General features: G+C 40.0%; 82 protein-coding genes (2 of these 82 running past the window's edge). 28 read left to right on the forward strand and 54 right to left on the reverse strand.

Annotation, left to right across the window (positions count from 1 at the left end; genetic code table 11):
- From IGI44_RS13475 to IGI44_RS13525, 11 genes are all read right to left on the reverse strand, one after another.
- A protein-coding gene (locus IGI44_RS13475) for an O-antigen ligase family protein (RefSeq protein ID WP_438788244.1) crosses the window boundary here: on the reverse strand, nt 1–325 show its 5' portion. 938 nt of this gene lie to the left of the window's left edge; 325 of the gene's 1263 nt are visible here — the first part of the coding sequence; it begins with the start codon at nt 323–325; its stop codon lies off the left edge, out of view.
- Nucleotides 319–1515 (reverse strand): glycosyltransferase family 4 protein, encoded by a 1197-nt coding sequence (locus IGI44_RS13480; RefSeq protein ID WP_438788245.1) that lies wholly within the window; start codon nt 1513–1515, stop codon nt 319–321. Before IGI44_RS13480 ends, IGI44_RS13475 begins: the two co-directional genes overlap by 7 nt.
- Before the next feature lie 3 nt (nt 1516–1518).
- Nucleotides 1519–2643: a glycosyltransferase gene (locus tag IGI44_RS13485; RefSeq protein WP_438788246.1), complete on the reverse strand. Its 1125-nt coding sequence runs from the start codon at nt 2641–2643 to the stop codon at nt 1519–1521.
- A gap of 14 nt (nt 2644–2657) precedes the next feature.
- Complete coding sequence (locus IGI44_RS13490; RefSeq protein WP_438788247.1) at nt 2658–3788, reverse strand: glycosyltransferase; 1131 nt, start codon at nt 3786–3788, stop codon at nt 2658–2660.
- Between the two features lie 80 nt (nt 3789–3868).
- Complete coding sequence (locus IGI44_RS13495) at nt 3869–4984, reverse strand: glycosyltransferase (protein ID WP_438788249.1); 1116 nt, start codon at nt 4982–4984, stop codon at nt 3869–3871.
- A 30-nt stretch (nt 4985–5014) separates the two neighbouring features.
- A complete protein-coding gene (locus tag IGI44_RS13500) occupies nt 5015–5698 on the reverse strand; it encodes a sugar transferase (RefSeq protein ID WP_438789002.1) in 684 nt (227 codons plus the stop codon).
- A gap of 56 nt (nt 5699–5754) precedes the next feature.
- Entirely contained in the window at nt 5755–6522 is a 768-nt protein-coding gene (locus IGI44_RS13505; RefSeq protein WP_438788250.1) for a tyrosine-protein phosphatase, read from the reverse strand.
- A gap of 17 nt (nt 6523–6539) precedes the next feature.
- Nucleotides 6540–7244 carry a CpsD/CapB family tyrosine-protein kinase gene (locus tag IGI44_RS13510; protein WP_438788251.1) on the reverse strand — a complete coding sequence of 235 codons (705 nt, stop codon included), beginning with the start codon at nt 7242–7244 and terminating at the stop codon, nt 6540–6542.
- A 9-nt stretch (nt 7245–7253) separates the two neighbouring features.
- Nucleotides 7254–8042 carry a YveK family protein gene (locus tag IGI44_RS13515; RefSeq protein WP_438788252.1) on the reverse strand — a complete coding sequence of 263 codons (789 nt, stop codon included), beginning with the start codon at nt 8040–8042 and terminating at the stop codon, nt 7254–7256.
- Nucleotides 8043–8771: 729 nt separating this feature from the next.
- Complete coding sequence (locus IGI44_RS13520; RefSeq protein ID WP_438788254.1) at nt 8772–18710, reverse strand: SpaA isopeptide-forming pilin-related protein; 9939 nt, start codon at nt 18708–18710, stop codon at nt 8772–8774.
- A 244-nt stretch (nt 18711–18954) separates the two neighbouring features.
- On the reverse strand, nt 18955–19980 hold the full coding sequence (locus tag IGI44_RS13525) for a TPM domain-containing protein (protein WP_438788255.1): 1026 nt from the start codon (nt 19978–19980) through the stop codon (nt 18955–18957).
- A gap of 298 nt (nt 19981–20278) precedes the next feature.
- Between IGI44_RS13525 and ahpC the strand changes: the two genes are divergently transcribed.
- Together ahpC and ahpF are read left to right on the forward strand one after the other, a co-directional pair.
- Nucleotides 20279–20842 carry an alkyl hydroperoxide reductase subunit C gene (ahpC, locus tag IGI44_RS13530; protein ID WP_216407792.1) on the forward strand — a complete coding sequence of 188 codons (564 nt, stop codon included), beginning with the start codon at nt 20279–20281 and terminating at the stop codon, nt 20840–20842.
- Nucleotides 20843–20851: 9 nt separating this feature from the next.
- Complete coding sequence (gene ahpF, locus IGI44_RS13535) at nt 20852–22393, forward strand: alkyl hydroperoxide reductase subunit F (protein ID WP_438788256.1); 1542 nt, start codon at nt 20852–20854, stop codon at nt 22391–22393.
- Between the two features lie 271 nt (nt 22394–22664).
- Here ahpF and spx read toward each other — a convergent pair whose 3' ends face one another.
- The 3 genes from spx to IGI44_RS13550 all read right to left on the reverse strand — a co-directional run bounded on the left by spx (nt 22665) and on the right by IGI44_RS13550 (nt 26067).
- A complete protein-coding gene (gene spx, locus IGI44_RS13540) occupies nt 22665–23090 on the reverse strand; it encodes a transcriptional regulator Spx (RefSeq protein ID WP_438788257.1) in 426 nt (141 codons plus the stop codon).
- 815 nt (nt 23091–23905) lie between these two features.
- Entirely contained in the window at nt 23906–25093 is a 1188-nt protein-coding gene (locus IGI44_RS13545; RefSeq protein ID WP_438788258.1) for a 3D domain-containing protein, read from the reverse strand.
- A 194-nt stretch (nt 25094–25287) separates the two neighbouring features.
- Nucleotides 25288–26067 (reverse strand): putative ABC transporter permease, encoded by a 780-nt coding sequence (locus IGI44_RS13550; RefSeq protein WP_438788259.1) that lies wholly within the window; start codon nt 26065–26067, stop codon nt 25288–25290.
- Between the two features lie 458 nt (nt 26068–26525).
- Between IGI44_RS13550 and IGI44_RS13555 the strand changes: the two genes are divergently transcribed.
- Nucleotides 26526–28064, forward strand: coding sequence for a helix-turn-helix domain-containing protein (locus tag IGI44_RS13555; protein ID WP_438788260.1), 1539 nt, complete (start codon nt 26526–26528; stop codon nt 28062–28064).
- A gap of 112 nt (nt 28065–28176) precedes the next feature.
- On the opposite strand, the gene IGI44_RS13560 is transcribed toward IGI44_RS13555, so the two are convergent.
- A complete protein-coding gene (locus IGI44_RS13560) occupies nt 28177–29268 on the reverse strand; it encodes a hypothetical protein (RefSeq protein ID WP_438788262.1) in 1092 nt (363 codons plus the stop codon).
- A gap of 554 nt (nt 29269–29822) precedes the next feature.
- Between IGI44_RS13560 and IGI44_RS13565 the strand changes: the two genes are divergently transcribed.
- The gene (locus IGI44_RS13565; protein ID WP_438788263.1) at nt 29823–31547 is read left to right on the forward strand and encodes an ABC transporter ATP-binding protein; all 1725 of its coding nucleotides are present in this window, start codon (nt 29823–29825) and stop codon (nt 31545–31547) included.
- Nucleotides 31544–33301, forward strand: a complete 1758-nt coding sequence (locus IGI44_RS13570) for an ABC transporter ATP-binding protein (RefSeq protein WP_438788264.1) — start codon at nt 31544–31546, stop codon at nt 33299–33301. The genes IGI44_RS13565 and IGI44_RS13570 overlap by 4 nt, the downstream gene beginning before the upstream one ends.
- 36 nt (nt 33302–33337) lie before the next feature.
- Here the strand turns inward: IGI44_RS13570 and IGI44_RS13575 are convergent, their stop codons facing one another.
- The 5 genes from IGI44_RS13575 to IGI44_RS13595 form a co-directional block, all read right to left on the reverse strand.
- Nucleotides 33338–34405 carry a PTS fructose transporter subunit IIC gene (locus IGI44_RS13575; RefSeq protein WP_438788266.1) on the reverse strand — a complete coding sequence of 356 codons (1068 nt, stop codon included), beginning with the start codon at nt 34403–34405 and terminating at the stop codon, nt 33338–33340.
- A gap of 4 nt (nt 34406–34409) precedes the next feature.
- Complete coding sequence (locus IGI44_RS13580) at nt 34410–35234, reverse strand: Cof-type HAD-IIB family hydrolase (protein ID WP_438788268.1); 825 nt, start codon at nt 35232–35234, stop codon at nt 34410–34412.
- Nucleotides 35224–35907, reverse strand: coding sequence for a deoxyribose-phosphate aldolase (deoC, locus tag IGI44_RS13585; RefSeq protein ID WP_438788269.1), 684 nt, complete (start codon nt 35905–35907; stop codon nt 35224–35226). The genes IGI44_RS13580 and deoC overlap by 11 nt, the downstream gene beginning before the upstream one ends.
- 29 nt (nt 35908–35936) lie before the next feature.
- Nucleotides 35937–37424, reverse strand: coding sequence for a glycerol kinase GlpK (glpK, locus tag IGI44_RS13590; RefSeq protein ID WP_438788271.1), 1488 nt, complete (start codon nt 37422–37424; stop codon nt 35937–35939).
- Nucleotides 37425–37489: 65 nt separating this feature from the next.
- A complete protein-coding gene (locus tag IGI44_RS13595) occupies nt 37490–38302 on the reverse strand; it encodes an SDR family oxidoreductase (protein ID WP_438788272.1) in 813 nt (270 codons plus the stop codon).
- A 231-nt stretch (nt 38303–38533) separates the two neighbouring features.
- Between IGI44_RS13595 and IGI44_RS13600 the strand changes: the two genes are divergently transcribed.
- The 3 genes from IGI44_RS13600 (at nt 38534) to IGI44_RS13610 (ending at nt 41707) form a co-directional block, all read left to right on the forward strand.
- Nucleotides 38534–39403: a MurR/RpiR family transcriptional regulator gene (locus IGI44_RS13600; protein ID WP_438788273.1), complete on the forward strand. Its 870-nt coding sequence runs from the start codon at nt 38534–38536 to the stop codon at nt 39401–39403.
- 209 nt (nt 39404–39612) lie between these two features.
- Entirely contained in the window at nt 39613–40659 is a 1047-nt protein-coding gene (locus IGI44_RS13605) for a zinc-dependent dehydrogenase (protein ID WP_438788274.1), read from the forward strand.
- A 1-nt stretch (nt 40660) separates the two neighbouring features.
- Complete coding sequence (locus IGI44_RS13610; RefSeq protein ID WP_438788275.1) at nt 40661–41707, forward strand: galactitol-1-phosphate 5-dehydrogenase; 1047 nt, start codon at nt 40661–40663, stop codon at nt 41705–41707.
- A gap of 203 nt (nt 41708–41910) precedes the next feature.
- Here IGI44_RS13610 and IGI44_RS13615 read toward each other — a convergent pair whose 3' ends face one another.
- From IGI44_RS13615 to IGI44_RS13710, 20 genes are all read right to left on the reverse strand, one after another.
- Nucleotides 41911–43143, reverse strand: a complete 1233-nt coding sequence (locus IGI44_RS13615; protein WP_438788276.1) for an MFS transporter — start codon at nt 43141–43143, stop codon at nt 41911–41913.
- A gap of 116 nt (nt 43144–43259) precedes the next feature.
- The gene (locus IGI44_RS13620) at nt 43260–44432 is read right to left on the reverse strand and encodes a glycoside hydrolase family 3 N-terminal domain-containing protein (protein WP_438788277.1); all 1173 of its coding nucleotides are present in this window, start codon (nt 44430–44432) and stop codon (nt 43260–43262) included.
- A 229-nt stretch (nt 44433–44661) separates the two neighbouring features.
- The gene (locus IGI44_RS13625; RefSeq protein WP_438788279.1) at nt 44662–45369 is read right to left on the reverse strand and encodes a winged helix-turn-helix domain-containing protein; all 708 of its coding nucleotides are present in this window, start codon (nt 45367–45369) and stop codon (nt 44662–44664) included.
- Between the two features lie 167 nt (nt 45370–45536).
- On the reverse strand, nt 45537–46148 hold the full coding sequence (locus IGI44_RS13630) for a hypothetical protein (protein ID WP_438788280.1): 612 nt from the start codon (nt 46146–46148) through the stop codon (nt 45537–45539).
- A 104-nt stretch (nt 46149–46252) separates the two neighbouring features.
- Nucleotides 46253–47194, reverse strand: coding sequence for an oxygen-dependent tRNA uridine(34) hydroxylase TrhO (trhO, locus tag IGI44_RS13635; protein ID WP_438788281.1), 942 nt, complete (start codon nt 47192–47194; stop codon nt 46253–46255).
- 184 nt (nt 47195–47378) lie between these two features.
- Nucleotides 47379–47687 carry a DUF2089 family protein gene (locus IGI44_RS13640; RefSeq protein ID WP_438788282.1) on the reverse strand — a complete coding sequence of 103 codons (309 nt, stop codon included), beginning with the start codon at nt 47685–47687 and terminating at the stop codon, nt 47379–47381.
- Nucleotides 47688–47759: 72 nt separating this feature from the next.
- Nucleotides 47760–53993: a Spy0128 family protein gene (locus IGI44_RS13645; protein WP_438788283.1), complete on the reverse strand. Its 6234-nt coding sequence runs from the start codon at nt 53991–53993 to the stop codon at nt 47760–47762.
- On the reverse strand, nt 53994–54335 hold the full coding sequence (locus tag IGI44_RS13650) for a hypothetical protein (protein ID WP_438788284.1): 342 nt from the start codon (nt 54333–54335) through the stop codon (nt 53994–53996).
- Complete coding sequence (locus tag IGI44_RS13655) at nt 54328–55743, reverse strand: helix-turn-helix domain-containing protein (RefSeq protein ID WP_438788285.1); 1416 nt, start codon at nt 55741–55743, stop codon at nt 54328–54330. Before IGI44_RS13655 ends, IGI44_RS13650 begins: the two co-directional genes overlap by 8 nt.
- Before the next feature lie 741 nt (nt 55744–56484).
- On the reverse strand, nt 56485–59208 hold the full coding sequence (locus IGI44_RS13660; protein ID WP_438788286.1) for a SpaA isopeptide-forming pilin-related protein: 2724 nt from the start codon (nt 59206–59208) through the stop codon (nt 56485–56487).
- A gap of 13 nt (nt 59209–59221) precedes the next feature.
- The gene (locus IGI44_RS13665; protein ID WP_438788287.1) at nt 59222–60523 is read right to left on the reverse strand and encodes a DUF5068 domain-containing protein; all 1302 of its coding nucleotides are present in this window, start codon (nt 60521–60523) and stop codon (nt 59222–59224) included.
- An 85-nt stretch (nt 60524–60608) separates the two neighbouring features.
- Nucleotides 60609–68564, reverse strand: coding sequence for a VaFE repeat-containing surface-anchored protein (locus IGI44_RS13670; protein WP_438788288.1), 7956 nt, complete (start codon nt 68562–68564; stop codon nt 60609–60611).
- A 241-nt stretch (nt 68565–68805) separates the two neighbouring features.
- Nucleotides 68806–69573, reverse strand: coding sequence for a helix-turn-helix domain-containing protein (locus tag IGI44_RS13675; RefSeq protein WP_438788290.1), 768 nt, complete (start codon nt 69571–69573; stop codon nt 68806–68808).
- Between the two features lie 184 nt (nt 69574–69757).
- Nucleotides 69758–70480: a LytR/AlgR family response regulator transcription factor gene (locus tag IGI44_RS13680; protein WP_438788291.1), complete on the reverse strand. Its 723-nt coding sequence runs from the start codon at nt 70478–70480 to the stop codon at nt 69758–69760.
- Between the two features lie 25 nt (nt 70481–70505).
- Nucleotides 70506–71756, reverse strand: coding sequence for a GHKL domain-containing protein (locus IGI44_RS13685; RefSeq protein ID WP_438788292.1), 1251 nt, complete (start codon nt 71754–71756; stop codon nt 70506–70508).
- Between the two features lie 659 nt (nt 71757–72415).
- Nucleotides 72416–73522, reverse strand: a complete 1107-nt coding sequence (locus tag IGI44_RS13690) for a tyrosine-type recombinase/integrase (protein WP_438788293.1) — start codon at nt 73520–73522, stop codon at nt 72416–72418.
- 1303 nt (nt 73523–74825) lie between these two features.
- A complete protein-coding gene (locus IGI44_RS13695) occupies nt 74826–76538 on the reverse strand; it encodes a PTS lactose transporter subunit IIBC (RefSeq protein WP_438788294.1) in 1713 nt (570 codons plus the stop codon).
- 23 nt (nt 76539–76561) lie between these two features.
- A complete protein-coding gene (locus tag IGI44_RS13700) occupies nt 76562–76879 on the reverse strand; it encodes a PTS lactose/cellobiose transporter subunit IIA (protein ID WP_438788296.1) in 318 nt (105 codons plus the stop codon).
- 21 nt (nt 76880–76900) lie between these two features.
- On the reverse strand, nt 76901–78310 hold the full coding sequence (lacG, locus tag IGI44_RS13705; RefSeq protein ID WP_438788297.1) for a 6-phospho-beta-galactosidase: 1410 nt from the start codon (nt 78308–78310) through the stop codon (nt 76901–76903).
- A gap of 16 nt (nt 78311–78326) precedes the next feature.
- Nucleotides 78327–79160, reverse strand: a complete 834-nt coding sequence (locus IGI44_RS13710) for a PRD domain-containing protein (RefSeq protein ID WP_438788298.1) — start codon at nt 79158–79160, stop codon at nt 78327–78329.
- 312 nt (nt 79161–79472) lie between these two features.
- On the opposite strand from IGI44_RS13710, the gene IGI44_RS13715 reads away from it, so the two are divergent.
- The 6 genes from IGI44_RS13715 to IGI44_RS13740 all read left to right on the forward strand — a co-directional run bounded on the left by IGI44_RS13715 (nt 79473) and on the right by IGI44_RS13740 (nt 85071).
- The gene (locus tag IGI44_RS13715) at nt 79473–80144 is read left to right on the forward strand and encodes a response regulator transcription factor (protein WP_438788299.1); all 672 of its coding nucleotides are present in this window, start codon (nt 79473–79475) and stop codon (nt 80142–80144) included.
- Nucleotides 80132–81280 (forward strand): sensor histidine kinase, encoded by a 1149-nt coding sequence (locus IGI44_RS13720; RefSeq protein ID WP_438788300.1) that lies wholly within the window; start codon nt 80132–80134, stop codon nt 81278–81280. Before IGI44_RS13715 ends, IGI44_RS13720 begins: the two co-directional genes overlap by 13 nt.
- 80 nt (nt 81281–81360) lie before the next feature.
- Nucleotides 81361–82242, forward strand: a complete 882-nt coding sequence (locus tag IGI44_RS13725) for an ATP-binding cassette domain-containing protein (RefSeq protein WP_438788301.1) — start codon at nt 81361–81363, stop codon at nt 82240–82242.
- A gap of 1 nt (nt 82243) precedes the next feature.
- Nucleotides 82244–83449, forward strand: coding sequence for an ABC transporter permease (locus IGI44_RS13730; RefSeq protein WP_438788303.1), 1206 nt, complete (start codon nt 82244–82246; stop codon nt 83447–83449).
- The gene (locus tag IGI44_RS13735; RefSeq protein WP_438788304.1) at nt 83433–84053 is read left to right on the forward strand and encodes a hypothetical protein; all 621 of its coding nucleotides are present in this window, start codon (nt 83433–83435) and stop codon (nt 84051–84053) included. Before IGI44_RS13730 ends, IGI44_RS13735 begins: the two co-directional genes overlap by 17 nt.
- Before the next feature lie 211 nt (nt 84054–84264).
- Complete coding sequence (locus IGI44_RS13740) at nt 84265–85071, forward strand: HAD family hydrolase (RefSeq protein ID WP_438788305.1); 807 nt, start codon at nt 84265–84267, stop codon at nt 85069–85071.
- A gap of 118 nt (nt 85072–85189) precedes the next feature.
- Here IGI44_RS13740 and IGI44_RS13745 read toward each other — a convergent pair whose 3' ends face one another.
- From IGI44_RS13745 to IGI44_RS13755, 3 genes are read right to left on the reverse strand one after another with little or no spacing between them, the layout of a single operon-like run.
- Nucleotides 85190–85654, reverse strand: a complete 465-nt coding sequence (locus IGI44_RS13745) for a PTS sugar transporter subunit IIA (RefSeq protein ID WP_438788306.1) — start codon at nt 85652–85654, stop codon at nt 85190–85192.
- A gap of 19 nt (nt 85655–85673) precedes the next feature.
- Nucleotides 85674–87176, reverse strand: a complete 1503-nt coding sequence (locus IGI44_RS13750; RefSeq protein WP_438788307.1) for a PTS transporter subunit EIIC — start codon at nt 87174–87176, stop codon at nt 85674–85676.
- Nucleotides 87177–87188: 12 nt separating this feature from the next.
- Entirely contained in the window at nt 87189–87878 is a 690-nt protein-coding gene (locus IGI44_RS13755; protein WP_438788309.1) for an N-acetylmannosamine-6-phosphate 2-epimerase, read from the reverse strand.
- A 147-nt stretch (nt 87879–88025) separates the two neighbouring features.
- On the opposite strand from IGI44_RS13755, the gene IGI44_RS13760 reads away from it, so the two are divergent.
- Nucleotides 88026–88844, forward strand: coding sequence for a MurR/RpiR family transcriptional regulator (locus IGI44_RS13760; RefSeq protein ID WP_438788310.1), 819 nt, complete (start codon nt 88026–88028; stop codon nt 88842–88844).
- A gap of 242 nt (nt 88845–89086) precedes the next feature.
- Here IGI44_RS13760 and IGI44_RS13765 read toward each other — a convergent pair whose 3' ends face one another.
- Nucleotides 89087–90247 (reverse strand): DUF3089 domain-containing protein, encoded by a 1161-nt coding sequence (locus IGI44_RS13765; protein WP_438788311.1) that lies wholly within the window; start codon nt 90245–90247, stop codon nt 89087–89089.
- A 216-nt stretch (nt 90248–90463) separates the two neighbouring features.
- Here IGI44_RS13765 and IGI44_RS13770 point away from each other — a divergent pair, with 216 nt between their 5' ends.
- Both IGI44_RS13770 and IGI44_RS13775 read left to right on the forward strand, forming a co-directional pair.
- Complete coding sequence (locus IGI44_RS13770; protein ID WP_438788312.1) at nt 90464–90703, forward strand: AbrB/MazE/SpoVT family DNA-binding domain-containing protein; 240 nt, start codon at nt 90464–90466, stop codon at nt 90701–90703.
- Nucleotides 90700–91107: a type II toxin-antitoxin system death-on-curing family toxin gene (locus IGI44_RS13775; protein ID WP_438788313.1), complete on the forward strand. Its 408-nt coding sequence runs from the start codon at nt 90700–90702 to the stop codon at nt 91105–91107. Before IGI44_RS13770 ends, IGI44_RS13775 begins: the two co-directional genes overlap by 4 nt.
- A gap of 35 nt (nt 91108–91142) precedes the next feature.
- Here IGI44_RS13775 and rsmA read toward each other — a convergent pair whose 3' ends face one another.
- From rsmA to IGI44_RS13795, 4 genes are all read right to left on the reverse strand, one after another.
- Nucleotides 91143–92027, reverse strand: coding sequence for a 16S rRNA (adenine(1518)-N(6)/adenine(1519)-N(6))-dimethyltransferase RsmA (gene rsmA / locus IGI44_RS13780; protein ID WP_438788314.1), 885 nt, complete (start codon nt 92025–92027; stop codon nt 91143–91145).
- Complete coding sequence (rnmV, locus tag IGI44_RS13785; RefSeq protein WP_438788316.1) at nt 92024–92596, reverse strand: ribonuclease M5; 573 nt, start codon at nt 92594–92596, stop codon at nt 92024–92026. Before rnmV ends, rsmA begins: the two co-directional genes overlap by 4 nt.
- Nucleotides 92589–93365 carry a TatD family hydrolase gene (locus IGI44_RS13790; RefSeq protein WP_438788317.1) on the reverse strand — a complete coding sequence of 259 codons (777 nt, stop codon included), beginning with the start codon at nt 93363–93365 and terminating at the stop codon, nt 92589–92591. The genes rnmV and IGI44_RS13790 overlap by 8 nt, the downstream gene beginning before the upstream one ends.
- Nucleotides 93366–93520: 155 nt before the next feature.
- Nucleotides 93521–94324 (reverse strand): Cof-type HAD-IIB family hydrolase, encoded by an 804-nt coding sequence (locus tag IGI44_RS13795; protein ID WP_438788318.1) that lies wholly within the window; start codon nt 94322–94324, stop codon nt 93521–93523.
- A 191-nt stretch (nt 94325–94515) separates the two neighbouring features.
- On the opposite strand from IGI44_RS13795, the gene IGI44_RS13800 reads away from it, so the two are divergent.
- Together IGI44_RS13800 and IGI44_RS13805 are read left to right on the forward strand one after the other, a co-directional pair.
- Complete coding sequence (locus tag IGI44_RS13800; protein ID WP_438788319.1) at nt 94516–95127, forward strand: hypothetical protein; 612 nt, start codon at nt 94516–94518, stop codon at nt 95125–95127.
- 125 nt (nt 95128–95252) lie between these two features.
- Nucleotides 95253–95594: a hypothetical protein gene (locus IGI44_RS13805; RefSeq protein WP_438788320.1), complete on the forward strand. Its 342-nt coding sequence runs from the start codon at nt 95253–95255 to the stop codon at nt 95592–95594.
- Here IGI44_RS13805 and IGI44_RS13810 read toward each other — a convergent pair.
- On the reverse strand, nt 95558–97090 hold the full coding sequence (locus IGI44_RS13810) for a helix-turn-helix domain-containing protein (protein ID WP_438788321.1): 1533 nt from the start codon (nt 97088–97090) through the stop codon (nt 95558–95560). The two genes, IGI44_RS13805 and IGI44_RS13810, sit on opposite strands and share 37 nt — an antisense overlap.
- Before the next feature lie 543 nt (nt 97091–97633).
- Nucleotides 97634–99094 (reverse strand): NAD-dependent succinate-semialdehyde dehydrogenase, encoded by a 1461-nt coding sequence (locus tag IGI44_RS13815; RefSeq protein ID WP_438788322.1) that lies wholly within the window; start codon nt 99092–99094, stop codon nt 97634–97636.
- 241 nt (nt 99095–99335) lie between these two features.
- Here IGI44_RS13815 and IGI44_RS13820 point away from each other — a divergent pair, with 241 nt between their 5' ends.
- The 8 genes from IGI44_RS13820 to IGI44_RS13855 all read left to right on the forward strand — a co-directional run bounded on the left by IGI44_RS13820 (nt 99336) and on the right by IGI44_RS13855 (nt 104575).
- On the forward strand, nt 99336–99587 hold the full coding sequence (locus tag IGI44_RS13820) for a hypothetical protein (RefSeq protein ID WP_438788324.1): 252 nt from the start codon (nt 99336–99338) through the stop codon (nt 99585–99587).
- A 130-nt stretch (nt 99588–99717) separates the two neighbouring features.
- Nucleotides 99718–100278: a hypothetical protein gene (locus IGI44_RS13825; protein WP_438788325.1), complete on the forward strand. Its 561-nt coding sequence runs from the start codon at nt 99718–99720 to the stop codon at nt 100276–100278.
- A gap of 113 nt (nt 100279–100391) precedes the next feature.
- The gene (locus tag IGI44_RS13830) at nt 100392–100976 is read left to right on the forward strand and encodes a hypothetical protein (RefSeq protein WP_438788327.1); all 585 of its coding nucleotides are present in this window, start codon (nt 100392–100394) and stop codon (nt 100974–100976) included.
- A 229-nt stretch (nt 100977–101205) separates the two neighbouring features.
- Entirely contained in the window at nt 101206–101859 is a 654-nt protein-coding gene (gene catA, locus IGI44_RS13835; protein WP_438788328.1) for a type A chloramphenicol O-acetyltransferase, read from the forward strand.
- A 153-nt stretch (nt 101860–102012) separates the two neighbouring features.
- The gene (locus IGI44_RS13840; RefSeq protein ID WP_438788330.1) at nt 102013–102357 is read left to right on the forward strand and encodes a hypothetical protein; all 345 of its coding nucleotides are present in this window, start codon (nt 102013–102015) and stop codon (nt 102355–102357) included.
- Nucleotides 102358–102410: 53 nt separating this feature from the next.
- Nucleotides 102411–102659 carry a hypothetical protein gene (locus IGI44_RS13845; protein WP_438788331.1) on the forward strand — a complete coding sequence of 83 codons (249 nt, stop codon included), beginning with the start codon at nt 102411–102413 and terminating at the stop codon, nt 102657–102659.
- Between the two features lie 457 nt (nt 102660–103116).
- Nucleotides 103117–103266 carry a hypothetical protein gene (locus tag IGI44_RS13850; RefSeq protein WP_438788333.1) on the forward strand — a complete coding sequence of 50 codons (150 nt, stop codon included), beginning with the start codon at nt 103117–103119 and terminating at the stop codon, nt 103264–103266.
- 307 nt (nt 103267–103573) lie between these two features.
- A complete protein-coding gene (locus tag IGI44_RS13855; RefSeq protein WP_438788334.1) occupies nt 103574–104575 on the forward strand; it encodes a hypothetical protein in 1002 nt (333 codons plus the stop codon).
- A 235-nt stretch (nt 104576–104810) separates the two neighbouring features.
- On the opposite strand, the gene IGI44_RS13860 is transcribed toward IGI44_RS13855, so the two are convergent.
- From IGI44_RS13860 to IGI44_RS13875, 4 genes are all read right to left on the reverse strand, one after another.
- The gene (locus IGI44_RS13860) at nt 104811–108053 is read right to left on the reverse strand and encodes a SpaA isopeptide-forming pilin-related protein (RefSeq protein ID WP_438788335.1); all 3243 of its coding nucleotides are present in this window, start codon (nt 108051–108053) and stop codon (nt 104811–104813) included.
- 623 nt (nt 108054–108676) lie between these two features.
- The gene (locus tag IGI44_RS13865) at nt 108677–110269 is read right to left on the reverse strand and encodes a SpaH/EbpB family LPXTG-anchored major pilin (protein WP_438788336.1); all 1593 of its coding nucleotides are present in this window, start codon (nt 110267–110269) and stop codon (nt 108677–108679) included.
- On the reverse strand, nt 110266–110964 hold the full coding sequence (locus tag IGI44_RS13870) for a pilin N-terminal domain-containing protein (protein ID WP_438788337.1): 699 nt from the start codon (nt 110962–110964) through the stop codon (nt 110266–110268). The genes IGI44_RS13865 and IGI44_RS13870 overlap by 4 nt, the downstream gene beginning before the upstream one ends.
- The gene (locus IGI44_RS13875) at nt 110964–114200 is read right to left on the reverse strand and encodes a SpaA isopeptide-forming pilin-related protein (RefSeq protein ID WP_438788338.1); all 3237 of its coding nucleotides are present in this window, start codon (nt 114198–114200) and stop codon (nt 110964–110966) included. Before IGI44_RS13875 ends, IGI44_RS13870 begins: the two co-directional genes overlap by 1 nt.
- Nucleotides 114201–114764: 564 nt before the next feature.
- Between IGI44_RS13875 and IGI44_RS13880 the strand changes: the two genes are divergently transcribed.
- A protein-coding gene (locus tag IGI44_RS13880) for a histidine phosphatase family protein (protein ID WP_438788339.1) crosses the window boundary here: on the forward strand, nt 114765–115343 show its 5' portion. It continues 66 nt past the right edge of the window; the window shows 579 of its 645 coding nt (coding positions 1–579); its start codon is at nt 114765–114767; the stop codon falls past the right edge of the window.

Genomic DNA, 115343 nt, shown 5'->3' on the forward strand with positions numbered 1-115343 from the left:
TAAGTACAACTAGTGGTAAATATGAAAGTAGATACTTTATGCTTAACTCTTGATTAATTGAGAAGAAACTCCCCATTATGATAACAATAGAATACATAATCCAAAAAAACTTTCCAAAGGACAAACTTATGTTGATCTTTGTCGATACAATAATTCCCAAAATAAAAACGAATAAAAGTATAGAAGAAAATATATAATAAATACTCGGAAAAATATTAATCGTATTGATAAACAAAACGTATAATACAGAGAATATAATCCAAATAAAACTCAAGATCAAAGATTTATCAGAACCTTTAGTTCCTTCAATTTGATTTTCTAGCATTCGCTCACCTGCTTCACTATTTGTACAAAATTCCTTACATAGAGCCTTTTATCAAAAAGTTCGCTTCTATTCTTTGCACTATTTCCCATTTTAGTTACTATATCAGGGTTTCTTGATAGAAAAAGAATTTTCTCTTCTAATTGTGATATTAAGATTTCTAAATCCCTTTTTTCTACTACTAGCCCAGAAAGTTCATCTATAGTTTCAATCAATCCACCAGAATTTGTAATTATTACAGGATGTTTGCTTGCCATATGCTCAATTGAAGTTAGAGCTAATGGTTCATCCCACACTGATGGTACTACTCCTATATTCGCAGATGCTGTTACTCCAATAACTTCGTCATACGGAAGAGTTCCAGTGAAGACAGCATCATCATCGTCCAAAGTATTATGTACTTCTTTCAAATAGGATGACTTCCCTTTTGCATCTTTTTTTTCAGCTGTTAAAAGAAGTTTTATTTTTGGATTTTTCTTTCTGACATTGTGGATTGCTTTGGCTAATTCTAAAACTCCTTTTTCAGGAATAATCCTACCTGTATAAAGTACAATAAAATCGTCCTTTTCAAAACCATACTTTTTTCTAATTTCTTTCTTCGTACTTTTATCAACTTTTTGAAATTTTTGTATATCAACCCCATTATAGAGTAGGTAAGTATTATTATTACCTCCTATTTGGTTAACTCTTGATTTAATCCATTTACTTATACAAAAAATTCCATCATATGAGTTTTTCATGTTAATAGCTTTTTTATTATCAGGATTAAGAAAATCATTATGCAAGTGTAAGTAAATTTTTTTATCAGGAAACTCTTTTCTTAAAAATACTCCATACTCAGGTTTATTTTCCACAATGATAGCGTCAAAATCTTGTGTTCCTCTCTTCATTTGCTTAATAACCTCTTTAATAAAAGCATTTTTTATGGACAAGGAAGAATATTTATTTACTAAATGGCGAAGCAGTTTCGAAATATTAAAAAAAATATTTTTGTTATTTATCCAAGTAAAACAGGAATTTTTATATTTCATTGATTCATTAACCGCATCGTAATTATGAACAGTAAATACTTCATAACAAAAATTTTCATTTTTTTCATTTTCATCAATCAAAATATTGGTCAGTAATTCTACAGCACCTCCATTTACAGCAGGAATTGGTAAAATACCGTTCGTTACTATTGCAACCTTCATATATTATCCTTTCTTAACAAGATTTTCATAGTAGTTTATTAATTTACCAGCCTCAAAAGTAATTTCCAACCCACTATTCTTTAAATTGTTTTCAATAGGAATCCTCGAAAAATTCATTTTTCTAATATATTCTGCCCATTTTACCTTCCCTAAATCAAGCGGAAGTTCATTATAAGCCTTGCTAATCTTTGATTCATCAGGGATTGGACCTTTAGAGGCTAAAATTGCTAAACCATTTGCCTGTGCTTCTGTAGTAACCAGCGGCATTCCTTCATATAAAGATGGAAATAGAAATAAATCAAAACAAGAATAATATTTTTGGATTTCTTGATTAGGTTTTACAAAAATAACTTTTTCATCTAAATTGAGCATACGTATTTTCTCTTGTAAACTTTCTTTCAACTCTCCAATTCCCAATAACATTAAAACATAATTTCCATTATTACCTTTTTGAAGCTCTTCAAAAACATCAATAATAAAATCATGATTTTTTTGAAGAACAAATCGACCTATATTTCCAATTACAATATCGTTCTTCTCTATTTTATATTTTCTACGTAATTCATTTCTATCGGTTTTATTAAATTGGAACCTTTTTTGAGAAATCGCATTTTTAAAAATCTTTACTTTTCCTTCACGTACATTTTTCTTACCAAATAAATCAGTTGCAGCTGCTTTAGAAGCTGCTATATACTCTGTAGCAAAAAATTTGCTTAAAGAAGCATATACATTATTTCTAATAAACTGTTTTAATCTATTCCCTTCTCTTACATTAAATAAGTGTGCGTGAGACAAGCGATTTCGTACACCTGAAAAAAATCCTGCTGCTAACCCATGAAAATTGGTAAATGTCATGTGACATTCAAGAATATCTAGTTTGTCTCTTTTTATTTGGGATATTAAATCAAAAAAAGATTTGATAGGATTTGAGTTCATTGAACCCACTTCATGAATAATGCAACCTGCATCTTCAAATCTTTTAGAACATTCTAGTATCGGTTTAGTGTAACTATAAATATGTATTTCAAATTTTTCTGAATTCATAAAATCAATATAATTGATCAAATATGTTTCTACTCCTCCAAACATTAATCCACCAACTACATGACCAATTTTTATTTTTCTCATAGAAATCTCCAAATCTAGTCTGAACCTTTCACAAGTTCTAAGTATTTATTTTCTAGTAAATGTATGGAATTATCAATATTGAAATTTGAAGCTTTAAAAATTTCACTTGCATTTTTTCTATCAATTTCTTTATTGTGAAATCGATTTACTTCAAAAGCCCATTCTTCATCTGAATCGCTTAAATTTATAAATTTTATATGTTCAATTACAGCAACCTCATTCGTAATAGCTGTCGAAACAATACTTGGTAATCCCGTTGCCTGAACTTCTTCTAAAACTACTGGTAATCCTTCATAGTGTGATGGCATAATGTAGCAATCCATAACTTGAAGCCATCTTTCTATATCAGACCGAAAACCAACAAATAATACTGAATCCCTAATTCCAAGTTCTTTAGTGTATTCTTCTGTCGCTTTTCTAAGTTCGCCAGAACCGATGAGAACCAGGTATGCATCAGGATTTTTCATTAGTAATTTATTAAAGACATCAATTATTTTTTTGTGATTTTTTTGGTAGACAAAGCGGCTCACATTACCTACTACAAACTTGTTTTCAAGTCCCATCTCCTTTCTGATCATTTTTCTACAAGATGAATCAAAATAGAATTTTTTAGTATTGATTGCGTTCGGTAAAATAAAAGTTTTTCTGGTTTCTCCAAAAAGCCATTTCCCTGCAATATTAGAGGCAGCAAAAAAACTATTTGAATAATGTGATAATGGAAACTTTAAAATATTTCCTAAAAAAATTTGCAACTTACTTGTTGTCTGGTATCTTGTATTATGTGAGTGGGCTATTCGAACTTTTATACCACTTTTCTTTGCCTCTCGTAATACAAAAAAATTTTTTGAAGAACCATTCATATGTAAAATATCGAAATATTCATTATTTTTAAAAAAAGAGTGCAATTTTTTTTGATACAAAAACTGACCCTTTACACTTCTCAAGTTAACACCCTCGATAACATGCACTTTGAAATCACTAGAACGTAACCACTCAAAATACCCAGATTCTTCAGAAGTTTCTAGAGTCAAAACCTCGACATCAAATTTTTTACGATTTATCTTTCCAAAATAAGTTTTCATCATAGCTTGAATTCCTCCGTTCTCCAAGCTATCCAAGAAAAATAGAACACGAACTCTTTTCATAATTCATAATCACCTTACTAAAAGATTTAATTTCTCAAAATATTCTGGTAATACAGTATACACTTTATTCTACTCTAGACTTAATTCTTTAGATATTCTTTTTCGATACTGTTAATCATACTAGACAAAGTAAACTTATCCTCAAATACTGATCTCGTGCTTTCAAGATTTTTAATATCACTTCTTAGGATCAATTCACTAGCCGTAATTGGATCACTAATATTGAAAAGAGCATCTTTTCTTATCAATTCATCATGTCCAACTACATTAGTTCCAATAATGTTAATATTTGCACGCATAGCTTCTATAACAGAATATGGTAATCCTTCATACAATGAAGTGGTTAAATAGAGATCATATCCTGCAACAAGTATTTCAGAATCCGTTCTTTCTCCTAAAAGATGAATATTTTTTGAAACCGAACTATGAGTTACTAAATTTTTAATTTCCTCAAATAATGGTCCATTTCCTACCCATACAAAGTGAACATTTTTATCTTTATTAATTACAATCTCAGCTATCTTGAAAAAGAGTATCGGATTTTTCTGTTCTGTCATCCTAGCATTATTTCCTACTATAAAAAATGACTCACTTAAGCCTAAAGATTTTTTTAATACTTTTTTTTCTGGAAATGATATTTCTGGTAATCCATTATAGATAACTTTAAATTTTTTTGGATGATCAATATTTACACGTAATGCTTCATTCAATTCACTTGAAGAAACGCAAAAATTCATTGTAGTCATGTACCGACTTAACATCTTTTCAATCATGACAAAAAATGACTTTTTTTTTGAACCAAACTCAGAAGATAAGAAAGAATAGGCATGTGGAGTATAAAAAATCTTCTCTACTTTATTAAATTTAGCTGCAAATCTACCTACAACACCAGCTTTTGAACTATGACAATGAACAACATCCGGCATTATTAGCTTTATTTGTTTATTAATAAATCTGAAAGCTTTTAAATCTTGGGAAAAACTAATTTTTCTTTCTAAAAAGGAACAAGGTATCATAGTACATTTTTTTTTCAAATTCTCATAATTTTCAATAAACGTACTATCTAAATTCTTCTCCCCGTGAATATAAAAAATTTCAAATTTTTCTGAATCTAAATTTTCAAGCAGTTGAACAATATGCTTTCTCATCCCACCACCCACAGATTCACTAATTAGTAAAATTTTTTTTTTGGCCATTTTCATTGCACTCCATTACTGACTGTACTTTCAATATGCACTGTTAGGTTTAATCATTATTTTTATTGTGTTTAAAATCAGTTTTATATCATAAATAGTGTTACGTTTTAGAATATACTCAATATCAAAATTGACCATCTCATCAAAATGTACTTCATTTCTACCACTAACTTGCCATAACCCTGAACATCCTGGCTTCACTAACAAACGTTGCATATCATATTGAGTATATTCAGCAACTTCTCTTTGCAAAGGTGGCCTTGGTCCAATCAAACTCATATCACCCTTGATGACATTAATCAGTTGTGGGAGTTCGTCCAAACTTGTTCTTCTAATAAATTTCCCGAACTCAGTCACTCTCGGGTCCTCTTTCATTTTAAACATAGCACCCTTGATTTCATTTTTATCAACCAGTTTATCCAATTTTTCTTCCGCATCTACACACATTGAACGAAACTTATACATAGTAAACAATTTTCCATTTCGTCCTACACGTTTTTGCGCAAAGATGACCGGAGAACCTGGCTCATCCTTATGTATTTTATAACCAATCCAAAGCATGATCGGAGAGATTAAAATAATTCCGACTATTCCAGCAAAGAGGTCAATGAGTCGTTTAACAAAATCATAGCCTTTTTGTTTCTGAATTTTTTCTTTATCTATCCAAATTAATTGAGAGCCTTCTCTCTCTACAGGAGACTTGGTCTTCAACATATTCACATCCCCAAAATACTTTTCACTTTTCATAATATGCTCCCCCAAACAAACTATTAATTAAAGAATTTGAAGCGTGATTCTTTTATCATTGTGAATTCTGGTCGTACAACTTCATCACCGTTCACCAAATCTTTTGCCATCTGCTGCATTTCTTCAACCATTCTTATCCCACCAATTTTATGAATTTCTTCATAGGCTTCTTTCATCAGAAACGTTCGGTGTCTCAGATTATGGGCATCAGAAGCAACCATATAGAGCATATTGTGCTTCAGCATTTGCCGTGATGTCTTTTGAATATCTTTCCCAAAGACACCAACAATACTTGGAGCAGTTAATTGCGTTAATGCTCCCATATCCAGAAAGGGGATTAGCCGATTGGGGTCTTTTCGAAAGACCGCGTTTCTTTCTGGATGAACAATCACTGGAACATGCCCTTTGCTCATTAACTCAAAGAAAAGTTGTTCCGAATACTCAGGGACATCACCAGAAGGAAATTCGATCAGGATGTATGTATTATCAAGGTCCGTAAATAGAATTTCTTGATTTTTAATATCCTCTAAAAGTGAACCTGTAATCCGTACTTCTTGTCCTTCTAATAAAGTGAGTGGAATATCTTTTTGATCCAAGACTGCTTGTAACTGATTGACCCTAGTAATTACTTGTTGAGCAGGATTAGAATAGCTTCCATTATTATGATGCGGCGTACACATTAAGTGCGTAATTCCTTGACTCACCGCTTTTTTTGCCATTTCGATGCTATCTTCTAGCGTTTGAGCCCCGTCATCAACTCCTGGCAAAATATGACTATGCAAGTCAATCATTTCTCCACCTTCTTATACTATTTATCGGTACCATAATAGTAATAGCCTTGGTCATTCGCATCTGTACTGCCGTTAAACACAGCGCCTAACACATTGGCATTAACCATGGATAGCAGTTCACGAGCTTTTTGCAAAGAATCTTTGCGAGTAACATTTTCACGTACGACTAACATCGTGCCATCCGCTTTTGAAGCAACGATTTGAGCATCCGTTACTGCTACGATTGGCGGCATATCAAAGATCACAAAATCATAATCAGATCGTAACTCTCTAACTAATTGATCCATTCGAGTTGAACCTAGTAGTTCAGATGGATTTGGCGATTTCGGTCCACTAGTCATTACGTAAAGATTAGGAACAACACTACGTTGAACTGCCTCACTGACATTCATATCTGTACTTAGAACGTTACTCAAGCCCACGCCATTATTTAATAGGAAGGTTTTGTGTACCGTTGCTTTACGCATATCCGCATCCACTAATAAAACACTTTGTCCAGAATTGGCAAAGACTACTGCCAAATTCGCTGCGGTTGTTGATTTTCCTTCACCAGGACCTGAAGACGTAATTACTAATGTTTTGATTTGACGATCCGCTGAAGAAGCAAATTGGATGTTCGTACGAATCGTACGGTAACGTTCAGATACCGGTGAACTTTTATCAATTAAAGTAATCAGGCTGACTGCCTGAGCTACATCGGATTGTTTCATTCTTTTAGCCATAGTTACCTCCTAGACCCGTTTCCGTCTGCGACGATCAAGAGTCATATCTGTTTCATTTTTTGGAACTTCTCGTTTAGTGATTGTTGGTGCAGGTTCACGACGGATTTTTGCGTTTAATTCTTTTTGTGTCAATTCTGGGACATTTCCTAACAGGGTCAGTCCATATTCATCCGTTAATGTCTTACTTTCTTTCACCGTGCGATCCAGTAATTCAAGAGCGACAGCTAGACAGACTCCTAACATCACACCAAGTAATAGACCCGCAGCAATGGTTAATTTCTTATTTGGAAAAACTGGATCGCTACTAGCAACTGCTTGTGAAATAATCGATATGCGATCCACATTTAAAACGTCCTTCGCATTCGCTTTAAATATCTCCGCCGTTGTATTAGAAATATTCGCTGCTTCTCTTGGACTTTTGCTTGTTGCAATAATCGAAAACATTTGAGAGTTTTGATTTTGTTCTACTTTGATGACTTCTTTTAAATCATCTGTACTCATTTTTACCCGGTATTCAGAGTTCAGTTTTTCTGATACTTCCTTGGTTACCAAATCCCCCGTGATAATGTCTTTATATGTATTGATCATCTGCAAGTTCGTATTGACATCATTGGCATTCGTTGTTTCTGTTTGCGGCAATGTCACGACTAGCTGTGCTTGTGAGCTATATTTTGGAGTTAAAATGAAAAAGGCTAATAGACCTGAGATCAATAGGCCTGCTAGTCCTCCTAATATGATTAACCCGATCCTTTTTCTTAGTAGTTCAAATAATTGTTTGATACTGATTGTTTGCTCCATAAGACCCTCAACTTCCCTAAAATTTACTTTTATTCATTCGGTTAGTTTCCTTAAATAGCAGAAATAGTATAACAAAAAAGGTTGACAGGAAAGGAATTCCTTGAAAATTTTTATCTTCTTTTTTCAACACTTTTTATAAAGAAAAAGAACTTTTCTATCTCAAAATCGTTCTTTTTTCTCTTCTACAAAGGCTATTCTACTTGAAACTATGCTGTTCTATCCCCAGTGAAAAACTGATAATTACTTTGTTTTAAATTAAAACGTCAATTTATTGTTTTTTATGCCATAATAGTCAAATAAAAAAACAAAGTCTTTTGTTTGTTCATTCATTTTCATATTTACATACTCGTACCATTTTAACTTAAAAAGCACAATCAACGTTATTATTATAGTTCAGACAGACTGCAATATCAATGATTATTTAAATACTCAATATAATGTTATATACACAGTTTATTTCGAAAAAGTATAAAAGAAATAAAGGTAATTTTATATTTCATGATTAATTTGTAGGTCCATTCACTATTATTTTCACTAAATCAATGATTGATGAATCTGATTCATCTCTATAAATAATCGATTCATTTATTTTTGTCACAGTTGAAATCTTTTTGACACAATTGGGTTCTTCCTTTCTTTTAATCGCTCTCATTACGCTCTTTCTAAACAAAACGAACTGTAGACAACACGCGCTTGTGTGTTGTCTACAGTTCGTTCTAACCTATTTTTTTATTTCTTCCGTCGGATATAAGTGATCCCGATTACAATAAGAATAACGATCGCGCCGATAATGATCAGTGTCATTCCTTTATCCTCACCTGTTTTCGGATAATAGCCTTGTCCAGGCGTATTCGGACGACTTGGTCGATTGGGGTGATCCGGTACTGCTTCATTCTTGACCACGACATCCACTTGAGTTGGTTTGCCGCTATGTGTCGCCGCAATCGTAAATTCAACAAGCTTTTCTGATCGTTGGTAGCCAATTGGCGCTTTCGTTTCTTTAAAGAAATACGTTCCCGGTGCAAGCTTCGTCACCGTTAATTTTCCTTCATCATCCGTCTGAAGGTTCTTATGCAAGATGTTGTGATGACGATCTAATAGCTGGAATTCGGCATTTGCTAAATGCTTCCCTGCATTTTCTGCATCGACTTTGGTTAATACGACTTTTCCTTGATAGTTAATGACCTTTTCACTCGCTGTAACTACTTTGGGCTGACCTTTCGCTTTATCCCTGATAGCGAAAGGAACTGGTGCTGTGTTGACGATATAGCCGGTAGGTGCCTTCGTTTCCACGAACTGATACTGACCAGGGGCCAAATGTTCGACCACGATCTCTCCTTCAGCATTCGTCTTCAAATCCTTCGAAAGGACTTTTCCTTCACTCGTTTGCAATTCAAAGATCGCGTTTGATAATACTTTTCCAGACTCGTCGGTTTTGACCAGTTTCGCAGAACCTTGGTAGTTTACTAATGGCTCATCAAGTCTGACCGTTTGTTTGCCGTCTTTAGTTGATTTGGCTATTGTAAATGGTACCTCTGTCGTATTGATAAGATACCCTTTCGGTGCGTTGATTTCCTTAAATACATAGTCGCCAGGAGCTAAATTAGTCGCCAATACTTCGCCTGCTGCATTGGACTTGATCGTTGGCCCAACCTGTTTGCCTTCTGCATCAAGAACGACAAATTCTGCATCCTTCAATGGCCGATTATTTTCATCGGTTTTCATCAACTGAGCGGCGCCTTGATAGTTGATCACTGGTTTCTCCGGCAGAACAACCTCTGGCTGTCCCTCAGCAGCATCGCTAATCGTGAAGGTGATCGGTGTTTGATTCACGATATAGCCTGGAGAATAACGCTCTATTAAGTGATAGTCGCCAGGAGCTAAGCCTGTTAACGTCATCACGCCGTTTGCATCCGTGGTTCCTTTTTTAATCGGAGTCTCTGAGTCTGCCTTAAATAGATCAAATTCGACACCCTTCAAAGGATTCCCAGCTTCATTTTGCTTCGTTAACTGGAAGGTCCCTTGGTAATTAGTGAAGGGGGCTCCATCATTGGCTTGAATCGCTTTTGGCTCACCGGATGCTTGATCAGGAATCGTGAATGGAACTTTTGTACGATTCACTAAGTAGCCATCTGGCGCTTTGAGCTCAACGAGATTGTACTCGCCAGGAGCTAAGCCATCAAAGTGAACGAGCCCGTCTGATGCTGTCGGTTTCCCTTCAAGCAGCGTCTTTCCTGCTTTATCTTGGACATCAAAGACCGCGCCTGCCAAACCTTGCGCCTCTTCCGAACGGTTAAAGGCCACTTTTTTCATTTCAACGGACCCTTGATAGTTGATAAAGTCTTTCCCGTCATTGGCTTTTACTTGCGTTGGTTTGCCCTTTGCGTTTACTGGAATCTCAAATGGTATCGGATCGTTATTGATCAGATAGCCGTCTGGAGCCGTCACTTCTACAAAGCGATAATTTCCTGGGGCCAACTCATTGGCAATGACCGCGCCATCCGCATTACTTGTTATCGGATCGCCTACCTGTTCACCCGCTTCATTTACCACATGGAAGATGGCCCCTTCCAATTTGTCGCCCGCCATATTCGCTTTGGTCAAAATCGCAGAGCCTTTATAATCAATAAAGTCAGCGTCCTTCAGTGCATTGACTACTGCTGGTTTGTCCGCGGCTGCTTTTTGAATGGTAAATGGAATCTCTGTCGTGTTAATTAAATAGCCTTCTGGGGCTTTTGTTTCAACAAATTTGTACGCTCCAGGGGCCAAGCCATTGGCTGTCACGAAGCCGTCCTGATCGGAATAAATCGTTTCGCCAACCCGCTGATCTTCTTGATCACGTACTTCGAACGCTGCACCTGCTAATGGGTGATTGGTTCCATCCGTTTTACGGAACCGGGCTGATCCTTGATAGTTTACAAAATTGTCATTCGCATTCACTACAGCTGGTTTTCCTGCCGATGTTGGAGCAATCGTAAATGGTATCGGTGTTGTATTGATCAGGTACCCATTTGGAGCTTTCGTTTCGATGAATTGATAATCACCTGGTTCGAGACCTTTCACTGTCACCTCACCATTTTCATCGGTCTTCAACTCCTTCTGTACGGCTTTTCCAGCACTGGTTTGAACATCAAAAACGGCGCCTGCTAATAATTTCCCAGACTCAGCTTTCTTCGTTACCTTCGCAGTTCCTCGGTAATTTTCAAAATCACCAAGATCTACTGTTGCCGGTTTAGCATTTTGCGGATAGATCGTAAATTTATGCTCGGTCGTGTCGCGAATATAGCCTACAGGTGCTTTTGTTTCCTTTAAGATATAGTCGCCAGCGCCTAATCCTTTGGCGTAAAATTCACCCTCGCTATCGGTTTTGATGAGCGTTTGCTCAACGCCCTCTTTATCAGTGGTTTTGATCGGTTCATCTGGCTTCGCAGCTCTAACGAGTTCATATTCAGCTCCGGAAAGCGGCTTATTGTCGCTAACTTTTCTCCCTTTAATAGCTGCTTGATAGTTTGCCAAGTCTAAAGTGATTCCACTGGCTTGCTGGTTGTTTACGACAAAATAAACGGGTTGACTGCTAATGACGTAATTTGGCGCTGTTTGTGTTTCGATCAATTTGTAGCTGCCATCTTCTAATGCTAGGTTGCTAACATTAATCGTCCCATTTGATTCTGGCTTCAAATCAGCTTTAACCAGTTTTCCATCTACTGAGCCATCATCAAAATACAAGGCGAAAGTCACTTGAGAGAAGTCCAGATTTCCAGAAGTCTCTCCATCGCGCTTCTTCAAATCGATTTCTTTTCTGCCATTTTGGAAATCACCACCGTCAACAATATAGGCGCCATCCTCGATTCTATTCGTATGATTTTGCTCATCTGTCATCGGCATCGTTGCTGGTACACGTTCTGGAATGACGAAGGTCACTGGGAACGTATTTAACAAATACCCATTTGGTGCTTGGCTTTCCTTCACGTAGTACGTCCCAGGGGCCAGGTCTTTGAATTCGACGATTCCATTACTTTTCGAGCTGACTTTTTTCGGATTGCTGTCACTGAAATCAGCCTTGGTATACAGCGTGAATTCTGCGCCAGCTAAATCAATCATTTTCGAATCGTCAGTGATCTCATTTCCAACTTTGTGCAGACGGATGGTGCCGCGATAATTCGCAACATTGTCAGCAATTTTAACGATTGCTGGTTCACCCTTGCTTTCTGCTGGAATCTCAAAGGCTAACTTTTCACTGGTCATGATGTATTTCCCATCAGCACCTTTATCAGGTGCTTCTGTTTCCGCGAATTGATAATTACCAGGGGCTAATCCAGTCACTCGAACAAGACCATTTTTATCGGAGGTTGCTGTTTTGCCAGCGACATCTTTTCCTTGCTCATCAATGACTTTAAATTTCGCCCCTTGTAGCGCGTCACCTTCACCGTCTGTCTTCGTTAACTGAGCGGTTCCTTGGTAATTGATAAAGTGATCCTTGACCGTTACGACTGCAGGCTGTCCATTGGCATTTTTTTCTACAGTCACAGGGACGGTCGTTGTATTCAATAAATAGCTTGATGGGGCTTCGACTTCCTTAAAGGTATAGTCGCCTGGTGCTAGATTATCGAAAAGAACTTCCCCTTTGGTCGTTGAAGTGACCGTTTTTCCATTTACAGGATGGTTTTCACTGTCTAGTAACTGGAATTTCGCACCTGCTAATGGCTGATTATTGGCATCGGTCTTGATCAATTTGACGGATCCTTGATAGTCTTTGAAGGGTTCAGTGATCGTGACCGTTTGTGGTTGCCCTTCCGCTGAATCCGGAATGGTAAAACGGATTGCTTGATCATTGATCAAATAGTTGGTTGGCGCTTTGGTTTCTTTGATCGTATAGTCGCCGGGTGCCAACTTTTGGATCGTCACTTTGCCATCTGATCCCGAAATGCCTGTTCCAACGGCTTGATTGCTACTATTATATACAGTAAATTCTGCGCCTCGTAATGCCTGACCGTCGTTATCAACTTTTGTTAAGGCGACAGCGCCTAGATAATTTCTCAGAGTCAGCTTCCCACCAGGTGTTGTTTGATCATTCGTTGTCACCACTGCTGGTTTTCCAGCTGCACTATCTGGAATCGTGAACTTGATTTTTTGTGTATTCACTAAGTATTTCTTGTCGTTTGAAACTTCTTGGAAATAATAGTTACCGGGTGCTAAGCCATCAATCGTGACATTGCCATCAGCATCTGTCTTGAGACTTTCTGGTGTCACTTTCTCCGGTGTCGCAGCATCGGTATAAACATCGAAGGCAGCACCAGATAACTTACTGAAACCATCATCCGAAGTATTTTCCGCTTCTTTGTACAAACGAGCGGAGCCTTTATAATTAACATTCGCATCCCCAGTGATCGGAATATCTAACACTTCCGGATCACTTTCCGCTTGCTGTTGAACAACAAATGGAATCTCCTTCGTATTCAAGAGATACCCGTTTGGCGCTGTTTTTTCGACAAACTTGTAGCTGCCTGGCGCTAGCTCAAAGGCACGGACATTGCCATCTAACGTATCCGAAGTGAATAGGCCGTCGCCCCCCGCACCATTGATTGTCTCCGTTATCGGTTGCCACTGTCCATCGCGTTGACGCAACAATTGATATTTCGCTCCGCCTAAGCCGTTGCCATTGGCATCCACCTTTTGGAAACGAACGCCTTCTTTGTAGTTCTTGATCGGTGTCTTCTCATCTACTACTAGCTTCTGAGCTTCACGATCAATGGTAACAGCGTCCCCACCTTGATTATCAGAGACTGGCGTTGTAAAGCGAATCACTTGCTCGTTCGTCAGATAATCGTCTGGCGCTTGTGTCTCCTTGATTGCATAGGTCGTTCCTGGAGCTAGATGGTTAAAGGTAACATACCCATTCGTATCTGAAGTAACTGTATCGCCAATCGCAGTTTTGCCATCGGCAGTATATAGTTGGAAACGTGCGCCGGATAAAGGCGTTTCTTTTCCAGCAGCAAACTCATGGCCATCGACTTTTTTGAAACGAGCCGACCCTTGATAATCAATCAACGCATCGCCATTATTTAGTCGAATCGTTGTTGGCGCTTGGTTGCCATTCGATATGGGATCAACGACAAAAGTAAATTCCCTACTATTTAAATAGTAGCCTTCTGGCGCTTTACTTTCTTTCAATTTGTATTTTCCTGGTGCTAGCTGATTTAGGTTCAATTGTCCATTGCTATTTGTAACGTAGGTACTTTGATCCCCGTAGTCACTATACTCACTCGCATTCAATTCCGCACGCTGTAGATTGAACTGTGCTCCGGCGAGATCATTGCCTGCTTCATCGGTCTTCTTCAGAACGGCTGATCCTTGATAGTCTTTCATCTCTAACACACCATCTGAGACGATCTTATCGTTCACATAAACGTTTCGGGTGCTATCTTCGTTCTGCCTTACTTCAAACTCTATCAATGTTTGATTGAGTTGATAGCCTTCTGGTGCTATCACTTCTTGAATCCGGTATTGTCCATCGCCAAGGCCCGATAAGTCCGCTCCTTGGTCCGTTGGTGTAAAACTCTTTACTAAGGTGTAATTAGGTGCTTCCTGAGTGCCACTATTTTGATAAAGATTGAATAAGCCACCCGCAATGATTTTCCCGGCGGCATTCGTTTTATTAAAGCTTACTTTGATTGGTGTGTTCTCGATTTTAGTCACTGGTGGATTGTTGCTGGTATCCGCATAGACTCTTTTGCCTTCCAGCAAATCTTGAGGAATCGTATAGCCATCAGGGGCACCAATTTCTTTGACAAAATATTCATATACCGAGCTAGTCGCAATTAGATTGCCAAATGTGATCGTTCCTCGACTATCTGTCATTGCTTGATAAAGTATATCCGTCTTATTCGTTTCCATATTCTTACGCAACAATTGCAGTTCAGCGCCTGGCACGACGCCCCCATGACCATCGAGCTTTTGAATGTCAATCTTCCCTTTTGTTCCATAGGCAGTACCATTTGATTCGTTAATTGTCACAGTGACATTTTTCTGAGTCTCTTTCCCGGGCAATTCTTTCCCTTCGCTAGTAATCGTCGCATTATTTGTCACATTTTCTGTCTTTGATGAAAAAACAGGTTCCGTATCATACATTAATACATAAGGTTTTTCAATGACACCTGTCAAATACTGACCGGCATTATTCGGATCCGTTTTTTCTTTGATCCCAGCCATATCAAGGTCAAAACTTTCCTGTCCCGTTGCTGGATCAACAGTTATTCTGATCGTGTATTGATCACTTGGCACTAACTGATCCGGCTGAACCGTGGTTGATGATCCCGAACCAGCGTATTTTCCTGTATACAACTTGAAGCTGTTCTTTTGAATCCGTTGATTAGAACTAGGATTGTCTTCAAGTTTCACATTCGCTAATAGTGATTGATTCGGATTAATATTCACCCGCCAATTGATTAAACCCGTCTGTTGATCATAACCGCCTTCCTTCAAAGCCGATTGTCCACCAAAAGCGATCGCTACTTTCGCAGATAACTCTTGTTGAATGCCGGTAATGTCAATGATCGCTGTATTGCTATAAGTAGATTGATCGTAAACAATTTTTCCTTGCAAGGATGTCTTAAATTGGAAGCGGAAAACCATCGGTGTGCCGCCAGTATCCCAGCCAGGTATCCGGTCATTATCCGAACCCACTTGCAGCGCCAACGTCCCTTGATCCTCTTCGCCTGTCGCTTCCGGATTGCTGATCTTCAAATAGCTTTTTCCTACTTGATTCCCACCGTAGGTAGTACCAGAGGCCGGCTGAAAATTCCCTCTAGCATTAACCGTCCCTCGTGTCACTGTTAAGGAATCCGGTTCGTACACCTGATTTCCTGTAATAGGATCTTTGAAATCAAAAGAAGAAACTTCCAAATTGTTATAATTGGCGATGACCGTCCAAGTAATTTCTTTTGTCACTGGATCATAGCTTCCTGATTTCATTCCTTGGTTGACTTCTTGGGTACTTGTTTTAAAGTCCGTACTGCTGGAGGAATCATACGGTTTATTATTGTTAGTAAAGCTAGCCTTTATCGTATTTTTATAATCAATGCTTGCGTTCGGATTGGCTTCTCCTTCATTAAACTGATTGTAGTTTACGTAGTATTCCATTTTAAATTGATCACTCGTTTTTGCGTAATCATTTTGGAACTTCACATCAAAGCTTGTATAGCCCGTTTGCTCTTCGTTAAGATGGATAATCACAAGATAATCTGCATCCGAAGGGGTACCAATTGTAATTTCTGGATCCCCTTTGACATTTACAATTTGGACTGCGCCAGTTAACAGTTTGTTTCCAGCAGTCACATCTCGAAGGACAATGCCGCCATCTTTTTCCCCATTCGGTGTTTTGACTTTTGAAGGGAAGCTGACATAGCCCTCATTCGTATACGTCATCTCATCTGTAAAGGAAGCATTCTCCATCTCATACTTATTCTTATTGATATCAACAGTATAGTGGGCACTCTTTGTTCCAACGTCAATGGTTGGTCGATTTTTGATGACGACCTGCTGAACAGGATTCGTGTGTACTTGAGTGGTCGGTGGTAAGTTCGTTGTTTGTGCTTGGTTCGTGACTGTTACTTGGTTATTAGAGGTTCCAGTTACGATTTTATTTACTTTCGTTTTATAAGCAATATTCATTGCCTGTCCTGCTTGGACATTGTTCTTGAACGTTACGGTAAATGGATTACTCGTTGTGTCAATCGTATAGTCATCAGGATCTACCGGTGCCCCATTAACTGGATTTCCCTTACTGTCAAAGTTCACCTTGTTGATAGTAAAACTATCCGGATCAACGTCCATATTGCTTGAATACGTATCGAAAATGACTTTATCGTTTACTAGTTCTTTTTGACCGTAATTGTAACGTATTAGCCAGCTATATACTTGTCCAACCCGATCATAGCCCGTTTGAACCTTTTCTAAAGCTTTTTTGTAATTCAAATCTACTGATGCAGAAGCTTTCAAATTGACCGTATCCGTAACTAGATTCGCATTATTTACAATCGTTACTTTTCCACCGTTTACTGGCTTTGCCGAATCCTTGATCGTTGTATTGTAAACCACACGATACGGACGATCGATCGTCGTATTGAATTGAATCGATCCATCCGCTGAAACGGTATAATCCTTTGGATCAAGCGGTGTTTGCCCCGTTCCAATTACGTTTCCTTTTAGATCAAGATTCAACGGATAAACGGCAACCGCACCCACTTCCTCTTGATTAAAGCTCACCTGAGAAGGAAAACTCTCCTTAATTTGAGGGTTCTTTAACTCAGAAAAATCTTTGTTGAAATCAACCTGCCAGATTACTTTGTTTGGATTATTGGCAGAATCCGTTTGTCCTGCTTTACTAATCGAAGTGCCACCGGTCGGTTTAATATTGATGGTCAAAGGGGGAATATTCGTTTTACTAGGGTAAACGATCGTTGTCTTCCCTGGTAGCTTGATTAATTCCTGATCAAAACGAACATCCGCCGAAACAGACCCTCTGTCAGCTGGCACAAATGCCTGTCCATCTTGTTGTGTGAACGTGATTCTCAACTTCTTTGTCTTCGCGTCAAAAACATAGGTCCCGTATATATTTCCTTCATCATCGGCTAAATTTCCACGATGAGCAGTTTGTATGAGTGCTAACCCTTGGGGAAAATCCATTTCATAATAATCTCCAGGTACCATTTCGGTTCTTACAGAATCTGGAATCGCGAAATCCAAATTAAAGTTAACGGTTGAATTAATCGTTGGCGGATTAGGCGTAAAGTTCAGCTGGATATCTTTGACAAAATTATCGCCAGGTGCATACTGTGCGAATAGATCATCGATCGGACCAGCAGCTCTGGGCTCTTCTGGCTCCTCTGCTTGTGCTGCGATTGCTGGTTTCTTTTTATTCGGTTCTTTGCTTTCAGTTGTGGACTTCGAACGATCCGTTTCAGTCGTATCCGTATGGCTCGTCGTTGACCCCGTCTTGCTAGTTGTACTAGACTCTGCCGTCATGGCCGTTTCATTATCAGCGGAACTTGAATCCTCATTATCCTTGGGACTTTCCGGTAACGCTAATTGAAAAAAAGCGTGATTTTCTTGATAGAACTCAAGGGTTTTATCCGGTCCTCGAGTAATCGAACCTACTAAGACCAGTTTAAAACGATTTTCTCCTTTTACTAGCTTATTAAATTGAAGCGTGATTTTTGTTCGATCACCTGTTGGATCAATCGTATAGTCCCCGATTGTTTCTCCATTGTCCGCCAAAATGACCTTTTCTTCATTCTTTCTGTCTTTTAATGTAAAGGATTTTGTCATTTCGAAAGTAATCGGTTGATTATTTTCAATTGAACTAGTAATTTTTCCTATTAACGTTAATTCTGTTGAATTTTCTGTGTTCTCTTTGTCAATAAATTCACTAGCTTTATCAAACACTAAAGAATTCTTTTTATCTATTGTCTGCTCCGTTTTTTCAGGTATCGGTGCGGATTCTGTCGTTACCGTTTGTTGTGGATCATTAGACATCGTACTGATAGTTGAAGTTCCACTTGCCGAAGTGTTAGAGGAACTCTCAGTGGTCTCTGCAGCGCTCGCAATAATTGGTGATGCAAAACTTCCAAACAGGCTGAGCAACATGATGGTACTTACCCATTTTTTCATAATATCCCTACTTTTCAAATTTTCTAATTATCCAATACCCGTTTTTTTAGGAACTAGATGAATTTCATCCACATTATCCTATGATTATTTTCACTTTACAAATAATAGCTCCTAAAACAGTCAATAAAATAAGAATAATTATTGAATCGGAAAATTTTTAAAGTAAGCGATTATCTATGTTCTTTTTGTCTGAAAAAAGACTGTCTAAATGAAAAAAACTGCTGAGAAGAATTTCTCAACAGTTCTACCAATCTGAACTAGCTCCGCCACCTCCAGAGCTGCCCCCACCAAACGAATCGCCGCCACCTGAGGAGCTGTCTCTGTCATATCTGTCGTCTCTGGAGCCGCCTTTATTCCAGAGATCCTTGTGATGATAATAGACGGAGTATTGTTTCATCTCTTTCTTTTTCTTTACAAATAGATCCTTGAGCTTCAAGGTTCCAAAAGCATAGTAGAAATGGTAGTAACGTGGTTTTTTATTTTTTAGCCGCTTATAGCGTTTCACAATTTTCCCTCTAGCAATCAATACTTCCGGTTCTTTACTATGAATCATTTTTCTAACCGAATAGCGTTGAAATCTCGGATCGTCTTTTTTTAAATCCTTTTTTAACTCATTTGCAAACTCTCGGCGAGCGTTCAAATAGATAGCCATTTTACGTATTGGCGGTTCTAAAAAGACATACAGAATCACTAAGACAATTATCACTGGAAGTGCGTAATTTCGGATGATATCCCATGGACTTTTACCCGCAAAATGCGTTTCAAAGAATCCTGGTTCAAAATCTTTGATCGTCTTACTTCCTAGTAGAACCTGATTAATATTGCTTACAACTAGTTTGACTCCCGCATCGTAATTTTCCTCTCGAAAATAACCCTTCGCCTCTTCTGTCATGAGGTCCATCGCTAAGGCATCTGGGATATCCCCTTCCAGTCCATACCCTACTTCGATCCGTTGTTTCCGATCATTTACCGACAGTACATACAGGACACCAGAATCATGCTCTTTATCCCCGATGCCTAACTGATTAAATTTTTCGTTGGCGTAGCTTTCGATTGTTTGCCCCTCTGGCAACTCTTCCAACGTCACGACTGCCATTTGAGGCCGCAGCTTTAATCTTTTATATGCTTGATTATACTGATAGACTTCCTCTTTCGTTTCAGAAGACAAAACATTTGCTTGATCCTCTACATAGATGTTTTCTCCGCGGACTGTGCCACACCAGAACAATCCGAAAATCACCAACGAAAGAAAACAAAGTACCCGCTTCATTTTCTCACCCACTTCTCTTTTTCTCAATTATGATGCGTTTCACCTAAAAACACAATCGCTTTCCGAAATCTTCTAACTATCGTTTAGTTCACGCACATCAGCTTGAATAATTCGTTTTTCCAATACTATTTATCTTTTTTGGGTAAATAGTTTCGGGAATTTGCAAAAAAAGCATTTACAATGGAATTGATTTTTGTTTATAATTATTTTAAATAAAAGAGGATCGATTTCAGATTTCTTGGATTTTCTTTTATCAATTACGAGAATATTTTCTCACTATTAAACAGGAGGGTACATTATGTCATTAATCGGGAAACAAGTGGAAGCATTCCAAGCACAAGCCTATCGTCAAGGAAAATTTATCGAGGTTTCTGAAGAAGTACTACAAGGCAAATGGTCCGTCGTTTGTTTTTATCCAGCAGATTTTACCTTTGTTTGTCCAACTGAACTGGAAGATTTGCAAGATCAATATGAAAAATTACAAGAATTAGGTGTTGAGGTGTATTCTTGCTCAACAGATACTCATTTCACGCACAAAGCATGGCACGACACATCAGATGCCATCGGTAAGATCAACTACACCATGATCGGCGACCCTTCTCATCATATCTCACGTATTTTTGATGTATTAGATGAAGAAGCTGGATTAGCACAACGGGGAACCTTCATTATTGATCCTGACGGGATTGTTCAAGCAATGGAAATCAACGCGGATGGCATCGGCCGTGATGCCAGCAGCTTGATCGACAAAATTCGTGCTGCCCAATATGTTCGCACCCATCCAGGTGAAGTTTGTCCTGCGAAATGGAAAGAAGACGGCGAAACGTTGAAACCAAGTTTCGACTTAGTCGGCAAGATTTAAGGGGTTCTTATGTTAGATAATGAAACGAAAGAACAACTAAAGCAATATTTAGCGCTATTGGAATCGAAGATCGTTTTTTCAGCAAGTTTGGATGACTCTGAAAATTCGAAAAAAGTAGAAGATTTCTTGACTGAAGTCGCAGCGATGGATGATAAGATTTTGATCGAAACCAAGAATTTAAAGCGTACGCCAAGCTTTGAGATCAATCAGGTGGGCGCAGATGCCAGCGGGATTATATTTGCCGGTTTGCCAATGGGGCACGAATTTACATCATTCATTCTAGCTTTGTTGCAAGTGAGCGGTCGTGCACCGAAGATCGATGAAGCATTGATTCAGCAAATTCAATCGATTGATCGAGAATTAACGTTTGAGACGTATGTCAGCTTAACCTGTCATAACTGTCCTGATGTCGTTCAAGCCTTGAACATCCTATCCGTGTTAAATCCGAAAATTTCTCACACCATGATTGAAGGCGGCATGTATCAAGCAGAAGTTGACGCAAAAGAAGTCATGGCAGTGCCGACAGTCTTTCTAAACGACGAAGAATTCGACAGTGGCCGGATGACGATCGAACAAATCATTGAAAAAGTCAGCGGTCCGTTGAGCGCAGATGAATTCGCCGACAAGGAGACCTTTGATGTTCTAGTGATCGGCGGCGGTCCTGCTGGTGCAAGTTCGGCAATTTACGCTGCTCGTAAAGGGATTAAAACGGGAATGGTCGTGGAGACTTTTGGTGGTCAGGTCCTAGAAACATTAGGGATCGAAAATGTCATCGGCACGCCTTACGTGGAAGGCCCGCAACTAATGCGTCAAGTAGAAGAACACGTGAAGCAGTATCATGTGGACATTATGAAGGGACAACGTGCCAAATCGATTCAGAAAAATGAGTTGATCGAAGTTGAATTGGAGAACGGAGCACAATTAACTGCGAAGACTGCGATTCTTTCAACCGGTGCACGCTGGCGTGCCATCAATGTTCCTGGTGAAAAAGAATTCAAAAACAAAGGAATCGCTTATTGTCCCCACTGTGACGGACCTTTGTTTAAAGACAAAGAAGTAGTGGTTATTGGTGGCGGAAATTCTGGGATCGAAGCAGCGATTGATCTAGCTGGTTTGGCTAAACATATTTATGTCTTGGAATTTCTTCCTGAACTAAAAGCTGACCAAGTGCTTCAAGAAAAACTGTATTCATTGTCTAATGTGACTGTGATTACCAATGCAGCCACAAAAGAAATCACGGGTTCTTCCCATGTCGAAGCATTAACGTATACCGATCGCCTAACCAATGAAGAGCATACTCTGAATGTTGAAGGCGTCTTTATCTTAATCGGTTTGATGCCGAATACGGAATGGTTATCCGACACCGTCGCTTTAAGTGATCGTGGCGAGATTCTCGTAGACAAACATGGCGCAACCAATGTCGAAGGCATTTTTGCCGCAGGCGATTGTACAGACAGTGCCTACAAGCAAATTATCATTTCCATGGGTTCTGGAGCAACTGCCGCTCTCGGTGCCTTTGATTACTTGATTCGCCAAACACCTAGCTCTTAGTTTAAAAAGAAATTTTCTTATGCATACGAAAACTGTAAAAAACTTGACTCGCGGCTAGCTCAGTTGAACGGTTATCATTTTCCAAAAAACGCGGAAAATGACTCTTAGTTTCGTACGCATACGATTAGGCTAAACGGCTTGTTCATTAGTTTGTTAAGAGTCATATCTAGTTTCATATTCAATACACTGCGAAAAGCCTAACTCGCAAAATAATCCCCATCCTGTTCCTACCAACATGAGAACGGGATGGGGATTTATCTATATGATGTCTTTAAGCAAGACTTTCTTTTTGCAAATCCATATAAAGTAAAATTCTAGACATTTTTTTAGATGTTACTCTGCGGACTTCTCGTGGAATGAACTGATGAATTTCATCCTCGTTATAGCCTACTTGGAATTTGCTTTCATCAAAAACCAGTGGACGTCTCAACAAACTTGGATGTTTTTCGATAATATCAACCAACTCATTTAAAGATAAGTCATTGAAATCGACATCTAGTTTTTCATAAACCTTTGAGCGTGTTGAAATAATTTCATCCGTTCCTGTTTCAGTCATCGAAAGAATTTCTATGATTTCATCCTTTGTTAATGGATCAGACATGATGTTTCTTTCTTCAAATTCAAGTCCGTTTTCTTTCAACCATGCTTTGGCTTTCCTACATGACGTACAACTTGCTGACGAATATAATTTAATCATTTTAACATACACCCTTCTGCTTTTTATTTTTAAGTAACATGAGTTATTCTACACATATTACGATACAAGATTTTCAGGCATATGTTAAACATTTCATTTGCTTAAGTATCAAAAAAAGATACTTATCCACTCTTAAACACTTCTTATTATAACTAAAATTGATATTTATCTAAAATGAGGTATACATGGTTAAATGGAATGATTCTAAGTAATACAGGCTTTATTGAGTTTCCTGTCTAGAAAGTTTCATAACAGGTGTAATGTTTTACTAACTGGATTACTCAATTATTTCTTTGACAAACCAAAAGATGATTGTGAGTTGCTGAGTACCTATTTCTTCTTCCTTTTGAAACATTTCTGATTCAATATAGTCGGTTATTGATACCATTCTTCTCTAATTGATAATATGAAACATGAGTGAAAACAAATCGTTCCTCTTATTGTTTTCAACAATTTCATTTATTAAATTATCTTCGTAAGCATCCTCCTTGATTTTTAAATCGCTCTTCTCTATTTAATCGCGCTAACTCAGAAGCCCTTTTCATGAACAAACGCCGACTCGTAAATAGCGTTTGTAAAAACAACTCGGATGTTCTTCTAGTTTCTTAACACTGGACATTTAGAAGTCCTCCTTCTCAAATTCCCTACAAACGCAGTAGTATCCTGAACTACCAGATAATCTTTTTCTCCCAGCATGATTGAGCGTCAAGCTAATCGGCTATCGTTCTACTGCCAGAAAGAGTCCCTCCCCTTTTCGCGATATTGCTAAAAAGAGCTCTATGAAATCTGTTGATTTCATAGAGCTCTTGACGTTTTTAACTAATAACTGTAACTGTGACTGAACGGCGTCCCCATTGAATACACTGTTCAACGGTTGGGAAATGAACATCAATGATGTTTCCCTTGATGGCACCACCGGTATCTCCAGCAATCGCGATTCCATATCCGGATACCTCTACCATTGATCCTAATGGAATGACGCTTGGATCAACAGCGACAACCTGTGGATTTTGACGTAGGTCGATCCCCATCGCTGTAAAGAAGGTATTTACTGACTCTGCACATGAATAGCCTGTTGATTCCATTTGCATCGTGCGACCTGATGTCGTTGGTGTGCTTGGGGCTGGTGCAGCTGGTACTTGTTTTGGTTGTTCACTTGTTTGAGTTGTTTGTGAACTTGAAGAAGACGCTGCAGATTTTGCTGCTTGTGTAGAAGCCTGCGTTGCCGCTTCTGCTTGCGCTTTTTGTTGCGCCTGAGCAGCTGCTTTTGACGCTTTCTCAGCTTCTGCCGCTTTAGCAGCCTCTGCTGCCTTCGCTTCTTTTTCCGCTTTTTCTGCTTGCGCCTTTTCAGCAGCTTGGCGCGCTTTTTCTACTTCTTTATCTTGACTGATTTTTTCTAAGCTGGTTTTGTTATCGGCTAACTCTTGTTTTAAGTTCGCCATTTTATTATCTAACTTAGCACTCTCAGCTTCAAGGCTTTGACTATCTTGTTTTAATTGGGCTTGTGTTTTTTCTTGTGTTGCCTTCAGCTCAGTCAATTTATCCTTGGCTTCACCGAGACTGGCAACTTTTGTTTTCTCTGCGTTTTGGATGACAGACATCGCAAAGGCGCGATTCAAAAACTCACCAAGATCCTTTGATTCTAATAATGCATTGATCGAACGATCTGTCGTGCCATTGACTTGAGCGGTTTTCATCCGTTCAGCAATCGCTTCTTTCCGTTGTTCAATCTTCTTCTCTGTTTCTGCAATCTCTGTTTTTGTTTTCTCCAAAGTTGCTTCGTTTTCACTGATTTTCGAGCGAATGGTATTAACCTCTTGGTATTTTTCATTCACATCATTCAGTGCGATTTGTAATTCTCCGCTAATCTTGTCGCTTTGACGTGCGATTGCGGATTCTTTCTTATCTAAATCATTCAGTGACTCTGCCTGTGCAAAGACTGGTAAAAGTACGTTAGCACCCAACAATAGCGTGGCAACGAACCCAAACGTTTGCTTTCTCACTTAAAAGTCCACCTTTCTATTTACCCTCAGTTATTATACGAAAAAAAGACGGACTTTTTGTTTCACTAACATTACATTTCATTACAAAATGACGCGTGTTTTAGTAACATTCGTTTTATTTTTGTCAAATTTCACAAAAAAGATAGTCCCTTCAAGCGTTGAAAGGACTAATTATTTGTCATATTTTTGTAATATTATTTTTTTCGAAGCTCTTTAGATAACTGTCGAATCTCAGCTAAAGGACTTTTTATTTCTTTCGATTTCATATTGGGAAAGCTATTTAAGAAACGACGCTCTTGGAAATTCAGCTTTGGAAGCTGTTTACGCCATTCTGGTTGTTCTTTGATTTCGTTTATCCAGCCTTGACGACGTTCTTCTGCTGCGATCTTCAATTCTCCAAGATCTGTTTGCAGCTGCTCCTTTTTGTCTTGGATCGTAGCACTTATCTTGTTTAACGCCTGACGTAATGACGCTAAGTTTGCCAACGTAAAGCCTAAGTCAAAACTTATTACCATTAATAGAAGCATTGGCAGAAAAATTCCGAAACGTTGCTGCCAGCCGGTAACTAAATTCATTAAATAGGGGTTCAAAACGCGAACAATAAACACACAAGCAATTCCCCAAAAGATAGAGACTGGTACGGCGACTCGTCCATTGATATTCAAGGGAACCTCTTTATAATCCCATAATGTCAGATGGAAGATTTTCTCCAATAAAAAGCTCGTAAGATATTCCAACGCGGTCACAAGAATCAGCGCTAAGAAAAACAGCAACACGATATTCTGCTGATACGGTTCGATCAAATAAAGCACGCCAACAACACCAAAACCATAAATAGGTGTGATTGGTCCTAATAAGAAGCCGCGGTACACAAAATGTTTGGCTTTGATCGAGCAATAGATCGTCTCCCATAACCAACCGATAAATGAATAGCAAAAAAATAAGAGCACGACGATTGTAACTATTTTTTCCATTTTTTTCCTCCATTAAATGAATGCTTGGTTTTCATTATTCCATGGATGGTGAGAAAATGCTAGTTTCATGGGTAGTACTTGAGTAGCAGCTCAAATAGGTAACTAAAAGCTTCTATTTAAATTGGGAATCCAAAATGAGCGAATCACCCATCATTTTAGACAAAAAAGACAGATCACCTTATCCATAACAGCGTCGTAATCACATTAAAAAGGAATTATTTTTTTAGCATATTCACAATTAAGACTTGTTTTTAGCGCTTTCTCCCTTTATCATTTTTATATAGAAAACGTTTTATTCACGATGACAAAATAGCTATATCTTTGAATTTATTTGATCCAGCGTCACTTTCGCCAAATAAAAAATTATAGATTTATTATTTTTGCAAAAAAGACCGTATTTCATTCAGAAGAATGGTACAGCTCAGACACTTACTTCAAAAAAATAGGAGGGAATGACGATGGATTTTCGCACAACTTTAGGAACCAGCAATAAACGGCGCTTGTTGCTATTGGAATATTTGTATTATCGACGAGATGGTCTATCCAGCGACCAATTATTAAGCATGCTGAACTGTTCCCTGCCCATCCTATTGAATGATATTGATTTGATCAATTCTGAGAAACCAGACGTCCTCCAAATTATTAAAACTAAAGGCTTATTTCGAATTGTGATGGATAAGTCGATCAGTCTGGGTAGTATCTACGCAGATTTTTTGAATGCCTGTCCTGAATTTCAAATCATCGAAGAACTTTTATACGAAGAATGCGAAAATATTACCGCACTCTCGAAGAAACTATATCTAAGCTCCTCAAATACTCAACGCTATTTAAAAAAAATTGAAACCACTTTGACAGAAGCTGGGATGCAGCTTTGTTACCGTCCACTGCGAATCGAAGGAAACGAAAGTGAGATTCGTAATTTCTATTACCGCTTTTACACAGAACGGCAGAGCGCCTTTGAAAGTACGCTTCCTAAACTGCCCACTGATCACTACCACACGATCGAAAAGTATGTTCGAGAATTTATTGATATGAACTGCATTCATGAAAAGTATGTGTATGAGAAGCGCTTGATTTACAACATGTATATTAGTTTTTGGCGGATAAAAAGTGGCCATCCGTTTCCTAAAGAAGAATTACGAACGAATGCCATTTTGCTACCAACAGGGTTTCCCTATAAAAAATTGAAGCAGGCCGTTAAAGAAGGCGTGGGATTAGAGCTAAGCTTAGAGATGGTTCGAGACACTCTCTGGCTGACCTTTTCAGATGCCATTGTATTTAGCTTGCTTCATCGCGAAGTCGCGCTGTTGGATAATCCTAAGTACCGAAGATTATTTATGCAGCATTATGCTTTGACTGTAGAGTTTGATCACCTGCTGGGAAATCGCCTCAGCAACTTGAATCGTTTAGACATAGCGACCGTTCTATGCAACGATTTCTATTTATGTAATCCAAACGGAAAGTTTTTAGGCGTATTATGGCGCAATCGTTCTGTCTTCGTAGAGCAAGCTTCAAAGGTGTACGGTCGTGGAATTCAAAAGGTTCGAGAACTAGTCGAACGTTTTGTAACCAAATACAACATGTATCAAGAAGAAGACTTCATCCTGAATTATATGTATTTGTTGATCACAACGGAAGTAAATAGCATGGACTGGTTAGCCAGTCAGGATCATCCATTAAAGATCCTTCTATTGTCAGATTTATCTCCAACGGAAGAAAGCTTTTTAGCAAAACAGATTTCCGAGAGTGTCTATGGAAACTTCACGATCACCCATTTTGAAAAACTATCCGGCGGCTTGCCTAATTTAAAAGAAGAACTGAATAAGTATGATTGCTTAATCACGACAGGTTCTTCAGTAGGGCTGCCAAAAGAGTACCCCGTTATCGTCATTGACCCATTTATAACTAGTCAAAGCAGACAGTTCATTCAAGAAACCATTAGTGAGCTATCCAACCAGTACGAACAAGGAAAAAATGAGGAGACGACAAAAGAATAAACGAATTTTTGGTTCTTTCTCGAGTTTGGACTCTATCGAAACTTGAGAAAGAGCCCTCTTTATGATGCTGAATGAAAAGCGGATAGCTATACCTGTATAAGAAATAGACACTTTACTTTCTTTTCTTCTTTTTATTTCCGCTGCCTTTCCGTTTACTCGTATTTGTTTTCTTAGAGCCGTTCTGAATCACTGATTGAACATATGCCTCTTTGTGTGTAAGGATTTTTCGTTTTTTGGGTTTCTGCTGTTTTGCAGTCGGAGGATCAGAAACGGCGAGCGAATCGTCCACTGCCACGGGCTCACTTGATAATACTTGCTGGTTATCCATCCCTAGCGTAGGAACATGCGGCGGCTCCTGGGGTTCTAGCAAGTCATTCATTTGTTCCTCTGACTCCTGTTCGGTAAAAACAACACGCACATTTTCTAAACTAACTACATCTGGATGCCCTACGCGGACCAACGTCAACACTTCTTGTTCATTCAGCATACTAGGATCAACGCCTTCTGGGGCAACGATTTCAATCGTTTTCGCTTCTTGTACCTCTGGTTCTGGACATTGCGTCTCTTCTTGCTGCTCAACTTCTTTCAGCGTTTCTTTCGTTCCTGGGCGCTTTGCCTGGACGAGTTTTGCAAAGCGTCTTACACCGTCAACGGTTTTAAAGAGGGGGATCGTTGTCAGGATTGCTAAAATGTTATCGAGTTCAGCTTTTGATCGTGTTTCGTCTGCATCGGCAATCGTCAAGCTATGCTTTTTACCTGAGGCATCTTCAAACGTAGAGACAATTCGAAGGGTCAGATCTGGATTCTCAGCTGCTTCTGTTCCCTTAGTATCCATAAGCCGTTTATTCGAGCGCGCTTCCTCGGTTGAACGGTAATAGTCTTTTTTATCGGCAAACAAACGGTGGACCACCTTGTCCCAATCCCCGCTTTTCTTGAAATAATCCTTAAAATAGGCGCAGTACTCACGAAGTACATCACTAGGCTCCGCCGTTAGGAACAGATCACACACTAACTCTTGACATAAAAATGAATAGTCGCTTACGACAAGTGAATTTCGAACCATAACAATCACCAGATATTTAATGAATGTCGTGACATCTTGAGAAAATTCAAAATAGCTCATTAGTTTAGCTTCAAGTGTCGTTCTTTTCATGCCGAACAAATTTCTCTGCAATAGCGGTTTTTTCTGCTCAATTGTTTTCATGGTCGTTTGCTCCCTCCAAATGTGTATGCGTTTTCTCAAAAAAATCATACCGCTAGAAGGAAAAAATAGCGATCCTAAAATTTAACGATTCTCTAAAGAAAAAAACTCAAATTCTTTTTCTTTGTACTTTTATAAAGTAATTAAAACCACAAATGCAACTTCCCATATCACTTCTAAAGCAAGCATTTATCCAGTTAAAAAAACAACGAAAGACAGAATACGATTCTAAAGATAGTTGGATTAGTGTTTGTGAATCACCATTGAGCCCTTCAAAAAAAAATTTTTTTAAATGAAATCAACGCCTCAAACCCACTAGTTCTATTCCTAATTGAGATAAAAAATTAAAGTAGTCACCACTTTAAAATCGAGTCATTTCGATCCAATTTTTAGTTTGCCGTCATCCTCAAACAGGAGAAGCGACCGAATTTTCTATCATTTTTTTTGTCCTCTTTCTGCGTTTCTAAGTATATTCTTCGGACTTGTTTGACAAGTACGATACAATAGAAGCGATCCTATTTTGCAGATTATTTACTTTATATATTGGAGGAACTTGCATGTTTCAGCTTTTACGTTACGCCAAAGATTATCGAAAGCAAATTATCCTTGGCCCTTTTTTCAAATTTTTAGAGGCGGTCTTCGAACTGATCCTCCCCTTGTTTATGGCGCGATTAGTCGACGAAGGGATCGCTCGTCACGATCAAGGCAAGGTCATTGAGATGGCTGTCGCCATGTTGGGACTGTCCATTGTTGGATTGCTCTGTGCCTTAGTTTGTCAGTATTATGCCTCGATTGCTTCCCAAGGCTTTGGGACTGTTTTGCGAAATCGGTTGATGGAGAAAATCAACAGCTTCTCCCATAAGGAGCTGAACCGCTTCGGCACAGATACGCTAATCACACGGATGACCAATGATATCAATCAAATGCAAGGCGCTTTAGCGATGCTGATTCGCTTGGTTGTTCGTGCACCATTTTTAAGTATCGGTTCGGTCATCATGGCATTTTACATTGATTGGCAAATGGGTGTGATCTTCTTGATCCTGTTGCCGCTTTTCTGTTTGATTCTCTTTTTAATCATTCATTATTCGGTACCCTTATACAAAAATATCCAGCAAAAGCTGGATCAGTTGAATCAATTGGTGACTCAGAATTTGAGCGGCGTCCGTGTGATTCGGGCTTTTGCTCGAACAAAGACCGAAACGGCTCATTTTAATGAAGAAACAGAAGAAATTTCTCGTTTAAATCAGCGAGTGGCGAATATTTCAGCGCTACTCTCACCTAGTACGACGTTGATCATGAATGCAGGCGTGGTGGCGCTGCTTTATTTTGGCGGTTTTAAAGTCAATGTTGGTCATTTAGAACAAGGTCAGGTGCTTGCCCTGATCAATTACATGAATCAAATGCTTTTGGCCTTGATCGTCGTTTCTAACCTAGTCGTATTATTTACACGTGCGGCAGCCTCTGCCAACCGAATCAATGAAGTTTTTGCGACGGATACTACCCTAATAGATGACGGTACGATTCAAACAGCCGATGAGCAAGCGCCATTAATCGCTTTTGAGCATGTTGATTTCCGCTATACAGAAAAATCTGGCTTGGCTTTACAGGATGTTTCTTTTACCTTACAGGAAAATAAAATTCTCGGTATTACTGGTGCCACTGGTAGTGGAAAATCGACACTGATTAGTTTGATTCCTCGTTTTTATGATGCGTCAGAAGGAACCGTCAGCTTTGCCGGAAGCAACGTCAAAGACTGGGCGCTGGAGCAACTACGTTCTGAAATTGCGCTCGTTCCACAAACAGCGGTCCTATTCAGCGGAACGATTCGGGAAAATCTCCAATGGGGCAAGCCAAATGCAACGGACGAAGACTGTTGGGAGGCTTTAGCCATTGCCCAAGCCAGTGAGTTTGTTGAAACCTTGCCGAAGGGTCTAGATACCATGATTTTGGAAAATGGGAAAAACTTCTCTGGTGGTCAACGGCAACGGCTAACAATCGCCCGCGCATTGATTCGCAAACCAAAATTGTTGATTTTAGATGATTCCTTATCTGCACTGGATTATCAGACTGATTTAGATTTGCGTCAGGCGTTGAAGCGTGACTTAGACTGCGGCGTGATTATTATTTCTCAAAGACTACGTTCGATCCAAGAAGCGGAAACGATTTTGTTGATGGACAATGGACAAATCGTTGCACAAGGAAAACATGAAGTCCTGCTGCAAGAATCCAAGCTGTATCAAGAACTGGTCAACTCTCAAGCAGAAGGAGGCGCTGTTCAATGATCAAGAAAAAGAATTTCTTCCGTTCATTAAAATTGTTCATTCCCTACTTGGCTGCTTATCCGAAGGAATTGATCGCCGCGATTATTCTAGGGATCGCCAGCGGGATCACTTCGGTGTTAATGACCTATTATATTGGGGTCGCTGTCGATCAGATGGTGAATCAAGGAGCAGTTGACTTCACCCGTCTCTTCCAGATTCTTCAATTATTTGTCGGCATCTTTTTAGTGACAGTCGTTAGTCAATATTTTATCCAACGCTTGGGCAACACGGTGGCCTTTGATTCAGTTGCAAAATTAAGGGAAGAAACCTTCACTCATTTGAACAAGCTGCCGTTAAGCTATTACGATCAAAGCTCAAAGGGCGATATCGTCAGCCGCTTTACCAATGACATGGATAATATCTCTACCGCTATCTCCGCCGTCTTCAATCAGGTCTTCTCAGGTATGACGGTCGTCTTAGTTGCTTTAGTCTTTATGCTGTATCTTAGTCCAATGCTGACACTCGTTGTGTTAGTGGCAACGCCGATCATCTTTTTGATTACCTATATCGTGGCTCGTACTTCGCAGCAATATTTCACGAGTCAACAGCAACTCGTTGGTTCGATCTCTGGTTTTATCACCGAAATGGTGGGGAATCAAAAAATCGTCAAAGCGTTCCAACGAGAAAACCAAAATCAAACGAACTTTGAAGCGTTGAATCAGGAACTGTATGTCCGGGGACAAAAAGCACAATTTGCGTCTTCCTTGACCAATCCTTCTTCTCGCTTTGTCGATCATCTGGCTTATTTGATGGTAGGACTTGTAGGTGGTCTATTAGCCTTAAGAACCGATAGTGGCGTAACGATTGGGATCATCTCCAGCTTCACGATTTATTCCAGTCAGTTTACCAAACCCTTCATTGAATTATCGGGAATCACGATTCAGATTCAAACCGCAATCGCCGGTCTTGACCGTTCCTTTGAATTATTGAAGGAACCGGTTGAACAAGCCGATGATCCAGATGCAATGACTCTGACCGAAGCTAAGGGAAACGTCGTTTTCGATCATGTTGATTTTGCTTACCAAAAAGATCAACACTTGATCGAAGATTTCAATTTGACCGTCGAACCTGGGGAAACCATCGCTATCGTTGGAAAAACCGGTGCTGGAAAATCAACGCTCGTCAATCTCCTAATGCGTTTTTACGAAGTGGATAAGGGAACGATCACGATTGATGGAACAGATATCCGCCATTTGACCCGCGACAGCTTGCGCCAGCAATTCGGGATGGTTTTACAAGAAACCTGGCTGATGGATAGTAGTTTACGTGCCAATCTGCGGTATGGCCGTAAATCAGCAACAGATGAAGAAATCTATGGGGCATTGAATGATGCCTATATGTATGATTTCGTGATGCGCTTGCCTGATAAACTAGATACGATTGTAGGCGAAGCAGGCATTAAGCTTTCCGATGGGCAGCGTCAATTGTTGACGATCGCTCGCACGATGATCAGCCAACCATCCATGTTAATCCTTGATGAAGCAACCAGTTCTGTGGATACCTTGACTGAACAGAAAATCCAAAGCGCCTTTCTTGCTATGATGAAGAACCATACCAGCTTTGTGATCGCCCATCGTCTGTCAACGATTCAAAATGCGGATCAGATTCTCGTGCTGGATCATGGACAAATCGTCGAGATCGGCAGTCATCAAGAGTTATTGCAAAAAGATGGTTTTTATAAGAAATTGTATCAAGCTCAGTTTTCTCAGAGTTAAAAAATACCGCTGCGAATCACGATCGCAGCGGTATTTTTAAGCTTCTTCAGTCAATTTTTCTACTGTTTCAACAGGCACATCGCGTTTAAGAATCAAGGCAAGTCCCGCTGCGACAATCGTGCCAATGACGACGCCAAGAACATAGCCTAGCGGATTTTGAACCGCTCCAGGAATCGGCAGGATAAAGATCCCGCCATGAACTACGGTCGTTCCAGTATTGAAATAGGCGATGACCGCACCGGCGACAGCCGAACCAATCGCACAGGCTGGAATCACTCGTTTCGGATCACGAATGGCAAAAGGAATTACTCCCTCACTAATCAACGACAAACCTAAAATCCACGCTGCTTTTCCTGCTTCCTGTTCCTCTTGGGTGAATTTTTTCTTTTGGATCGTTGAGGCTAAAGCCATCCCTAGCGGCGGAATCATACCGCCTACAATTACCGCTGCCATCACGACCTGCGGCACACCAGGATTTGCGACTACTGCAGCAACGCCAAAGAAGTACGCCACTCGTAAAATCGGACCGGCTAAGTCGACTGCCATCATGGCTCCTAAAATCGCACAAAGCAAAATCAAATTTCCGCCTTGCATACTTTCCAAGATACTCGTCAATGAATTCATAATAAAGGCTACCGGAATTCCAATCACATAATAACTGACGAGTCCCACCACCGCGGTACTGATCACCGGTAATAACAAGATATTATAGACAGTTTCTAGTGATTTCGGAATCGCGACCTTCTCCATGTATTTCACAAGATAGCCGGCAAAGAAGCCGCCGATCACTGCGCCTAAGAAGGTCGAGCCGTTAACAGAAGCGATACTTCCGCCAACCATTCCAGCAAGCAAAGCATTGCTGCCGCCGACTGATTGGGCGATGAAGCCACCAACAATTAGAAACATCAACCCCATCGCATGTTTGTTCCCGATTTGATAGATGACTTGCCCAAACGTTCCTAATCCTTCCTCAGGATAAGACATGGCACCCGCACCTGAAACGGCAAAACCCAGCGCCATCAAAATCCCACCAGCGACAACAAAAGGAATCATTTTGTTCAGTCCATCTAATAAGTGATCAAAAAACGATTGCTTTTCTTCCATTTTTTTACCCCCGTTTGTTTAAAATCATTGCTTCAATTACATGTCTCACACCATCTTCATCATTTGAAGGAAAAACCACACCGATTTCCTCCTTCAGCTGTTGATTACCATTAGCTAATACAGCGCCAACTCCCACATAGTTCAACATTTCACGATCGTTATTACTATCTCCTATGGCTACCATTTTCTCAGGCGGGATGTTTAACAACCGACTTAATTTTTCTAACGCGATCCGCTTATCCATCCCCGCCAGAACTACCTCGTGATAGTTTGGCAGACTATTGACGAACGTTAATTGCGGAATAGTCGCGATTTTCTTTGCTAATCTTGCTTCTTTTTCAGTATCCTTTTCAATCACCAAAAATTTGTAGCTCCGTAATGACTTCAGCCTTTCACGATCTGCTTGCTGGATCTGCGTCCCGAACATCGCTAAATAGTGCTTAGACATCCCCGCATCCTCCAGTCGTGAAAAAGAGTATTCTGTGCAGAAAACGCCCTGATCAGTGTATAGCTGATACACGTATTCCTCACCGAGATAATCAATGATGTCTGCAGCAAAATTAGATGACATTGGTTGATCGTAGAGAACTTCCTGCGTCCGTAAATCCGTGATTTTAGCACCATTCATCTCAATCAAATAATCTTCGACACCAGCCAGCTCAATCGCAAATTGCGCTTCTGAAACTATGCGACCAGTCGCGATTGCTGTTTTCACCCCTAACGCCTTTGCTTGACGGATCGCTTGAATGGTCGCGTCAGAAATTTCTTCCGAACTATCCAACAGCGTTCCATCCAAATCCATCACCAAAAATTGACTCTTATTTTTCATAGGTCTCTTTGAAGGCTTCGACAATCGCGATACTGCTGGAGCTGCCAATCCGTTCGGCACCGGCTTCGATCAAGGCTAAGCATTGTTCTAAGGTTTTGATTCCGCCAGAAGCTTTGACCTTCACTTTGTCACCGACTACTGATTTCATTAATTTGACGTCCTCCAGCAAAGCACCGCCAGTCCCAAAGCCAGTCGAAGTCTTGATAAAATCAGGTAGAACCTCTAATGCGATCTCCGCTAATTTTTTGATTTCGTCCTTTGTTAGATAGCAATTTTCAAAAATGACCTTCGATAAAATATCATTTTTGCGGCAAATCGCCACGATCGTTTCCATTTCTTCTTTGATATAATCGAAGTTTCCTTCTTTGACTTTGCCAACATTCACGACATAGTCGATCTCGTCCGCACCTTCTTTAATGGCTTGCTCTGTTTCATACGCCTTCACCGCAATCGTTGTTTGTCCCAACGGGAACGAGATCGCCGCCCCGACATGAACCGGGCTGTCTTTCAAAATTTCCTTACAAGTTGCTACTGGAAAAGAATTGATGGCGACCATTTTAAAGCCATAATCATCCGCCTCTTTACAAAGCTTCGCAAAATCCACTTCCGTGGCAAACGCTTTCAAATTCGTATGATCAAAATACAACGCTAACTCTTGAGATGTCTTAACCATTTTTATCTTCACTCTCCTGTTTTAATTATCTATTTAGTCAATATACAACCAACTGCTTGTTTCCAGCCGTCATATAATTTTTCTCGCGTTTCTTCGGTCATTTGCGGGGTAAATTCCGCGTCTAATTCAAAGGTATCCAATAATTCTTCTTTGTTTTTCCAAAAGCCCACAGCTAGACCTGCTAGGAAAGCCGCACCACGAGCGGTCGTCTCTACAACTTTTGGACGCATTACGGGAATATCTAATAGGTCTGCTTGGAATTGCATCACGAAATTATTTTTGCACGCGCCGCCATCGACCTTCAACGCCACATTCTTAATTCCTGAATCACTTTCCATACAATTCACGACATCTTTGATTTGATAAGCCATGGATTCTAACGTTGCGCGAATGATGTGGTTACGATTCACTCCACGCGTCAAACCGATGATGGCTCCCCGAGCATTTTGATCCCAATAGGGCGCAGATAAACCCGTAAAGGCTGGAACAAAATAGGCGCCATGGGTATCAGGTACTTTTCCCGCTAAATATTCCGTATCGCAGGAATCATAAACGAGATGCATTTCATCCCGCAGCCACTGAACAGAAGCGCCAACGACATACAATAAGCCTTCTAAGGCATACTCGACTTTGCCGTCTAGCCCCCAAGCAATCGTCGTTAATAAACCATTTTTTGATTTGATACTTTTCTCGCCAGTATTCATGATCAATGAACCGCCTGTACCATACGTTGCTTTCACCATCCCTGCATCGAAACAAGCTTGGCCGAATAAGGCACCCTGTTGATCCCCGACAGAAGCCGCAATTTTGATCTCAGCTCCATTGAAAATATTTTTCCCTGTCACGCCATAGACACTGCTGGATGGCATCGCCTGCGGGAGGATTTGTTTTGGTACCTTGATGATCTCAAGCAAATGATCATCCCACTGAATATCTTTGATGTTGAACAATTGCGTCCTAGAAGCATTAGAATAATCAATGACATGCACTGCGCCTTCACTTAAATTCCAAATCAGCCAAGAATCGATCGTTCCACAAAGCAATTCGCCGTTTTCGGCACGTTCGCGGGCACCCTCGACATTATCCAAAATCCATGCGATCTTCGTACCAGAAAAATACGCATCAATAATCAATCCTGTATTTTCTTTAATATACTCCTCATGCCCCTGCGCTTTCAGCTCTTCGCAAATATCTGCCGTCCGACGATCCTGCCAGACAAGCGCGTTCATAATCGGCTTGCCCGTCATTTTATCCCAGACTACACAGGTTTCGCGTTGATTCGTGATTCCGATGCCTTCGATCTGCTCAGGCACAATATTCGCTTGATTTAATGCTCGTAACGCGGTGCCATATTGCGCATTCCAAATTTCCTGCGGATCATGCTCCACCCAGCCTGGCTGCGGATAAATTTGCGAAAATTCCTGATAAGCCGAAGAAATTTCTTTCCCCGTCTTATCAAAAATGATTGTCCGACAGCCTGTCGTTCCTGCATCAAACGCCATCATATATTTTTGCATCCTTCGTTTCCCTCCTATTAATTCCTATTCACCTAATGATTATCAGTACAGCTTGCATTCACTAATTAGACTTCCATCCCATAGCGGTGCGCTTTATGTGTTGGATAGAATGAAATTGATGGAACAGTCACATCTGGGGTACGCGTTGCGACATATAGCGCAATCTCAGAAACATTTTCAACATCAATACAGCTTGCGTGGATGCCTTCTTTTAATTCTTTTTCATCCAACCAGCCATCCGTATAAGCTTCCAGATCGCCATCATAGATTCCAGAATCAATAACTTCGGTCATTGGTGTCTTCACGTGCGAAGGATTCAATACCGTCACGCCGATATTTTTGCCCACACCTTCTAATAAAATATTCTTACTCAAGCCCATCATACCATGCTTTGAAGCGCGGTAAGGACTATGTCCTGGACAAGAGGCCATCCGAGCTGAGGAAGAACCGATATTCATGATGCGGCCGCCAGATTCTTGTTTTTCCATATAACGGAACGCTTCTCGGCAGCAGAGGAATACGCCGGTCATGTTAGGCCCAATGGTTTTATTCCACTCTTCCATGGTTACTTCTGAAATCGGCGGTGCCAATGAATCACGGCCGGCACTATTCACGACTAGGTCAATACTGCCCCATTTGTCATACGCCTGTTTGAAGAAATCAATTACGGCTTGTTCATCTACCACATCTGCCACAACGGGGAGGGTTTCACTTCCCATTACCTCCACCTCTTTTGCAACGGTGGCTAAACGCTCAGCATCAATATCTACCAATAAACATCTGCAACCGTTCTCAGAAAACTTTTTAGCAATCGCTTCGCCAATTCCTGAAGCTCCGCCAGTGATTACTGCAACCTTGCCATCTAAGACCTTATTCATGTAAATCGCTCCTTAAAATTTAATTTTCTTAACTTGACTACATAATAGAATAAAATTTTATTCTAGTCAACGGAATTTGCAAAGAATTTTTTTCAATAACAAAATGACCCACTATAAAACCACACCAGCTTTTTCAATAGACATTGCTAAATCAAGTCTTATCCCTCCCCAAAGAAATTTTTCACAACTCATGATATAATTGAATAAAATTTTATTTTAGGAGGCCTTTCTTTGAAACAGAGTGTTTTAAGTCTATTGATTGCCCGACAGCCTACATTTAATCCTGCGCTGCAACGCGTGTGTACTTATATCATCGAGAATCCTGAAATTGCCAAAACAATTACTACGAAAAAGCTGGCTCAAGAATGTGATGTCGCTGAGTCTTCGATCACCCGATTTGTCCAAGAAATCGGTTTTGAAAAATTCAGCCAATTTAAAATCAGTCTAGCTGAAGAGCTGTCCCAACAAAATCATTCGGATGATTCTAGTAATGAAGTTTTATATGATGACATCTCGCGCGAGGACTCCACCGAGATGACGATAAAAAAAGTGATCTATCAAAACATTCAACGGATTAAAGAGCTAGAAAGCCTGATCCAAATCAGCCAAATCGAAGAAGCTGTCGCAATGATTAAAAAAGCCAAGACGCTGAATTTCGTTTGTACAGGTGCTTCGAATGTTGCGGCTAATGAAGCAACCCTGCGTTTTTCACGTGCTGGGAAAAAGTGTGTGCTTTGGAATGACACAAGTATGCAGACCATCTCAGCAGCGACCGCGACTGAAGATGATCTGTTCATCGGCATCAGTGATTCCGGTAAGACTGCGAGTGTGGTGGATTGCTTAAAAGTAGCCAAGAAAAAAAAGGCGGCTACTCTAGCGATTACTTCTAGTAGTAAGTCCCCCATTCATACGATTGCTGATTTAACACTGTTAACACCGATGCATGCTCCATCGACCCGTAGTTGGGAATCAACAACTTCGAAAACCTCGCAAATTTTACTGATCGATATTCTGTATGTTTGTTATGGGTTGGACAATTTTGATTCAACGATTCACTCATTGGAAGAAACCCACGAGGCATTGAAGTCGACACGGCGTTAAAAAATCAAGCCCAGCCTTAACGTATTATTTTAATCTGCTTTACTAAAAGAAAGCCGAATGCCCTTTTTACTTTCCTTGATGAAAGTAAAAAGGCGTTCGGCTTTTATCTATTATAGAACGAAATTCTTTTGGCTTTTCCGTTTGACAAAATTAAATTCCGGGTTTATATTAGGTCTATAGAATAAAATTTTATTTTAGGAGGAATTAAAATGAAAGCAAGTTTCTTTTATGGCCCACAGGATATTCACGTGGAAGAAGTAGAGAAACCCGTTATTAATGAAAATGAATTATTGGTCAAGGTGCATGTGGGTTCGATCTGCGGTACTGATTTACGGATTTTCAAATTTGGACATTTTAAAATTGATCAAAAACGGGTTTTAGGTCATGAGTTGGCTGGCGAAGTGGTAGAAGTTGGCGCAAACGTGAAGGACTTTGCATTAGGCGACCGGATCTCTGTTGCGCCAAATGTTGGCTGTGGGCATTGTCGGATGTGTAAGAAAGGCTACAATCAACTCTGTTCTGAATATGAAGCTTTCGGAATCAGCTATGATGGCGGCTTTCAAGAATACATGAAGGTGCCGCAAGCAGCACTTGAACGTGGCAATGTTTTTAAGGTTCCAGAAAATCTTTCTTATGTAGAAGCAGCTTTAGTCGAACCCTTCTCTTGTACCTATAATTCCTACAAGGCTCTGAATACAAAACCCGGCGATACCGTTGTGATCATCGGTGCGGGTCCAATCGGCGCCTGTCACGTGTTAATCAATAAATTAGCCGGTGCGACAAAGATCATCGTGGCCGATGTTGCCGCTTCTCGACTGACAGAAATGAAAAAAATCGGTGCAGATGTCACCGTATTATCTTCAGAAGAAGACTTGAATGCTCGTGTCATGGAAGAAACTAACGGGGCTGGCGCGGATGTGGTCATTACTGCTTGCTCTGTCCCTGCTGTTCAACAACAAGCATTAGAAATCGCAGCTGTTCATGGTCGGGTGAATTTCTTCGGCGGTATGCCAAAGGGCAAGGAATTGGTTACTTTGAATACTAATTTGCTTCATTATAAGGAATTACTCGTACTAGGAACAACCGGTTCTTCGATCGAAAATTATCAAGAATCATTAGATATCGTGGCTTCAAAAAAGGTGGATCTGCTGCAGTTGGCTACTCACTCCTTCTCATTGGAACAAATCAATGACGCATTTGCTTTCGCTCAGTCTGGTGAAGGCATGAAGACGTATTTGACGATAGCAGGTGAGTAAGATGAAGATGCAAGCAGCAATCCTTTACCAACCTGGAGACCTTCGAGTAGAATCAGTAGATTTTGACGACCAAATTAATCAAGGGGAAGCGATCATTAAAATCAGCCATACGGGAATCTGTGGTTCTGACTTGGATCGTATTTTGAAAACCGGCACCTATTCGTTTCCCACGATCCCTGGTCATGAATTTTCGGGAACGATCGAAAAAATCAGTGAACATGAAGCTTTCTCTGTCGGTAATCCTGTCGTCGTTGCTCCGATGCAGCCATGTTTTTCTTGCGAGAATTGCCAACAAGGCAATTATGGTCAATGTACCGGATATAAATTCATGGGCTCGCGAAATGATGGCGCGTTCGCTCAATACTTAAAAGTCCCGCTAAAAAATGTCATTCCCTTTCCTAAACATGTTCCTTTGAAATATGGCGCGTTGATCGAACCTGCCGCAGTCACTCTGCATGGCCTGAATCGGATCAAGATCACAGCCGGCGATACGGTTGCTGTATTAGGCTGCGGAACGATTGGACTCTTCGCCATTCGCTTAGCAAAATTACTTGGCGCAACACGCATCATCGCTGTGGATCTAGCACAGGAAAAACTGGAAACCGCCAAGAAATTGGGTGCCACCATCTTGATTAACAGTGCCGAAGTCAATGCGACAGAAAAAATCAACGAATTAACCGGCGGCGTCCAAATTGCCATCGAAACTGCCGGTGTTCCTTTTACGCAAGTACAAACAGCAGAAATCACTCGCAATCACGGAAAAATTCTCCTTTTGGGTACAGCTCACAAAGATGTGACCTTCCCAGCCGCGACCTTTGAACGCATCATTCGCGGCGAGATTACGATGACGGGGTCATGGAATTCTTACTCCGCGCCGTTTCCCGGGCAGGAGTGGCAAACGATTATTGATTTCATTGGCAATGGGTCACTAGATATGAACGCGTTCATTACCCATACGATTACACTGGATGAATTGCCAAAAACGATTCAGCAAATGGCGGATCGGGAATTCTCCTTTAATAAAGTATTAGTAGACTTAAATCTATAAAAAACTACGAATGATCGTGTATCCTGATCATTCGTAGTTTTTGTTAATTCTTGACGATCCCTAAATCAATCATTGATTGTGCGGTTGCAAGAATCGCTTCACGAACCGGACGTGGCCTTTTGATTGCTCGTTTCTGCATAATCACCAGTTACTGGCTACGCTCCAATATTCAACGTTAGAGACAGTAAAAAAAAGCAAGCGAATTAATTCGCTTGCTGGTTGCTTCGTATTTTCGCTCGGCGATAAAACACCAAGCACAAAAGACTAAAGAACAGCGTTAACACTCCTGAGATCAAAAACCACTTGGCAATTCCGATTTTTTCAGAAACGGGACCTGCCAGCAGCAATCCGATCGGCATGGCGCCTGACATCACGCTGCCAAAGAGCGAAAAGACACGGCCCAATTTTTCCGCTGGTACGGTTTCTTGTAAGTAGGCAGTAAATGGAATATTGTATAAATTCCCTACACCACCCATCAAAATACAGAAAAAGACAAACATCCAGTAGCCGTTTTGATTCGCTGGCGTTAGCCCGCTGCCGATAAACGTGATTGCTAAACCGACACAGGACAGCTGCGCAGCGAGTAATTTTTCCCGCCACTCCTTTTTCATGCCAATCAAGAAAGCACTGATCATCATTCCAACGGCATAGGAAAACTCCACGACACTGGCAAACCAAGCAGATAATTCAAAATGAACATTCGTCATTAACGGAAATAACGTGCCCAATGGCAGGTAAAAGACCATAATAAAAAATGAAAAGATCATTACCACCAGCATTGGCGGGTCATCTTTGAACACCTTAAGACCCGCTTTTAATTCTGCCAGATAATGCTGGATACGCTCTTCGCTGCGAGGAACATTCGGTATTTCTACAATCCACAAAGTTAGACAAGCGGCCAACGCACCAAGCAAATCCGTCAATAAAATCAACCATAGCGGCATGATTGCAAACATCGCTGCTCCAATTACAGGACCAAGCATAAAAGCCCCTGACTGTAAAAATTGATTCCAGCTATTGGCTTTCACCAATTCTTCTTCTGGTACTAGTAACGGTACAATCGCTTGAATTGAAGGGGTATGAAATACATTCGCTAATGCCCGTAAAAATAGTGCCGCGATCACAACCAGATATCCAGGATTTCCCCATAGAAACCATAAAGATAAAATCAGGGCTACCAATCCCATAAATAAATCGGCGACAATCACCACGTATTTTCGCTTCAGCCGATCCAACCAGACACCAACAAATGGTCCTAGGAATAGTTGCGGCAGATAGGCAGATAAACCGGCTAATGACAGCATAATAGCCGATTTTGATTCATCGGTCAGCCACCAGATCAAGGCAAACTGAACGGCGGAACTTCCAATCAAAGAGACTGTCTGTCCAGATAAAATCGTTAAATATTTTTTTCTCCACTGTTGTTTTTCCATCATTGCTCCTTTGTTTGTCGTTTGAACAAACAAGAAGTTCGTCAAACGTTAGTTATTTGGCGAAGCGGTCGATTTTCAAACGCATTGAAGCACACATAAGATTTCCTCCTTTTTCTCTCTTACTTCATTAAACCTAATTCAACTTTCCACGTCAACAGACGTTCAACAGAATGATTGAGTTGTTCTTCACTGTACTCCCCTTTTTTGATCGCATCAATGATGTAAGGAATCTGTGTGTGATAGCTTGAGGATAAAATTAGATCATTTCCGGCTTGTAAGGCCTGCAATCCAGCTTCTTCCTGAGAAGTGAAGTCAGCCAGACCAGCCATGTCCATATCATCTGTCATGATCACACCCGTGAAGCCTAATTCATTACGAATCAAATCATGCACTGGTTTTGAGATAGAAGCGGGTCGTTCACCATCAATCGCTGGAACAATGTTATGAGAAACCATGATACTGTCGACACCCGCTTTGATCCCTGCTTCAAACGGCAGGAAATCATTTTTTCGTAAATCCTCCAGCGAACGATTATCCGTCACGATTTCTACGTGGGAATCGCGATTATTCCCATAACCAGGAAAATGCTTAATCGTTGAACCGAGCTTTTGCTTTTTCATTTCCTCAACACTTAATTTAACATAGTGACTCGTTCCAGCTGCATCCATTCCAATCGTTCGATCATAGATGAAAGATTGTGGATCGGTTGAGACATCGGCATCAGGAAACATTCCTAATTGAATGCCTAATTCACTAAAGACGTGTGCTTTACGATCGATGTCTTGCTTAATCCCATCCCAGCCATTTTTTTGATACAGTTCCTGAGGACTTTCAAAGGCCGGCGACACAATTTGATTTCTGCTCAACCGACTTACTAGACCACCTTCTTCATCGGACCCAATAAACATCGGTGTTTTGCTGGCTTCTTGGTAGCTCGTAATCTCCTGCTTCACGTCTGCCTGCCCCTTGCCTTCCATGTCACGATCAAAAAGCAGGTAGCCGCCCAAATGATAGTTTTTGATATCTGCCAGCTGATTTTGTTCTGGGACACGGGCTAGAAATAATTGTCCAACCTTTTCTTCCAAAGTCATTTCATTCATACGTTTATCGACCTTTTCCTCCACGGTTAATTCCTTTTTTTTAGTTGCAGAAGTTTGCTCTGTTTGTTTGACGGATTCACTTGCTTTGGTTGAATCACTGTTTACTGAAGAGTTCTTATTCGAATTTCCACAAGCAGCCAAAATAAAAACGGCTGAAAAAATCAGCAAACTTAATATAATACTTTTTTTCACGTGTTTACGCTCCTAATACAAAATAAATTCTTACTAAGCGAGGGTGATGGATTGAATAGATGCCAATCATTTCTGCTTCCTCTTGGTTTAAAGAAAATCAGCGATGAAACGGACATTCTATTAAATAGTACGGTATATTCTAGCATAGCTTAGAAAAATAAAGCATTATTTCGAATTCAAGCATAAAAAAATACTGAGAAAAGAACAAATTTCCTTTCTCAGCAATTATTTACTTATTTTGGAAAGCAATCCCTTTACGAATACGATAGCCTTTCCCCCAAATGGTTTGAATAACTTCCTGATCCACTTCCATTATTTCTAGCTTTAGCTTGATATTCTTCACTAAAGAAGATAGCTGTGCTAGACGCGACTGGGAAACATTTCCCCACAAACTTTTACATAGGTCATCACGAGAAACAATCTCGCCTGGTTGACTCCGTAATTTTTCTAACAGCTGCAGTTCCAATGAAGACAGATTAATCAGCATCATTGCTGAAAAATCAGAATCTGGTTCATCAGCATCGAGACATTTTTCAACCGCCACAGGTTCGAATGGCTTATTTTGATATTGTGTAGCGACTTCAGCTAATTGCTCTCGCAACGACTCTACCGAATCACTATTTTGGACGGCCCCTCTCAACCCTTGCGCTTCTAATAATGTCTGTTCTTTTTCACTAAGCGGATGATCCACTTCTCGCAAGATATTTTGACCGTGCTCTTTCAATTTTGGCAACATCAAATCCATTTCATAACTTGAAACCGTCTCACCAATAATAATAATTGGAAAATGATTGACTAAGTCTGAAACCCGCCCATTCATTTGAATCTCATTGAGAATACTGGTGGAACAAAATACTTCATAATTTAAATGCTGCAATTTATTCGTTAGCATTTCTTCTGCTAATACATTCTTTGTTAAAACTAAAATTCGAACCATTCATATGCCCTCTTTTTCTACACATAATACTTATGAATAGAATATAACTTAAATTTAAGGAAATAAAAGGTCTTTTTTTAGATGATACTAAATAAAATATTGAACATTCTAAACTTTTCCTACTTTTTAAAATTTAAATAAAGAAAAACCGTGATTTATTATCACGGTTAAGCTGTTAACTTATTTAATTCTTTTATATGTCTAATAGCTTTCTCAAAAATTGGTAGATTAAATTGCTTGTACAATGCTCCAGCAACAAAATAGGCAATATTGAAATCTACTAAGCTATGAATCAGTCCACCGACGCCCATTAGGATAAAGACTGTATAGAGATAGCCTTGTGAGTAAAACGTATCTGGCATATTTCCCATAAAATAAAACGCTGAGACAACGATCATTTCGGCGGCAGCATGAATAATGCCAATGACTAGGTTAAAGACTTGAAAGCGACCGTTTGCCAATGTGAATTTGCCATTTTTCAAAACAAGCTCCGGATGTTTTTGAAGATAATTTGCTCCAATCACCGCAAAAATTAAATGCGAAAAAGCCCGTAAAGCAATGATCGGTGTTGTTGAAATAAAGAAGCCCAGGGTTGTTCCCAAAACAACAGCAATTGCTACTAATGGAGAAAAGAACATGGCGATAAACACAGGCACGTGACTTGCCAACGTGAACGATGCTGGCCCAATCACAATTTTAGGCATTACCATTGGGATCAGAATACCTAATCCGATCAACAATGCCGAGATCGTTAAATTTCTTACAGAATGAGTTTTCATTTTATCCTCCTCGATATGTCAAGACACTTAATTCGCTCCTAAGTTTAGTTCAAAAGCCGCAAAGTGTCAAGACAGTTCGCTTGAGAATTTTTTGAAAAATTTCATTATTGTTTTACCAATGCTAACTGTTCATCTCGTTCTTGTGTGGTCATTTGATGTTTTTTTACATAGCGATTATTCGGATGCTTCGCACAAGCAATGGAGCAAGCACCTAAATACTTTTCTTCATTTTCTTCGGAAACTAATATCTGACGATTGCATTCTGGATTGCTGCAATTGATATAGCGTTCGCAGGGGGTGCCATCAAACCATTCTTTGCCGATCACTTGTTTGTCAACTTGATTGATTTCCACACTGATTCGTTCATCAAAGACATACATTTTCCCGTCCCATAATTCGCCTCGAGTGGCTTCGTCTTTACCATAAGCGGCAATGCCACCATGGAGCTGCGCCACATCTTCGAAGCCTTCACGCAATAGCCAGCCAGAAAATTTTTCGCAGCGAATTCCACCAGTACAATATGTAACGATTTTCTTATCCATAAATTGTTCCTTATTCTCGCGAATCCACGCTGGGAGCTCGCGGAAATTATGAATTTCTGGACGAATCGCCCCACGGAAATGACCTAAATCATACTCATAATCATTGCGGGCATCAATAACCACCGTGTCTTCGTCTAACAACGCTTGACGAAACGCCTGGGGTTCCAAATAATCCCCCGTCAATTGTCGAGGATCTACGTCTTCCTCCAAATGCAATGCCACTAATTCTGTTCGCGGGCGGACAAATAATTTTTTAAACGCATGCTCTTCACTTTCATCCATCTTGAAATAAGTATCTTTAAAACGTTCATCTGCCAACATGACTTCCATGTAACGATCCGTGGCCTCTTTTGTTCCTGACAGTGTACCGTTGATTCCTTCTGGTGCGACTAAAATCCGTCCCTTGATACCTAAATCACGACAAAAGGCCAAGTGCTCGCTGGCAAAGGCTTCTGGGTCTTCAATTTTTGTGTAGTTATAGTAAAGCAATACGCGATAATCCATGATCATTCCTCCAGTTTCGTTATCCTTTATTACTATAGGAGATGGAAATCGTTTTTTCGAACTTGATGCTTGTGATTTTTTTACTATAGTCATGTTTTTTTGATTAAGAATAGACAAAAAGTACTAGTATTCGACCCAATAATGGGTTTCAAATACTAGTACTTCTACTTCAAGTATTTATTTGCTAATCCTTGCCACTAATTAAACAATTCAGAGATTTATTGTATTCGGAGACGACAGTTTGGGCAATCTCTTGATTAATCTTGCCATCTTTTTCCAACTCGTTCATCAAGAGGATAATCGTGTCACTTTCTTTTCGCTCGCTAATTCGAACTTTTTGAATCAATTTATCGATCTTTTTTCGAATTGTCGGGTAGCTTATCTTATAAATACTTGCTAACTCTTTAATAGAACCTGAAGTAAGAACAAAATTTTTAACAAAATCCAATTCTTCTTCGTTAAAATCCAAAATCCATTGCGGGGTTTTCCCCATGAAAAATCCTCCCTTGATCTACTTACTCCTCTTTTTTTATCCTTTATAACAAGCTTACACATTTTTTACTAATTAATCGGCTTTATGTCTGTTATACCTTTTATAACTGATTAACAGAACCACAAGCAAAATAGCACATCCGATAGACAGAAGACTTGTTCGAACCTCACTACCTGTTCTCGGCAAAAGACCAGCTTTATCACTACTACCTGCACTATTAGAAGGATTATTGGAGAACGTGTTACTTGAGCCCTTGCTATTCGGCAATAGCGGATCGTTTTCTTTCACTAATTCAATCACTTTTGATTCATTTTCAACAACTTCAAAAGTTACTGGTTTTTCGTCAATTTTATAGCCTTGTGGGGCTTTTGTTTCTATGAATTGATACGTTCCAGGTTCCAGCTCATCCAAGTAAATCAAGCCATTCTCATCTGTGGTGAGATTCTCATGAATGATTTTCTTCGAATCCGTTTGTAATTTGAACTCTGCATTAGCTAAAGCTTTTTGGTTAGAACTATCCGCCTTCTTAAGGAAAATTCCTTGCGTTTGCTTTTTATTTTCCTTAACTAATTCTTTTTTAGCAGTGTCTTCTTTTGTGATTACAAATGGAATTGGGGTTTTATCAATCACATACCCCGATGGCGCTTTTGTTTCAACTACTTGGTAGTTACCTGCCTTAAGATTAGAGATCGTCACTTCACCTTTATTATTGGTAACGATTTTCTCAAACCCTTTGATTACTTCACCCGCTTCATTTTGTAATTCGAATTCGGCACCAGCAAGTGTCTCTCCCGTTTTATTATCGATTTTCTTCAAGGTTACTTCCCCATTGTCAGGTTCGTTATACCTATTCTCAAATGTAACAGGCTCCGGATACGATACCACGGCTTCCAATTTTCCAGCTTTGTCTGCCACTACAACTACCGCTTTGTATTCTGATTTGTCGTAGCTGATCGTGCTGTTACTTCCTGCTTTTTCACGAATCGTGTATTCGTAAGTACCTGCTTTGTCATACGCAATTGCGTCAAAATAGATGTTGCCTGTTACATCATTGCTCTTCGTATCCAGTACTTTTCCTTGATCATCCAATAACTCAAACTCGAACTCGCCGGCTTGAAGATCACGACCGGTTAGACTCTTCGTTGCTTCTAGAACGGCACTTCCAGCAGCTGGCGTATACGTGTTTGCGAAGTTTACTGTACCAGAATAGACTACTGTGGCCTCTAGTTTCCCACCAATATCTTTTACCGTTACTGTCGCTTGGTACTCTGTTTTGTCGTAACCAATGGTAGAATCGTTGCCTACTTTTTCACGAATCGTATATTCGTAAGTGCCTTCTTTGGCGTAATCAATTGCTTTAAAGTAGATGTTGCCTGTTGCGTCATTGCTCTTCGTATCTACTACCTTGCCTTGATCATCTAATAGTTCAAATTCGAACTCACCAGCTTGCAAATCACGACCGGTTAAACTCTTCGTTGCTTCTAGAACGGCACTTCCAGCAGCTGGGGTATACGTGTTTGCGAAGTTCACTGTACCTGAATAAGCAACTGTTGCTTCTAGTTTTCCGTTGTTGTCTTTTACGGTCACTGTTGCCGTATAGTTGACTTTATCGTAACTGATCGTGCTGTTACTTCCTGCTTTTTCACGAATCGTGTATTCGTAAGTCCCTACTTTGGCGTAGGAAATTGCATCAAAGTAGATGTTGCCTGTTGCGTCATTGCTCTTTGTATCCAGCACTTTGCCTTGATCGTCAACCAACTCAAATTCAAATTCGCCGGCTTGCAAATCACGACCGGTTAACGTCTTCGTTGCTTCTAGAACTGCACTACCTGCAGCTGGGGTATACGTGTTTGCGAAGTTTACTGTACCTGAATAGGAAACTGTCGCTTCTAGTTTCCCACCAATATCTTTTACCGTTATTGTCGCTTTGTACTCTGTTTTGTCGTAACCAATGGTAGTATCGTTGCCTGCTTTTTCGCGAATTGTATATTCGTAAGTGCCTTCTTTGGCGTAATCAATTGCTTTAAAGTAGATATTGCCGGATGTATCATTGCTCTTCGTATCCAGCACTTTGCCTTTATCATCCAACAACTCAAATTCGAATTCACCAGCTTGCAAATCACGTCCGGTTAACGTCTTCGTTGCTTCCAAAACCGCACTACCCGCAGCTGGGGTATACGTGTTTGCGAAGTTCACTGTACCTGAATAGACAACCGTCGCTTCTAGTTTTCCGTTATTGTCTTTTACGGTTACTGTCGCTTTGTACTCTGTTTTGTCATAACCGATAGTACTGTCATTTCCTGCTTTTTCGCGAATTGTGTACTCGTATGTGCCTTCTTTGGCGTAATCAATTGCTTTAAAGTAGATATTGCCGGATGCATCATTGCTCTTCGTATCTACTATCTTGCCTTGATCGTCTAGCAGTTCAAATTCAAACTCACCCGCTTGGAGATCACGACCGGTTAGAGTCTTCGTTGCTTCCAACACTGCACTTCCCGCAGCTGGGGTATACGTATTTGCGAAGTTTACTGTACCTGAATAGACTACTGTGGCCTCTAGTTTCCCACCAATATCTTTTACGGTCACTGTCGCTTTGTACTCTGTTTTGTCGTAACCAATGGTAGTATCGTTGCCTGCTTTTTCACGAATTGTATATTCGTAAGTGCCTTCTTTGGTGTAATCAATTGCTTTAAAGTAGATGTTGCCTGTTGCGTCATTGCTCTTTGTATCCAGCACTTTGCCTTGATCGTCAACCAACTCAAATTCAAACTCACCAGCTTGGAGATCACGACCGGTTAACGTCTTTGTTGCTTCTAGAACGGCACTGCCCGCAGCTGGGGTATACGTATTTGCGAAGTTTACTGTACCTGAATAGACTACTGTGGCCTCTAGTTTCCCACCAATATCTTTTACGGTCACTGTCGCTTTGTACTCTGTTTTGTCGTAACCAATGGTAGTATCGTTGCCTGCTTTTTCACGAATTGTATATTCGTAAGTGCCTTCTTTGGCGTAATCAATTGCTTTAAAGTAGATATTGCCGGATGCGTCATTGCTCTTCGTATCCATTACTTTGCCTTTATCATCCAACAACTCAAATTCGAATTCACCAGCTTGTAAATCACGACCGGTTAACGTCTTCGTTGCTTCCAACACTGCACTACCCGCAGCTGGCCTATACGTATTTGCGAAGTTCACTGTGCCTGAATAGACTACTGTAGCCTCTAGTTTCCCGCCAATATCTTTTACCGTTACTGTCGCTTGGTACTCTGTTTTGTCGTAACCGATAGTACTGTTACTTCCCGCTTTTTCACGAATTACATATTCGTAAGTGCCTTCTTTATCGTAATCAATTGCTTTAAAGTAGATATTGCCGGATGCGTCATTGCTCTTCGTATCTACTACCTTGCCTTTATCATCCAGTAACTCAAATTCGAACTCGCCGGCTTGCAAGTCACGACCGGTTAACGTCTTCGTTGCTTCCAACACTGCACTTCCAGCAGCTGGGGTATACGTGTTTGCGAAGTTCACTGTGCCTGAATAGACAACCGTCGCTTCTAGTTTCCCACCAATATCTTTTACCGTTACTGTCGCTTTGTACTCTGTTTTGTCGTAACCGATAGTACTGTCATTTCCCGCTTTTTCACGAATTACATATTCGTAAGTGCCTTCTTTGGCGTAATCAATTGCTTTAAAGTAGATTTTGCCGGATGCATCATTGCTCTTCGTATCTACTACTTTGCCTTGATCATCCAATAACTCAAACTCGAACTCGTTGGCTTGTAAATCACGACCAGTTAGGGTTTTCGTTGCTTCTAGAACGGCACTTCCAGCAGCTGGGGTATACGTATTTGCGAAGTTCACTGTGCCTGAATAGGAAACTGTGGCTTCTAGCTTTCCATTCGTATTTTTAACGGTTACAGTTGCCGTATACTCAGTTTTATCATAGGTAATCGTACTTTCATTACCTGCTTTTTCACGGATCTTATAAGTATAAGTTCCTTCCTTATCGAAAATTCTCTCATCAAAAATTACTTTCCCTGATGCATCATTACTCTTTGTATCTAGTACTTTTCCTTGGTCATCTAGCAGTTCAAATTCAAATTCGCCAGCTTGTAAATCACGTCCGGTTAACGTCTTCGTTGCTTCCAAATGCTGCTTGACACTCATCTTTTTATTGAGAATCGTAAATTGAAATCCTGCTTTATCTGTAGCTTTTATTTCAAAAACACCATCAGTGGTCAAACCTGTTTGATTTTCAATGATCATTTTTGGATTATAATTTTCCAATCCTGAAATCTCTTTGATCTTATACTTTCCAATCGCCAGGTTCTCAAATTTCACTTTTCCTTGAGCATCTGTTGTTAATTGAGTAACCTCTGCACCTTCAACATCTCCGTCATATTTTACAACTGAAAAAACAATCCCAGACAAATTGTCTTTCGTCTCTTGATCTTTCTTAATGACTTCGACAGTTCCTTTAGGAATCGTCCCTGTACCACCGCCAGTTATATCTTGAAAATGAACATTCGTTGCTTCAGCGTCAATATTACGGTCGCCATCGAAATCAATGCTAGCCTTATTATCAAAAGTTGCTTGACCTAAATGATCATCGTCAACTTTGGTGACAATATTCACTAAGAATCCTACAATCCCCGTATCTTGACTCGCATCAAATAATTTTTCCAATGCTTTTAACGTATTCTCTTTATTCGCTGATGGTAATGTTGTGTTAGAATCATAGGCATTGCTTATTTTTTGAATAGCATCCGCCTTAGATTGACTTAAACTCAAACTATTACTTTTATCGCCTGCTTTTGTGACAGGGAAAGTTCCCATGTTCATAATGACTTTTTGTTTTCCAGAACTTTCTGTAAAGACCGTAAACGTTCCTGCTGGACAGGTTTTGATGAAATCATAACTTTCTTGATAGGTACTCTTTGATGGAACTTGGGTTGTTTTTACAGTCAGAGAATCAATTTGACGGGTGTACAATTTAGATGGGTCAGAAGCGTCTGCCATTAAAACAGGAATTTGAATACTTAATGACGTAAACTCTAAGCCTTCCGCGAGTTCATCCACCATCACCGCATTTTCATAACGATTTTGTAAAGCGTCACCTTTATACGCCCGCATCAAGTCCGTATAATTTGTTACGATTCTCCAACTCAATGCATTCTCATTTTGTCTTTGCGTTCCTTCTTTACTGAGATCTTGATAATTTCCAGGACCCACTTCATTTAAGACAGGATCGCCAATTTCAAAATTCGGCAAGGTAATGGAACCAATATCAACTTTCTCTTGTTCACTTTTCGTTTCATTTAGAGAACCTTGAAAAGTAAAATGACCATCTTTAACAGAAGAAATATTATTTTGTGCGATAGTATCGTTGAACTCTACTCGAATTTTCGAATGATCCCCGACCGTTATCAATTGATAGGTACCAATGTTATAGCTTTTCCCATCCGCAACGATTGTCAATGTCATTTTAGAGGTTGGTGCAAATTTGAAAATAGATGGTAAATCGATTTCTGCATAATCGCCATTAGCAATCGATAAAGAGTTTAAGATTTCCCAATCAATTTTTAATCGAATGAAATCTCCAACCTTTGTTTTGTCGCCAGGTTGAATTTCTACCCATCCGCCTGGTGCAGTACTTGAAGCCTTCTCAAGCTTTAAGCCGGTAACATCGAAATTATTGACTAAAGCCCTTGTTGTTTTCTTCGTTTCTTTTGTCTTCTCTTGCGTCACTTCAACATTGGTCGTTTCTTCCGTTTCAGAACGATCAATTTCGTAATACAACGTTGGTGAAATATGTTCCTCAAATTGAATGACTTCTTCTTCAGCTTCTGAGTGTTTTGTTTTTGCCGCAAGTTCTAAATCGCCTTCATAAAACTTCATTGTTTCAGACTCAGGCATTTTGTCCTCTTCTTGCGAAGCATAATTCTTAGTGAACGTAAGTCGCAAGTGATTTTCTTCAACCTGATAACTTCCTTGACCCGCTTCTAAGTCACCCGTTGCATTTAAAAAAGTAAGATTCTCTGGTAATTGATAGGATACTATTGTTCCATCCTCAATCGCGCCTTCTTCACTCTGTTCCCAATGAATCCTTACCAACATATCTGTATCAGCAGCTAGTCGATTTTCCTGAGAAATCTCAAGCCCTTCTTTAGTTAGCAACGTTGCTTCACTTATCTTTATTCCAACCGTGTTCGTTGTTTCTGCGAACACCTGCATCGGCAACATATTTAGAAACATTCCTATTAATACAAAAATTGTATTAAACTTACTGACCACTTGCTTTTTCATTTATTTAACCCCCTTAACAAAATGAGTACCAAAAAGAATTGAGCCGCTCATTCTGGAAAGGTATAGCGGCAATACTAAGGAATCCTCCCCTTCTGGTAAATAGATTTCTTCTTCCAAAGTCATTATTTTGTCCTCGATATTCTTAAATTTTTTTCTGATCTCTTTTTCACTGTGATTCGAAATTACTAAAGTATTGTCGGTAGATTCGGAACTAAAATATTGAACCGTTCTATCTGAATAAGTTTGTTCTGCAAACCACTCATAACTGTCTACCCAAAAAGTACTCGTTGGAAAAAATAGAATTGTTGGGAAAACCAAATATTTCCACTTTCTTTTATTCATGACCTTCTCCTCTAACCTTTATCAAGAGTGTCCCTAGTTCACCCCAATCATCGGGGGTAGGAGGGCGCTTCCAAATGATCTGTTCGCAAGATAGCCCTTCTATTGCAAAATCAGAAAGATAGATTTGCGTTTTAGAGCTCAATTTTTCCTCATATACGATATGCATACTTCGCAAAGTCAGTAGCATCGAACGAATGTACTCGTTGTAGCTAGTACCATGTGAAAAATCAATATAAACAAAAATCGGTTCTTCTAGTTTTTCAATTGGAATGTTCGTAATCAAAAAAAAGAGGTAGTCATAATACAACTTGTTCTTTTCCCGAGAATCCACAAAAAGTTTATTGTCTAAACGGTCAATAAACGTTCCTACTAAATTTTCAAATTTAGGATTGATTTCTTGAAAATATTTAAGCTGGATCTTTGAGACAAAAGTCGTTTCTCTAAAGTGGTAGGTCAGCCATTTTCGGTTAATCATAAGTAGTCCATCGACAATCGCTTCTGAATTTTCCAATTTTAAATAGTCAAAACCAAAGTCATGCAGTAATTTCTGCAAAAAAAGTTGTGTATGAGTTTTAGCAGACTGATCGACTTCTTTTAATAAGAACTCATCCATAAATTGATGACTAATATCTTCCAAACTCAAAAATAAAAAGAAGTAAGAAACTTCTTTATCACAAAACCGTTTATCGATCGAAAAGTGAGTTTGAATCATCCTAACCAGATACTCTTTAAAAGAATTATTTTTAACTTTCACATACTCCTCACTAACCGTATGCCCCTGCATCAATCTAGTTAACCAAATAGCAATAAAAAAATTTAACTTGTGTTCCTTCGTTTTTGATAGCGCAATATCATGGTAGCTAACTAAATAATGGATAATGTTTGAAGCTAATTCTTTACAGTGTTCTGGGAACGGATTACTTATTCCATTGAAAACATCATAATAAAAACCAAAAAGAAAGCTTCTTAGATGAAATTCGGTCCCAATAACCTGATTTTTCGATAGGTTGAATCCTTCTTCTCTTAATAAGTGTTTAAGATACTTTTGGTACTTGTATGCTAGTGAGCGACTAATGTGTAACTCTTCAAGCTGTGTTTCCACACCTACTTCTTGTGTAATAAAGTTATGAATTATCAAATAGTATGGACTTCTTTCTAAGAAATGAAGTTGAATTTTCTTAAGCACTAAATTGGTTACACCAGTCAAATTCACTTCTCCAGTCGGTTCTACTACGATAGAAGCGTCAGGCTCTATTTGTTTCATTTCGATTTGTAACATTTGAATGTGTTTTTCTACTTTATACTTTGAAATTTCTAGCAAATCACATAGTTGATCAATTGAACAATATGTTGACTTTTTTATCTCAAGCATTTGTAAAATATAGAGCTGATATCTTTCTTCTTCCATAAGTAAATCGCTTGTTATCATAACTCTCCTTTCTTTTTTAGATGAAACAACTTTATATTTTTATTTACTTGATTATTAAAATTATCTCATCCACTTCCTCTAAATAAAATAAGTGCTAGTCTCCATTTTTTCCAAATAATTAAAAAAACGAAGACAAAATTAATCAACCGAATTCTATTATATCAAAATGATAACCATATTTTAATATTTTTATTACATTATTTTAAAAATATGACGATTTTTTAAAAGTATAATTGTTTTTTTAACTATACATATCACTAATATAGATACTTACCCACCTATACATAACGAACGATTAGTGAAAATCAATTTTATTTTTCGGATAAACCCATTATTTATGATAAAAAATAAGGCTACTAATTAATTTCACCAAATTAACTAGTAGCCTTACTTCAGGCTCTTCTCAAGCCTCTCTTGTTATTCATATGTAAAATCCAACGTCATTCATGCTGAGACAGCGGAGAATTCTTTTACCTTTTCAGATCAAGAAATATGGAGCATCGATGGGCTTATCTAGGGAGAATGGCATTATTTTGGGAAATGGCAGCTTCTCTTTCTGATTCTATTTGCCCTATTTCTCTCTTATGCCGCTGACAAATCGAAGATTACTTTAGGGCATCCTCTGCCACGGATTGCTTAATTTCGTATCAAAGATAGAGCTGACCCAAAAAGTTTTTACCCTTTTGGGTCAGCTCCTATTTTTGAAGAACTCACTAAATGTTAGTGTTGTCGCTTCATTCGACGAATAGCGATCACCATTCCTGCTGCAAGGAGTAAGCCTCCGGCCACATTCCAAGCAATCTGCTGACTGCTACCTGTTTTTGGCAATGTCTTGTTCGAAGCTGTCCGTTTGATCGGTTCTTTCTGCCATGAGTAGTGCCATTTCACTATGTCAGAACGAGTTGTGTCCTCCGTTTTGATTGGCGCGGGTATTGTTGCTTCTGCCTCTAAACGAACTGTTTGATTTGTATCTGACAGGTCTTGATGACTCGCTACGAGGCTCCCTTGGTTATTGAAAAGTTGCTCGAAGACAACTAAGGTAACAGCGTTTGTCATGATACTTCTCTCAAACTCAAAGAGAACGTCGATCGTTCCGCTCGTTTTCTCTGCGGTGAAGGTGCTTTTGCTGGTGATTTTTTTGCCATTGACTTGATACGGCAGCCCTGTTGCTTGATCCATCAGCTGACCCTCAACCGTATACACTTGACCCGCTACAAGTTGATCATATGTGACGGTATCCTTGATCTGCACCTTCTCGCCTACTACCTGGCCCCTTGCTTTGGTGGTGATGACAGGGTAGGTAATCGTTTGTGTTGAACCAGCGCTATTCGAAGAACTCGCTACTTCTTCATCCCTTTGATAAAGACTAACAAAAACAAAGGCTTGTTTTCCTGCGAGACTACTGCTATCAAAGCTGATCGCTACATCCATCGAACCATTCGGTTTTTTCGCAGTGAAAGTCTTTTCCATCCGAACTTCTTTCCCATGAACTACCAACGGCTGATTCGTAGCTGGGTCCATCAAAACAGTCTTGATCGTGTACTCTTTACCAACTTCCGCATGTTGATAGCTGACCTCTTCAAGGATGGTACTTGCTTTTTGCGCGTAGCCTTCATTCGTTCCAGTACTCTTATCTCGAGCTTTCCCGCTAATCGAGATCTTTTTTGGTACTGACAATTTCTTATTCGTAAGCTTGATCGTTTTTTCGCTATCAGCTGCATTAAGGCTGATGGATTGTTGGATATCTTGCTGCTCGTAGCCTGCTGGAATCTTAGTTTCCCGTAGAGTATACTCACCCAGCTCTAGATTCTCAAAAAGAAGCTCTTTTCCGGCAACGGTGACTTTTCGCTCGATCGCATGGCCTTTTTGGTCGTACAATGTAAATTCAGCACCGCCAATAGTGGATTCCTCTGCTCCTTCGGCATATAACTGAACACGAACCTTCCCTTTAGCAACCGTTGGAATTCGTTGATTGAAGACTTTGTATTCTATCGATGAATTTGCATCATCAATGGTAAATTTCTCCGAAAAGTTCGGCTCCTGATAGCCGGTCGGTGCTTTGGTTTCTTTTATTCGATACGTTCCTTCCGCTAAATCATTAAATACCAACACTTGACCTGCTTTAGTCGTTTGTGTAGCCAACGGATTTCCTGCAGCATCGTAAAGGGTGAACTCGGCCCCGTCAATCATCACAGACTCGTCGCCTTCTGTATATTTCTTAACAGTGACTTTTCCCGCAGACTCATCAGGCAGCTTGCTAGTATACACTTGAAAACGAAATTCGTACGCTTGATAAGTCACTTCAAAGGTTTCATCAAAAAGCGGGTTCTCCGCGGTTGACAACTCGTAGCCTGCTGGCGCTTTCGTTTGTTTGATACGGTAGCGTTGGCCTGGCTGTAATTTTTTAAAATAAAGTAGCTTTCCTTGTTCTGTTGTTTGCTGTTCTAACACTTTCCCATCTGCATCATACAATGTAAATTCGCCACCTGCTAAAAAGGTTGTTTCTCCCTTTGCTAAATAGGCAATCGTCGCATAACCAATATCTGTTTGTTTTGTATACTTGAACGTATAGATTGGAAACTTATTTTCAGCAATTTCTGTTTCCGTAAGTGGGAAAGAATGGGAAACGGTCGGTCCTGTATAGCCTTCCGGAGAACCGTTTTTTGTGAGACGATAATTTCCGGCTGGTAAATTTTTAATCGTCAATTCGCCGTTACTATTGGTTGGCTCTGTCTTATCTATAATGACTTCTCCCGTTGCCGTATTCTCAAGCTGGTAGCAAGCTCCTGCTAGACGTTTATTCGGATCGGCGTCATCAACACTAATTATATGAATCTCACCCGAGGATAAAGAGGTCGGATTCTTCTTGTTCGTAACCGTATACTCAAAATTTGTAGCTCCTTCTTTTATTTCCAGTGTTGCTTTAAAGCCAGAGAGCTGATAGCCAATAGGCGGATTGATTTGTTCAAGGATATAATTTCCAAACGGCACATTTTCATACACCAAATCACGATTCAAATCAGACCAAGCGACAGAGAGGTATTTCCCACTTACTTCGGTTAATTGAAAGGCCGCGTTGCCTAATTGCAGTTGGTTGTTGTCCTGATCCAACAGTCGAATAGTGATTTTCCCTGTTTGATTTACCGCTAAAACGACTGGTGCTTCTTCTGCTGGCTGGCTTTCTTCGGTCACTTGAGGTGGCGCATTTGCTTGAGGTTCCTCAGATTGTTCCATCGGCTGAGCTTGCGCAGCTGCTTGTGTTGGTTCCGTTGTCTGTTCAGGTGGTTGGATCTCAGTTTCTAAGACCTGCTCGCTGCTTCCGGTCGTTGTTGTTTCAATAGCTGAACCATCCGTTTCTTGTGCCCCCGTACTGAGCATTGGCAAAAAGGTACTACTTATCAGCAAGACCAACGCCGCAATTACCCATAGTTTTTTCTTTTTCATTTCGTTCTCCCTTCTAATTCTTAAAACGGAACTCAATATCGCCTGCCGAGTTCATTCGTGTGTGCCCTTCATCATGAATGTTGATGTTCAAGACGAACTCTTGATCTTTATATAATTTTTCGTAGGATTCTTTATCAATCGGAATCGCGATATATTTGGTTTGGGTATCGCCGATCGGCAGCTCATTCGGATCAACACGAACTTCTAAAGCACTTTGACTGATGATACTGCCTTTGTTGCCAATCTTGACGCTGCCAGAAGTATCATTGAATTGCAGTGTTTCCTTGCCATTGTTTTGGATTGTCACTTTTGCCGTAAGTAAAACAATTCCTGTTTCATAACGACGGAAACGCGAAGCTTGTTCTTCATTCGGTTCAAATTCAGCGAGTTGATAGCCATCTAAGGTGACTTTTACCCCCTCAAATTCCTGTGACTCGGCAACTTTCTTCTCTACTAGCAGTCGTTTGGTTCCCATGTTCTCGGCTGTGGCTTTATCTGGATAAAACGTTGATACTGCTTCTGTCGTTGCGCCGCCTTTGCTATCGAAGGGAACGGTTTCCTTTGTTCCTAAGAACAACGCATCAGAAGATTTGAAGCTGCCCTTTTTCGTGAATATTCCAGGAACCTCTAGTATCGCTTCTTTATTTTCAGCCAGCTTCTCCATTTCAGCAGGTTCCACCGCAAATGGGATGAAGCCGCTCAATTCTTCTCCCGCAGCAAGTTCACTGTCATTTTGAATCAGATCACCTTCCATGTCTTCATTAAGGACATTTTTTGTCCGCATCAAACTGGATCGTGAGCCGGTGATCGAAAAGGAAAAGCCATTTCCGTAGTAGACAGGCTTATCTGTCTCATTTTTCAGTGTTACCGCTAAGACGATCACACCGCCATCTGCATTCTGATCGCCAAATGGAATGCGCAGATTTCGGGTGAAATTTTTGATTTGATAATAGCGATAGCCCTCTATTTTAACCTCTACATCATTTTCAGCATAAATCAGCGGATCGCTATTTTCATACAACATTTCTAAGGATGTTGTTTCTGTCTTCTCTTCTAATTCTGCTTCCATGGTATCCCACGAAAGATCGCTGCTTTTGCTACTCGAGGCTCGTTTCGATTCCTCTGTTGATTCTAAAATTTCACTACTTTCCTCACTGCTCTCTTCACTAGTCGCCTCACTTTCAAACGATCGTTCTTCCTGACTTGTTTCAGTTGAGGAGATAGTCGTCGACTCCTCCACTGCTTGTTCTTTTGCTGCACACCCTGCAAATACCACGAGTGCTGCTGCTAATAGGGCCAATCGTGTGCACTTCATTTACTCCACTCCTTCATTCATTTTCTCCATTAAACAAGACAATCCACCAAGCCACCTGAAAGGGGCCTGGTGGATCATTTACCAATTAGCTATTCTTTTTTGTTTTTCTTGTATAGAACACGAAGCTTAGTGCCAGTGCCGAAGCAACAACAATGATCCCTACGATAAACAATAGTGGATTGTTTTGACTACCCGTACTAGGCAATGACCCTCGTGAGGTTGATGTGCCGTAGCTGTAGGTTCTGCCGCCCGTTTTTGTGTTTGGCAAATCAGGGTTTCCTGGTGTATCATCGCCTACTTCAACCGTCTGATCCTTGTCATTGATATCTTCATGCGTTCCGATCAGATACCCTTTGCTATTGAATAATTGTTCAAAGACAACCAGCGTTTCTTTCTTCGTTAAAGCACTCTTGGCAAACTCAAAGACCACTTCTACTGTTCCGCTAGTATTCGTCGCAATAAAGGTCGTTTCGCCTAGGACTTTCTTGCCGTCCACTAGGTAAGCTAGCCCGGTTGATTTGTCCATCAAGACCCCTTTGACGGTATACTCGTTGCCAACGATTAGGTTTTCATAAGACACCACGTCTTTGATCACCACTTTGTCATCAACGGTACTTTCTGATGCTTTGGTTCCGACTTTCGGATACGTCACTGTTTGATCCTTGTCTTCAATGTCTGTATGGGTCGCGATCTCTTTTCCTTCGTGGTACAAGGTTTCGAAGACAACAACTGTTTTACCAGCCAATGCACTGCCATCAAAGGTAAAGGCTAAATCGATCGTACCGTTTGGTTTCTTCGCAGTGAAGGTTTTCTCTGCGCGAACTTCTTTGCCGTTAACCAACAATGGTTGGTTCGTCGCTTTGTCCATCAACACACCCTTAACGGTATATTCATTTCCAACAATCAAGTTCTTATAAGAAACTTCATCGATGATCGTCACTTCTTTTTTCGCTTGGCCTTCGTTTCCAGCAGTGCCTTTGTCTTTTGCTTTAGTAGAAATCACTGGAACATCTGGAGGCGTCAGTTTAACCGTTTGATCACTGTCATTGATATCTTCGTGGCTACCGATCAATTGACCAGCTGCGTTGTAGACTTTTTCAAAGACCACTAAACTGATCGTTTGTCCAGCAACCGCCGCTTTATCAAATTCAAAGATTACTTCTGTCGTACCAGATGCTTTTTCAGGCGTAAAGGTCGTTTCAGCTGTAACTGCTTGACCATTCACTGCAAATGGTTGATTTGTCGCTTTGTCCATCAGCACACCCTTGACGGTATACGCCTTACCAACGGTTAATTTTTCGTAAGAGACGATATCTTTAACGACAATCTTATCGCCAACAGTACTTTCAGATGCTTTTGTGCCGACTTTCGGATAATCAACGCTTTGGTTTTTGTCTTCAATATCCGTATGGGCCGCAACTTCTTTGTCCTCGTGATACAAGGTTTCAAAGACAACCACAGTCTTACCTGCAAGATCCCCGTTCGTAATGACGAATTCTAAATCAATCGTTCCATCGGCCTTGTCTGCGATAAATTCTTTTTCAGCGCGGACTTCTTGCCCATCACGAGTAACGAATGGTTTGTTCGTCGCTTTATCCATCAACACACCTTTAACAGTATAGGTGTTCCCCACTATCAGATTTTTGTATGTGACCGTATCGATGATTGATACTTTTTCATCTGCGTGCCCTTCGTTGGTTCCTGTCTCACTGTCTTTTGCAGTGGTAGAAATTTCAGGTTCTTCTGGAATTAACGGGGTTTCAAAATGAACCGTTTGGTCTGGGTCCTCTAGATCCTCATGACTACCAATGATTTTTCCATCCGCGTTATAGATTTTTTCAAAGACAACTAATGTAATCTCTTTACCATCTACTGCTTCTTTTGCAAACTCAAAGGTTACCTCTGTTGTGCCGTTCTCAGCTTCTGGCGTGAAGGTTGCTTCTGCGGTTACCTTCTTGCCGTCTACTTCAAAGGCTTCACTTGTCGCTTTGTCCATCAGTGTTCCTTTGATGGTGTATTCTTTGCCTACAGTTAATTTTTCGTAGGAAACGATATCCTTCACAACAATCTTATCGCCAACGACACTGTCTGACGCTTTCGTACCAACCTTCGGATAATCGACACTTTGATCCTTGTCTTCAATATCCGTATGGGCCGCTACTTCTTTATCTTCGTGATATAAAGTTTCAAAGACAACCACAGTCTTACCAGCTAAGTCGCCATTGGTAATGACAAACTCTAATTCCACCGAACCATCTTTCGTCGTTGCTTTGAATTCTTTTTCAGCATGGACTTCTTGGCCATCTCTAGTTAAGAATGGCTGGTTCGTTGCTTTGTCCATCAATGTGCCTTTAACCGTGTAGGTATTTCCAACGACCAAGTTCTTGTATTCGACTTTGTCGATGATGGTAACTTTCTCATCTGCGTAGCCTTCGTTGGTGCCAGTGTCTTTGTCTTTTGCCGTAGTGGAAATTTCTGGTGTTTCTGGTGTGAATTCCACTGTTTGGTCCGGATCGTTAATATCTTCGTGCGTTCCGATGACTTTGCCCTCTGCATTAAAGACTTTTTCAAAGACCACTAAACTGATTTCTTTGCCTTCGATCGCTTTCTTATCGAATTCAAAGCTGACTTCTGTCGTGCCGTTTTCTGCTGTTGGCGTGAAGGTTGCTTCTGCGGTTACCTTCTTGCCGTCTACTTCAAAGGCTTCACTTGTCGCTTTGTCCATCAGTGTTCCTTTGATGGTGTATTCTTTGCCTACAGTTAATTTTTCGTAGGAAACGATATCCTTCACAACAATCTTATCGCCAACGACACTGTCTGACGCTTTCGTACCAACCTTCGGATAATCGACACTTTGATCCTTGTCTTCAATATCCGTATGGGCTGCGACTTCTTTGTCTTCGTGGTATAAAGTTTCGAAAACTACGACTGTCTTACCAGCTAAGTCACCATTAGTGATGACAAATTCTAGTTCCACTGATCCATCTTTCGTTTTTGCTTCAAATTCTTTTTCAGCGTGAACTTCCTTGCCATCTCTAGTTAAGAATGGCTGGTTCGTTGCTTTGTCCATCAACGTACCCTTAACTGTATAGGTATTTCCTACAACTAAATTCTTGTATTCGACCTTGTCGATGATGGTAACTTTCTCATCTGCGTAGCCTTCGTTGGTACCAGTATCTTTGTCTTTTGCCGTAGTGGAAATTTCTGGTGTTTCTGGTGTGAATTCCACTGTTTGATCTGGATCATCAATATCTTCATGCGTTCCGATGACTTTCCCATCGGCATTAAAGACTTTTTCAAAGACCACTAAACTAATTTCTTTGCCTTCGATCGCTGATTTCGCAAATTCAAAGGTTACTTCTGTCGTACCGTTTTCTGCTGTTGGCGTGAAGGTTGCTTCTGCGGTTACTTTTTTGCCATCTACTTCAAAGGCTTCACTTGTGGCTTTGTCCATCAATGTTCCTTTGATGGTGTATTCTTTTCCTACAGTTAATTTTTCGTAGGAAACGATATCCTTCACGATGATCTTATCGCCAACAACACTGTCTGACGCTTTCGTGCCAACTTTTGGATAATCAACGCTTTGATCCTTGTCTTCAATATCCGTATGCGCCGCAACTTCTTTGTCTTCGTGGTATAAAGTTTCAAAGACAACCACAGTCTTACCAGCTAAGTCGCCATTGGTAATGACAAATTCTAATTCCACCGAACCATCTTTTGTCGTTGCTTCAAATTCTTTTTCAGCGTGAACTTCCTTACCATCTCTAGTTAAGAATGGCTGGTTCGTTGCTTTGTCCATCAAGGTCCCTTTAACTGTATAGGTATTTCCTACAACTAAATTCTTGTATTCGACTTTATCGATGATGGTTACTTTTTCATCCGCATAGCCTTCGTTGGTGCCAGTGTCTTTGTCTTTTGCCGTAGTGGAAATTTCTGGTGTTTCTGGTGTGAATTCCACTGTTTGGTCCGGATCGTTAATATCTTCGTGCGTTCCAATGACTTTGCCATCGGCATTAAAGACTTTTTCAAAGACCACTAAACTAATTTCTTTGCCTTCGATCGCTTTCTTATCGAATTCAAAGCTGACTTCCGTCGTACCGTTTTCTGCTGTTGGCGTGAAGGTTGCTTCTGCGGTTACCTTTTTGCCGTCTACTTCAAAGGCTTCGCTTGTCGCTTTGTCCATCAGTGTTCCTTTGATGGTGTATTCTTTTCCGACTGTTAATTTTTCGTAAGCGACAATATCTTTTACGACGATCTTATCGCCAACGATACTATCTGACGCTTTCGTACCAACCTTCGGATAATCAACGCTTTGATCCTTGTCATCAATATCCGTATGAGCCGCAACTTCTTTGTCTTCGTGGTATAAGGTTTCGAAAACTACGACTGTCTTCCCAGCTAGGTCGCCGTTGGTAATGACAAATTCTAATTCCACTGATCCATCTTTCGTTTTTGCTTCAAATTCTTTTTCAGCGTGAACTTCCTTGCCATCTTTAGTTACGAATGGCAGGTTCGTTGCTTTGTCCATCAACGTGCCCTTAACTGTATAAGTGTTGCCGACAACTAAATTCTTGTATTCGACTTTGTCGATGATGGTTACTTTTTCATCCGCATAGCCTTCGTGGGTACCTGTTTCACCATCTTTTGCCGTAGTGGAAATTTCTGGTGCTTTTTTATTGTAAACTGTGTATTCAAAATTCAATGTATCTGTTGTGACTTCGAATGTCTTTTTGAAGTCGGGTTTTTCGTAGCCATCTGGTGCTGAGGTTTCTTCCAGAGTGTATTCTCCGAGACCTAAGTTTGAAAAGACTAATTCTTCTCCTGCCTTGCTTTCTTGCTTCGCTACTACAGCACCAGTGGAATCCGTTAGTGTAAATTCGGCACCGCCGATCAATTTCTCGTCTGCATCACCTTCTGTATGCTTCTTGATCGTCACTTTTCCGCTTTGTCTACTAGCTGTTGGCTTGTTCGCTACTTTGTACTCAAAACTTAAATCCTTTGCCGTTACTTCAAAATCTTTTACAAAAACTGGTTTTTCTTCCGTCGATTCATCGTAACCCGCTGGGGCTTTTGTTTCCTTCAACGTATAGTTACCATACTCTAAGTTGTCAAAGACTAACTCCTTGCCTTCAACAGTAACTTTGGTATCCAGCTTTTTGCCTTCAGAATCGTATAAAGTAAATTCCGCATCCGCGATCAACGCTTCTGTCGTATCGCCATCTTTGTATTTCTTGATGGTAACTTTACCTTTTGGCTTTTCACTTTCCTTATTCTTGAAATTGAATGTCTGTAATGTTGCAGCATTTTCCGCGGTTACTTCAAAGGGTAGTTTTTCTTTCGATAGATCGTAACCTGTCGGTGCAGTTACTTCTTCTAAAGTATATTTACCGATTGGAATATCCGTGATTGTCAATTCACCGTTCGACGCCGTTGGATCACTTTCCGCTAGCCATACTTCATTTGTTTCTGAATTTGTGATCTTAAAGGTTGCGCCGGCTAGTTTCTTGCTTTCTTCTGCGCTGTCGATCTTGGTGATTTTGACTTTGCCTTTTGGTTTTTCTGTTTCCTTATTCTTGAAATTGAAAGTTTGAAGTTTTGCCGCATTTTCTGCGGTTACTTCAAAGGGTAGTTTTTCTTTCGATAGATCGTAACCTGTCGGTGCAGTTACTTCTTCTAATGTATATTTACCGATTGGAATATCCGTGATTGTCAATTCACCATTTGATGCGGTTGGATCACTTTCCGCTAGCCATACTTCATTTGTTTCTGAATTTGTGATCTTAAAGGTTGCGCCGGCTAGTTTCTTGCTTTCTTCTGCGCTGTCGATCTTGGTGATTTGGACTTTACCTTTTGGCTTTTCACTTTCCTTGTTCTTGAAATTGAATGTCTGTAATGTTGCAGCATTTTCCGCGGTTACTTCAAAGGGTAGTTTTTCTTTCGAGACATCATAGCCTGTTGGTGCGTTTACTTCTTCTAATGTATATTTACCGATCGGAATATCTGTAATTGTTAATTCACCGTTCGACGCCGTTGGATCACTTTCCGCTAACCATACTTTATTTGTTTCTGAATTTGTGATCTTGAAGGTGGCACCTGCTAGTTTCTTGCTTTCTTCCTCGCTATCGATCTTGGTGATTTGGACTTTACCTTTTGGCTTTTCACTTTCCTTGTTCTTGAAATTGAATGTCTGTAATGTTGCCGCATTTTCCGCGGTTACTTCAAAGGGTAGTTTTTCTTTCGATAGATCGTAACCTGTCGGTGCAGATACTTCTTCTAATGTATATTTACCGATTGGAATATCCGTGATTGTCAATTCACCATTTGATGAGGTTGGATCACTTTCCGCTAGCCATACTTCATTTGTTTCTGAATTTGTGATCTTGAAGGTGGCACCTGCTAGTTTCTTGCTTTCTTCTTCGCTGTCGATCTTGGTGATTTGGACTTTACCTTTATCAAGATGTTCTTTTTCTAACTCACCTGAAAAAGAACCTTCCACGCCAAGCTCTGTGGTTTCAACACTAGGTACTCCAATTGTTTGAAAAGTTGGAGGCCCCGCTGTAGTAGGGGTTAATAGAATATAAGTTTCCGAAAGATATTTCCCCTTAAAATTAAATTTTATCGTTTGATTTCCACGCACATATTCTTCAGGAATTCGAACTTTAAAATCAACTAGTTGATTATAATCAGATAAACCTCCAATAAGATTATTGTCCTTGTCATATAACGTTATACTATCTCTTGCTTGAGTACTTAGTGAAGTTGTATTTATTTTCAACTCCGTTATATTATTAATACTAGGTCCATCTACCTGATAATAGCCAGTTTCATAATAACCTGACTCTCCATTTTCTCCTTCAACATAAGTAAATTTTTGAACTTCTGGGTCTACATTTATTATTCCTTTCCATTCGTTAAAGTAGGCCATTTTTTTCGCTTGTTCTACCATCGAAAGTACTTTTAATAGTATTTCCTTCGCTGAAGGCAAGGTATCGAACAATGGACTACTTAATCTAGGATCATTAACTCCTAAATTAGCATCGACATAAGTAGTACTGCCAAGAGCTGTCCAAAGAGCTATCTGCATTGTTAGATAATCTTGATCAGATCCTTTTGGAAACCCAGTATCAAGAGTCATAACAGCGCCTAATATTCCATCATCAGTTTTTCCTTCTAGACGGTTCGGAACATTATATCCAAAATCATAGTCTGTTCCACTATCAGCTGGATTTGCGGCAAATTCATCAAGACAATATGCATATTTTTTAACACCATTTTCTAAAATATATATTTTATGAATCTTACCATTCGAACGAAATGAACCATCGTCTAGTATATATTTGAACCAACTTTCTGACTCTATCCTATCTCCATGATAAACTGTTATATTATTCGATTTAGTTGATCCATCAGCAGCCTTGACATCTTTTGTACTCTTCGACTTTCCAGCCGTCGCTTGTTGTGTCTTGATTGCTGATTGACTTACTTTAAATGTCTTCGAAACATCTTGTGTGTGATCACTTGATAACACCAATTTAGCCTCTTCATTTGTTGATTTCACAGATAGCGGAAGGCTCATCTCAAATTCTTTCTCTCCCTCTTCTACTTGTGAGAAATCAATCTTAAATCTGTTGTCTGAAAGTTTAATCACTTGTATTTCTTCGCTAGTGGCTTTCAAATCGTCGTTCAAAACAAACTCACTATTCAAATCAAACGTAATGAGTTTCTCCGAGCTTTCTTGTAGATTACTGAAGGTTCCTTTCAGATTAGCAGTAAAGGATTCGCCTGCTTCTAAAGTATCCTTTCCATCAGTATCAATTTCTTGTAGCTCAATCTTTGGCTGTTCCTCTTTTTTTCCTAAACTGCTTTCTATAGTCGTACTTTCCAAAGTTTGGTTATTTCCACTTAAACCAACTTTCGGCTCTGGGTTATTATCTGCTGATAATTCCTCCGCGATCACACCAACCGGTGACGTCAGCGTATTTGCTAATATCGCAACTAACGCCAGTTTCGCGGATAGTTTTCCTCGAAAAAATTTTTTCATCCTCTTTCCTCCTAGGTCCTCTTTTTTACTCAATGATTTGTCTTGCTTTTTAACCACCCCTATCGTGCATTCCCCCTCTTGCTCTATTGATTTGCGGTTTTCTATCGGTTGATTCGATTAATTACTGAAGAGTCACGTCATGTTCTCCGCCATATACTCCCTCTTTTCCATAAGCGATTTGTATCAAAAATGGTCTGAACCATTTGATAATGAGTTACGTATTCTTTCCTTCATTAACCATTCAAGCCAAGTCATTTTCCTTTTCCTGTAGTAGTAACGAATCACATTCCTCGGCATCGAACAGGTCCTCGAACTCAAAATACTCGAAAAAACGAGTGGACAACTGATACCCTTTTCCCCAAAGAGTACGGATCGTTTCTTTTGGTAAGCCGCCTTTATCTAGCTTGATCCTTAATTTGCGGATCGCGTTTGAGAGCATGACCATCTTAGAATCCGTAATCTCGCCATCCCAAGTCAGGGTGCATAGCTCTTCTCGCGAAATAACTTGTCCTTTCGCTAGATATAGTGCCTTCAATATTCTCTTTTCCATCCCACTTAACGAAAGGGTGGAGGTTGAATACTTCCAGTTGCTCTTCTTTGCATCTTCTAATCCGTATGATGTAATTCGTTCGTTGACCGATGCAGCCCTTTCTTCGTGAAAGGATTCCATTAACGTTTCACGTAATTCTTCAATGCTGGATTCATTGGATATCCACAGATTCATACGAACGTCCTGTGTTTGCTTCTCCGATAAATGATCATTTTTCCGAATGATGATCGTTGATGATCGATTCAATACAGGAAGAATATGCTCTAGCTCAATATCAGAAATTGTCTCGCTAAGAATCGTATAGTAAAACAAATTAAAAAATTGAAGAAACCCATTTTGAAAATTGCTTCGGGCTAACAAACTGCTTGAGCTGAAAACCTCATAATTCAAGTGCTGCAACTTCTTTTGAAAATCCTCTTCCGCTAGAACATTTTTAGTCAATAGTAGAATACGTCCCATCATTTCCACTCCTTTATTTTGTCTCTGCTTATAAAATATTTAATAGGCGGAATATATTATTAATCATAAGATATAATCTGTTTTTAAATATTTTTTGCCACTAACATGTTTAAATTGATCATTATTGTGTAATTTCCAAAAAATAAAAAGCTAAACACTTAATTGTTTGGCTTTTTATTACTATTTAGATTGTGTTCATGATCCGATTCTTCAGTTCTTTTTTGACATTGCGACTGACTTTTAGCCTTAGTTGATTCGTCATTACGACATGTTCTCCATCAAAGAAAGTCACCTGTTCTAAATTGATAATGGTTTGCTTATGTATCCGAAAGAAGCGTTGATTCTCCAACTTCTCAAGAAAATCATTCATTTTCCCATATGCAGAAAATTCTTTGGCAGCGGTCTTGACGATCACCCCGCCTTTTCTGCCTAAACTATTCGATTGAATTGCGATGATCGTGTTCACAGGAAGAATTTGGAACCCACCAGAAACCAACTCGAGGGTGATTCGTTGATTGCTCTTCATAATCGTCTGCATTACGCGCCGGATTTTCTTTTCGAATTCTTCCTCGGTGACTGGCTTAATCAAATATTGATTTGTCCCTACTTCGAAACTATCCTGCATCAGCTCCGAATGATTGGTTAAAAAGACTAACTGTCCCTCATAGTCATGGTCCTCTCGCATACATCTAGCCGTCTGCAAGCCGTTCATTCCTGGCAGCTCAATATCTAAGAACAAAAGCTCATACTCTTTGTCTCTTTTTTCATACATACGCAACAGCGCTTCTCCAGAAGAAAAGCTATGTGTCCGTATTTCTATGTCCAATAAAAAGGACAGCTTGATCAGCCTTTCTCGCAGCTGATTTTGATAGCGTTGTTCATCTTCACAAATCAATATGTTTATCATATGGTACTCCCCACTTACTTAACTTTTACCTTAGTGGTAACAAAATCTTTATCCCGCTTTTTTCTGAGTCATTTTTTGTTTCATACATGCCATGGTATTTTTCAACGATGCGATGGACAATTTGTATATCTTCCCATTGCTCCACCGTCTTTTTCGTAATTCCTGTATTAGGTAATTGGCGGTTTCTTGGATAGTCTATGGCTATTAGCAGGTGCCACGCTTCGGTCTTTAAGGTAACCATTATTTTTTCTTTTGACTTCACCGTTTTGATAGCACGATCAAATAAGCTTCCTAGCAGTACTGCTAAATCCTGATCATGGAAAGTAATTTTTTTATCGATCAGTATCTCACACGTTAAGTCAATCTCCTCTTTCGCACATTGCTCTTTCAATGAGAAGAACATACTGTCGATCACCTGATTCCCTGTGAAGCCCGATTCAACGTTCTCAAAGTATTGCTTATACACCCCCTTCATATATTCTTTGACATACACGAGTTGGTTCTCCGAGAGTGCTTGTTCAATTTCTAAATAGTGCTTTTTGATATCATGCATCAGGCGATTATTTTTCTCTAAATAAGCTTTGTTTTGAGCTAGCTTGTTTTCTTGAAACTCTACTTGTTTGGTGATAATTAAGTTTTCTTCGAAAATTTTTCGGGTTTTTTCTAAGTAGTAGCAGAAATAGATATTGATTCCACTGGTTAGAATCAATATCGCTGCAATGATGCCTTTCATTTGGTTAGAGAATTCTAAGCTTGTTAAGACACTTGCGAATAGGAAAAAGTTTAGGGTAATCAAAATCCAAACCAAAACATATTTCTTATCAAAATACTGAACTAAGGGTTCTTTTTCTCGGCGGAAGAAGAAGTTTAAAGCAATCAGTGCGAAAATCACTAAAATTTCAAGCAAGGAATCCCAAGTTGGCATACCACCGGCTAAATCAATGTACTCTAGATTAGGTATGGATAACATCAGTACTATCCCATGGAGGAAATCTAGAATGAGCATTAATTGCACCAATAATGCACTCGCCATTATTTTATTCGGTACAGTCCCCCGATAGAAAAAAAATAGCGCTCCAAGAATCATTACGGAGGTTCGTACGATTGAAAACCAATCATAGATATAGTTAATACAGGTTGCGGCAATGCATATGCCTAAGAAGAGCACATAAGAAAAACCGCCTCTTTGTTTTCTAATCAATAATAAATTGAATAGTAACAAGATTACTGCCAAATAAATGAATGTATTTAGTATGAGTTGAATTAGTATGCTCATTTTTAGTTCTATCCTCTTCTCTATCACTCATCGTTCTTCTAAAAAAACATCGCTTATTTTATTAGCCGTTCTTTATTTTCATTAATAAATAGTTGCGCACGCACTGAATATATCAATATTTTAATATATATTTAATCTTATCATGTTTTAATTATTACTCAAAGCGTTTTATATGACTAATTTAAAAATATTTTTAGAGATTATTTAATAACTATTGTTTATTCTTTCTTATTTGCAATTGAATACTCTCTTTAATGTTTACTTCTCGATAAAAAAATTAGAATTGCCTTTTCTAGGAAGAACGATACGCAAAAAGTGATAAGCTACAAATTAATCGGCTATTGTATCCGAAAAGTCACAATTAACTATTATTTTTAATCCTTTAAATATTATCTTGCTGATAGAATAACGATTTTTACATCTCTATCACTTTCTTGGTTTTACGAAAACTACGTAAATAGGAATAATGCCTGTTCTATCAAGGGTTTTAGAGAGAGAATGACGGGATTTGACGGCTAAAGAACGATTCATAGATAAACCTTCTCTTATTTTTCTATACGAAAATAATTTTTCAGTTTGAGAGAAGCAGGAAAACGGTTACTTGAAAAAAGGCAAAAAAAGGGGGCCTATTGCTAGGAAAAGTGATTTTTTTTAAATTCTTAACGCAGTTTATTTTCCATCTGATAGATCACTTTTACGCGGGCTTCCATCAATGAATCTGCGTAGGTATCTAAAGTCAGCTGGGTAGACGTATGCCCTAGTAGTGCACTAACAGAGAGAATATCTCCTTGTGCTTCCAAACAGCGCGTCGCGAAAGTGTGGCGCAGTTGATGGAAATGAATATCTACTAGCTGGCATTTTTCCCGTAATCGGTGAAAATGATACGTCAATAAACGTGGCTCGATTGGTTTATTGTTGTTTGAAAAGACAAATAGTCCTTTCGAACGTTTTTTATGCTTCAATAATAGTTTTTTTACTTTGTCTGACATGGGGATCGTCCGTACAGAAGCAGCGGTCTTTGAACTATCGAATACTAATTGGGTTCTTCGCTCCCCGTTTTTCAGATGAATGCGTTGGTACGTATGATTGATCTGAATAAGCCGTTGATCAAAATCAATATCGGTCCAGCGTAAAGCAGCGATTTCACCAATTCTTAACCCCGTGTGCAGAGATAAGATCGTAGGGATACCATTGCCTTTTTTATCTTCTAGCGCGGTTTTTTCCAAAAATTGCTGTTCCTTTCGATTCAAGGCGCGTATTTTTCGTTTTTTATCTTTCGGTAATTTTATGTTCGAGAAACAATTTTCAGTAATATATGATTTCCTTTTGGCTTCGTTCAAACATTGTAAAACAATTCGAAAGATTACACGGATGGTCGATCGTCTCAACTTCTTTTCTGCCAAAGCGGTGAGTAATTTTTGTCCTGATTTTTCTGTGAGTTCATTTAAAGAGGTTTCCCCAATTATCGGTAATACATAAGCAGTCATTTTGTATTTGTAATTAGAGTAAGTCGTCGGCTTTACGTCCATTCGGATAAGATCCAACCAGTAATGACACCATTCTTCAAAAGAAATAGACACCATCCCGCGAACTTCTTGATACGTTTGATATTGAATTTTCAACGGATAGAGTCTTTCCCGTACTTCCTTCAACGTTCGACCATATACATAGCCGTATTTTACCTTTCCATTCAACGTCCTCCCTTTGACATATCGTCCTTCCCAACGTCCATCTTTTCTGTGATAAATATTTTCTCCTCTTCGCATACGCTTCTCCTTTTCTGACGGCTTATCTGACGGCAAAAAAATCACTTCTTCCCTCCAGCAAGGAATCCAACAGTCACACAAATAAAATACAAAATATTTTTAAAATTAAATATTGTCATGATTTTTCTTAATTTTTATTGATTGTTATCTTAATATATACTAAAATACAACGTAAAGAAACAAGAAAATTATCTACAAAGTACATTACGTTAACATTTGTTTCTTGTTGTTCGTAAAAACAAGAGATTTCTACCTTAATAATAACTAAAAATTAATTAGCAGAATTTCCCTTCATCCCTCTATACACTCTTTCCTCATGTCAATTCACGTAACAAGAATGGACTACTTGATTATGATAATTCTCAGCCATATGATGAAATAAATGAGTTATACTATTTTAAAACACCTTCTACTCAAAAAAATTCTAAAGAATGATGACGAAATATAGATGCGACCAATAGTTCACTACATTTGTTCTCACATAAATTATTCTCTGGTTTTGAACGAATTCGATTAGGAGAAAACGATGGAAAAAATTATTTACGAAGTCCTTATTGTTTTGCTTTTCTCGATCATTGTCATTGGGATTTCTATTGTTCTGCTGTCCCTTTTCATACTCACTTTTTTTTAAACTACTGAGAACAGTCATTTTTTGGAAAGAAGATTTTCTTGATTCCTTATTCACAGTCAACAGAAAAAATGTATGAACATGACTTCCTTTTAGGACGTAAAGGATATAACACTACTCGTCTCCAGTTCAAATCACGCGTATTTCAATCCCCGGCTAATCCTAACGGGATTGTGCCTTGCCTTAATCATAGACTGTCGCGGTACTATCCTCGAAGATTTCCCTCAACAACAAAGCCCTGGCCGCTGAAATATTGGAAGGATTCTAAGGGAAAGATTCTTTTAGTGCATGATGGGTATCGAACGATCCTTTCACTCGTTACAATTTTTCTAATCATTCTACTGATGCTCTTTTTACTTTTTTCAGGAATTTGGATGCTACTTGAGTTTGGTCAATCTCTTTTTCCTATCAGAATAGGATGAGAAGTTCCATTCGTGATTCATAAAAATGTCAAAATATTCTATGATACAATCACTCTAAAGACTATTACGATGACAGATGAAAGACGCCCCAAACAATTTTTCAATTGCAGGGGGCGTCTTTGTTTTATTTCTATTGGATGTGCTGTTCAGACAGTTGTCCTCATCTTGTATCATCTGATTTTAAGTTGTAGCCACCATCATTTATCCATTTTTTTGATGAAATATCTAATCTTAACGTAAGAAAAATACTCGCTCAATTAATTTGTTCCATAACAAATTTGATTGCACCGGCTGGATTGCGGGTCAATTTGATATATTCTGCTCCTTTAGTCGCGATCAGTTTTATCCCTAGTTTGTCTGTATCTTTTTTTATGTCGTCGTAATACGAATTTACTTGAGGTGCTAAGACGATCATATCGAAGTTTGGCATAATATCATAGTGCGAACCGTACGCACCTGCTTTGGCAACAATATTTTCCCCAGTCTCTTTGGCTCCTTCTTCTAGGGCATTAGCCAACATAGCGCTTGTTCCGGCTCCCGCACATAAAACAAGAACCTTCAATCCTTTTTCAGCAGTAAGTGTCGCATCAGCTGATGACTCTTCAAGGATTGCTGTTTCTCCCTTATCAATAATTTCTGCCGCACTTGCTGCGGATAACGCAGGCGCGATTTCCTCCAGCTCGTCTATTTCTTCCACACGCTCTGCTTCTTGGGCTACCAATACTTTATCGTAAGCTTTACAGAATGGGTAATAGATCGCAAAATCAACAAGCAAGAGGACAATCGACAGAACGATCGAAATCGGTTGGAACCCTGTATTCATCACAGTTCCGATTGGACCTGGTGTCGCCCACGGAAGAACATACATAAATCCATTCATTCCTAAAACACTAATAAAGAATTTTCCAATCAGTACATTTGCCATCGGTGCTAAGCAAAATGGAATAAAGAAATAAGGATTCAAAATGATCGGTGCCGCAAACAGCAGAGGCTCATTCACCGCAAACATTACTGGAATGATCGATGCTTTGCCGACCGTTTTTAATTGTTTCGAACGCATGAACAGAATAAAGATAATTGGTACGATAAAGGTTGCTCCCGTTCCGCCCAGCTCGCCGATAAAATTCCCAAAATTTTCGGTTAAGGCATGGTCTGGGTGTCCACCTTCAGTAAAAATTCTAAGATTGGCTTCTGTATTTCCATAGAGCGCGGCTGATAATCCCGGTTTAACCACTGACGGCCCATGGACACCTACAAACCAAAATAGCGGGATCAAGAACCAAATGAATGCTAAACCAAAATAACTTTCTGCCCCTTCAAATAGTGGGGATAATAATTTGGAGAAGACCTCTCCAAACGGAACATTAAGCGCTGATCTTGCGGCAATATCAATGATTGCACAGGATAAGACAGAAAAAGAAAATGGAAAAACATCTCGAAAATTCTGAGCGATGCTGCCGGGAACTTCCTTCGGCATCTTGATTGTGATGTCACGAATGACACAAAATTTATACATGTTGACAGTAATAAAAGCCGAAATAAACGCAGATAATATTCCTTTTGTTCCCATGTAATCAGCTGCGAATGCACCATCTGTTTTCGTGATCGCTAATAGAAGAAAACCACAAGTCGCTGCGAGCATCACAGAGGTTTCATTGATGACTTTTCCATCAGGCATTTTGCGATTCATACTCCCAGCTAAACAGCGCGCGGTTGTTCCGGCCACTAGCATCCCAACAATCCCCATAGTGAAATCATAAATTTTCCATAGCCAAGCTTCTATTCCGCTGGGAATTGCTAGCCCGAAAATTGGTGGAATCGCCGCACATAAAATGAAGATACTTGAAAATAGGATGACCGGCATAGCAGCCAAGAAGCCGTCTTTGATCGCCATTAAATAGATATTCTTAGAAACTTTTTGAAAAAGAGCTTGCCTTTTTTCGATTTGCTGGATAATCACATTCATTAGTATACTCCCCCTAAATCGCCTTAACGATATTTCTCCTGATACAGTTCAATGAAATCTTGTACAAGATCTCTTAGTAATAACGTCGTCATCAGATGGTCCTGTCCATGAATGAAGATAAATCCTAATTCTAAATCCTCTCCATTTGCTTCATTAGAAAGTACCTGTGTCTGTGAATTATGTGCCAATTTGAGATTTTCATCTGCTTCTTGTAATTTGCTTTCTACATTGGAAAAATCTCCACTCCGAATTTCTTTTAGTAGACTAAGTAGTGAGCTGCGAGCATCACCAGAATAGGCCACGATTTCAAAACCAAGCATTTGCAAGTCATTTTTATTCATCTTCAAATCCTCCTGATTTTCCTATATAATCGTTTTCGTTTCGCTGACTAATTTGTACCAATAGGCTGATTCTTTTGGATACCGTTTTTGTGTCTCAAAATCAACATAGAATAGACCGTAACGTTTGTTATAGCCGTTCACCCAAGAGAATACATCCATCAAAGACCAGATAAAATAGCCCTTTACATTCACACCTGCTTCAATCGCTTTAGCGATGTAGTTGAAATAGCCTCTAAGATAATCGATCCGGTCATCATCCAAAATAATGCCGTCATCAAAATGATCCTTATAGCCCAAACCATTTTCTGTGATATAAATCTTTTGGTAATTCGGATAATCTGCTTTTATGCGAACTAGTAAATCATAGATTCCTTCTGGATAAATCAACCAGTCCCAGTCTGTCCGAGGCAAATCATCTCGTTGGATTCGTTCACCGATTCCTTTAATACGATAAACCTGCGTTCCTTTTTCTCCCGTCGTGTTGTAAAACATCTGGCTTTCATCGTTATAAGCTTTTACCCAATGACTCACGTAATTATTGATTCCCAGATAATCATTGCGATTCGCTGCTTTCTTCATTTCGATAAAATCGCTTTCATCTATTGAAATACTGGTCTCATTTGCTTCTAAAATCTCGTTGATACATTCCATGGTGTGATCAGAGTAATACCCCAAATAGGTAGCATCCATTAAAAATTTTACGGACAAAGCATCGTCTAGTTCTGCTGCATGAATATCTTCCGGTGCGTCAGAGGCAGGATATTTCGGTTCCAATGAGTGCACGACACCAATTTCCCCTTCATAATTTCCTTCTTTAAAAATATTCACAGCCCGCGCATGAGCATACATCATATTGTGTAAAGCTGTAATCGTTTTTTGTAGATCAAATTGAATCTCAGGAGGAAAAGCACCGGTTAAATATTGATTGGTTGCTGCTGGATAAATTTCATTGAAGGTGCTCCAGTAATACACTTCCTTAAATTCGTCAAAGCAGAATTTTGCGTAATTTACGAAATGCTCGATAGTTTCACGATTTAAAAAGTCCCCTTCATCAAACAATGCTTTTGGTGTGTCAAAGTGATGAATGGTCACAAAAGGTTTGATCCCGTTTTTTTTACATTCGGCAAAAACCTTGTGATAATAGTCGACGCCCTTCTGATTCACCTCTCCATATCCATTTGGAAAGATCCGGCTCCAGGCGATTGACATACGTAAACTATCAATTTTAAATTTTTTGCACAACTCGATATCGACCGGGTATTGATGATAAAAATCACTTGCTGGCTCTGCCGTGTAACGACCTTTTTCTACTAAAAAAGTATCCCAAGCAACAGGTCCCTTCCCGTCTTTATCGATGGCACCTTCTACTTGATAAGCCGCAGTGGCTCCGCCCATTAAAAAATCTGCTGGTAACTTTCTTAATTCTGTCATTTTCACTTCTCCTCTTTTATAAAAGTCTTTGTATATGGATCGTAAAATAGATTCGTTCGTTTTCATTCAATGATTTTCCCAGATGACTCTCAATCAATTCATAAATTCGATCTCCTATTTGATAAGCCTGGGGATAATCTGTTTTTAAGGTCTCTTCAAAATTCAAAGAAAAAGGTTCCGTTTCATTTGGATCATTTGTAATCCGTTCCAAGAAATAATTCAAATGGATCATCAAGCGGTCATAATAGTTTTTATTTTTGTTGGTTCTGCGAATTCCAGCAGCAGACAATTCATTTTGCACCAATGCAATCATTTTCTTTTCGATACCATCATCGGTTTTTATCGATAATGATGTTCCCTTGGCATTGATAAAATGCAGTGCAATTCGACCGATCTCTTCTGTTGGAAAAGTCACTCCCAATTTTTCTTGAATCAATGCTAAAGCATTCTCTCCAATACTGAATTCTACTGGATAATCCGCTTTCATATTTGGCAAGGCTGCCGTTTCATAGGTTCCTTTATTCAGGTTCTGATAACTTAGATAAATATGGTCCGTCAAAGTGACATAGATATACTCCTGAACTGAATATTGGTAATGGCTTATGGCTCGCTCGATTATTTCATAAGAAGTGGTAATAAAATCTAGTGGAATATCCTTTAATAACGTGGAAAAGTTATTCTGGGATTCTTCATTTCTCAAAGTAAAGGTTCTTTCAACAGACTCTTCATTTATTAAATCACCCTTCTTTTTTTGATAAGTAATCCCGGCTCCCATGATTACCGCTTGCTGATCTGAATTGTCTCTCACGATAGCAACATTATTGTTTAAAACTTTAACGATTCGATACATTTCTATCCTCCTTTCAAACAAAAAGAGACTGCAAACAGTAGACGATTTCACCAAGAAACATAATCTACTATTCGCAGTCTCGCCTAATCTTATTAGTAACGATCCACTAGATATTCATTTATTGCAGTTAGTATAGCATGAATTTTAAGAGAAGTAAACACAGAATTACGAAAAAACAAACAAATACAAACTTAATCGCTCTGCAACAAACATTTCCAATCATTAATAAATGGATTCTAACCTTCTGGGTGCCCTAGTTCAATTTTATGATACGATCATTCTATAGAATATGACGATGTCAGGAGGTTCTGTATGAAAAAAATACTGATCATTGATGATGAACGTGATCTGCTAGAAACATTCAAAGATTATTTTCAATTGATGAATTATCTCGTCTATACTGCTGAAAATGGCTATGAAGGACTAAAGCAGCTTACTCATCAGCCAGATATTATTATTTTAGATGTTAACATGCCGGAAATGGACGGCTTTGAGTTGTGTGCTGCGATTCGTGAGCAGATCAGCTGTCCGATTGTTTTTCTATCGGCCAAAGAAGATGAGGAAAGTCGGATTCAAGGCCTGACGATCGGCGGTGATGATTATTTGGTCAAACCCGTTAGTCTGAAGGAACTTGGGCTGCGTATCGAGGCCCATCTTAGACGTGAAACACGCAAACAAATCAGCCGTAAAATTACCTACTTTGATGCACTGATGATCGATTATGACCAGAAGCTTTTAGCTTATCAGAAGCAGGAGATTTATTTGACCAAAGTAGAGTTCGCAATTGTCGAACTGCTGTCCAAACATCCTGGCAGAGCCTTTTCAAAAGAGGAAATCTATCAGCACCTTTGGGATTGGGATAAATTGGGTGATGCCGCGATTATCACCGAGCACGTTCGCCGGATTCGGAAAAAGCTTGCTGACTATTCAACTGTCGCGTTTATTCAAACCGTCTGGGGGGTGGGCTATAAATGGATTGGCTAGACGCTGGAATTGCTCGGTTGTTTGCGAAAAGAAGCAGTCTTGATCAAAGCTTATTTCTTTATCTTTTGATTGGCGTCTTAGGCGTTGCTTTTGCGACACTTATTACGGTCTCCATTTGTGTCAGCTGGGAACGCTTGATTCTGATGCCTGATTCCGAGCCCACTTATTTTTGGGCCTATTTGACTTGGACACCGTCTTCCACCTCACTACCAATAATTCAGCTATTGGAACTTGTACGGCAATTTGCTGTTTTTATTTATGGCTTTTTAGGGATTTTTCTTGCGACCAAAATGTTTTACCGCAAACGGATTTTACAGCCAATTACGATCTTAGAAAAAAGTATTCAGCAGATTGAGCAAGGAAATTATCAACAGCCGGTCTACTACAACACCTACGACGAATTTGAGAAAACCTCGCTTGGACTGGATCACCTACGAATAACCTTACAGGCCAATGAACAGAAGCTCAACGAGATGTATCACGACCAAAAAAAGGTCAATGCGGCCTTTTCTCATGATCTGCGCACACCACTGGCAACGATTCAAAATAATTTGGAGCTGTTGGAGGCCTATTACGAACAAGATCTTCTGAGTCCAGAAGCCTTCGAAAAAGCTGCGGTAAAAATCAAAAACAGTATTACCCGCCTAAGCACCTTTTCGGAAACGATGCAGCAGCTGCAAAAGTTGGAGGATCGACCGCTTCATATCACAGAACAGCCACTAGCACTGATTGAAGAAAACATTCAGGAGCTTCGTCGACAGCATCCAGACAAAGCACTTTTGGTTACAAAAGAATACCCAAAACTCACCGCAAGTTATGATCTTGATTTGATCAATGAAGTAGTGGAAAACCTGTTGAATAATGCCTATCGTTTCGCACGAAAACAATTAACTATGACGATCACCCTACAAGAGAAACTATTGATCGTGTACGTCAAGGATGATGGTCCCGGCTTTTCCAAAAAGGAATTAATAACAGCGACCGAGCCCTACTATTCACAAAATAAGAATGGGCATTTCGGACTTGGCTTGACGATTGCTGAAGCCTTGACGCGAAAGCATGGCGGCAATTTGAAAATTGCTAATAGTATTGATAGTGGTGCGATTGTTTCCGCTGTTTTCTCCATAACTTATTGAAAAAGGCGATTTGTAGAGAATTTATAGAGATTTGCTGATTATCCTTTAGGTAAGGAAACAAAAATTAGGAGGGATCGCTGATGCAGATCGAAATCAAAGAGTTAAATCAATACTACGGCAAAAAACAAGTTCTCTATAATATCAACCTATCCATTTCAACGGGGATGTTCGGACTATTAGGACGAAACGGTGCCGGCAAAACAACACTATTAAAAACGCTGGTCACTTTGCTTCCGGCAAACGAAGGAACGATCCGTATGAATGGGATCGACATCCATGAGCAGAAAAAAATCCGCTCGATCATCGGTTTCTTACCGCAGGAGTTTTCCATGTATGGCAATATGACCGCCTATCAAGCGTTGGATTACTTAGCCGTTCTTTCTGAACTCGATAAACGAACGCGGCAAACACGGATCGACGCCTTATTGGAACAAGTCAATCTGACGATTCATAAAAATGTCAAAGTCAAAGCGATGTCCGGTGGGATGAAGCGTCGTTTAGGAATCGCCCAAGCATTACTGAACGATCCGAAAATTTTAGTGGTGGATGAACCGACGGCAGGCTTGGACCCAGAGGAACGCTTGCGTTTCCGAAATTTGTTGGCTGAGGTCAGTGAAGATAAAATCGTTCTGCTATCTACTCACATCGCGGGCGACATCGAAGCTGCTGCGGAAAATGTCGCGATCTTAGAGCAAGGCCGAATCATCTTCTCCGATTCAATCGAACAGTTGCTGCTGAATGCCCAAGGAAAAATTTTCAGCGTTCAAGTGCCGCGAACAGAATTGAAGGCGGCAAAAGAACAAGTTCAAATCATCAGTTTGCAGCAAGAGGGCAGTACTTCGCATCTACGTTTCATTGGCAATCCAGAAGCGCCAATCATGCGACATCCGCTAGTGATCGAAGAACGTCCCACATTGGAGGATGCTTATCTCTACCTCCTATCAATGAAGGGTGGGAAGTAGCATGCTATTGAAAAAGGAACTAGGAATCACCTTAAAAAGCCTAACTTACTGGCTAGTCGTTCTATTCATTGGTGCCTTTCTTTTTACACAGTTGGGCTCAGATTTTATTTCCTTGAAGCAACCGGAACCTGGGAGGAATGATTACGATATCACCCAAACAACTGACAAAAAGGAAATTCAACGGCAAACGATTTATTCCTTACTACAGCAGTACAACAGCGGAGGGTATAACACCTACCCTTTTGGTTTTCTAAAAATCGTCAAGTTGTCAAAATCGGACAAGGCAACGGTCAAAGAAATCTTGGAACGAGCCACAGGCGAACCAATCGACGAATTAAACAAGCGTTTAACAGAGTTGGCACTAAAAAATCCTGAAACGGACCAATTTGGATTAGCAGAAAAGTTGCCGATCACCAAAGGCTATTCCTATTCCACCTTCGAAAAAGACATGGAAAAAGTCGCGGAGTTGATTGGCAATGGTTCGGATTTTTCGAAGACGGCCTATAGGAATCAATCGCGAAGAAAAATGACCTATCAAGAAGCTAGGAAAGAATTTCAATCGACACTAAACGAAGACCGTGTCTCAGGTGCCTTTGCCCGCATGGCTTGCGACTGTTTAGGTTTGATTCTCGCTTTGGCTCCCGTCTTTATCGCGGCCACCGTTGTTCTGCGCGACAAACGTGCCCAAAGTCAGTTAGTAATCAATAGCAAACAGCTCTCTAGCTTCAAGTTATACGGCATCCGCTTTTTGGCGACTGTTCTGTTGGTGCTCTTACCAGTCATGTTGTTTAGTTTACTGCCTGCCATCCAATCGGTTTATGTGGCTCAAAAGTATCATCATACCGGAGATTTGATTCTGTTTTATCAATACATTCTCGGCTGGACCCTCCCAACAATCGTAGCAGTAGTCGGAATCAGTTTCTTGATCACGACCGTCTTCAATGGATTGGTGAGTGTCATCTTCCAACTAGGTTTTTGGCTCTTATCCTTATTAAGTGGCAGTCGCACTATTGTTGGTAGTGTCGGACTAAACCTGATTCCACGATTCAATAGTGTCGGATCCCGTGATGTATTTGATCAGATTTTTTCTGAATTAGTCGTTAATCGTGTCTTTTGGCTAGCGCTTGGTTTACTTTGCTTCTTGCTCAGCTGTGTGATCTTTGATCGGAAACGGAAAGGACGGATGCACTATGGAAGTCCTCGCTAAGGTTTCGTTGGCTTTCTGGCGTTTCCATTTTTATCCCGCTGTATTTATAGCCATTTTGTTAACCATGCTCTTCCCCACCTTTTTCGGGGTCGAGAATGCATCATTTCTGCAAAGTGCCGAAATCTATGAACGCTTCTTTCCCTTGATCGGTTTGATCGTGTTTATTCCTCTTTATCTGCCGGATAGTTCAGAGGAAACGACGTTACTGATTAAAACCAAACGCTTTTCTTATGTAGGCATTTTGCTCTTACGTTTTCTCCAGATTCTTATCACCTTACTATTACTGACTTGCGGCTGCTTATTGCTTTTTGAATTAAGCAACGCAACGATCGAATTTGACTTGTTTTTATTTAGTGGAATAGCAAATGCCCTGTTTATGGGGGGACTATACGCGATTGGTTTCGCCTTCGCCAATCAATCGGTCACAGGTTTGATTCTGCCGTTGGGCTATTATGTGGCTAGTCTATTCGTTGGTGAAAAATATTTACAGATTTTCTATCTCTTTACTTTGGGAGAGAAAGATACCCATTCTAAACTCGTTCTATTTTTCAGTGGATTGTTGTTCATTCTGCTAAGTTTCGTGATTCGGAAAAGAAGGAAATAAAAAAATCGTAACAGAAGACTCTTTCTGTTACGATTTTTTTGCGTCATTTCGGCACCTCACATCTGGTAACGATACCAAAAATATTTTGCTTTTTTGGTATTCCTCCCCTAAACTATTCTAGAAGACGCATTCCCATGAAAAATAGTTCCAAGGATATTCGCCAGCCTTGAGCATTCGTGAATCCTATGGTGATGGAAGGAAAAGAAAATAGATGGAAAAACATTTGATTTTTATGGATATCGACGGCACGCTCGTTGACCGCGATCAGAAAATCTCCCCCCGCACGAGAGCTGTTGTAAATGAACTTCAACAAGAAGGTCATGAATTTTATGTTGCTACTGGCAGGAAATATTCCTCCGCCTATGAAATGGCGAAAAAATTGACCGACGCTACACAAGTCATTGCCTCAAACGGAAGCGTGTATTCGATTAATGAGACGTTGCATAAGAAGCGTTTGTCGGACGCAGCACTGGAATTTATTTATCAAACACTAGCAGAATATGAGCTGCCACTGTTTTTCTTTGGTGAGCATACGATTTTCTATACCCAGCAGCTGCCAAGCTACCTGCAAAAAAATGACCAATCGCGGATTGGCAACAGCGAAGAGGATTTTCTTTTTATCGACTCGTTGGACACCTTGATGGCCATCAGCCAGCGAATCGTTAATGGGATCGTCATTGCGGATGAACGTGAAGCGGAGCTTGAACAGGTCCGTACGCTTTTAGCAGAGAGTCAGCTACTATCGGTCTCTTCTTCCCATCCCAATAACATTGAGTTGATTCCTTTAGGAGTTAATAAAGCAACAGCGATTCAAGCCGTACAAACTAATTTGCTGATTCCGCAAAAAAATATCATCAGCTTCGGCGATGGAATGAACGATCTGGAAATGCTGCAAGCTTCCGGTGTGGGTGTCGCGATGGGCAATGCCGTCGACGAATTGAAAAAACATGCGAAGTTCATCACCGATGCCAATGTTGAAGATGGCATCGCTAATTTTCTGATCGATTATTTCAGCTAAACTAATGAAGCGTACAAAGCGAATGCAAACATTTTTGAAGATCCTTTGGCAGCCACTAAATTAGATATAAAAGCCGCGCCACTCAAGATTTCTCATAGAGTGGCACGGCTTTTTTTTGCTATTTTCTCAACAACTCACCATGCTGTACTTGATTTTTACTCAGTGAGTCAAAACTTTCCCCGCCATTGGTAACCAGCGTTAAAACAACCTCGGATTTTCCGGACTTACGGATGCGGTCAAAGTCAGCCGTGACCAATAGCGTATTTTCATCCACTGCTTGTCCTTCTTGAACATGAACTTCAAAGGGCTCCCCCGCTAATTCAACCGTGTCTAAACCAATATGAATCAAGACTTCACTACCTGACGAACTCGTCAAGCCAATCGCGTGCTTGGTTTGAAAAATCGTGGTAATCGTCCCTTTGATTGGCGCATAAATTTCAGATGCAGCCGGTTGAATCCCAAAGCCCTCACCCATCATTTTTTGTGAAAATACCGGATCAGCTACTTCATTTAATGGAACAAACGTCCCATCTACAGGTGCGAAAAAGGCGTCTGTTTTTTTCTTTTTAAAACGTTCAAACATTTTCTATTCTCCAATCGTTCTAATCATCGCGTCCTAATAATTGATTGATTTCTTGACTGAACAAGTCGGCCTTCCCGCCAAAGACTGCCTGGATACCGCCTTGAACTTCGAACACAGCCGTTGCACCAAGCCGCTTGAATACTGGCTTTTGAACCTTATCACCTTGTTTTACCGCCACGCGCAAACGTGTCGCACAGGCTGTCACGGTTTCAATATTCTCATCCCCGCCAAGTGCTTCAATGATCTGCCACGCTTGCTCCTTCAAACTCGCAGAACCAGAATCATCGGTTACTTCAAGCAGGTCCTCATCATTTTCCATACCAGGAATCGCCACTTTAAATTTCTTGATGCAGAAGCTGAAGACGAAGAAATAAATCAGCGCCCAAGCTATCCCAAACGGAATCACTTTGATCCAATTGGTCTTATCATTTCCCTGCAGCACACCGAATAGCAAATAATCAATTAGACCGCCTGAAAAGGAGTTTCCGATTCGAATATTCAAGATATCAGCAAAATAGAAGGACAATCCGTCTAAGAAGGCATGAATCACGTAAAGCCAAGGAGCAACAAACAAGAACATATACTCAATCGGCTCTGTGATCCCGGTTAAGAACGAAGTCAACGCCCCACTAAAATACAAACCGCCGTTTTTCTTACGATTTTCTTTTGGAATCGCACGGTACATCGCATAACAAGCCGCTGGCAAACCAAACATCATCGTCGCAAAACGTCCAGCGAAGAAACGCGTACCGTAAGTAAATAATCCCGTATGGCTAGAATCCGCCAGTTGTGCGAAGAAAATATTTTGCGCGCCAGAAATCGACTGACCTGCAACCGTCTCTACCCCGCCCAAAGAAGTGTACCAAAACATCGGATAAATCGTATGATGCAAGCCTACTGCGCCAGTCAAACGCAGCAAGAAACCGTAAAAGAAGGTCCCGATACTGCCCATCTGTGCAACTTGTTGACCAATGCCCACCATCCCATTTTGAATCGGCGGCCAAATCAGATAGAAGACACAGCCGATCGCAATCGCGCTAAAGGAAGAAACAATCGGGATAAAGCGTGAACCACCGAAGAACCCTAAAAATTGCGGCAGCTCAATTTTCCGATAGCGATTGTGGAGGAAAGCAACTGTTCCACCAATCACGATCGAACCAACCACACCCGTATCGATGCTAGCATCTTTAGCAGAAAATAATTCCAATAATCCGCTGATTGTCGCTGTATAAACTAAAAATGCTACTCCGCCAGCTAAACCGGCTGTTCCTTTATCTCCTTTGGCTAACCCAACGGCGATCCCGATTGCAAAAATCAGTGCAAGATTGGCAAACACGGCATTTCCGGCAAAACTCATAACACTTAGAATCGTTTGCAGCCATGGCTGATTCAAAAATGGATAGGCCGCCACTGCACTTTCATTTGTTAACGCGCCGCCTAATCCCAACAACAAACCTGCCGCCGGTAAAATCGCGATCGGCAGCATAAACGCTCGTCCTAACTGTGAAAACTTTTTAAACATGATTTCTCCTCCTTATTCTTCATTCATTAACGCTTGAATAAAACGTGTCGCAATCTCCTTCGGTCGTGTGATCGCTCCGCCAACAACAACCCCTGCAGCCCCTAAATCCTGAATCTTTCTGGCTTCCTCTGGTGTATGAATTTGTCCTTCTGCGATAACCTCCACACCCTCATCAATTAAGGCTTTCACTAAATCAATCGTTGAGGGGGAATCCTTTTGGGTATACCCTCTTAACGTCGTACCAACAAAGTCGACTCCTGCTTGCCAAGCATTGATTCCTTCTTCGAATGTTGCAATGTCCGCCATCAAAAGCTGGGTAGGGTACTTTTCTTTGATTTGTTGAATCAATTGGTTCGTCGACAGACCGTCTGGACGTTCACGCAAGGTACAATCCAGGGCAATTACTTCGACGCCCGTTTCCGCTAACGCATCGACCTCCTTCATCGTCGGGGTAATAAATACGTCAAAATCTGGGTATGTCTGTTTAATAATTCCAATGATTGGTAGATCAACTTTTTCCTGTATTTGCTGGATATCTCTTACCGTATTCGCTCGAATTCCCACTGCCCCGGCTTCTTTTGCCGCCAGAGCCATCAAGGGCATCACCCCTCCTTCTTCTGTATACAACGGTTCGCCTGGCAATGCTTGACAAGAAACAATCAAGCCGCCTTTCACAGCACTCAAAAACTCTTTTTTCTTCACGCTCCATTTTCACTCCGTTTTTAAATTATTTTGGATTATTACTCCAAAAATATAGCATGCGCTTTCACAAATGTAAATAGGAAATGAAAAAAAATTTTTTTTGACGTATAATCGAATGTGACAATAGAGAGGTAAAAGGGAGAACAAATGACCATTACGTATACGATCCAAGAAAAATATGTAACCCTGACAAAATCCGAAAAAAAAATCGCTGATTATATTTTGACCAGCGGGGAAAAAATCGTTCACAGTACCATGAGTGACATCCGCGAAGCCACGAATGTTGGTGACGGAACGATTATGCGTTTTTGCCAAAAAATTGGTTTTTCTGGTTTTTCAGATTTGAAAATCGCCATCGCTAAAGAGGATTTCAGCAAACAACAGGAAGACTCACAGGAATCCGGTTTTTTTGATAAACGCTCAAAGACTATAAATAAAGCCCTAAAGACCACGAATCAACGTTTGGATAACGAAAAAATTAAACAGGCTGTCCAGATGATCACCGAAGCCAATCAGATCTACATCTTTGGCGTGGGTTCTAGTGGCAATACCGGCAATGACTTAGAAGCGATGCTTTTACGTGTCGGTGTGCAATCGCGCTCTGTGGTTGATCCCCACTTCCAAGCACAAATTGCTTCCTTGCTGACTGAAAAAGATCTAGTAATCGGCTTCTCCTTATCCGGTCGCACAAAAGATACCCATGATTCTTTGAGTATCGCCAAAAAAAATCACGCGAAGATCATCGCGATTACGAATTATCAATTATCACCAATCGCACAGCTGGCCGATGTCGTTTTACAAACAGCAATCGAAGAATTTTTAGATGGCGCTTCATTGGCAGGAAAAATCTCCCAATTATATTTGTGTGATTTACTTGTCCAAGGCTACGAAATCGAGAATAATGTCAATTCGATCGAACTGAGAGAAACCGTCCTACGTTCTATCTTAGATAAAAGTCTGGATTGATTTTTTAAGCTAAAAAACCGCTCACCCCTGAGACACAATTTGGGTGAGCGGCTTTTTCTTCGTAAGATGCTCTGGAAAATACTAGATGTCTTTTGCACAAAAGGTATACAGATAGAATCATACTACTCTTTTCTCCATCATTTTATGCTATTTGGCGGAGCTAATATTTATTAAATTGCACTCAATCTTTAAAACTACAAAAATCAAAAACTGCCTATCTTTCTCGATAGGCAGTTTTTGATTTATTGTACGGTTTGTTGGTTTGGATCAACGGCTTGTGCCGGTTGCTGATTGTCATCCGTTGTTTGCGTGCCCTGCGGATGGGTCGCGAAATATTGCGCTTCACGATTTTCAGCATTTTGCTGCAAATTGTAATAATAGAAGCTGATGTCGTTATTATGGAACGAGCCAGCTGGGAATATTTTCCGTGTACTTTCCGGCATTTCATATTTCGCTTTATCTACACTTGAAGACACCACTAACCCTCTTGTTGGATCAAGAGTTGCATCCGCAAAATTCATGACCTTCGCGTAATCGCCATTGTCATTTCGGACATAAGAACCTAGATTTTCTGCCGCTGTTGCTGGCGTGCCATCAGTTCTCCAATTGATTGGATTGATCGCTAACGCGCCTTCATCCCAAGTGGGTAATGTACCAGTAAAATCTGGAGCAACGGTATTGTATGAAACGACGACGCCAGTATCATCTGGACCAGTCGCAAATTTGACCTGCGGATTGTCGTTCATTTCTTGTTGGGTCACCGATTGGCCTAAAACGTAAGCCGCGATCATGCGGTCGCTAACACCAGGATTATTTTTGAAATAGTCATACATGATGGCTTTTAGCATCCGAGCACCCTGAGAGTGACCTACTAAAATAAAGGGACGGTTATTGTTTTCGTGTTTGATGTAATAATCAAAGGCAGCTATAACATCTGCTTTTGGAATACCATCCGTATACTGTGCCTGTTCCTCTTTTGATTTTGTCAGCAGCCACTTCGCATCTAGCTGACGATAATAGGGGGCATAAATGTTGCCGCTCGTATCAAAGGCGGAGCCTTGCGTCGCTAAAAATACCTGTGCGCCAGCGCGCATCGTCGCATTATCAATTTTCGCTACTGGTGACGAGTTTTCATTTTTTTGCGCATAGGCTGTTGGATACAACATAAAGACATCGGCTTGGCTCGTGATTTCTGTTGGCTTTGCTAACCAATTATCTGCATTACTATAGTCACTGGCTTTAATGGTCTCACCAGCTTTTTCTGGTTCTTTGGCTTTTTTTATCGTGGTTTTACGGGTTTCTTGCTTCGGTGCTTCTTCGCTCGTAAAGAAGGTTGTATAGGCATAGTAGCCGCCAACTCCTAATACAGCTACTACTAATAGTCCAATAATGAATTTTTTCATTGTGTCCTCCAAAAAAAGAATTGATGTACCTCATTATAGGGCAGTTGGGTTTTGTTTGACAAATTCCCTGTGGATTTAATTAGAAAAGCTTATGAAATGATTTTGTATGTGGATTAGTGAGTGATTATTGGCAATCAATAGTATCTACAATTGACACTGTATATACACATGATAAAATGTAGATATATAATTAAAGTGGTTATGAGGAGGATTATTATGGCTAGATCAACAAGATCCTATAAAATCAGAAAATCAGGTAATAGCGATGTAACGACTATTCCTCAAGAAGTAAAAGACCAACTTGGCATCACTACCGGCGACTCGATTCAATACATTCTTTTACCTGACGGCAGCTTTAAAATTGAAAAGGCAGCCGAGGTGGCTGACATTGATTCGATCGTTGATTCTGTTATGACGCAGTATGAAGAAGCAATCAGAGATTTGGTAGATTTATGATTTATTTGACCGTCAAAGACATTATCAGAATCAATGCCAAACTGATCTCAAAAACTTCCGTAGGAGAAATGATCGGGGTCAAAGATGCCTCTGCCTTAGATATGTGTGTCAAGCAACCGATGCAAGTTGTTTTCGAGAGAGAAATCTATCCTGAAATTCATGATAAGGCCGCAATACTAGCTATTAATCTTGCTAAAAGACATCCTTTTCAAAATGCCAATAAGCGAACGGCTTTGGTTGCCATGGTGACATTTTTAATCGCAAATGGCTACTCAACTAACTTTAGCCAAGAAGAAGCTGTTCAGTTTATTTTGACTATCACAACGAGTGACAAAGCATTTGATTTACTGAAGGAAGATGTCACATCCTATTTGAAAAATTCAGGAAAAATAAAAAAGTTGTAAAAAAACGCTCAGAAGAAAAAATCTGAGCGCTCTTTTTATTCTCCCTTATTCGCCTCCAGAGCATTGGACAACCGCGCAAACTCCTCTAGAGAAAGGGTCTCACCGCGACGCTTCGGATCGATTTCGGCTTGTTCTAAACTCGTTTCCAACCAAGCTTTCGTGTTTTCGTCTTTGCCGTAGCTGCTTAATAAATTGTTCCATAATGTTTTACGGCGCATATTAAAAGCGGCTTTGGTCAATTTGAAAAATTCCGCTTCGTTTGTTACTTCGACTGCAGGTGTTTCCCGACGGACCAGTCGTAAAATCGCCGAATCAACATTCGGCTGCGGAACAAACACTGTTTTTGGAACGATGAAGGCGGTGCTTGCTTCCATATAGTATTGAACAGCGATCGACAATGAACCATAGGCTTTTGTTCCCGGCTTAGCGGAGATTCGATCCGCAACTTCTCGCTGCATCATGACGACCATCTCATCGACAGCTAAATCCGACGCCAAAATATGCATCATGATCGGTGTCGTAATGTAATATGGCAGATTCGCCACAACCTTGATCGGTTCATTTTGATCAAAATAGGCGGTCTCCTTTTTTAAATCAACCTTCAAAATGTCGTTATGCACGACGCTAATATTGTCATAGGGGCTTAACGTATCTTCTAACACGGGGATCAAACGATCATCAATCTCAAATGCCAAGACTTGGTGAGCTGCTCGCGCCAAGTGTTCAGTCAATGCGCCAATCCCCGGTCCAACTTCGATCACATTCGTGTGTTCGTCAATCTCGGCAGTGGCAACAATTTTTTGTAAAATGTTTGGTTCGGTCAAAAAATTTTGACCGAGACTCTTCTTAAAGGAGAAGCCATGCTTCTGCAAAATTTCTCGTGTTCTCGATGGGGTTGCAATATCTTTGTAATTGTTCAAGAGGTTTCCTCGACTTTCTTCATAGCCTCATGCAATTGTGCTTCGGTAATCCGAAACATCGCTAAACGTTTTTCCAATTGTTTGGCGTTGGTATAGCCAATCTTCAACTCATCCCCTAAACGTTCACGCCGTTCACGGGCCTGAGCTCCCGCTATTAAACCATACTCCAGCAGCGTTTGTCTAGCTATTTTTGGTTCATTCCTCTCCGCAGGAGTGACGACCTTATGCAGCGCTTCGATGATCGCTTCATCACTGGCATGCTCCACGCCAAGACTTGCCCCGCGCTTTTGCGGTGCCGCCATCCGTCGCGATAAGAAGGCATGCTGGGCATCGGGTATCACTTCCATGATCGTCTTCCGAATCTTTTCACCGGAAAAATCAGGATCGGTAAACACAATCACTCCTCGGGTTTCTTGGGCATGCTCGATTTGTTCTAGAATGTTTTCATTAATCGCAGAACCACGTGTCTCGATCGTATCGACATCAAAGACTTCCTTCAAGCGCTTCGTGTCGTCTTTGCCCTCAACCACGATGATTTCTTCAATTTTTTCCTTCTGTTTACTATCCATTGGCATTGATCCTAAACAAGCGATGTGCATTTTCCGTCGTTTGACGGGCCACTTCTTCCATTGGTAAATTCCGTAATTCCGCAATTTTTTCTACAACATAGCGGGTATAGCCCGGTTCATTGCGTTTGCCGCGATAAGGCATTGGCGCCAAATAAGGCGCATCCGTCTCCACTAATAATTTATCCATTGGTACAATGGTAGCCGCTTCCTGCACGTCCAAAGCCTTCTTAAAGGTCACGACACCCGAAAAGGAAACGTGCATGCCTAAATCTAAGAAGCGTTTCGCCCATTCGCCGCTGCCGCTAAAGCTATGCATGATGCCGCCGATATCACGAATATCTTCTTCCTTCAGAATTTTATACGTATCCTCCAGAGCATCGCGGGTATGAATACTGATCGGCAGGTTCATTTCTTTTGCAATCGCGATCTGCCGACGGAAAACTTTATCTTGAACTTCTTTTGGATCCTCCATCCAGTAATAATCCAGACCGATTTCACCAAGTGCTACAACCTTCGGTAACGTCAATTTCTTAATCAAATCTTCTTCGATCGCTTTCGTGTAGCTGCCCGCTTCGGTGGGATGCCAGCCAATGATGGAATAAATCCCTTCATATTGCTGGTTCAGCTCTAAGCTTTTTTCAATCGTCGGCGTATCAAATCCTACCACAGCCATTTCCGTCACGCCAAGTTCACGCGCCCGTTCGACCATTTCAGGAATCTCATTTTCAAATTGTTCCGCATTCAAATGCGTGTGAGAATCAAAAATCATGTGTTGTCCTCCTAAATCCTTCACTCTTATCTTCAAAATCCATTTAGAATCAACCTATTTTAACATATTCATACCAAACAAACGAAAATCTACTCATCCAACAAGGAAACAAAAAGAAACCGCAAGGCGATCCTTGCAGTCTCTAGTTTTCCTTACTATGATAATAAACGCGCCATCGTCGTCAATACACCGTCCTGATTATTTGACTCGATGACTTCCTTCGCGGCTTGCTTGACCTTCGCCTGCGCATTAGCCATCGCAAAACTTGCACCCGCGTATTCCAACATTTCGATATCATTGCCGCTATCACCAAAGGCTGCGATCTCATCAGGCGCGATCCCCCATTGTTCACACAATTTCGCCAGACCATTAGCTTTATGCACACCGGGGATAATCAAATCGATATCGCCATGTCCACTGGAGACGGGAATCATTTCACCAGCCAATACCTCATCCAAAGCAGCTAGCTTCTCTTCAATGCCCACATTGGGAAAGGTCAGTGCAAATTTGAAAATCTCATCCTCTTGCTGCACGACATCTTCTAATCGTTTTAGTTTTTTGATACTTGGATAATAGAAGCTGACACTTTTGAAGACCTCTTCTGAAATAGCTTGCGAAACGTAGGCACTCTTTTTACCGCATGCCACGTTGACGATGGGATCGAGTGCGTTGATCCCTTCTATCGTTGCCAAAACGCTGGACATCGCCAGTTTCGCATTGTAGTAAGGCTTTCCTTCAACAACGATATTCGCGCCATTTTCAGCTACGAAGGACATCTCTGTATGATTCTCTGGGAAAAAGCTTCTTAATTGATCGTATTGATTGCCGCTGGCAACAACAAATTTTATATCCTTTTCCTTCATTTGTTGGAAAATCTGATCAAATCGTTCGCGATTGTATTCTTTTTGGTCATTTAAAAAAGTTCCATCCATATCAACTGCAATCATTTTGATACTCATTTTAGTCATCTCCCTCTATTTATTCATCCTCATAAGAGTACCATAAATGATGGGACGCATTTCAGATCAAGGAAAACTTTAGGAAATTTCAGTCTATAGCCCAAAGAAAATCCGCCGAAAGTCGGATGTCTCATCCAAATATTCTCTCTATAATGAGTGTAGTTAATCACTATTTAGAAAGAGGTGAGCATATGCCTAATTTTCAAAAGGAATTTCCAAATGCCGCTCGTTACCTGAAGCAACGTTACCCTGATAAAGAGCCCTTAAGCAGTTTTTGGCATTGGGCGACATTGGCGCTTTTTGCGCTGTTATGTATCGCAACGATTAAGCAGCAATTGCTATTAATTGGCGGTTTAATTCTTGTTGCCGCATTGATCAAAGGACCGGGAATTTTACTTTTCGGTGCGCTCTATTCCTTGCTAGTCAGTTTTTTCCCGCCAATCGGAGTCGTTCTTTCAGCACTTTTTTTCCTATTAAATATTCGTTTATTGACGAAAAGTTGGCGCGTGAATATCGTGACTTCGCTGTTTTACTTGTATCCGTTAGGGCTAAGTCTCCTACGCTACTTTACCCAGTGGGATGCCGTATGGCAGATTGGACTTCAGCTATTGCCTGGGTTACTGCTGCTCCATTTTGTATTAATGCAGGTGTACTATTTCCACCCAAGCGCTCGCCAAGTCGCATGGACTGTTTTAGCCACGCCCTTTGAATTAATTTCACTTGTGTTACCAAAGCGCTTCAAGAAACCGTTTCGGACTACCGCATCAGCAACTAAACTAAAAAGCGCAAAAAAATATCGTTAAAGAGGGCGGAACCTTCTTTAACGATTTTTCTTTTGCATTCAGGTTTTTACGCGTAAACAGGCCTATCCATGTTATGATGAAGGCGTAGACCTGACACGTTCTGTCCTAATAAAGAGGTGACTGTTATGAGTACAAAATACGATCTTCCCACGAATGAAGAACGATTGGCGAAAGAATTCGAAAAATTAGGCCGACAGTTCTTTGATAAAGTCGATGCAAAGAATTTTACCCAAGCGTATAAAATGTTGGATCGACTTACTTACAGTCCTCAACAAACGATGCAGGAAACCAAGATTTATTGTAAAAGTAAGACGTTCAATGAATCACGAATAGGCAGCCAAGAATGCTACTCGCTTTCTTGGCTGCCTGTTTTTTTAGGGCTTTTGTGGTTGTCTAAGCCACGCCCTCTATTGGGTGGAAACGTACCCTTTCATCCGGCTAATTTACTGACTAACTGCTGCAATTGATACACATCTTGATTCGTCAAGAATGGATCAATGACAACCGTCGGGTATTCCTCCGGTACTTCTTCCACGCTGCTTGAAGTAATCAGCGCGTCATATTTTTCTAACTCTGAACGATTGATATTCACATTAGTCAATTTCTTCTCAACATAATGAACTTCAAAATTTCCATAAATTTGATTTTCAATTTGGCTGCCTAAGAAGAATTCTTCTGTCGGTGATAGCTCAGACAACAACAACAACTTCAACGGTCGGTCGCAGCTTGCCAACAGTGTCAGACTTTGCGGAACCATCGTAATCAAAATGTACACGTAATTCCAGATAAAATCTTCTTCCTGGTAGATTTGGTACCGACGAACGAAGTGATCAACGATTTTCTTCACCTTTTTGACCGCTTGATCATGTGTCTCGGACAATTTCTCAAGGAAAATTCTCCGCTGACGGAAAAGAATATCAATCAATTGGCCATCCGGTTCATAGATCCGATGCTCATTCATTAGAACGATCGCCAATTCCTGTTTCTTGTCATTGCCTAGCGAGAAATTCAATAAGCTGTCAAACTCCTCCACCAGCTCCAAATGACGATAATAGTAATTCGCATACTCGTCTTCTTTTTTCAACGCACTATGCAATTGCCCCTTGCTCGATACTACTACATCCGCATAAGACAACCATAGACAGTCCTTAATTTTATCGGAAGACAGCTTCACGCGAAAAACTTCCAGCGCCATGCGCTTAAAGGCATCTAAAATTTGCCGTTCCGGCAGCATCAAATCACTGTTCAGTTCCGATTTTGGATAATAATGTCCGTTCTTAATCCGCCACAAGCTAATATACATGTTATAGCCTAAACGTTTGCGAGAAATAAAATTATCCTCTAATTGATTCACTTGAATGAACTGATTCACCAGCTCCGTGATCGCTTTGATTTGGAATTCCTTTAAATCCCGATACAGCGAATCCAATCGATCTGACTTCTCAATGAAATAGCGGTAATACATATGGCGAATCACACTTTCGTTGCCTTCCAATCGTAATGGACGGTATTGTAAATTGATCCCCGTTTTTTGTAAGACACTTTCAATCTTCTTAAGATTCCGCTGTGTCTTAGAGGGACTTAAAAAAAGCTTCTTCGATAAATCAATAATATTCTCGCACTCTTCGTAAAGCAGTTCCTCGATAATTTGAAACTCCGGCGATTGCTGGATCGTGTCCGCGTACAATCGATTGATACTGACGTGCGACTTAATCTGCAACTGATACAGACCTTTGTATTTGATGATGCGAAACGCATCCTGCTGACTATTAATCAGCTTAACATCCTTCAATAATACTGATAGTGAGCATTCCAATTCTTCGAGTAATTGATCACTCGATAATCCGATGCGGCATGCGTACAACAATTCAACCAACCGCAAATGTCGCAGATTACTCACCCCTAAGATCTCTCTAAAATTCATACTATCACCCTTTTCACTAACTCCTATGCCTATCTCCACCAACTATGACTCCTAACATCTAGCAGTCATTGGCGCATGAAACAAAACCCCTTTTGTTCCATACTGAATTACCCGTTCTATAACCCTTAAAGCAATAAACGTAATGCACTTCCCTCCTTCACTCGTTTATCCGACAAAAGAAAAAGCCAAGCAATATCACAAAATCGGATGATTGCTTCGGTTTATCCATTGTCTTACTGTATATTTATGGTAACTGATAAAAGACATCTCTGCTTTCGACTCGAAAAAACATGATGCCGTTATCCAAAGATGTAAATCTTTTGCCACATCAGCCACACGAAGAGAAACGATCGTTATTTAATTCACTTTTTAAAATAAAAATAAATTTTTTTAGAAACTAATAGTTAAATTTTTTTTGTTTCGTTTGAATCAATGATAATTATTGATAATATAAAATAAATTTGATAACTATTATTTTTGTCGATTAGTAATAATTTTTCGTTTATTCATTTTTATATAACTTAATTCACAATGAAAAAGAGTGATCCAATAGATAGGATCACCCTTTTTCATACTATTTTACTATTTGGCCGTACGAATGGTGACAAATTTGACGTCCACGTATTCTTCGACCCCGTAAGTGCCGTTTTCGCGACCGAAGCCAGAGTGTTTCACTCCGCCAAATGGGGTCGCTGAGTTTGAGATCTCGGTATCATTGACGCCTACCATCCCATAGTGTAATTTATTGCTCACATTTTCCACGGTGTGGATGTTGGTTGAAAAGAAATAAGATGCCAATCCAAATTCTGTATCATTTGCATCTTGAATGACTTTTTCCTCGTCTTCAAAGGTGATCAAAGGAATCATCGGACCAAAGGTTTCATTATAGAAGATAGCCATTTCTTTTGTGACACCATCCAAGACGGTTGGCTCAAAGAAATTCCCCTTCGCGTACTCACCCTCATCCAGCTTATGCCCGCCGGCTAAGATCTTCGCGCCCTTATCTGTTGCATCCTTCAGTTGTTCAACAACTTTTTCGACACCAGCTTGATTGATCAACGGCCCGACCGTTGGATCTTCCAGTCCATTTCCGACCGTCACCTCTTTGATCGCTTCCACGATACGATTCGTCACATCTTCCTTAATGTCTTTATGAACGAAGATTCGGTTTGGCGATGTACAAACTTGACCGTTATTAATAAATTTCGTTTGGATCAAGGTATCAACTGCCCGTTCAATGTCCGCATCAGGGAAAATGATGTACGGTGCATGTCCGCCTAATTCCATCGAAACGTTCTTCAACGTTGGTGCTGCTTGTTCATTCAGCTTTTGCCCCACTCCGGTTGAACCAGTAAATGTGATTTTTTGCACGTCTTCCGATTCTGAAAGGATTGATCCAATCGTTGAAGAATCTCCTAAGACAATATTCACCACGCCATCAGGAAAGCCTGCTTTATCAAATAACTCCATCAACGCTAAAGCAGAGAATGGTGTTTCCTTCGATGGCTTCAAAATCACCGTACAACCAGCAGCGATCGCTGGAGAAATTTTCCGAATAATCATATTTGATGGAAAGTTCCATGGCGTGATCGCGCCAACCACTCCAACAGCCTGCTTGCGGACTTGCCACTGGTGCGTGGAAGGAGAGGGAACGATTTCGCCCAATAGTCGTTGGCCTTCTGCTGCATTCCAACGTAGATTCTCCACATTGGTTTGAATCTCACCTTTCGCTTGCGTCAAGGGCTTTCCTTGCTCCATCGTCATGATCGTCGCTAAACGATCCGCGTCTTCTTCTACAAGATCCGCCATTTTATTCATTCGTTTTGCTCGTTCAGCCGCAGAGGTTTGCGACCATTCAGGAAATGCCTTATTTGCAGCCTCGATTGCTGCATGAACTTCTTTTTCGCCTCCGACATGAACCTCCGCCAAGGTTTCGCCTGTTGCCGGATTCGTTACCGGTTTGGTTCCTTCTGAGCCTTCCACCCATTTGCCATTAATATAGAGACGTGTTTCGACTGCTGGTAAAGCTTGTTCTTTTGCCATATGTCTAATTTCCTCCTGTTTTATCATGTGCAGTAGTGGTTATAATCAATCAACAGCACTTGTTTCACTCTTGCTGTTTACTACATTATTCACCGTAACACGGATAAAAAAACAACTCAAAAAATCGGCTTATAGAATAAAAAACTTATAAATATTTGACGAAAAAAGCAATCAGCACTTATAAAGCCAATTGTTTCATTGTTTTACAGTTGCTATACTTGACTAAAAAAGGAGAACTGCCATGTTTGCGAATTTGAACTATCTTCCTAAAAAATACAAGCCCGTCTATATCGGTTACCTGATTTGCCTACTGGTAACGTACCTCATTTTGGCACTTGTTCGACCAAGTATCCTTTTCATCGCTGTGGTATTCATCGCCTTTTTTATCGTAGATGCCTTGCTTTTAACCCGATCGCAGAAAAAAATTTGGTTGCCGTTGCTCGTTGATTTGTTTATTTATAGCTGTTGGTTTATCGTCTTGTTCCCCTTTTAGATAGCAATGAGTTTGTTTATCAGCTTTTCTTGTGATAAATTGCAAATTGATAAGTTTTTCCTACAAACTACTTTACAAAAATATTTCATTTGTTACAATAGTGTTACAAGACATAAACTGGGAGGCTATCATGAAAAAGAAGATTATGGTCGTATTGTTGTTGTTATCATTTATTTCTTTGTCCGCTTGCAATAATAAAAAGGAAGCTGCTGACAGCAAACCAAAGGAAACAACGGTTAGTAAGGCTGCAAAAAAGAAAAAAGAGTCTTCGTCGAAAACCGCCGAAACTACGCAGTCAAGTTCAGCACAAACTACGCAAACACCACAAGAACCACAAGCCAGTCAAAATAACCAGGCAGCACCAGAAGCAAACTATGTCGCTCCGAATCAAACGAATCCGACACCTCAGGCACCTGCAGTTGAACAGCCTGTCCAAAATCAACCAGCCGCGACAACTGATTGGATGACACCTGAACGAAGAGCGGAACTAATCGAAGGTGGAAAATTCGATCCAACCTTTGTTGATAACTTGTCTCAAGCGGACTATCAACTTGCGGCAGATCGCGCACAACAACGGTTAGAAGAAACTGGGTACGGGGATGTCTCACTTATTTGGTATGAACTTTATAAAATGAACCCTGAGAGCACTACGCTGTTCGATAATGCACCGTATGATTCTTATGCAGAATAACTTGATGAGCTGACCTTGCGTTGGCTCTTTTTTTGTTCATTCATCCGTTATAAGACATTTCCAAGCTCGATTTGCTTTGATACTATGTAAGAAAAAGAATGGACGTGAGGACCATGGCTTTGATCGTGTTGATCGGCTCCCAAGCTGTCGGAAAGATGACCGTTGGAAAAGAACTGGAAAAACGAATAGATGGAAAGCTATTGTTTAATCACCAAACATTGGACCTCTTCGCAGATTTCCTAGGCTATAGCAAAAACGCTTTTCTGCTCTCTGATAGGACCAGAAAAGATTTGTTCAAAGCCTTCGTCAGTACTCCGGAGACAAATACGACTAAAACAATCATCTTCACCGTAGTCATCGACTTCGATTCACCCTATGATATTGGATTTTTACAGGAGATCGCTTCGATCTTTTTAGAAGCGAATCAAGGAGTGTATTTCATTGAACTCGTTGCCTCCTTAAGGGTACGCCTAAAACGGAATGTTCATGAGGATCGTTTAAAAGCGAAACCGTCTAAACGAGACACCAACTTTTCAAGAAAAGAGCTCCTAACCTCCGCAATCAAAAATCGCTTAGAAAGTCGTGAAAATGAATTACCCACTCTATTTCCGTCAGTCAAACAGCTGAAAATTAACAATACGAAACTGACACCTGATGAGGTGTGTAGGAAGATCATTCAACAGTTTGATCTAAAATAGATAGCATACTATTTTTTGCTTAGATAAATTTCATGCTTGGTATATTCAGTGAGCCTTTAATTAACTTCCCATTACCACATTGCTATCTCCAGTCTACTTGGATGATTTTTTCTCTTCTTAAAGATGTTAAAATGGATTTATAAAAGGAAAGTAAAGGAATGATTTACGTGAAAAAGACAGATGATTTTTCCTCCTAATTATTCGCATGTTAAAATTAGGAGGACTTCAAATGAACTTTACAGTAATCGATTTAGAAAAATGGGAACGAGCTGAGATTTTCAATCATTATATTGCCCAACAGACTTCATTTAGCATGACTAAGGACATTGATATCACGCAGCTTTATAGTTATCTAAAGGAGCAAAACCATTCTTTTTACTTAGGTTTTATCTATCTAGTGACCACTATCGCCAATCAGGACACCCATTTCAAAATGAGCTTTAACAGTAAAGGTCAGGTCGGCTATTGGGAGACACTCTCTCCGATGTACACGATCTTCGATAAGAAGACAGAGCTGTTTTCTGCTCTTGCGACAGAGTATTTATCAGAATTCAATGTTTTTAAAGCCAACTATTTATCTGACTTGGCCACATTCAGCAACACCGGAAAGCTATTCCCACAAAAGATTTTGCCAGAAAATGTCCTGAATATCTCAATGATTCCTTGGACATCATTTACTGGATTCAATTTGAATGTAGGCAATAGTGAACCCTATCTTTTACCGATTATCACTGGTGGAAAATTTACTTTTCTAGATAATAAAGTATTTCTTCCAGTATCACTTCAAGTTCATCACGCTGTTTGCGATGGCTTTCATGCTGCCAATTTTTTCAATACCTTTGAGAAAATGGCCGCTAATCCTCAGAAATATTTTGAGGGCTAAGCCCAAAACAAGGAGCCTACCACATAAACGTGATAGGCTCCTTGTTTTTACCTGAATGATTGCATTCTTCTCAATTACGAACTTTAGAACTCGTATATCCTTTGAAAAAATCTTTTTCATCTATGATAATATGGAACAAAAAGGAGAACGCTCATGCCCTTAATACATGAATTTGGAATCATCGATGATCTTACTGAAATTTCTGCTGAAGTCTATACACCAGAGAAATTTCATTGCATTTTAGTTGACGATGCAGCGATCCAAGTGTTGCTAAACCCTTTGTCTTTGCTAAAAACGTATTTTGATTCTTTAAGTCGACCAGAGTATGGCTTAGCCTACTACGGGACGACAATTATTCCTCCCGAATCTTTATCTACATTTTTAGAAATTGTTTTATCGACTAAAAATGTCAGCCACCGAGAAGATATCATTCATCTCAGCCAAAAAATCATTCAAGCTAAAGCGGAAAATAAATATATGATTCATTATGGGATTTAACCGTTCTACTTTTATGAGTGAATAACTAAAACTACTATAAGGAGGATGCTTTAATGAATGATTACGTATTATGGAAAAAACTAAATGAACAATTGAATGCTGAATACATAGATCAGCTAGATAAAAATTTTATTATGCAGCATCAAGCGTACTTCGAAACTAATTTTGCCGTAATTAGAGCTCTTGATTCGGGCTATGCATTTCCACCCTTAGAACATCGAAAAATTCCAGACCCACTTGATGGTTTAACGCCTTACGGAAAAAGAAGATTTCGAGAGCTTGAAGACCAGTTTAACAACTAGATAGATTTCGCTCGGTAATAATTCTTGAAGGAAAGGAACTAACAATGGGTACAGATATATCTACATCAACTGCCTCTTTCTTTTAAAAAAAAGGAGTGACTATAAGTGAGTGTTTCTTCGTATTCAATAAGACTGAATTTTTTGCCTATTTTCGTATTGCTTTTCTGCTTTTTGGTTCCGTTAATTCTAAGCTACTGGTTGTTAACAAAAAGAGAAATTAAATATCCCTTCCTTTATTCTGTGTTGATCGCAATTATTTTGGGATTCCTACTGGCTCTTTTCATAATGCCACGCTTGCCTTATTGACTTTGAAGCTTTCCTCTAAAGTTTCTTTCGCTTCAATCGTCCAAACAATTAATTCGCAAAATTCTTCAAATTGTGGTATGATAACTCATGGAATTTCGTTATGAACGTTATTAGTTGCCTTTCGTCACTAATTGAGAAAGGAGAATGCTTTATGACATTCACTAACAACAATTTAGAGTACCGCGTAACATTAGATACCAACTTAAATCTATTTATTGTTTTCGACAAAAAAGATGAAAACAAGTTTGCGACAGGTACGACAATTGAAAATGCAGTACAAGAATTAGCAAAAATCGCATAAGGAGTGTAATTCTCTAATGGACAATTACTGTTCGTACTGAAAGCATCTGCTGTGGCTCACGGTAGATGCTTATTTTTTTGTCAAACACCTTTTTTCTTCTTAGGAAACAAAACTTAAAACCCTCAAAATCGTTGTTCTATCAATGTTTATCCACCTTTTTTTAATTATTTCGTTCGCAAATTATTTAATTTTTCGAAAAAAGTAGGCAAACTCGACCTTAAACTTTTCAGGTATGATGTATTTATACGATTCGAATTATTTTTACCTAATAATACATACACTACCTAAAGTTAAGGAGAGATTATTTATGAACATTAAACCACTAAACCAAAGACAGTTGTTTACCACCCTGCGTAAAAATCTCGAGAAAAAGGTAAGCGTTTACTTTGATGAAACAAAAGATACGTCTGTTGTTATTGAGTATATTATCGCCATTTTAGTTCGTAATGCGCTGACCATTAAAGATTTTTCGTTGGTTTGCGAGGATCTCGTTAGAACTATTTACCTAAATACCACGCCTAACAATACTTTGCGTCAATTCTTTCCATACTTCCGCCCTTATTTCGATGATCAAGAATGGCAGTCATTAATAAAACGACTATTCACTAAAACAAACCAATACCATCGCCTAAACCAAGCCTCTGCGCAGACCTGTGATTATTTGCATGCGGACACAATTACTGAAGAAGAAGCTGCCGAAGAAAACTATACTCTCGTCTCGGTTTTTCGCACAAGTAATGGAAAAAAACATACATGGAATTTGAGAGATGTAGACATCACGAGAACTCAAGAGGAGATTCGTGCGTTGCTGAAGCTCTTGAACACACTGACTATTTTCCAAATTGACGGCGTCCGTAAGTTCACCAAGCTAGTGAAGTTTGATATTTTTGAAACCAAAGCACTGATGCATTTTGAGGAACCAGAAGATGATGATGAAGGAGAAGCAACTGATCAAGAAGAAGCGTTAAAAGAAACAAAGACACTTTCTCTCGTTGAGTCAGCAAAACAACAGCAGGAATCTGCCCAAAATACTCTCACAGGTTTACCCGGTCTTGATTTTGAGAACTCGGACTCGGTCGAAAAGTCTCCTAAAACGATAATGAGTACCAAAGAAAAAATCAACACCACTACTGTATCCAATCAGGAACCAAAAAATGCAAACATACAACCGTCTGCCGTAGTGTCCACTGTCCAAGAAACAATAATTACCAAACAACCAAAATCCGATGCAATTAATTCCCAGCAGTCACCCCATAAGAACCCAAGTAGGCAGACATTTGAGAAATTAAAACATTTACTGAAATGGTAGCAAGCATTCACTTATTCTCTTAATCAATAATTTTGAAAAATGTACTATTCAGCTTATTTAGTGTGGTCAAAAAATCAGATTTTCGGCAAACTCTGTTTTGATTGAAAGCTTTGATTAATTACTGAACATGGAATTCAGTCTGCCTAGAAAAGCAAATCTGTTTATGAGCAAGCAAAAACTCAGGCAGGCAATGTTTCACCTCCTGAGTTTTAACCCTAATCACTTTTTTGCTGGTTTACCAATTTTTTCGATTTAAGAAGAAGTAGAGCAAGCCGACGATGCTAGAAACACCTACTAAACTAGCGGAAACGATCATCAACTTATTTCGACCTTTCCCACCTGTACTTGGTGCTGAACCCATTAATTTCTTATTTTTAACTTCTAGCATAATTTTGTTTCCTTCAGGTGTAATACTACCTGCGCCTTCCACACTATCATGATCTTCAATCGTCACAATACCTAATTCGGAAATCGTGATCTCGATATCCTTATCTAAACCGTCGTAGCCACTTGGTGCCATTATTTCTGTCAGAAGGTAGCGTCCAGGCTTCAATTGATTGAATGTAAATTTAGGTCCCATATCTACTGTCTGATCATATGAAAGTCCATCCATTCCACGTAATCGGAAAGCGGCACCAGAAAGTTCAGTTCCTGTAGTATCCTTTTTCGTAAGTTCTAGACTGAAGCCCTTCAATTTATTCGTGACTGTATGACGAGCTGTAGAGTTACCTACTTTGGTCACTAAATCTCCATTTGCATTTTCTTCGATCGTAAAAATGAATTCAGTCATTTTTTCATATCCCGTTGGTACATCAGTTTCTGATACGACATACATTCCGACTGGTAGATTCTCAAAAGTGACTGTTCCTGCTAAATTAGGAGAGATATTCGAGATTTTTTTATGGGACTTTGCATCCTCAACCTCAAAAATGGGACGACTTCCTGACGTTGGGAATGGTGTCTGACCATCGTTCTTGAATTTATCGAATTGGAAATTCGTTTTTTTCAAGGTATTGGTGACTTCGACAGTTCTACCGCCTAGTTCATCTTTCGTGAAATCGGTTAGATTATAGCTAACACTATGACCAGCAGGTACTGATTTTTCCACCACACGGTATCTTGAACCAGGAATATCAGCAATATTCGTAAAACTGCTAGACCAATTATTTGCTTCATTTAATACTTTCTCTTGCCCGATTTTAGTCCAAGTCGAGCCATTTTGCTTTTGCAGTTCAACTGTAACAGCTTCACGACGTTTCCAATAATCTTCAACATTATTGACTTTATCATTTGCCCAAACTTTCTTGACCGGAATTGAAATGATCTCATCGGCTTTAATACGGACAGAAGGAACACCAAAATTCAATACGTCGGTTGTCCGTTCAGGTGTTGGTTTCAACGTAGTCGGTCCATTTGTTTGATACCAAACACCTTTTTTGAAACGACTATCATTCGTCTTGAGACGAACACGGTAATCGATTTGAAGCTGTTCACCTTGTTTCAGTGATAAGTTTGTTACAACAATCTCATTATAGTTATTTACTATTGGTCCATTTGGCTGTGGATCAAGCGTAATTTGATTGCCATCCCTATCATATGTTTTTTTCGTCGGTCCAGAAACGAGTTCAAACATATCCCCGATTGGATCGGTTATGACTCCCTTGTTAATAGTGGAAATAACCGTGTCATACCATTCCTTGATCCCTTCAGTTAGGTTTTCCGTATCCGTAACAGATTTGAAGAAATAATCTGAACTATCATTCCCTGATGTATTTGCCCGTTGTGTTGCCATTCTTGATAGCCCTTTTTGCAACTCTGATACAGGATGATCCGAAGATGAGTTTCTAGACATCCCAGCTGTTACTGTGTGAATTTCAATTCCCTCTTGTTTTAAGTCATAAGCTGTTGAGTTGGTCGTTGATAAATGAGTACTGATCGGCAACGCATCGTAATAGAGCGGGCTATCGAATTTGGTTTTATTCGCAGTAGCAGCTAAACTACTACCATTTGCTGCTTTATATCCATTAGGTCTTTCTTGTGTAGGATCATCCGCCATTAACCAATTTTCGACGTGAACCTTATCTGGATAAATTGCGTCATTTCTTGTTGCTACGCGGTTATACGGATCGGGTAAATAACTACTATTAGGAGCACCATCTGTTAGCACAAATAGAAGCTTTTTACGCCCCTTCGCATCCGAGTTACCACGATCAAAAATCCCTTTTGCTTGTACCAAACCTCGTTGAGTAAAGGTTGGCCCCTCTGGAGGAATTAATTTATGATTTTTCACTATAGTATCCCAGGTAGTCGTATTACTACTTAAATCATAATTGTAAGGAGCTGAAAACCCCTTTTCGAATTGTCCACTACTGAAAAAATAGGCTCCAACGCGAATATTCTCATCGATCTTTGATAGTTTTAGCTGATTGATCATTGTCTTTAATGCTGCATTTGCTCTATCTCTTCTTGATACTCTGTTCGTCTCAGCACTCATCGTCCCTGTATGATCAATAAGAAATACAATATCCACCCCAGGTTTATAAGTAGTATTCCCGCGAACATTTAGACGAATATTAAACTCATCTTCCTTATCTGTTGCATAGGCTAATTTTCGAATCGCTAAGTTTGGATTTGAACTGTCATCCCCATAATTGATATAAGATTTCGAGCGATCATCCTGACTAACATCCCAACTAGTCAATCCATCCCAACTAGTCGCTGAATCAGCAGAGTTCCCCCCTTGATGGTTCCGTATTGTTTCTGATTGACCATTTGGCGACCATGAATTTGTTGGATATTTTCCTTCCTGTGGCGACTCTGTATAGATTGGTTGTTTATTCACGTATTGATTTTGATAGGCACTGGTCATTCCGCCACTTCGAAGCGTAGACTGAGCAGTAAGCTTAGGCCCAATAAAGCCTGCTGACTCCTTGGTGTTCGTGCTAGATGAGCTGGTTACTTCCTCTTTAGATGAGCTTTCCTGTGTTTGGCTTTTCTGTGTTTTTTTGGCTTCCAATTTAAACGGTTTCTCTAGCTCTAAAATATCTTCTTTGACTTCAGCATCCTCTGCCGTTCCTTTTTGATCCATTTCCACGTGTAGGTTAAGCACATCACTTGATTTAGGTAAATCTAAAACAATTTGCCCCTCCATTTTCTCAGTAAACTTCTCTTCAACCAACCAACCTTTCGATTCCTTTATATTCTCAATAACAGGGTAGTCGATGGTATCATTTTTTTCGTCTGTCACCTTTATTTTTAACCGTTGAAGAAGGTTTTCAGAGTGACTATTTCTTTCGAAACCAATCCTCCATTGGATTGAGTCATCTTTCATTTTATAGTCATAGTCAAGTTTTAAATTATCTTCGTTCATTAATTCTATCTTGGTAGTTTCTGCATGGCTGATTTGTGTATGTACAATATTTTCAACAATAAATGAAAAAAGCATCATGATTAATATAAGTAAATTGATCTTTTTCATCTCATAATCTCCCCTTTCCCCATAACTCCTGTTTTCTTTCTATACCAATAGTACTTGATTCCCATTTTTCCCGCTTTCAGGCGTATAATAAATAATTCGTTATTATTATATTGATATTTCCTATAATTATAGATTATTTAAGGAATACCTGAGTTATTTTACCTATTAATTTAATTCCATATAAAGTTAATTAAAGTTCATTTTGTGAATTAAAAATTTAGTCTTTGAATCTAATAAAAAAAGCGAGATGAAAAGGTTTATAGAAATTTTTGTCAATCATTTTATTCATACTACTCGTTTATGATTAATTAAATGAAAAAACAGTGATAGTTACGAGGAAATGATAAACTATTGAAATAAATTGTTTTTCTATGAAAATGATGGCTATTCCTACAAGATTCAATGAAAATAGCTTTCAATGAAAACCCGTTTATTTTATCTTTTCCCAATATTTGGGTATAGCAACCATTTCTTTTATGAAAAAAAAATTTTTTCTACTATTAATATATGAGATATTAATGTACTCACTCAGTGCACGCTTGTGAAGGACTTTTATCATGCCTAGTGGAAAATAAAAAATGAGCAAAAGACTGATTAGCCTTTTGCTCATTTCGCTATTTCAATTAAACATCAAACCGAACACGACGATAGCGTGCAATTGCTACGCCCATTAGCCCAAGTCCGATTACAAGGAAGGCAATGATTCCCATGCCACCAGTGGATGGCAAAGTACCGCCTTTTGTAATATTTTCGATTTCTTGATCAGCCGCACCTTCATATGTGCCTTTTCCAACTTCGAATTGGACATCGCTTGTTAGCTTTTGGAAGCCGCTTGGTGCTTTGGTTTCTCGTAAGTAGTACGTACCGTATTCAAGTCCTTTGACTTCGAATTTACCGTTTGTACCAGAAACATATTTCGTTGCTGTGGCGAAATCTTCGTTCGGACCAACAGCTGTCCAAGTCATTGAGTCTGCGCCAGCTGTCAGGTAGTAATCCGTTCCGCCGACTTTTTTAAGAACGACGAACTCCGCGCCACCCAATGGTGCTTTGCTTGCCCCTGCTTCGTATTTGAAGAATTTCTTCCCGCCTGTCGTGATTGGGTTAATCGGCGGATTCACTTTGGAATCGTCTTGTCCACCATCATGATTCATGGTTACAGAGAATTCATTGTTGATGTCGCGGTCAATTGGTGTATTTTCTGTGAAGGATACGGTGTAGAAAATTTCCATTGTTTGACCTGCGTATTGGCTTAAGTAGTTCGCTGTGGCTGGACCTGCTGCGCCCGTTAAATTCATTGAAAGATTAAATCCAGCATAACCTGCCCACGGTGCATTGACATTTTGTGGTGTGTACGTCCCATGTGTTGTCAAGAAGTCGGCTGAATTCACCGTCGTTCCACCAACAACGATTCGATCGATCCCTTCAAATTTCACACCTGTTTGGCTGACCGCATCGTTCATTTCCAATTTCGTATAGCGTGGTGCGCCATTTACGATATCGCCGATTTGGTTTGGAATCATAAAGCTTGCGCGGTAGTGAATTTTTTGCCCTACTTCAAAATCGTAAGAGCCTGACGGACGCGGCAATAATGGGTTCCCATTTTCATCGACTAATTCCTTCTCAGGGACGTCCGCATCTACTTTATTTTTTGGATACAAATGAATATTCGTCACTTCAGTCGCACCTGTCTTAATAGGTAAAATCAAGATTAAGCGATACGTTCCAATTTGAACGCCTGCTTTTGGATGCTCCTCAAAGAAATAAACCTTATAAGAACCGTCCGCATTTTTCGCTGGTAGATTCGCGAACGTTGCATCCCCATCCGTATTGGTTGTTTGACTCGTACCAACCTGAGTTGCTGTTGTTTTATTTAAATTGAACCCATCCATCACTTGTTTTGCTTTGGCTGAATACTCTGCATCTGTTTCATTTCCAGTAAGCAGTGCATCTAATTGCGTATAGAAATCCGTTGAAATGTCCCAGGCTGAGAACGTTACGTCTGCTAACCCTTGATAGCGATCAAATTCTGGCATCTCTACCCCAGTATTGACCATGCTGCTATTTGGAAACTCGTCCATTTTCTTTTTGTGTAAAGTGACATTCACTGAATCTGAAGCATGTGCCGTTTCTCCTCCACCTAGCACCCCTGCTAGTAATGGAATCATGCATACGAATGCAGTAATTAACGCAATCCATTTTTTCTTATTGTTCATCATTTTTTCCCTCCTTGTTTTCTTAACCCGATTCCTCCGACAACCATCAGTAACAGCCCTAAAAAGCAATAGTTACGTATCAACTCATTCGTAGAAGGCAGCCGTTTTTCTGGATAAGTTTTTGGCTGTTCTGTTTCTGACCAGCTCTTTTGCGGCTCCGAACGTTCTACTAGTGGTGGTTCCGTTGGTTTCGTCGGTTTGATTTCCGAATATTTGCTGCTGTAGAGCAGACTGGTTACCTCTACTTCGGTTGACGGCTGATACTGCGGCAAGTAAATAATCATCGGCAGCATTTGATACTTCCCCTTTTCGCCAGAAGCGAGAATGAGATACGCCGCATCCTGTTCCCTTTGATAGCGAGGCAACTCAACCGTGACTTTTCCAGCATTATCGGTCAAAAGTGGCGCTTGGCTGTATTTCGGCAATTCTGCCTGTTTAACAAAGGCCGCCAATTCCGCTTTTGTTGGATAGGTGTTTAGAATAAACGCCTTGTCCGTCTTCTCATCACTGGCACGTTGGATGCGCCAGTCGGTTAGATCATAGATTTCCAATGCGATTGATTCGGTTCCTTCAAGAGCCGTTCCATCCTCCGATCGCGTATGGATCTGTACTTCCACTAGACTTTCCTCTGCAAAAGCAGTAACCCCCATGTTACAAATCCCCAGAATCAGTCCTAAGAGCAGAATCATTTTTTTCATTACGATCCCCTCCTCTTCATGTGAAGCCAGTACAAGCTGCCCAGCAGTCCTCCTGCTGTAGAAATGACCCCAATCGCTACTTTAAAGAACAGCGACGTTCCGTATCCTCCGGTGCTTGGCAGTGCTTGTGATACCCGTTTTTTATTTGTGACTGTCAATTGAATCAGGTTCGGAGTCCCCACTCCGCCAGATCCGCTGACATTGGCATGCGCTTGAATCGTGACTTCTCCCGTTTGCGAGATGCTGATTCGGACGCTGCCTTTCATTCCTTGATACCCGTTTGGTATAACCGTTTCAGACAAGCTGTATTCTCCTGGTCGCAATCCCGTAAACTCAAAATATGGCCCATCATTACTCGTTTGATCATAGCTCGTGCCAATCAATCGGAAGCTTGCGCCGCGAAGTTCATTGCCAGCTTGATCGGTTTTCTTGATCTTCAGCTTGAAATCAGCCAGCTTATTGGTTGCTTTATAGAGGGCTGTTTGACCATTCATGGTGATCTCTAGCCCCGTTCCAGCAGCATTTTCCACAGCCTTGAGATCGATAGCTGCCATCTTTTCATACCCTGTCGGCACATAGGATTCTTCAATCACGAAGTCTCCCATCGGAAGTGCATTGATGGTAACTTGTCCCGTGTCATCTGGTTCGATATCCGTTGCTAAAACCCGCCCATCTGATCTGCGTGTGAGTGTAAATTTGGGCTTCTCCGTAGTAAACGGTGTTTTCCCATCCTCTTTGTACTTATAAAAACGTGCGCTTTCCGTCAGTAAGGTATTCGTGATTTCCACACCCTGACTCGGCAGGTTTCCTACAGTAAATTCATTCACGTTGTATTCAGGTTTTCCGTATCCCCGAGTTCGTGAAAGCTCGCGCACTCTGTAGACTGTATTTCCTTCGTCAACGGTAAACGCTTCTTTCCAGTTATTTGCACTAGTCAAGGTCTTCGTCGCCACTTCTACCCATGAATTCCCGCTTTTCTTTTGTAAGACAGCCGTGACTTCGCGCGCTCGATGCCCCCAATAATTCTCCGTATTCTTAAAGGAATCGGACCATTTTTTTGCGACTGGAATCTTGACCTTGTCAGCTTTCCCGCGTACAGATGGAACACCAAAGTCTAGTGTATCTGTCGTCCGTTCCGGTGTCGGCTGCAACGTTGTCTTTCCGTTGGTTTGATACCATTTGTTCGGTTCATAACTTGGATCATCGGTTTTTAAACGTACAGTGTATTCCAATTGGATTTCCTGGTTGCCATACAAATTGATATTCGCCACTTTGATCTTTCGCCGATCTGATAAATCAAGCTGTGGTTGCTTAGAAGAATCAATCGCCGGCACGCCGTTCTTCACTACTTCTGTAACTGTCGGTGTTCCAACCAGCTCAAACATCTCCCCGATCGGATCTTCGATTTTCCCGCTGTCAACTGTTCGAATGACAGTCTGATACCAATTCTTGAACACATCCACCAATTCGTCTGAATTATTAACGTCATAAAAGAAGTAATCTGCCGCACCATCTCCTGTACGATCCGCGCGCTTTGTCGACATCTTGTATAACCCGCGTTTCAGTTGCTCAGTCGAATGATCGCCTGCTCCAACGCTAGCAATATTTACCGCGATCGTATGAATCTCGATCCCAGCGCTATCTTTTAAATTTTTAGCAGTCGAATTTGTGGTCGTAATATGGCTATTGATTTTCCCACCTCGGATTGCCGGAAAAATCGTTTGTCCACCAACTGAACCTAATGAATTCCCCAGCCGATAGTTTCCCTTGCTTCCCACATTTGTAAACGTCGTAATGTAATACGGGTTGTAGTACATCTCCGCGTCGTAAACTTCGCCGCAAGGTTCCCAGCTTTTGTTTGGCGCACCATCTGTCAACACAAATAGAAATTTATTGCGTGCCCCAACATCTGGTGCATCTTCAAAAATATCGCCTGCTTCTCTGATTCCGCGTTGCGTAAAGGTATGTCCTAAAGGCAATGCCCGCTTGTATTCAGCGACCATATCGTCCCAGTTTGCCTGCTTATCTGATAGTGGAAAGCTTTGTTTCTCATTTCGCCCAGTTCCCCAAGCGCCAGACACGTAGTCAGAAAAAATATGTGCGCCAATTCGAATCCCGTCTTGATTGTTTGGATACATGGTTTTCAAATTATCAATGATCGATTTGAACGCTTCTTCCGTATTTTTCTTTCTGTTTTGTCTAGAACCACCACCGGTGTTCGTCATTGAACTTGAATTATCTAGTAAAAAGACCAAATCAGCCCCTGGTTTATAGGTGGTGTTTCCGCGAACATTTAATTTGATCTTGAATTCATCCTTAACGGAGGTTTCACTAGCATATTTCCGCATTCCTACATTCGGATTGTTCTTCTCGTTTCCATATTGAATATAAGAATACTCATGATTGTCTTGTGCCACATCCCAACTCGTTCGACCATCCCAACCATTATCCTTTTCATAGCCGCCTTGATGATTCCGAACATCATTTTGTCCGGTTGGCTGCCAAGAATCGTGCGGATAAATCCCATTTGCATCTGTTGTATATTGGGGGGGCTTGTTCACATACAAAGGTTGATACATTCGGCTATTCAGGACCTGCGGATTGCTGTATACACTCGTTGCTTTCGGACCAATAAACGCGTCAGAATCACTCATCAACGCCTTCGAACTCGCCTTTGTGTCACTAGTATCTGTCGTTTCAGCTGCTTGCTTTTCAGAGGTCGTTTGCTTCTTTTCGTTTTTTTCAGCCTTCTTTTTATTAGAAATTTCAGACACTAAGGTGAAGATTTTTTGCTGCTTTCGAACATTTTTCTCAATGGACTCATCGGCCATATTCCGTTGATCCATCTGCACAGCGACATTCAGCGTTTTGATCGATTTGGGCATGTCAAATACGATCTGATCTTCCATAAAATCAGAAAACTGTTTCTCAATGAACCACTCATCTTGCTTTTCCAGCTTCTCAATCGATAAATTATCCGGCATTTCCCCTTTCTCATCTGTCACTTTCAGCTTGAGTCGTTGTTCAACATTTTCTTCATCGCTTCGCCTGCTAAACAGGATTCGCCATCGATTGGTATCGTCTTGCGGCTCGCAGACATAGGAGACCGTCAAAAATTTCTCATTTATCAATTCGGTTTTCGTCGTTTCGGCATGAACGGCGACCAGCGTTGGCATTGTTTCGGCAATGAAAGAAAACAATAGAACCATCAACATGAGCAAGTGCTTCTTTTTCATTTCATGATTTCCTCCTTTCGTCCCTTTTTTTCACCCACGCTCCTTTCCAAGCAACAATATGATAACTTATATTATTTGATTCCGCTTATTGTGTTCTTTAATGTTTTCACGTTATTCTAAACTATAACTTGCATACCATTTTCACATTTTTTCTTAATCTAATATTACATCCATTGTTATTAGACTCAATAATTTAAATTTAAATTAAAAATAATAAAGTTTATTTGTGCCAAAAAAAATTCACGTTTTGAATTGGGATTCGCGTAAAAGAACACAGGAAATAAGCCTATTCTCGGGATCTAAACTCATAGTCCCAAGCAATAGACTTACTTTTTGAATGGATAATCTTTTCATTGTATAGACGTTCAATGGATGCTTGCCCATTTTTGCTCGTACATAATTCCTTCGGTTACCGGATCTTTTGAACCGATTCTTCCATCTCTTTTCTCTTTTTCCCCAGCGTTGTTTTGGGTGAATTGTTCTGCTATACTGCTATTAATTTCTTGGTTCGACTATTGCCGATAAGGTGAAGCGATTCCATAGAATTCTTTCGGAGGATAAAGCATGAATTCAACAGTTACTTTCTATGTTACTCGACATGGGGAAACATTACTTAACCATTTACATAAAGCACAAGGCTGGGTAGATTCCCCCTTAACTGAAAAAGGAATCCAAACAGCCACACAATTAGGAGAGCAACTGAAAGATGTTCAATTTTCGGCTGCATTTTCCAGTGATGCATCCAGAGCTTTACAGACTGGAGAAACCATCTTAACTGCACAAGGGCAAACTAACCTGCACGTTCTTACGGATAAAAGACTCCGTGAATGGTGTTTAGGCCGCTGGGAAGCAGAAAATAATCAAACGTTTATTTCCAGTATGATGAATGAATTACAAATACAAAATGATTTTTCAGAACTTAACTACCGTTTGCCAGAGGTTCATGAGATTATTTATAAATCCGACATCACAGGTATGGTTGAACCGTTTCCTATGATTGCAGATAGATTGGAAAGTTTTCTCAAAGATACAGGTGATCATTTTATTCATTTGAATAATCCAAACGTCCTGATCGTTACTCATGCTTTTGCTATTAAAACATTGCTGTATTTGTTTTCAAAAGAAACGCTGCGTAAGAAACCT

Source organism: Enterococcus sp. DIV0756, from assembly GCF_051710745.1.
Classification (GTDB): Bacteria; Bacillota; Bacilli; order Lactobacillales; family Enterococcaceae; genus Enterococcus_A.

Coding starts and splice junctions, on each gene's coding strand:
- IGI44_RS13480 (WP_438788245.1), bottom strand. CDS start 1,515: ATGAAGGTTGCAATAGTAACGAACGGTATTTTACCAATTCCTGCTGTA.
- IGI44_RS13485 (WP_438788246.1), bottom strand. CDS start 2,643: ATGAGAAAAATAAAAATTGGTCATGTAGTTGGTGGATTAATGTTTGGA.
- IGI44_RS13490 (WP_438788247.1), bottom strand. CDS start 3,788: ATGAAAAGAGTTCGTGTTCTATTTTTCTTGGATAGCTTGGAGAACGGA.
- IGI44_RS13495 (WP_438788249.1), bottom strand. CDS start 4,984: ATGGCCAAAAAAAAAATTTTACTAATTAGTGAATCTGTGGGTGGTGGG.
- IGI44_RS13500 (WP_438789002.1), bottom strand. CDS start 5,698: ATGTTGAAGACCAAGTCTCCTGTAGAGAGAGAAGGCTCTCAATTAATT.
- IGI44_RS13505 (WP_438788250.1), bottom strand. CDS start 6,522: ATGATTGACTTGCATAGTCATATTTTGCCAGGAGTTGATGACGGGGCT.
- IGI44_RS13510 (WP_438788251.1), bottom strand. CDS start 7,244: ATGGCTAAAAGAATGAAACAATCCGATGTAGCTCAGGCAGTCAGCCTG.
- IGI44_RS13515 (WP_438788252.1), bottom strand. CDS start 8,042: ATGGAGCAAACAATCAGTATCAAACAATTATTTGAACTACTAAGAAAA.
- IGI44_RS13520 (WP_438788254.1), bottom strand. CDS start 18,710: ATGAAAAAATGGGTAAGTACCATCATGTTGCTCAGCCTGTTTGGAAGT.
- IGI44_RS13525 (WP_438788255.1), bottom strand. CDS start 19,980: ATGAAGCGGGTACTTTGTTTTCTTTCGTTGGTGATTTTCGGATTGTTC.
- ahpC (WP_216407792.1), top strand. CDS start 20,279: ATGTCATTAATCGGGAAACAAGTGGAAGCATTCCAAGCACAAGCCTAT.
- ahpF (WP_438788256.1), top strand. CDS start 20,852: ATGTTAGATAATGAAACGAAAGAACAACTAAAGCAATATTTAGCGCTA.
- spx (WP_438788257.1), bottom strand. CDS start 23,090: ATGATTAAATTATATTCGTCAGCAAGTTGTACGTCATGTAGGAAAGCC.
- IGI44_RS13550 (WP_438788259.1), bottom strand. CDS start 26,067: ATGGAAAAAATAGTTACAATCGTCGTGCTCTTATTTTTTTGCTATTCA.
- IGI44_RS13555 (WP_438788260.1), top strand. CDS start 26,526: ATGGATTTTCGCACAACTTTAGGAACCAGCAATAAACGGCGCTTGTTG.
- IGI44_RS13560 (WP_438788262.1), bottom strand. CDS start 29,268: ATGAAAACAATTGAGCAGAAAAAACCGCTATTGCAGAGAAATTTGTTC.
- IGI44_RS13565 (WP_438788263.1), top strand. CDS start 29,823: ATGTTTCAGCTTTTACGTTACGCCAAAGATTATCGAAAGCAAATTATC.
- IGI44_RS13570 (WP_438788264.1), top strand. CDS start 31,544: ATGATCAAGAAAAAGAATTTCTTCCGTTCATTAAAATTGTTCATTCCC.
- IGI44_RS13575 (WP_438788266.1), bottom strand. CDS start 34,405: ATGGAAGAAAAGCAATCGTTTTTTGATCACTTATTAGATGGACTGAAC.
- IGI44_RS13580 (WP_438788268.1), bottom strand. CDS start 35,234: ATGAAAAATAAGAGTCAATTTTTGGTGATGGATTTGGATGGAACGCTG.
- deoC (WP_438788269.1), bottom strand. CDS start 35,907: ATGGTTAAGACATCTCAAGAGTTAGCGTTGTATTTTGATCATACGAAT.
- glpK (WP_438788271.1), bottom strand. CDS start 37,424: ATGCAAAAATATATGATGGCGTTTGATGCAGGAACGACAGGCTGTCGG.
- IGI44_RS13595 (WP_438788272.1), bottom strand. CDS start 38,302: ATGAATAAGGTCTTAGATGGCAAGGTTGCAGTAATCACTGGCGGAGCT.
- IGI44_RS13605 (WP_438788274.1), top strand. CDS start 39,613: ATGAAAGCAAGTTTCTTTTATGGCCCACAGGATATTCACGTGGAAGAA.
- IGI44_RS13610 (WP_438788275.1), top strand. CDS start 40,661: ATGAAGATGCAAGCAGCAATCCTTTACCAACCTGGAGACCTTCGAGTA.
- IGI44_RS13615 (WP_438788276.1), bottom strand. CDS start 43,143: ATGATGGAAAAACAACAGTGGAGAAAAAAATATTTAACGATTTTATCT.
- IGI44_RS13625 (WP_438788279.1), bottom strand. CDS start 45,369: ATGGTTCGAATTTTAGTTTTAACAAAGAATGTATTAGCAGAAGAAATG.
- IGI44_RS13630 (WP_438788280.1), bottom strand. CDS start 46,148: ATGAAAACTCATTCTGTAAGAAATTTAACGATCTCGGCATTGTTGATC.
- trhO (WP_438788281.1), bottom strand. CDS start 47,194: ATGGATTATCGCGTATTGCTTTACTATAACTACACAAAAATTGAAGAC.
- IGI44_RS13640 (WP_438788282.1), bottom strand. CDS start 47,687: ATGGGGAAAACCCCGCAATGGATTTTGGATTTTAACGAAGAAGAATTG.
- IGI44_RS13645 (WP_438788283.1), bottom strand. CDS start 53,993: ATGAAAAAGCAAGTGGTCAGTAAGTTTAATACAATTTTTGTATTAATA.
- IGI44_RS13650 (WP_438788284.1), bottom strand. CDS start 54,335: ATGAATAAAAGAAAGTGGAAATATTTGGTTTTCCCAACAATTCTATTT.
- IGI44_RS13655 (WP_438788285.1), bottom strand. CDS start 55,743: ATGGAAGAAGAAAGATATCAGCTCTATATTTTACAAATGCTTGAGATA.
- IGI44_RS13660 (WP_438788286.1), bottom strand. CDS start 59,208: ATGAAAAAGAAAAAACTATGGGTAATTGCGGCGTTGGTCTTGCTGATA.
- IGI44_RS13665 (WP_438788287.1), bottom strand. CDS start 60,523: ATGAAGTGCACACGATTGGCCCTATTAGCAGCAGCACTCGTGGTATTT.
- IGI44_RS13670 (WP_438788288.1), bottom strand. CDS start 68,564: ATGAAAAAATTTTTTCGAGGAAAACTATCCGCGAAACTGGCGTTAGTT.
- IGI44_RS13675 (WP_438788290.1), bottom strand. CDS start 69,573: ATGGGACGTATTCTACTATTGACTAAAAATGTTCTAGCGGAAGAGGAT.
- IGI44_RS13680 (WP_438788291.1), bottom strand. CDS start 70,480: ATGATAAACATATTGATTTGTGAAGATGAACAACGCTATCAAAATCAG.
- IGI44_RS13685 (WP_438788292.1), bottom strand. CDS start 71,756: ATGAGCATACTAATTCAACTCATACTAAATACATTCATTTATTTGGCA.
- IGI44_RS13690 (WP_438788293.1), bottom strand. CDS start 73,522: ATGCGAAGAGGAGAAAATATTTATCACAGAAAAGATGGACGTTGGGAA.
- IGI44_RS13695 (WP_438788294.1), bottom strand. CDS start 76,538: ATGAATGTGATTATCCAGCAAATCGAAAAAAGGCAAGCTCTTTTTCAA.
- IGI44_RS13700 (WP_438788296.1), bottom strand. CDS start 76,879: ATGAATAAAAATGACTTGCAAATGCTTGGTTTTGAAATCGTGGCCTAT.
- lacG (WP_438788297.1), bottom strand. CDS start 78,310: ATGACAGAATTAAGAAAGTTACCAGCAGATTTTTTAATGGGCGGAGCC.
- IGI44_RS13710 (WP_438788298.1), bottom strand. CDS start 79,160: ATGTATCGAATCGTTAAAGTTTTAAACAATAATGTTGCTATCGTGAGA.
- IGI44_RS13715 (WP_438788299.1), top strand. CDS start 79,473: ATGAAAAAAATACTGATCATTGATGATGAACGTGATCTGCTAGAAACA.
- IGI44_RS13720 (WP_438788300.1), top strand. CDS start 80,132: ATGGATTGGCTAGACGCTGGAATTGCTCGGTTGTTTGCGAAAAGAAGC.
- IGI44_RS13725 (WP_438788301.1), top strand. CDS start 81,361: ATGCAGATCGAAATCAAAGAGTTAAATCAATACTACGGCAAAAAACAA.
- IGI44_RS13730 (WP_438788303.1), top strand. CDS start 82,244: ATGCTATTGAAAAAGGAACTAGGAATCACCTTAAAAAGCCTAACTTAC.
- IGI44_RS13735 (WP_438788304.1), top strand. CDS start 83,433: ATGGAAGTCCTCGCTAAGGTTTCGTTGGCTTTCTGGCGTTTCCATTTT.
- IGI44_RS13740 (WP_438788305.1), top strand. CDS start 84,265: ATGGAAAAACATTTGATTTTTATGGATATCGACGGCACGCTCGTTGAC.
- IGI44_RS13745 (WP_438788306.1), bottom strand. CDS start 85,654: ATGTTTGAACGTTTTAAAAAGAAAAAAACAGACGCCTTTTTCGCACCT.
- IGI44_RS13750 (WP_438788307.1), bottom strand. CDS start 87,176: ATGTTTAAAAAGTTTTCACAGTTAGGACGAGCGTTTATGCTGCCGATC.
- IGI44_RS13760 (WP_438788310.1), top strand. CDS start 88,026: ATGACCATTACGTATACGATCCAAGAAAAATATGTAACCCTGACAAAA.
- IGI44_RS13765 (WP_438788311.1), bottom strand. CDS start 90,247: ATGAAAAAATTCATTATTGGACTATTAGTAGTAGCTGTATTAGGAGTT.
- IGI44_RS13770 (WP_438788312.1), top strand. CDS start 90,464: ATGGCTAGATCAACAAGATCCTATAAAATCAGAAAATCAGGTAATAGC.
- IGI44_RS13775 (WP_438788313.1), top strand. CDS start 90,700: ATGATTTATTTGACCGTCAAAGACATTATCAGAATCAATGCCAAACTG.
- rnmV (WP_438788316.1), bottom strand. CDS start 92,596: ATGGATAGTAAACAGAAGGAAAAAATTGAAGAAATCATCGTGGTTGAG.
- IGI44_RS13790 (WP_438788317.1), bottom strand. CDS start 93,365: ATGATTTTTGATTCTCACACGCATTTGAATGCGGAACAATTTGAAAAT.
- IGI44_RS13795 (WP_438788318.1), bottom strand. CDS start 94,324: ATGAGTATCAAAATGATTGCAGTTGATATGGATGGAACTTTTTTAAAT.
- IGI44_RS13800 (WP_438788319.1), top strand. CDS start 94,516: ATGCCTAATTTTCAAAAGGAATTTCCAAATGCCGCTCGTTACCTGAAG.
- IGI44_RS13805 (WP_438788320.1), top strand. CDS start 95,253: ATGAGTACAAAATACGATCTTCCCACGAATGAAGAACGATTGGCGAAA.
- IGI44_RS13815 (WP_438788322.1), bottom strand. CDS start 99,094: ATGGCAAAAGAACAAGCTTTACCAGCAGTCGAAACACGTCTCTATATT.
- IGI44_RS13820 (WP_438788324.1), top strand. CDS start 99,336: ATGTTTGCGAATTTGAACTATCTTCCTAAAAAATACAAGCCCGTCTAT.
- IGI44_RS13825 (WP_438788325.1), top strand. CDS start 99,718: ATGAAAAAGAAGATTATGGTCGTATTGTTGTTGTTATCATTTATTTCT.
- IGI44_RS13830 (WP_438788327.1), top strand. CDS start 100,392: ATGGCTTTGATCGTGTTGATCGGCTCCCAAGCTGTCGGAAAGATGACC.
- catA (WP_438788328.1), top strand. CDS start 101,206: ATGAACTTTACAGTAATCGATTTAGAAAAATGGGAACGAGCTGAGATT.
- IGI44_RS13840 (WP_438788330.1), top strand. CDS start 102,013: ATGCCCTTAATACATGAATTTGGAATCATCGATGATCTTACTGAAATT.
- IGI44_RS13845 (WP_438788331.1), top strand. CDS start 102,411: ATGAATGATTACGTATTATGGAAAAAACTAAATGAACAATTGAATGCT.
- IGI44_RS13850 (WP_438788333.1), top strand. CDS start 103,117: ATGACATTCACTAACAACAATTTAGAGTACCGCGTAACATTAGATACC.
- IGI44_RS13855 (WP_438788334.1), top strand. CDS start 103,574: ATGAACATTAAACCACTAAACCAAAGACAGTTGTTTACCACCCTGCGT.
- IGI44_RS13860 (WP_438788335.1), bottom strand. CDS start 108,053: ATGAAAAAGATCAATTTACTTATATTAATCATGATGCTTTTTTCATTT.
- IGI44_RS13865 (WP_438788336.1), bottom strand. CDS start 110,269: ATGATGAACAATAAGAAAAAATGGATTGCGTTAATTACTGCATTCGTA.
- IGI44_RS13870 (WP_438788337.1), bottom strand. CDS start 110,964: ATGAAAAAAATGATTCTGCTCTTAGGACTGATTCTGGGGATTTGTAAC.
- IGI44_RS13875 (WP_438788338.1), bottom strand. CDS start 114,200: ATGAAAAAGAAGCACTTGCTCATGTTGATGGTTCTATTGTTTTCTTTC.